We start from the raw sequence: 113082 nt of genomic DNA on the forward strand, positions 1-113082 counted from the left end.
CTTCCACCTGTGCTCCGGCCCGGCCCGGATGCGGGCCATCATGGGCGGCGAGCCGCGCGTCACGCTGGACGGCGCGGAGACCCGCCGCTTCATCGGCATCGGCTCGTTCGCCGAGTACACGGTGGTCAACGAGCCCATGTGCGTGCGGATCGCCCCGGAGGCGCCGTTCGACGTGATGTCCCTGCTGGCCTGCGGCGTCGTGACGGGGGTCGGCGCCGTGCTCAACGTGGCGCGGGTGGCCCCGGGCTCCAGCGTCCTCGTCGTGGGCTGCGGCGGCGTCGGCCTCAACGTCATCCAGGGCGCGGTGCTCGCCGGCGCGACCACGATCATCGCCGCCGACGTGGCGGAGGCCAAACTCAAGCTCGCCGAGCGCTTCGGCGCCACCCACACCCTCGTCGCCGGGGACCTGCCCGCGCAGGTCGGCGAGGTGGTGCGGGGCGGCGTGGACTACGCCTTCGACGTGACGGGGGTGCCGGGCGTGCTCGCCCAGGCGTTCGCCGCCACGGCCCCGGGCGGCGCCACGGTCATGGTCGGCAGCCCGCCGGCGGGCCGGCCGGTGGAGGTGGACCCGTCGCTGCTGTTCTCCTCGCGCCGCCTCATGGGCACCCAGGGCGGGGACGCCGCGCCCCACCGCGACCTGCCCATGCTCGCCGCGCAGTACCAGCGGGGCCGCCTGGACCTGGGCGGACTGATCACGGAGCGGCTGCCGCTGGACCAGATCAACGACGCGGTCACCCACGTCCGCCAGGGCACGGTCGCCCGCACGGTCATCGTCTTCTGAGGCGCCAACTCATCTGCTATTCTAACGATCCTTAGAAAAGCAGAGGAGAGCGTCATGTCGTACCCCGAGCCCCGTTACCTCGCCGAGAAGGGCGAGGTCAGCGCTCGCCTGCGGACCGCCGGCCAGCCCGCCGACCTGGTGATGGGCCCCCACACCGACGACCCGGCTGAGCGGCGCACCCACGTGCACTACCTGGGCACCGGCGCCAGCACCAACGGCGCGTTCGGGCTCTACCGCTGGGAGATGGGCCCCCGCCCGGGCGGCGCCGGCGCGCACTTCCACCGCACCATCACCGAGTCCTTCTACGTCCTCGACGGCTCGGTGCGCCTGTTCAACGGCGACCGGTGGATCGACGGCAACCCGGGCGACTTCCTGTTCGTCCCGGAGGGCGGCATCCACGGCTTCCGCAACGAGTCGGGCGCCCCGGCGACCATGCTCATCCTGTTCACCCCCGGCGCCCCCAGGGAGGGGTACTTCGAGGAGCTGGCCGAGATCGCCACCACCGGCCGGGAGCTCACGGAGGAGGAGTGGACCGAGCTCTTCCTGCGCCACGACCAGTACATGGTCGGATGACGAGTTTCCCCGAAGAGCCGATCTACGAGCAGCTCGCCCGCATCGGCAAGGTGCTGTCGAGCCCGGTGCGGCTGCGGCTGCTCGACGTGCTGGACCAGCAGGAGCGCACGGTGGAGGAGCTCGCCGAGGAGGCGGGCATCGCGCTGAAGAACACCTCGGCGCAGCTCCAGCAGCTCCGCGCCGCCCACCTGGTCACCAGCCGGAAGGAGGGCACCAAGGTCTTCTACCGGCTGGCCGACGACGGGGTGTCGCGCTTCCTCGGGGAGATGCAGGCCTTCGCGCACGGACGACTGGCCGACCTGCGCGAGGCGGTGGCCCGCCACCTGGGCTCGCCCGAGGGCGTGACGGCCGCCGAGCTGGCCGCCCGGCTGGAGGACCCGGGCACGATCGTTCTGGATGTGCGCTCGGCGACGGCCTTCGCCACGGCGCACCTGCCGGGCGCGGTGTCGCTGCCGCTGGCCGAGCTGCGCGACCGTCTGGAGGAGCTGCCGCGCGACGCGGAGATCGTCGCCTACTGCGGCGGGCCGTACTGCGTCGTGTCGCCCGAGGCGGTGCGGCTGCTGCGGCGCAACGGATTCCGGGCGCTGGCGCTGGAGGGCGGCATCACGGGCTGGCGCCGCTCAGGACGCTCCACCACATCAGGCTGACAAACCGTCACAAAGGGGTATATATCGTGACAGTACGGGCGTGAATGACACGGGCACCGAGCGTTGACCAAGGGTTTCCGATCCGGGACAGTGAAGGGACCGAAGGCCATGGGCAGCAGTCTCCGTCTCGCGCTCCTCGGCGGCTTCCGGCTGCTGGCCGGCGACGACCAGATCAACGTCTCCAACGGCTCCGAACGCCTGCTCGCCTTCATCGCGCTGGGCTGCCGGGCCGTCTCACGCAACCTGGCGGCGGTCACGCTGTGGCCCGACGCCCCCGAGCACCGCGCGTACGCGAGCCTGCGCTCGGCGCTGGCCCGCCTCGACGCCACCGGACGCCGGATGCTGCACGTCGGCGCCACCGAGGTGGGCCTGGCCCCGGACACGCACGTCGACCTCCACGAGGCCCGCGCCCTGGCCGAGCGGATCCTCGACCCGGCGGCCGCCTGCCCCGACCTCGACCGCCGCGCCATCGAGGTGCTCTCGCACGGCCTGCTGCCCGGCTGGTACGACGACTGGGTCCTCGGCGAGGCCGAGCAGTGGCACCAGCAGCGGCTGCACGCCCTGGAGGCGCTGTCGGCCCGGTTCGTCCGGGCGGGCAGGTTCGCCGACGCGGTGGCCGCGGCGAGCGTGGCCCTGCACGCCGAGCCGCTGCGGGAGAGCGCCTGCGCGGCCCTGGTCGAGGCGCACCTGGCCGAGGGCAACCAGGCCGAGGCGCTGCGCCAGTACCAGCTCTACGTGCGCGGACTGCGCGACGAGCTCAGCCTGTCACCGACGCCGCGGCTGCGCGGCCTGGTCGCCGGTCTGCGCCCGTCGGAGGAGCTCTGAACGACGCCGGTGATGCCGCCGTCACGCCGGCATCACGGGGCGGTGACTGGAACCCGGCCATGCTTTCTGGTGAGCGCCGGAGCACCCGCAGGTGGTCGTCACCGCGGGCCGGCGGGATCAAGGAGACAGGAATGCGTACCAGGCGAGTGATGATGCTGGCCGGTCCGGCACTCCTCGGCGCGCTCGCGCTCGGTCCGGCCGCGGCCTCTCCCGCGTCCGCCTCCGCGGGCACCGCCAAGGCGCCGGTCGTCCAGGCGGCCACCACCGTGAACACCGTCGCCGTCAAGCCGCCCGGCAAGAAGCGCTACAACAAGGGCTACAGCAAGGGCTTCAGCGACGGCCGGTTCGACTGCAAGGGCGGCCAGCCGTTCGACCTCACCTTCACCGGCTCGGACCCGTTCAGCATGGGCTACCGCAACGGCTACATCAGCGGTTTCCACAGCTGCACGCCGCCGAAGAAGCCGTAACCCGCGACCTCAGGACACCTTCCCCGGTGGGACGAAGGACCCCGCACCGCCTGGGCGGAGCGGGGTCCTTCCCGCGTGGGGGCGTTGCCGGACTCAGCCGCGGGCGCCCACGGGCTCCGGCAGGTCGTCGCGCTGCCCCTGACCGGCGTCGCCGCCGGGACGGACGTCGTGCTCGTCCTCCTCGTGCCCCTCGACCGACAGGTTCGGCAGCAGCCGGTCCAGCCAGCGCGGGCACCACCAGTTCGCCCGGCCCAGCAGCACCATCGTGGCCGGCACGAGGAAGCCCCGGATGATCGTGGCGTCCACGGCGATGGCCGCCGCCAGGCCCACGCCGAACGTCTTGACCATGGGATCCGGATACGCGACGAACGCCACGAACACCGACACCATGATGAGCGCCGCCGAGGTGATCACCCGGCCGGTCGAGCCCAGCCCCTCCGCGACCGCGCGGGAGTTGTCCCGGTGCCGCAGGTACGCCTGCCGCACGGCCGTCAGCAGGAACACCTCGTAGTCCATCGACAGCCCGAACAGCACCGCGAACAGCATGAGCGGCACGTAGCTCTCGATCGGCACCGTGAAGAAGAACGTCTGGAGCGAGGACGACTCCAACGGCGGGTCCATGCCGACGAGCCGGCTGCCGAGCCCGACGGAGAAGACCGTCGCGAGCGTGCCGAAGGCGGCCCCGAGCGAGATGAGGTTCATGACCGCGGCCTTCAGCGCGACGACCGGGGCGCGGAAGGCCAGCAGCAGCAGGAGGGCGCTGAGCAGCACGACCACGCCGATGACCAGCGGGGTCCGCTCGGCCATGCGGTCGCCGGCGTCGGTCAGCGCGGCGACCTTGCCGCCGACGTGCAGCTTCGCGCCGGGTACCGACAGGGCCCGCACGTCGTGCACGACGTCGGCGGAGCGGCTGTCGCTGGGCGCGTACTCGGGGATCGCCTGGATCATCACCGTGCGGCCCGTGTCGCCGACCTTGGCCGGGGCGACGTGCGCGACGCCGTCCACGTCCTCGATGGCGTCGCTGAGCCGCTTCACCACGGGCGCCTTGGCGTCGGCCGCCTTCTCGTCGAGCTCGGCCACGACCAGCAGCGGCCCGTTGACGCCGGGGCCGAAGCCGGAGGCCATCAGCTCGTACGCGCGGCGCGGCTCGGAGCCCTGCGCGGCGTACCCGTCGTCGAGCGGCCCGAGCTTGAGCGCCAGCGCGGGCGCGGTGATCGCGGCCAGCACGACGACGCTGCCGATCAGCACCCGCCACGGGCGGCGGGCCACCCACGCGCCGAGCCCGGCCCAGCCGGAGGAGTCGCCGCCGCGGCGCCGGCCGAGGAAGGGCAGCCTGAGGGCGTTCACGCGGTGGCCGAGCAGCCCGAGCAGCGCCGGGACCAGCGTGACCGACGTGAGCACGGCGGTGACCACCGAGACGCCCGTGACCAGGCCCAGCGTGCGCAGCAGCGGGAACCCGCCGAGCACGAGGGCGCTCAGCGCGACGATGACCGTGCCGCCCGCGAACACCACGGCCCCGCCCGAGCTGGCCACCGTGCGGCGCACCGACTCCTGGACCGGCGCGCCGTCGGCCAGCAGCTTGCGGTGCCGCGACAGCAGGAACAGCGCGTAGTCGATGCCCACGCCGAGCCCGATCATCGTGGACATGATGCCCGCCTGCTTCGGCACGTCGGCGACGTGACCGAGCAGGCCGATGATCCCCAGCCCGGCGGCCACGCTGACCAGCGCGGTGAAGATCGGCACCAGCGCCGCCGTCAGCGTGCCGAACGCGAAGACGAGCACCAGCAGCGCGCACACCACGCCGATGATCTCACTCGGCCCGGTCTTGATCTCCTTGTCGGCCGGGGAGGAGCTGTCGGCGGCGACGACCTCCAGACCGGCGGCCCGGGCCGGCTGCGCGGCGCGCGAGACCGCCTGGGCGGCCTCGGCCGGCTTGGCCGGGTCGTGGCCCTCCATCCGGACGGTGATGAGGCCGATCTGCAGGTTGGAGGCGATGCCGCCGCGGCGGAACGGCGTGTCGACCTGCTTGACGTGCGGGACCGCGCGGATGTCGGCGATCGCCCGTTCGACGGCCTCCTTGCGGGGCTTGTCGATGAGCTGCCCCTGAGGCGCGTAGAGGACGAGCTGCACGGTGCCGCCCGTCTCATAGCCGGGGCCGAAGCCCGAACGCATCAGGTCGTGGGCGCGCTGCGCGTCCGTGCCGGGGATCGACGCGTCGTTGCTGACGGGACTGCCGAGCACGAGGCTGGCGCCCATCAGGCCGGCCGCCGCGACCACCCATAAGGTCAGTACCACCATCCCGTGCCGGGCGCACCAGCCGCCCAGCCGTCCCAAGAACCGCGTCATCGCAGGCCCCCTCCTCGACGGCCGTCCTGTACGGTCGTACAGGGCCTACGATAGATCGATATGTCCCCAAAGGCTGAGGCGAGCACGGAAATGAGACGATGACCACAGCCGACGACACCCGCAGCAGGATCCTCGCCGCCGCCCGCCGCCTGTTCGCCGAACGCGGCTACGCGCAGACGTCCCTGGCCGACATCGCGGCGGCCGTCGGCCTGACCAAGACCGCCGTCGCCTACCACTTCCACCCCAAGGACCGGCTGGCGGCCGAACTGCTGGCGCCCTGCGCCGACGACGTGATCGCGCTGCTGGGCGCCGAGTTCCCGGACCGCGAGGCGTTCCTGGAGGCGCTGGTCGCCTTCACCGTCCGGCACCGCACCGTGCTGCGCCTGGTCATGGAGGACGTCGGCGGGGCCGACGACGCACCGCCCGGCTCGCCCGGCGAGGCCATCAGGACGTTCCGCGACGAGCTGTTCGCCCGGCTGGTGGGCCCGGAGCCGGACGCGGTGGAGCGGGTGCGCGGCTGGGCGGTGCTGGGGGCGTTGCAGTGGGGGGTGGTGCACACGACGGACCTGCCGGAGGACCAGGTCCGAGACGTCCTGCTGCACGCCGCCCAGGCGATCTGACTGTTCTTTCGAGGGCAAGGTCCTCACAGAGGGGCGCGCTTCGCGCGAGGGGCGCTCGGACAGCGCCTCCCAGGGGGCTCCCGCCCCCTTCGACCCCCGCCAAGGGCATGGCCCTCGCTCCGCTCGGACGCCTTGCCGGGGGCTACGCCCCCAAGTGGGGGCCTACCGCCCCCCACACCCCCGGTCCTGGGCCGGATCAGCAAGAAGGCATCTTGAACGGAGTCAACGCATTCAACGGAGAGGAAGGGCTCGAACTCTGATGCCGGCGGTGGTGAAGGCCGCGATGGCGCCCGCTCGAAGATGCGGCTCAAGAACATCGAGTCGTCCGACGATGATGTTCACGAGATCCGGCGGGCGCAGTTCGAGAATCTCCCTCACGAGGATGACCGAAGGCTGAGTCGCACGAGTGTAAGCCAGAAGCGCCCCGAAGTCCGTGTCCGCCGAGACGATGACCCGCTGCCCTGTCACAGCAAGGGACATGACCGTGGTGTCAGGTGCACTCGTCGCCTGGAGGTCGCGAACATGAACGGCGTCATGGCCGGCCTTCGTCAGCAACTCGGCGACCCTCTGTGAGAGGTTCTCGTCGACAAGGAAGTTCACGCTGGCTCTCGTAGGGGGTAGAAGTGAACATTGGTCGCGGCAGCCGCATACTCAAGAGCCTGCTTGATGTCCTCACGCTCCAGATCCGGGTAGTCCAGCAAGATCTCGTCAAAAGACCACCCAGCCGCAACCAACCGGACCACCGTCTCCACTGTGATCCGCAAGCCTCGAATGGTCGGCTTGCCTTCAAGCTTGCCGGGATCCACAGCGATGCGATCGAAAATCATGTGTTCTCCCCTCCTCTTCGATGGTGCCAGGTCTGGTTCATATCAGCGAGTCAGTTGCCGTCCATCGGCAAGCCCAAGGGCAGTTCCTGCCCACGGCTCGATCTGGATCCCGCGTCACGCCGGCAACTGCCGGTCATGACCAGCATGTTCGCCCCATCGAGGCGGGCATCGTGGCGCTCACGCACCCAATCGACGAAGCCGTCCCGCCAGCTCCGGGATGTCCTCCAGCTCCCCCGTCGTCACGGCGATGACCAGCCTTTCGGCTTCGTCCACGTCCTGGTACTCCAGGATCTCCCCGTTGTCCTCCAGGAAGGCGACGGCGGCCGTCCAGGCGAGCCGTTTGTTGCCGTCCACCAGCGGGTGCCCGATCAGGATGCTCTGCATCAGGGCCGCCGCCTTCTCCCACAGATCCGGATAGGCGTCGTCGCCGAACACGGTCGTCTGCGGGCGCAGCACCGCGCCGTGCATCTGGCCGCCGTCGCGGAGACGGACCTCGGGCAGCACCTCCTCGGCCAGGGCGAAAAGGTCCTCCGTGATCGGGTAGCCGGTCATCGCGCGAGCCTTTCGAGGAGTTCCCGGTCGCGTTCGGCGACCTTCCGGCCGATCGCCCGGTAGCGTTCGCGCCGCCGACGCGCGATGTAGTCGTCGATCGCCGCCACCATCGCCGAGTTGACGCTCTGCCCGTCATCCCCGGCGATCTTCTTGATCTGCTCGTACGTCTCATCCGGCAGCCGAAGCCGCGTCTCAGCCATGCCCGGGACGGTACCACTCTTTGATACCACAATCCGGTGATATATCGCGGGTACCCAGCTCCTCGCCCGGAGCAGAGTCATGCGGCCGTCTTCACATGCGCCCAACGGGCCGTTAACTTGATCATCCATGGAGTCGGTCGAAGCGATGTCCGCACGGGATCTGCAGATCGTCCAGGAGTGCCTGGATGCCGCCATCCACGGCCCGTTCTTCGAGGACTGGGAGTTCGACACCCTCATGGGCCTCACGCGGGACGAGGTCGCCGCGATCGCCGCCTCATGGCCGCACGCGGACGACGCCGACGCGCGGCACCTCGCGGTCAACAACGTGCTGAACAATCTTCTCGGCTATCCCCACGGATACGGCAGGCGATGGCACGAGTTCTTCTCCGCCACGCCGGAGGAGATGGCGGACGTGCTGGCCCGCTGGCGGGGCGACGAGGCGTTCGACGCCTCGCCCAAAGGCACCTTCGACCGTCTCCTCTGAGACGGGCCGCTCATCGCCGGGTTGCCGTCCATGTAGTAGCAGTCCCCTTCCACGTCAGTGCCACGCGCTCACGAGGTCGAGGGCGGGGTCGGCCGGCTCTGGTGGCACGATCCGTGGTCCGGTCCCGGGACGATCCACCCCACTCGCGGCCCGGCCCGGGACGAAGTCAGTCCCAACAGAACTGACGACCGAAGGAGGTGTTCTTGGAGGCGAGGCCGGCGACGGGCTTGTTGGTGATGAGCTTGACGCCGGTGTCGGTGAAACCGGACGCCTTCACGCCCGACTCCGCGTACTCGACGACGGCTTGGACGCCCATCTCCGCCATCTTCAGCGGCGACTGCTGCGAAGTGGCCGCGATCTGGCCGATCTCCACAGCCCGGACGCCGGCGCAACCGCCGTCGACCGACACGACGATCACGTGCTTCTCCACGCCGCGGGCCTTGAGGGCGGCGTGGGCGCCGAACGCGGTGGGCTCGTTGACCGTGTAGACCACATTGAGGTCAGGAGCTGCGCGCAGGCAGTCCCGCATCACGATCCGGCCCAGGGTCTGGTCGCCGTAGCTGTAGGTGGAGCACACGATCGACGGGTCGCCCTCGGCGATGCCGAAGCCCTTCAGGAAGCCGGCGTGCCGGAGCCGGCTGGTGGAGCTTTCCGGCGCCGCGTCCAGCATGGCCACCTTGGCCGGCCTGTCGCCCATCATGTCCTTGGCGTACATGCCGATCAGCTGACCGGCCTTGAAGTTGTCCGTGCCGAGCAGAGCGTCCGTGGCGTTCTGCGGCTTGGTGGGCGTGTCCAGCGCGATGACGAGTACCCCCGCGGCCCTGGCCTTCCTGATCGACGGGACGATCGCCGTGGCGTCGTTCGGGGTGATCAGGATGCCCTTGACGCCCGCCTTCACCATGTTCTCGATCGCGGTGACCTGGGACGCGTTGTCACCGGTGAACCTGCCCGCCGCAGTGATCAGTGTCGCGCTTCGGGCCGCGGCCATGGCCTGCGCGCTCTGTCTCATCGCCACGAAGTACGGGTTCGCCTCCGTCTTGGTGATCAGCCCGATCTTGATCTCGGGCTGCCCGGCCTCACGCGAGGCGACAGGGCCGCAGGCCGCCAGGGTCGCCGCCGCGGCGACCGCGAAGGCCGTGAGCCGAGCGGCTCGTGTGGTGCGACGCATGACCTTGATTCCCGGATGATGGTGATGCTCGTACGACGTTCGGCGCATCGCGTCGTGACATTCGTGAGTGTGCCCTTATCTGTGCCAGGGTTAGGGCCGTTTTCTCCCGAAAGTGTTGATGTCAGGACAAGGACTCGGCAAAACGGTCGAACGCCTACAGCTTCCGGCGGCTACGAGTCGGCCAGGACGCGTTCCAGGGTGCGCCGGCCCATCCGGCCCATCGCCGGGTTGCTGTCGATGTAGTACCAGACCGCCCCCATCGACTGCTGGAACGCCCACGCCTTGCCCCGTTCCCATTCCACGTCGCCGCAGCCGAGCCGTTCCCGGAGCGCCTGCCGCGGCCCGGACTCCAGCAGGTGCCACGCGCTCACGAGGTCGAGGGCGGGGTCGGCCGGTCCGAAGCCGCCGACGTCGAGGAACCCGCTCAGCCGGCCCCCGGACACGAGCACGTTGCCGGGGATCAGGTCGCCGTGGGTCATCACGTCCCCCGCCGGGTCGTGGGGCAGGTCGCGCAGCTTCGCCCACAGGTCGCGAAGGCGGTCCACGTCCAGCGGCAGCCGGCCGGCCGCCCGCAGGTCCTCGGTGTGCCCGAGACAGGTCTCCACCCACGCGTCATGCGTACGCAGGTCGCCTCCTCGGCCGTCGCCGGAGAAGGTCCGGCCGCGCGTGCCGATCGCGCGCAGGTCCTCGATGAGGTCGGCGAGATCGTGGGCGAACGCGACCGACTCGCCCGGGTCCGCGTCGGACGCCACGACACCGGGCAGCCACGTCTGCACCGACCACGGAAGCGGGTAGCCCGCCCCGGGCCCGCCGAGCGCCACCGGCTCGGGCGTGGGAAAGCGCGTGCGGCCGGCCAGCTCGCGGGCCGCCTCGGCCTCGGCCTCCAGCCGGCGCCGGATCGGCTCGACGTCGCCGGGCTGCAGCGGGAAGCGCGCCGCCAAGTCGTCACCGATGCGGAAGATGGCGTTGACCGTCCCCTGCGATGACACCCTCCGGACGGGCAGCCCACGCCACTCGGGGAACTGCTCGTCCACCAGCGCCCGCACCGTCTCGGGCGTCACCGTCAGCTCGTCGGCGTGCATCTTCACGCCGGCGAGCGTCCCGCGGGGCGATCCGCGACCGCAACCCGTTTTATCTGCGCTGGGCTTATCTGGAGAGACGAGCCACGTCGGTATTACTAAGGTACTCTTCTGGTATGACCCAGAAGAGAGCGATCAGCCTGCCCGACGAGGACGCCGCCTGGCTCGACGAGAAGGTGCGCACCGGCGAGGTCCAGTCGTTCTCGGCCGGCCTGGCTGAGCTGATCGCGGCCGCCCGTCAGCGTGACGCCTGGCTCGCCCGCGAAGAGGCAGCCTTCGGCGAACCTCTGCCGGACGACCCCGAGCGTGAGGACTACTGGGCCGCTCGCCTACGCCGCTCCACCGCCGAGGTTCTGGACGACAACGCGCACGACGCCGCATGATCACCAGCCGTATCCTGCATACCCCCGCCGTGACCGGATACCTCGGCGGAGACAAGGATCTACGCCTCCTTCTCTCGGCCGCCGCGCGCGAGATGGTGACGCTCGTCCTGCCGTCCACCGTGCTGGCCATGGCCACCAGCAACCACCCGGAGCTCTACCTGCAACGTCTGTCCGACCGTGTCAGCGCGCTGTTGACGAATCCCGCCATCGTCGTCGACCACCTCGTCGACCGACGGGGAGAAGGTGAGCGGGCCGTACGAGCCGGGTTCCTGGTGGACGCGCTGGACCTCACGCTTGAGGACGCGCAGACCGCCGACCTGGCACTCAACCGATCTGCTCCGGTGCTCACCACACGCGCTGGTGCCGCCCGACTCGCGAAGATCGAGCCGCGGCCGGCGTTCGACCTGATCGGCTGATCTGAGGAGGCCCTGGCTTGCCGTCCGAGACCGAGGGCGGCTTCCTCGCGCCATCACCGGCGTCCCAGCTTCTCCTCCATCCAGGCGACCCCGAAGCGCACCACGTCCCCGGCCTCGAACAGGTGACTCTCCGCCGCGCCCACCAGGCCGCGCCGCACCATCCCCGCGGCGATCATCTCCTCGGCGATGACGGCGAACGGCCAGCGGCCCTCGGGCACCGCGGAGGAGTAGTCGAACGCCCCGTCCTCCGAGTCGATGTCGCGGAAGCGGCGCCAGACCCGCTCACCGTCCACGAGGATCGGCTGCTCGTACTCCACGAACCGCTTGCCCGGCGCGTCCGCCAGCGCCTCGGCGTGGTGCAGCAGCGTGAGGGTGTCCAGCGGGGCGCCCAGCAGCAGCACCCGGCCTCCGGCGGCGACCAGATTGGCCAGCGGGCTGCCGGGGCCGTGCGGGTCGTCCCACGGGTGGTCGGCCATCAGCCCGGCCGCCGACGCGCCGAGGGCGGCGAAGCTCGCGTCGGGGTGCCGGCTGCGGACCGCGCCGGGCCGCCGCCGCAGCGCCTCCGGCAGGCGGCCGTTGTTGTGGTCGGCCTCGCTCAGCTCCGGGTCGTACGCGGGCTGCCCCTCGCGCAGGGCGTCCTGCCACGGCCGGGGCCAGTCGGTGAAGTCGTACGGCGGGGCGTCGTTCCAGCCGCAGGTGACCATGAGGGTGCCGCGCTTCCCCACGACGTCGAGCAGGGCGTCGATGACGGTCTGCGTGCCGCCGGCCACGTACCCGATGGCGGACATGCGGGTGTGGAACATGACGATGTCGCCCTCGGCGAGGCCGAGAGCGGCGAGGTCGCGGGCGATCCGGTCGCGGGTCACCGGGCCGTCGGAGTGCTTGAGCAGCGCCAGCTCGTCCATGATCGAAAGATAGCGGCGGCGCGGCGGCCGTGGACAGCGGATTTCCGCAGCCGGACCGCATGCAGACGCCCGGCGAGGGAATCCCTGCCGAGCGTCTTCCGGGTCGGACGTCGAAGCTCAGCCGTTGCGGCGACGACGACGCGAGAGTTCCGCGCCAGAGCTGTCGTCTCTCGGTGAGCGATGAGGATCGAGCAGCCGCAGGTGGGACAGGCCCAGGTACTTCAAGATGGACATGGTGTTCTCCGTATGACGTTTACGGGGCGGGGTTCCCCCGCCCTCATCGGCGACAACACCTCGACCGTCCTGGACCTGCCCCGGGACTTCCCCACCGGGAGGGTTGTGCCCTGGTTTTTCATGAGCTGAGCCCGTGCCGGGACCCAGGCCGGTTACCTCCATCCGGGCTTTGCGGCACGGGGAGGTCGTTTTGCCGTTCCTGGAGCCCCCGGTGGTGCCGTCACGGTGACGCCGCGAGCGCTCCGATCGCGAAGTCGATCGCCGTGGCGAGCCTCTCGGGATCGTGTCCGGCGCGTTCGCGCACGCGCAGTCCGAGCACGGTCGTGAACAGCGACTCCACCGCCGCGTCGACGTCCAGCGCAGCGGGCAGGTCGCCGTCGCGGACGCCGCGGCGCAGCAGCGACGCCAGCGTCGTCCGGGTGACCTCGAACGCGGCCTCGGTGCGTTCCTGGACCTCCGGGTCGGTGGTGCCGAGTTCGGCGGCGGTGTTGACCACGAAGCAGCCGAGTCCGGCGTCGTGGCTGATCATCCAGATCAGCCACGCGCGCAGGATCTCCAGGCTGGGGCCCGGGGCGTTGAGCTGCTCCTCGGCCTGCGTGGAGTCGGTCGCCCGGTAGTGGTCGAGCGCGCGCAGGAACAGGGTGCGCTTGTCGGTGAAGGTGCGGTACAGGCTGCTCTGCTTGAGGCTGAGCTCGGCGCCCAGGTCGCGGACGGACGTGGCGTTGTAGCCGCGGCGCCAGAACAGCCGGGCCGCTCTGGCGACCACGTCCCGCTCGTCGAACTCCCTGGGTCGTGCCATGGCCGCCACTCTAGCAAGGTTGTGGAGCAATCGCTCCCGTATTAGGGTGTGCCGTCATATGGGAGCGATCGCTCCCGAATGAGAGAGGAGACTTCCGCGATGACGGCGACCCCACCCATGCCGGCCGAGCCGGCCGCGCCCACGCAGACGGCCGGAACGGCGAGGAGCCGCCGGCCCGCGGTGTCCGCGGTGGCCTTCGGCACGTTCCTCCTGGTGACGGCCGAGCAACTGCCCATCGGGCTGCTCGCTCCCGTCGGCTCGGCGCTGTCGGTCTCCGAGGGCGCGGCGGGGCTGATGGTCACGGTTCCCAGCGTCGTCGCCGCCGTCGCCGCGCCGGTCGTGCCGGTACTCGTCGGCAGGCTGGATCGCAGGATCCTGCTCGTCGCCCTGATGGGGCTGATGACGCTCGCCAACGCGGCCTCCGCCCTGGCGCCGGACTACCCGCTGCTGGTCGCCGCCCGCGTGCTGGTCGGGGTGGCGATCGGCGGGTTCTGGGCCGTCGCCGGCGGCCTGGCGGTCCGGCTCGTCCCGGCCGCGCACGTGCCGCGGGCCACCGCGATCATCTTCGGCGGCGTCGGGGCGGCGAACGTCTTCGGCGTCCCCATCGGCACGATGATCGGCGGGCTGGCGAGCTGGCGGATCGCGTTCGGCGCGCTGGGCGCCCTGGCGCTCGTCGTGCTGTTCGCCCTGCTGGCGCTGCTGCCGCCGTTGGCCGCCGACCGGCCCGTCAGCCTGCGGCGGCTGGCCGGCCGGCTCGGCGACCGGGGCGTCCGCGTCGGCATCGTGGCGACCTTCCTGATCGTGACCGGCCACTTCTCGGCCTACACGTTCGTCGGCCCCGTGCTGCGGGATCTGTCCGGCATCGACGAGCAGTTCGTCGGGCCGCTGCTGTTCGGGTTCGGCGTGGCCGGCATCGCGGGGAACTTCGTCGCGGGCGCCGCGGTGGCCAGGCGGCTGCATCGGACGGTCCTCGCCATCACCGTCGCCCTGGCGGTGACCGTGCTCCTCTACCCCGTGGCGGGGGTCACCGGCGTGGGCGGGGTGGCGCTGCTCGTCGTCTGGGGCCTGGTGTACGGCGGGGTCTCCACGAGCCTCCAGACCTGGATGATCAAGGCTGCGCCCCAGGCCGTCGAGGAGGCGTCGGCCTTGTGGGTGGCGGTGTTCAACCTGTCGATCGGGCTCGGCGCGCTGGCGGGCGGGACCATCGTCGACGCCCTGCCGCTCCGGGGCATCCTGTGGCTGGCGGGCGCGCTCTTCCTGCTGGCCGGACTGGCGGTGTGGAGCGCGCGCCGCAACGAGAGCCTCAGGTGACCCGGGCCGCGGGGCTCAGGCGGGCCTGTCGGTGGCGGTGGAGGTCGGGGCCGGGCTCTCCGTGGCCGGCGGGTCGGCGGGTTCCGTGGGGTCGGGGTCGCTCTGGGCCAGGACGCCGACCGTGAGGACCACACCCATGCCCGGCTTCGCGCAGGTGCCGGCCGCGACGCTCTGCGCGAGGACCGTGCCGGCGCGCGCCTCGTCCGTCACCAGCCGCGTGTCCTGCGTCACCGTGAACCCGGCGGTACGCAGCGTGCCGCTCGCGCCCTCACCCGTACGGCCGAGCACGCCCGGCATCTTCGTCCCGTGCCTGGACACCACGAGTGCCACCTTGCCGCCGCCGGCCACCCGCGTGCCGGCCCGCGGGCTGGAGGACAGGATCTGCCCGTCCGGGCGGGCGGAGCAGGACGTGGTCACCGCCCCCAGCGCGAGGCCGGCGCTGGTCACGGCGGTCTCGGCGGCGCCGCGGCGCAGGCCGGTGACGGCGGGCACGACCAGCCCGGCCGAGACCCGCAGCGCGACCGCGGTGCCCTTGGGCACGGCCGCCCCGGCCTGGGGCTGCGTGCCGAGCACCTGACCGACCTCGCGCGGGGAGTCCACCTGGGTGACCGTGCCGGGCACGAGACCGGCGCGCTGGAGCGCCTTGAGCGCCGCCCCGCGGTCGAGACCGGTCAGCGCCGGGACCTGGATGCCCGCCGGCACCCGGGCCGGCGGGTCGGCGGAGGGCGCCGTGGCGGGGTCGGCGGCGGGCTGCTGCGCCCCGGTGCTGTGGCGTTCGCGGTGGGGGGAGGCGTGGCCGGAGTCGGGCATCGTGCCGGCCGGGGCGGTGGTGATGACCGTGGGACGGGCCGCCGCGGGGGCCGGGCCGACGTGCCGGAACGCCGGCACCACGACCGTGACCAGCACCGCCGCGCTCACCAGGAGGGCGGCGGAGACGGCCAGGCCGGCCCGGTTGAACGCCTGCCCGACGTGCCGGGTCTGCTCGGTGTCACCCGGTACGGGGCCGGTGCCGAGAGGTGAGCCGTACGTCGCGGGAGGGACGGCGCCGCCCGGCCACGGGCCGCCCTCGGGGGGCCGCCCGGCGCGGAAGGAGGCGCCCTCGGGCAGGAGATAGCCGTGCGGGGCGCCGGTCGCCTCGGGCTGGGCGAGTGGCGTGCCGCCGAAAGCTCCAGGAGAGACGGGGCCGATCGGAGAGGATCCCGCCAGCGCGTACGCCACATGCGACGACGGGAACGCCGCGCTCTCCCCGGGCGGGACCGCCGGGCCGGGCGCCGACGGCGGGGTGCGCAGGATGTGGGGCGGAGGCGAGCGCAGCACCTCCGCCGGCACGCCCTCCGCGTCGCCCAGCAGCTCCAGCAGCAGCTCCCTGCTGGTCGGCCGGTTGCGGGCGTCCTTGTCGAGGCAGGCCGCCACGATGTCCCGCAGCCGCCCGTCCAGCCGCCCCAGCTCGGGCGGCGCGGTGAGGATGCGGTGCAGCACCGGCGCCACGGAGTCCTGGCCGAACGGCGCCACCGCGTTGGCCGCGAAGCACATCGTGGCGCCCCAGGAGAACACGTCCGCGGCCCCGGTGACCGCCGAGGCGGTGATCTGCTCGGGCGCCATGTACGCGGGGGTGCCCACTCCCCTGCCGCTGACCGTGGCCGCCGCGTCGAGCGCCCTGGCCAGGCCGAAGTCGATGACGCGCGGCCCGTCCACGCCGAGCAGCACGTTCTGCGGCTTGAAGTCGCGGTGGACGATGCCGGCCCGGTGGATCGCCGCGAGCGCCGTCGCGGTGCTGACCGCGAGGCGTTCCAGCGCGGCCCCGCCGCGCGGCCCGGTGAGCATGACGTGCCGTTGCAGCGACGGCCCGTCGACGTACTCGCTCACGATGTACGGCCGGCCCTCGTCGAACCCGGCCTCGATCACCTGCGCGGTGCAGAACCTGGCCACGTGCTTGGCCAGCTCCACCTCCCGCAGGAACGCCGCCCGCTCGTCCCCGACGGGTCCGTGCAGCAGCTTGACCGCGTAGGTCTCCTCGCCCCTCGAACCGAGGAACACCACGCCCTGTCCGCCCTCGCCCAGGCGTCCGGTCAGCTCGTACGTGCCGAGCCGCCGCGGGTCCCCCGTCCTGAGCGGCTGCGCCGTTGGCACGGGGCGCCTCCCCTCGCCGCCACCCCACATCACCTTCCACTGAAGGCAACCGGCGCCGGAGAGTCAACGGTCCGGCCGGCATCGCCACCGGACCGTGACACTCAAGGTCAGAAAACCGCCGGACATTTCGCGAAGTGGTGACATCCTTGGAACCCCAGGGCGGCAGGACGCTCACCGCCGGGGTAAGCCCCGCTGTCAGCCGGGGATGAGCCGGGCGTACTCGTCGAGGACGGGCAGCACCTCGTCGGCCGGTCCGCTCGGCAGGCTCGCCACCGTCTCCTCGATCCCGAGCTCCGCGTAGTAGCCGAGCTTCTCGCGGGTCGGCAGCGTGCCGAACGGGATCACCCGGGCCATCGGCCGCCCGGCCTTCTCGCACGCCTCGCGCAGCGCCGGCAGGGCGGCCTTGATCCCCTTGCCGCCGATGGGCATCCACCCGTCGGCGTACTCGGCGACGTGGGCGAACATCTTCGGCCCCGCCGCGCCGCCGATGTAGACGGGTGGGCCGGAGGCCGGTTTGGGCCAGGACCAGGAGGGCGCGAAACGCGCGAACCGGCCGTCGTAGGAGGCCACCTCGTCGCGCCACAGCGCCCGCATGGCCAGCACGTGCTCGCGGGCCATCTCGCGCCGCGCCCCGTACGGGACGCCGTGGTCGGCCATCTCCTCGACGTTCCAGCCGAAGCCGACGCCGAGCACGACGCGCCCGCCCGACAGGTGGTCGAGGGTGGCGACGGCCTTGGCGGTGACGAGCGGGTCGCGCTGGGCGGCGAGCAGGATGCCGGTGCCGACGCGCAGCCGCTCGGTGACGGCGGCGGCGTAGGCCAGCGCGACGAGCGGGTCGAGGGTGCGCCGGTACGGCTCCGGCAGCTCGGCCTCCCCGTTGGGCGGCGGCGTGCGGCGGGAGACCGGGATGTGGGTGTGCTCGGGCACGTAGAGGGAGGCGAAGCCGCGCTCCTCGGCCGCCCTGGCGAGCTCGTGGACCGGCATGGCCCGGTCGGTGGTGAACATCGTGACCCCGAGCCGCATGCGCCAGCCTCCTCTAGGTCAACCAAGCGATTGCTCGGCTAAGATTTCTAGAGTAGCTTGCCGCTCAGAGAAACGCCCCGTGGAAAGAGGTCTCCCGGTGAAGTTTTCCATCTTCCTGAATCCGCAGATTCCAGGCTCCGGATACGCGGCTGAGGAGAACGCCAAGGCCAAGCGCCCCATCGGGCGCGACACGGAGTCGTATCAGCGGCTGCTGCACGAGGTGCGGGAGATCGCGGTCCACGCCGACCGGATCGGTTTCGACGCGCTGATGATGACCGAGCACCACTTCCACTCGGAGGGCATGGAGTTCTCGGTCAACCCCCTCATGTTCCTCACCGACCTGGCGGCCAGGACCGAGCGGATCCTGCTCGCGCCGCTCGGCATGGTGCTGCCCGCCTGGGACCCGATCAGGGCGGCCGAGGACGTGGCCCTGCTCGACCAGTTCTCCAAGGGCCGGCTGCGGCTGGGCGTGGCGCGCGGCTACCAGAACCGGTGGATGAACGTGCTCGGGCAGCGCTGGCACGCGGCGGCCGCGCGCTCCGACGGCTCGGCCTCCGACACGCGCAACTTCGACGTCTTCGGCGAGGTCCTGAAGATCATGAAGATGGCGTGGACGCAGGAGACCCTCCGCTACAAGTCGGACGTGCTGGAGTACGAGGTGCCCTACCCGTACGAGGGGATCGAGGGCTGGCCCGCCCAGGAGTGGACCCGGACCTTCGGCGCGCCCGGCGAGCTCGACGACGAGGGCAGGGTGCAGGCCGTCTCGGTCTGCCCGCGGCCGTACCAGAACCCCTACCCGGAGCTGTGGCAGCCGTTCACCATCTCCGACCGCTCGGTCATCAGGGCCGCGCAGGAGGACATCCTGCCGTGGATGTTCACCCCCAACCCCGACGACCACGCCGCCAAGGCCAAGCTCTACCAGGAGGAGTCGGCCCGGCAGGGCCGCGACTACAAGCTGGGCGAGCACACCGGCATCCTCAAGATCGTGGGCATCGCCGACACGACCGAGGAGGCCATCAACACCTTCGGCCGCAGCATCCCCAAGGACTTCGCCGCCTTCTTCGGCCCGTTCGGCTACCTGGAGGTGCTGCGCAAGAAGGAGGACGAGAAGCACAAGCCCATCTCGCCGGAGAAGGGCGACGCCAAGCGGATGAACGACGTCGAGATGGCGCTGTTCGGCACCCCCGACGACGTCAAGCGCGGCATCCAGCGGATGCTCGACCGGATGCCGGACCTGGAGTGGTTCGGCCTGTACATGCAGGGCCAGCAGGGCGTGCTGCCGCTCGACACGGTCAAGCGCAACCTGGAGCTGTTCGCCACCAAGGTCATCCCGGAGTTCCAGTGAGGTTCTGGCTGGGGGCCTCGTTCACCGACACCGGCCACTATTTGGAGCTGGCGCGGGCGGCCGAGCGGTGCGGCTTCGACACGCTGACGCTGTCGGACCACCTGTTCTACGCCGACTTCGCCTCGCCCTACCCCTACTCGCGCTCGGGCCGGCCGCGCTGGGACGCGCGGACGCACTGGCCGGACGTGTGGGTGACGATCGGCGCGATGGCCGCCGTGACGAGCACGCTACGCTTCGCGCCGAACGTCTACATCGCCCCGGCCCGCGACCTGTTCACCGTGGCCAAGCAGGTCTCGACGGCGGCGGTGCTGTCCGGCGGCCGGGTGAGCTTCGGGGTGGGCGTCGGCTGGTGCAAGGAGGAGTTCCTGGCCACCGGGCAGGACTTCCACACGCGGGGCCGCCGGCTCGACGCGATGATCCCGGTGCTGCGCGAGCTGTGGACCGGCCGGACCGTGACGGTGGACGGCCTGCCCGAGCTGTCGATCGCGCCCGTGCCGGACCGGCCCGTCCCCGTGATCGTCGGCGGGGACAGCGAGGCCGCGCTGCGCCGCGCCGCCCGGCTCGGCGACGGCTGGATCGGCAACCGCGTCTACACCGAGGAGCAGTTCGAGAGCGTCCTGGCCGCCCTGCGGGCGTCGCTGCGCGAGCACGGCCGGGACGACGACGGCTTCGAGATCGTCGCGCCCCTGGCCGTCATGCCGGACGCCGCGACCTACCGCCGCTTCGCCGCCAAGGGCGTCACGGGGACGATGGCCGCGCCGTGGTGGCTCGCCACGCCCGAGGAGAAGGCCCGGTACGGCGAGGACACCCTGGAACTCAAGATCGCCACGATGGAGCGCTTCGCCGAGGAGGTCATCGCCAAGATGTGAGCCGGGCCATGCCACGTCACGGCCCCGTCATGGCCCTGTCATGGCCCCGTCATGGCCGCCGCCAGTGGGCGGCGAAGGCCCGGGCCGGGTTGCCGATGAAGATCGCGGACGCGACGTCGGGGCCCAGTTCGCGCTCGATCCGCGGGCGCAGGCCGCCGAGCAGGAACGGCATGCCCGGGCCGTCCGCGCCGGACCTGGCCGCGGGCGTGACCGTGTCACCGCCGAGCAGGAGCTGCTGGGCATGGCCGGCTTCGGCCAGGGCGGCGAGGCTGTCCAGCAGGCGCCAGTCGGTGCCGTGGTGCGTCCGGGACGGGCCGTCGAACGCCAGGAAGCAGCCGGCCTCGGCGGCCTGCCGGTGGATCCTCGCGTCGGGGAAGCGGTGCAGGTGCCCGAGGATCACCCGCCGCGCGGGGACGCCGTGCGTGTCGCACAGCAGATGCAGCACGTCGAGGGCCGCGGTGCCGCCCTCCAGGTGGACGCCGATGGGGGCGTCGGTGGCGTGGTGCGCCTCGGCCGCGGCGGCCAGGACGTGGCGGGCGTGGTCGTCGAGGCGGTGGTACGCCCCGGCGACCTTGATCATCCCGGCGCGCACCGGGCCGCCGGTCAGCTCGCGGACGAACAGCCCGGACAGCCCGCCGTACACCCGCTCCAGCACGCGCTCGTCGTAGTGCTTCGCCTGGTGCAGCCCGGTGGCCGCGACGAGGTGCACGCCCGTGCGCCGGGACAGGTCCGGCAGCTCCTCGGTGCGCCGCCCCATGCCCCACGGCGTCCACTGCACGACCGCGCGCCCGCCGAGCGCGGCGAAGGCCCGCAGCTCGGACAGCGCGGCCCCGGCGTCGTCGAGTTCCTGGCCCGGCAGCGCCGCGGAGCGGATGAACAGGTGGTCGTGGGCGTCGCAGACGCCGAGGTCCTCCGGGGCGACGTCCCCGAGGACGGTCCGGACCGCCGCCCCCGTCACGCCTCCTCCCGCTCGGCGTCGAGGTCCCGCTTGGCGTCGAGGTCCCGCTCGGTGTCGAGCGCCGCCGCCGCGACGCGCAGCCCGGCCAGCGCCCTGGGCACGCCGACGTAGGGCGCCAGGTGGACGAAGACCTCCACGATCTCCTGGCGCGTCATGCCGACCCGCAGGGAGGTCCTGACGTGGCCGGCCAGTTGCGGCTCCACGGCGCCCAGCGCGGTCAGCGCCGCCAGGTTGACCAGTTGCCGGTCCCGCGGGGACAGCCCCTCGCGCAGGTAGGTGCCGCCGAACAGGGCGGTGACGATCCAGTCGGCGAAGCCGGGGGCGAGGTGTTCGAGGCCGGGCAGCGCCGCCTGCTGGGTCTGCTCGTCCTGGAGCAGGTCCAGCAGCCGGTATCCCTCGTCGCGGTCCAGTCGCGCGGGTGTCAACTGCTCCGACAGCGCTCGGCTCGTCGTCATGGTCTCTCCTCACTTCGGGGTTGTAACGCTTCAAGCGTTACGTCACCGTAGCACGCTTCGTAACGCTTGAAGCGTTACACTTGAGTCATGGTCAAGGAGGACCCGCTCGCCTTCCGCTTCGACTGCGGCGCCATCTGGCTGAACCTGCTCGCGACCCAGGGGCGCACGTTCGGCGCGCACCCGGTCGAACGGCTCGCCACGCCCGGCAGGCTCGCCGAGTGGCTCGAACGCTGCGAGCTCACCCCGGCCCGCCCGCCCGACGACGACGACCTGCGCCTGGCGCGGGCCCTGCGGGAGACGCTGCGCCCGCTCGCGCTGGCCACCGTCGACCACCTGCCGCCGCCCGCGTCCGCCGTGGCGGAGCTGGCCGCCTTCCTGGCCGGCCACGACGATCCGATCCGGCTGAGCGCGGACGGCCGGCTGCGCCGCGAACCACCGCGGAGCACCGCCGACGCCCTCGCCCGCATCGCCCGTCAGGCGGTGGACCAGATGACCGGCGCCGACCGGTTCGCCCTGAGAAGCTGCCCGGAGCAGGACTGCCGGGGCGTCTTCGTCGACCCGCCCGGGCGCCGGCGGTGGTGCCCGTCCCCGGCGTGCGCGAGCCGGGGACGGGTCCGCGCGCTGCGCGCACGCCGCACGGCCGCCGCCGCCGGCACCGACGCCGCCGCGCCGGACGCGCAGAACTCGCCCGCCCCGGACGCGTAGGACGCGTTCGTGCCAGACGCGCCGGACGCGCTCGCGCCCGACCGTCCGGAACGCCGGGAAGATCGGTAGGGCACGCGGAGATCGGTACGGGACCAGCGGTCCGATACCCTCGTGCCGTGCTGGAATCCATCGCGGCCACGCGTTACGTGACGCCGCTGCGGGAGGGCGGATCGCTGCCGGGGGTCGTCGAGGCCGACGACCTCGGCACGTACGTGGTGAAGTTCCGCGAGGCCGGCCAGGGCCGGCGGGTCCTCGTCGCCGAGATCATCTGCGCGGAGCTGGCCCGGCGGCTCGGCCTGCGCACGCCCGATCTCAAGCTCATCGACCTCGACCCGCAGCTCGGCGCCCGCGAACCGGACGAGGAGGTCCAGGACCTGCTCAAGGCCAGCTCCGGCCGCAACCTGGCGATCGACTTCCTGCCCGGGGCGCTCGGCTTCGACCCGCTCGCCTGGACGCCCGACCCCGCGTTCGCCTCCCGGGTCGTCTGGTTCGACGGGCTGATCCACAACATCGACCGGAGCTGGCGCAACCCCAACCTGCTGCTCTGGCACGGCGACATCTGGCTGATCGACCACGGCGCGGCGCTGTGGTTCCACCACAACTGGCGCACCGCCGACCCGCAGCGCCCCTTCGACGCGGGCGACCACGTGCTGGCCCCGTTCGCCACGGCCGTCGAGGCGGCCGGGGCCGAGCTGGCCGCGCGCATCACGCCCGAACTGCTGCGCGCGGTCACGGCGCTGGTGCCCGACGAGTGGCTCGACGGCGAGCCCGGCTTCGCCTCCGCGCAGGACGTCCGCGACGCCTACGTCGAGCACCTGCTGAGCCGCGCGCACGGACCCCGCGCGTGGCTCACCCACGAGCCGCCGCCGCCCGCCCGGCGGCCCGGTCCGGGGTCGGTCGGCGCGTTCTGGCGGGGAGACGGCCGATGAGCGCTACGGAGGCCCTGGTGAGGGACGTCTACGAGTACGCGGTGATCCGGGTCGTGCCCCGGGTCGAGCGCGGCGAGCTGATCAACGCGGGCGTGCTCCTGTACTGCCAGCCGCGCGGCTACCTGTGCGCGCGGGTCCACCTCGACACCGTCCGGCTGCGCGCCCTCGACCCCGACGCCGACATCGACGCCGTCCGGCGGGCGCTCGGCGCGTACGAGCTGGCCTGCGGCGAGGAGGCGGGGCCGCTGACCGGCGAGTCACTGGGCGGCCGGTTCCGCTGGCTCACGGCGCCGCGCAGCACGATCGTGCAGGCCGGCCCGGTCCACGCGGGGCTCACCGCCGACCCCGGCACCGAGCTGGCCCGCCTGTTCGACAAGCTGGTGCGGCTCTAGCAGAGCATCCGGAACAGCACTAGAACAGCACGGACATGAACGTGTCCACCTCGTGGAAGCCGACCTTGCGGTAGACGGCCCGCGCCGGGGTGTTGAAGTCGTTGACGTACAGGCTGACGACCGGCGCGAAGCACGACAGCGCCGCCTCGACGACCGCGGCCATACCGGCGACGGCGAAGCCCTGGCCGCGCAGCTCGGGGTCCACCCACACGCCCTGCACCTGGCAGGCGAACGGCGTCACCGCGCCGATCTCCGCCTTGAACACCACGCGCCCGTCCTCGATGCGCGCGTACGAGCGGCCGATGCGGATCAGCTCCGAGACCCGGGTGCGGTAGAGCGCGCCGCCGTCGCCCAGGTTGGGCGACACGCCGACCTCCTCGGTGAACATCGCCACGCAGGCCGGCAGGACGATGTCGAACTCCTCCGGCCGCACCCGGCGCACCAGCGGGTCGGGGGGCACCGGCGACTTCTGGGAGATGGCCATGACCGGCTGCGCCCACCGGATGGCCCGCGCCCGGCCCCAGTGCGGCTCCAGCCGCTCCCACAGCAGCGAGACGGCGTCGGCCGGGCCCACGATGGACGAGCAGCGCCGTCCCTGCTTGCGCGCGCGGTCGGCGAAAGCGTGCACGGCCTCCGGGCCGGCGTTGACCGGGACCAGGTTGGCGCCGGCATAGCACAGCGAGACGAGCCCGCCACGCGGCCCGAACCCCCACATCTGCCCGCCCAGCCGGGCCTGGTTGAGGCCGACGGTCCGCACGCGGGAGGCGACGAAGACGTTCGCGACCGGGTCGCTGTCGAGCAAGGCCAGAGCCTCGTCCCGGTCGCTGTCATCGAGCACGCGCGACGCCGAGGTACGCAGCATCACATGGTCAGACTACGCGAAGCCCCACCGATTGGCTCATCCCGACAGGGCCTGGGTGAGGGATTCCTGTCCGTGGAGCCGCCGGGCGGCCATCCGGTCCACCGCGCGGGGCTCCGGCACGGCCGGGCAGACGGCCGTGCGCCGCGGCGCCTTCCCCTCGCTCAGGTAGGTGACCAGGTGCCGGTCGACGCACGTGTTGCCGCTCAGCGAGATGCCGTGGTTGCCGCCGCCCTCGACGACCATCCGCGCCGTGGGGAGCCGGCGCAGCAGGTTGAGCGCCCCCTGGTACGGGGTCGCGGCGTCACCCCGCGACTGGACCATGAGGATGGGCGGCAGATCGGTGCGCCCGCGGACGTCCACGGGCTTGCCGCCGGGCTGCGGCCAGAACGCGCAGGGGGCGTTGTACCAGGCGTTCGGCCAGGTCATGAACGGGGCGCTGCGGTGCAGCGGGGCCATGTCGGCGTGCCAGGCGGCCCAGTCGCGGGGCCACGGCGCGTCGGTGCACTGGACGCTCAGGTAGACGGCGTAGCCGTTCTCGTCCTCGGTGCCGTGGCCGGCGAGCCGGTCGTAGCCGTCGAGCAGGCCGTTCACGTCGCCCTGGCGCACGTACCGGGACCAGAGGGAGGCGAGCTGGGGCCAGAGCCGGTCGGTGTAGCCGCCGGCGCTGAAGAGGTCGTCCAGCTCGCTCGGGCCCACCACGCCGCCCGCCGGGTGCTCGCGCAGCCGGGCGCGCATCGCGTACCAGGCGAACGAGGTCTGCTCCTCGGTACGGCCGAGGCGGTAGACGTCGTTGTGGCGGGCCACCCAGGCCAGGAAGTCGCGGTGCCGGCGGTCGAAGGCGACGTCCTGGTTGAGGTTGGCCTGGTACCAGACGGCGCCGGGGTCGACCGAGCTGTCGAGCACCAGGCGGCGCACCCGCTGCGGGAAGAGCGTGGCGTAGACGGCGCCGAGGTAGGTGCCGTACGAGTAGCCGAAGTAGCTGATCTTCTCCTGGCCGAGCGCGGCGCGGACGCGGTCCATGTCGCGGGCGGAGTCGGCGGTGGTCATGTGCGGCAGCAGCCACGGGTACAGGGCGGCGCACCGGTTGGCGTACTCCTGGGCCCGGCCGAGCAGGACGTGCTCCTCGGCCGCGTCGGCGGGCACGGCGTCGGGGCGGGGCGGGGCGTAGTAGGTGCGCGGGTCGACGCAGTGCATGGCCGGGCTGCTGCCGCCGACTCCACGCGGGTCGAACCCGACGATGTCGTAGCGGCCGGCCAGCTCGGCGGGCAGGGCGCCGGCGACGAACTCGGCCAGCTTGCGCCCGGAGCCGCCCGGGCCGCCGGGGTTGACCAGCATGGTGCCGAGGTAGCGGCCGCCGTCGCGGGGCACGGTGGCCGGGATGCGGTTGACGGCGATCGTGAGGGACTGGCCGAGCGGCAGCCGGTAGTCGACGGGGACGCGGACGGCGCCGCACTCGGTCCGGGCGGCTCGCGAGGGGGTGGCCTGCCCGGGGGTGGCGTCGGTCCGGTCGGCCGCCGGACAGGCCGTCCACGCGATGCCGGACCGCGCGCTCGCGCCCGCCGCCGCCCCTGACGCGCCGCCCGCCGCCACCCGTGACGCCACGCCGGCCGCCTCTGACGCCACGCCGGCCGAGGCACCTGACGCCACGCCGGCCGCCGCCTCTGCCGCCCCGCCGGCCGCCGCCGGGGAGCCGCCGGCGCTCACCATCCCCCCGGCCAGCGTCGCCACCGCCGCCACGACCCGGACGCACCGCTTCACCCGTCTCATGGCTGACGATGCTGCCGGGGCGCGGCCGGACGGGGGCGCCGCATGGGCGAACCCTTGCCATGCTGTAACGAGCCGATGGCGTACCGTAACGAATGCCTGCTCAGGTGGCAGCGACCCGGACGAGTGAGCCTGGTGCCCGCCCGCGCGGCTCAGCGGCGGGTCAGCCGACGGTGACCTGCGGGCCCGTGGCGTCGTCGTCGAGATCGACCTCCACACCCATCTCCTCGGCCAGCCGGAGCGCCTCCTCGATCAGCGTCTCGACGATCTGCGACTCCGGCACGGTCTTGATGACCTCGCCCTTGACGAAGATCTGGCCCTTGCCGTTGCCGGAGGCCACCCCCAGGTCGGCCTCGCGCGCCTCTCCGGGGCCGTTGACCACGCAGCCCATGACGGCGACGCGCAGCGGCACCTTCAGCCCTTCGAGCCCGGCCTGCACCTGCTCGGCCAGCGTGTAGACGTCGACCTGGGCGCGCCCGCACGACGGGCAGGAGACGATCTCCAGGCCGCGCTCGCGCAGCCCGAGCGACTCCAGGATCTGGTTGCCGACCTTGACCTCCTCGACCGGCGGCGCCGACAGCGAGACGCGGATCGTGTCGCCGATGCCCTCGGCCAGCAGCGCGCCGAACGCGACGGCCGACTTGATCGTGCCCTGGAAGGCGGGGCCCGCCTCGGTGACGCCCAGGTGCAGCGGGTAGTCGCACCTGGCCGCCAGCAGCCGGTAGGCGTTGATCATCACGACTGGGTCGTTGTGCTTGACCGAGATCTTGATGTCGCGGAAGCCATGCTCCTCGAACAACGAGCACTCCCACAGCGCCGACTCCACCAGCGCCTCCGGGGTGGCCTTGCCGTACTTCTGGAGCAGCCGCGGGTCGAGCGAGCCGGCGTTGACGCCGATCCGGATGGGCACGCCGTGGTCGGCCGCCGCCTTGGCGATCTCGCCCACCTTGTCGTCGAACTTCTTGATGTTGCCCGGGTTGACCCGCACCGCCGCGCAGCCCGCCTCGATGGCGGCGAAGACGTACTTGGGCTGGAAGTGGATGTCGGCGATCACCGGGATCTTCGACTTGCGGGCGATGATCGGCAGGGCGTCGGCGTCGTCCTGCGACGGCACGGCCACGCGGACGATCTGGCAGCCGGCGGCCGTCAGCTCGGCGATCTGCTGCAGGGTGGAGTTGACGTCGGCGGTGACCGTGGTGGTCATCGACTGCACGGAGACGGGCGCGTCGCCCCCGACGAGCACGTCGCCGACCCGGATCTGGCGGGAGTGGCGGCGTTCGGCGAGCGGCTTGGGGCGGACCGTCGGTATGCCGAGTGCTACAGAAGACATTTCTACCCTTAGGTGTCGAAGACGATTCCAGTCTAGGAAGTCAGCGGGACTGCCCTGCCGCGAGCTCCGACGCCCGGGCCCGGGCCCAGGCGTCGGCGGCCAGCACCTCCTCCACGGAGCCGGCCGGGGTGACCTCGTGCTCCTCCACGACCCGGGCCACCGTGTCGACGATGCCCAGGAACGGCAGCCGGCCGCCCAGGAACGCCTCCAGGCACGCCTCGTTGGCGGCGTTGTAGACGGCGGGCGCGGTGCCGCCGGCCTCACCGACGTGGCGGGCCAGCGCGACGGAGGGGAACGCCTCGTCGTCGAGCGGCTCGAAGGTCCAGGTGTGGGCCTTGGTCCAGTCGACGGGGGAGGCCGCGCCGGCCAGGCGGCCGGGGTGGCCGAGGGCGAGCGCGATGGGCAGCCGCATGTCGGGCGGGCTGGCCTGGGCGATGGTGGAGCCGTCGACGTACTCCACCATGGAGTGGATGATCGACTGGGGGTGGACCACGACGTCGATCCGGTCGAACCCGAGGTCGAACAGCAGGTGCGCCTCGATGACCTCCAGCCCCTTGTTGACCAGGGTGGCCGAGTTGACGGTGATCATCGGCCCCATCGACCAGGTCGGATGGGCCAGCGCCATCTCGGGCGTCACGTCGGCCATCTCGGCGCGCGTGCGGCCACGGAACGGCCCGCCGCTGGCCGTGACCACCAGCTTCCGGACCGCGTCGGGGTCGTAACCGTGCGGCCCGGCCGCCCACAGGCACTGCTGCAGCGCCGAGTGCTCGGAGTCGACGGGGACGATCTGGCCCGGCTTGGCCAGCCGCTTGACCAGCGGCCCGCCGATGATCAGCGACTCCTTGTTGGCCAGCGCGAGCGAGCGCCCCGCCTCCAGGGCGACCAGCGTGGAGGTCAGGCCGAGCGCGCCGGTGATGCCGTTGAGCACGATGTCGCACCGCCACCCGGCCACCTCGGCGACGCCGTCCGGGCCGCCGAGCACCACGGGCGCGGCGCCGAGGGCGGCCAGCGCCTCCCTCAGCTCCGGCACGCGCGCGGCGTCGGCCACCGCGACCACCTCGGCGCCCAGCTCGGCGGCCTGCCGGGCGAGCAGGTCGACCCGGCCGCCCCCGGCCGCCAGCCCGGCTACCCGGAAGCCGGCGGGGTTGGCGGTGATGACGTCGATCGCCTGGGTGCCGATCGAGCCCGTGGAGCCGAGCACGACGACGGAGCGGAGGGTCTCTGCATGCACGGGTCCATTCTCCCCGGTCCGCGGCTCGCCCGGGCACGCGGCCGCGACCGGCCCGAAAACCGCGCCTTTTGTGACGCCGAGTGCCGTGCGGAGTTCGTGGGGTAATCGCGCTATATCCGTCTGCGCATAGCTTGAGAAAAACCCGATATCCCGCACGTACCTCCCATCGGCAGATCCGGTTTCGGGAGGTACGTAATGCACCGCAGAGTCGCCCTGCTCTCCGCCGTCACGCGGCGCGCGCTCGCCCCGCTCTCCGCCGTCACGCACCGCCGGCTCGCCGCGCTGTCGGCCGTCACCCTCGCCGCGACGGCCGTGACGGCCCTGGCCGCGGCCGGGCCCGCCCAGGCCGGGTCGCGGCCCGGCTCCGGCACCGGTGCCGGCTCCTCTGCCGGCTTCGGTGCCGCGGCCGAGCCCGGGCCGGTCCGGTGGTCGGCCACGGACTCGTCGTCGGAGCGCACCTCCGTCCTGCGGTACTGGACGTCGCAGCGCATGCTGGCGGCGCGGCCGTACGACACGCCGACGCCCCGGCGCGCCACCGGCTTCGACCAGCCCACCCAGGGCACCCCGTGGGCCACCCGCGGCGCCTCCGCCGCCCTCCCCCAGCGGGCCCCGCTGCGGGTCACGACCGTCGCCGCTCACCGGCCGGCGGAGGTGGTCGCCAACAGCACCGGCCTGCGCTGGGTCGACGGCGGCGGCGTCGTGCGCACCGTCGGCCGCGTGTTCTTCACCACCGCCGGCGGCGGCAACGCCTCCTGCTCCGGAACGGCCGTGACCAGCGCGAACAAGAGCGTCGTCATGACGGCCGGGCACTGCGTGAAGATGGGCGGCGCCTTCCACCGCAACTGGGTGTTCGTCCCGGGGTTCGACAACGGCCGGCGGCCCCTCGGCACGTGGGTGGCCACCCGGCTGCTGACCACCGCGCAGTGGAACGCCCGCGAGGACATCAACTTCGACGTCGGCGCCGCCGTGGTCGCGCCGCTCCAGGGCCGCACGCTGGTGGACGTGGCCGGCGGGCAGGGCGTCGCGTTCAACCAGCCCCGGCAACGGCAGACGTTCGCCTTCGGCTACCCGGCGGCGGCGCCGTTCGACGGCTCGGCGCTGATCTACTGCAGCGGGCGTTCCTTCAACGACACGGTCATGACCCAGGACCAGGGACTCGCCTGCCGGATGACCGGGGGCTCCAGCGGCGGGCCGTGGTTCCGGGGCTTCGACGGGTCCACCGGCCTCGGCTGGCTCAACTCCGTCAACAGCTTCAAGTACAACTTCGCGCCGAACGTCATGATGGGCCCGTTCTTCGGCAACGAGGCACAAGCCCTTTACCAGGCGGCGCAGACGACCAATGCACTGTGAAGCTTTTCACCGGATGTAGTCACGAGAGCACATGACGTAGTGCACACTCGGATCTCATGACCCTGAGCTCCCCACTGCTGGCGGCCGTTCCGCTCGTCGCGGGGCTGATGGGGCCCGCCCTCATCGGCGCGACGCCGGATCCCGCCCGCCATCCCGGCCGTCCCCCCGCCGCCCCCGCCCCCGCGCCCTCCTCGTCCGGCACGCCGTCCACGGCCCGCACCCCGTCGGCGGGGCGCGCGGGGGCCCGGCCCGGCGCCGTCGTGGAGCACGTGGCCGCCCGCCGGCCCGCCGACCACGCGCGCGTCCTCGGCTACTGGACGCGGGAGCGGATGGCCCGCGCCCTGCCGATCGACCTGCTCGACGGCGTGTCCCGCGGCGGTCTGCTGGGCGGCTCGCCGCACGGCGGCCCGCTGGGCGGCTCGTCACGTGGCGGCCCGCTGGGCGGCTCGTCACGTGGCGGCCCGCTGGGCGGCTCGTCACGTGGCGGCCCGCTGGGCGGCTCGTCACGTGGCGGCCCGCTGGGCGGCGTGACGGGCCGGTCGGCCCTGACCACCGCCCCGGGCCTGTCCCACGGAGCCCTGAAACTCCTCCCCCGGCCCCACGCCGCGACGGGGACGGGCGGCCACGGGGCCGAGCGCCACGCCGGCGGGGTGGAGCGCCACACGATCACCGGCGCGGCCGAGCGCCCGGCGGGCACCGGGGCGGCCGAGCACCCCACGGGCACCGGGGCGGCCGAGCGTTCAGCCGGCACCCGTGCGGTCGAGCGCCGCCACCAGTCGGCCCGCCCGCAGATCGTCACCGCCGGGTCGCGCTGGACCACCGGCGGCGCCGTGACGCGCACCACCGGCCGGGTCTTCATGACCCTGCGCGGCGTCGACTTCGTCTGCTCCGCGGGCACCGTGCGCAGCGCCAACCGCGACGTCGTCGTCACCGCCGGCCACTGCGTCAAGGACGGCACCGGCCCGTGGGCCGAGAACTGGACGTTCGTCCCCGGCTACCGCGAGGGCGGCGCCGAGCCGTACGGCCGGTACGCGGCGCGACGCATGTTCGTCGCCGGGCCCTGGTCGCGCTCGGCCGACGACGACTACGACGTGGGCATGGTGGCGCTGACCACGTGGGCCGACCGGCACGTCACCGACGCCGTGGGCGCGCAGGAGATCGCGTTCAACACCGGGCGCGGCGGCCAGGCGTTCGGCTTCGGCTACCCGGCCGACCCGCCGTACACCGGCGAGCACCTCGTCTACTGCGCCGGCAAGCTGCGCGACGACCCCCACGGCCAGACCCGCGACCAGGGGCTCGGCTGCGACATGACGGCCGGGTCGAGCGGCGGCCCGTGGCTGTCCGGCTTCGACCACGCCACCGGCTGGGGCACGATGACGTCGCTGAGCAGCTTCAAGTACAGCGACGACCGCCGCACCATGTACGGCCCGTACTTCGGCGACACCATCAAGACCCTCTACACCGCCGCCGAACGCGCCTGACGCGACACGGACGAAACACGGACACCACTACCCTCGCCGGCATGAGGGTCACGCGTCCGCCCGCCCACGATCCCGTCGTCCTGGAGCTGTGCGCCGAGCAGCAGGCCGAGCTGGCGTACCGGCAGCGGGACGTCGTCGACGACACCCCGAAGCACCTCGACCCGCGCATCGCGTTCGTCCTCCTGTGGCCGGAGGCATCTCAGGGGGACGGCGCGGGCGGGGAGGCCGAGGCGATGGCCGGCGAGCGCGGCCTGCACGCGCTGCGGCTGGAGACCGGCCGGCTGTTCACCGAGGCGATCGGCCTCTACACCGCCTCCGGCTACGTCCGCGTCCCGCGCTTCGGTCCGTACGCCGCCTGCGCGGAGAGCGTCTGCTTCGAGAAGCGGCTGAGCGCGCCTCAGGGCGCCGCCGCGCTCGGGGCGTAGGGGCGGCGGCGCAGCCAGTACGCCAGGACCCCCGCCCCCAGCAGCACGGCCCACAGCGGGTACGGCCACAGCAGCACCTGGAAGAGCTCGTCCCTCTCGACCGCGTTGGCCACCAGCCCGGGCGAGGCCATGCAGCAGGCGCCCGCGACGATCCCGCCGGCGATGACGGGCAGCCGCACCGGCACCGGACGGCCATGGACGACCGGCGTCCACCTCGGGAAGACCTCGCCCCATCTGCTGATGAGGCCCAGCGTCAGCACCGCGCCACCCAGGGCGCCGAAGGCGATGGCCAGCCCCTGCAGCCTCAGGCCGGGGTCCAGGGGGCCCGTCAGCTCGGCGTCGGTGGGCCACGGCGTCAGCCAGGTGAGCCGGTACAGCGCGTACGGCAGCGGGCACAGCGCCGCCCCGATCGTGGCCGGCCGCCCCCAGCGCAGCACGGTGGCGGGCCGGGTCCAGGCGGGCAGCGTCCCGCTCCGGTACGCCTTCACCGCGATCAGCACCCAGACGAGACACGCGACGCAGTCGGCGAGCGTCCAGCTCACGCGGCCGGCGTAGTCGTACAGGGAGCCGGCGATGTTGCGCGCGGCCAGCCAGGGCGGGAACCCGGCCGCCGTGCTCGCGACCACCCCCGCCGCCAGGATCGCGAGGCCCGCCCACCCCCACGGCCTGCGGCGCGCGCAGCCCATCAGCAGGACGCCGACCAGGGCGACCGGCCCCAGCACGGCCAGCCCGTACCCGAACAGCGACATGATCCCGGCGTCCGACATCACGACGCCGAAGAACACCACCTGCGCGATCGCGCCGGCCCTGAGCGCCCGTCCCGAGGCGAACGCCGTGGCCAGCCCCGCGAGTCCGGCAACCAGCGTCATCGCGCCGCCCACGTCGTGCTCGAACAGGTGAGACAACGACACCGTCACCCGGTCGCGGGCCCCGAAGGGGTAGCTCTCGGGGACGGCCCACCACAGCGCGCCGACGGCGGTCACGGCGAGCGACAGCACCGCCCCGGCGATCCGATCTCTTCTCGTCACGCCGCCCACGCTAGGAACGCCTTCCGCTCGCCACCTCCCCCCGATGGGGGAATCCTGTCCGGCGCCGCGCGGGCTAGCATCGGCCCACGTGAGAGGTCATGTCGCCCGAGCGCTCGCCGCCGGGGTCCATCAGGTGCTGGGGGCGGCGCTGCTGACCCCGGCCGCCGCGGTGCTCGGCCTGGTGATCCTCACCGACCCGACGCCTGCGCGGGTGCTCGCGCTGTGGGCCGCGTGCCTGCCCGTCGCGGTGCTGCTCGCGATGACGCCGCTGGTGCGGCGCATCGAGGTGGCCGCGCTGTCGGAGCTGCTCGGCGTGGACGTGCCGGAGCGGGCCGACCGGCTCTACCTGGTCGCCCTGACGAGCCTGCACCTGTACGGCGGCGCGACGCTGAGCGCGGGCGTGCTGCTGCTGTCGCCGGGGCTGACCCGGCTCGGCGACGCGGACCTGTGGCGCGCTTCCCCCGGGGAGGCGGCGCAGGTCGTGCTGCTGGCGCTGGCCGTGCTGGCGGCGCTGGTCGCGACCGGGCTGGGTCAGCGCTGGGCGGCGCGCCGGCTGCTGGCCGGGGAGCCGTCCCGCGCGCTGGAGCGGCTCGGCCGCCGCCAGAGCCTGGCGCTGGAGCTGCACGACTCCGTGGGGCATGCGCTGAGCGTCGTCCTGGTCCAGGCCATGGCCGCGCAGGCGGCACTGCAGAAGGCCGCGCAGGCTCCCGAGCAGAACGGCGCTCATGCAGCACCTTGGAGCGACACGGACGCAGCACCTCAGAACGGCGCCCAGGCGGTACCCCGCAACGGCGCTCGAGCCGCATCGCGGGGCACCGAGGAGGCTTCGCGGTCGCTGGAGCATCTCGCCGACACCGCCCGCGCCGCCCAGCAGGAGCTCGACGTGCTGCTGCGGGTGCTGGAGGACGACGGCGACGCGGCCGAGAGCCCCACGCTGGACGCCCTGACCGCGCTGACCCGCGGCCTCGACGTGCGGGTGAGCACCGGACGCCTCGACCGGGTGCCGCCGGCCACCTCCCGCGCGGCGTACGCGATCGCCCGGGAGGCCCTGACCAACGCCCTGCGGCACGGGCGCGGCCCGGTCACGCTCGACGTCCGCGTGGCGGACGACCTGGTCCTGACCGTGGAGAACGCGACCGGCCCCCGGGAGACGGACAGCAGGGAGGGGCGGGGGCTGACCGGCATGCGGATGCGCGCCCGCCTGGCCGGCGGGACCTGCGTCCGGGAGGAGGCGGACGGACGATGGCGTGTCCAGGCGACGCTGCCCCTGTGAACCGGCCGCCCGCGAACCAGAGGACTCCGATCAGGGTCGTGCTGGCCGACGACGAGCGCCTCATCCGGTCCGGATGGGCGGCGATGCTCTCGGTCCACGACGGCCTGGAGGTCGTCGGCCAGGCCGCGGACGGCGTCGAGGCGGTCGAGGCGGGCGCGGGCGCCGACGTCGTGCTGATGGACGTGCGCATGCCCCGCCTCGACGGCCTGTCCGCCACTCGCGAGCTGACCCGCCGCTCCCCCGCGACGCGGGTCGTCGTGGTCACCACGTTCGAGAGCGACCAGCTCGTCTGGGGCGCGCTGCGGGCCGGGGCCGCCGGATTCGTCCTCAAGCGCGCCCCGGCGGCCGAGCTGGTGGAGGCGATCCGGCTGGTCCACGGGCGCGACGCCGTGCTCTTCCCCGACGCGCTGCGCCGCCTCGCCTCCCCGCACCAGGGCTCGGCCACGCGGCGCCTGCCCGTGGAGCCCACGCCGCGCGAGCTGGAGGTGCTGCGGCACGTCACACTCGGACGGACCAACGCGGAGATCGCCGAGGCGCTGCACGTCTCGCGGGAGACAGTCAAGACGCACGTCGGCAACGTGCTGGCCAAGCTCGGGGCGCGCGACCGCACCCACGCGGCCGTCCTCGCGTACGAGCTGGGCCTGGTCTTCGCCGGCGTGGACCCCCTGTGAGCGGGGACTCCGCGGCGATCCGGGCCTTCGCGGCCCGGGGCGCCGCGGCGGAGCTCAGAGGGTGAGCCCGGTGATCACCATGACCTTCTCGTAGGTGAGGTCGCGCATCGCCGACCCCAGGCCCTCGCGGCCGATGCCCGAGTCCTTGACGCCGCCGTACGGCATCTGGTCGGCCCGGTACGACGGCACGTCGCCGATGATGACTCCGCCGACCTCCAGCTCCCGGTTGGCGCGGAAGGCCGCGTCCAGCGAGCGGGTGAACACGCCGGCCTGCAGGCCGTAGGCGGAGTCGTTGACCATGGCGTACGCCTCGTCCATCGACGCGGCCCGCTGCACGATCATGACGGGCCCGAAGACCTCCTCGCGGGCCACCTTCGCGTCGGCGGGCACGTCGGTGAGGACGGTCGGCGTGATCGTGGCGCCCTCGCGGACACCGCCGGCCAGCACGCGGGCGCCGCTCTCCACGGCCTCCTTGATCCACTGCTCGACCCGCTCGGCCGCCGCCTCCGACACCAGCGGCCCGACCTGGGTCTTCTCGTCGGCCGGGTCGCCCGTGACGAGCGCGCCGACCGCCGGGAGCAGCCGCTCGACGAACGCGTCGTAGACGGGCTCCTCGACGATGACCCGCTGCACGGCGATGCAGCTCTGGCCGGCCTGGTAGTTGGAGTAGAGCGCGACGCGGGTGGCCGCCCAGTCGAGGTCGGCGTCGGCCAGCACCACGGCCGCGGCGTTGCCGCCGAGCTCCAGCGTCACGTGCTTGCGCGGCACCTGGTCGGCGATCGCGTAGCCGACGGGCGCCGACCCGGTGAACGACACCACGGGCAGCCGCGGGTCCTCGACCAGCGCGCCGGCGCGCTCGTTCTCGACCGGCAGGATCGAGAACATCCCGGCGGGCAGGTCGGTCTCGGCCAGGATCTCGCCGAGCAGCAGCGAGGTGAGCGGCGTGGCCGGGGCGGGCTTGACGATCACGGGCGCACCGACGGCGATGGCCGGGGCCACCTTGTGGGCCACGAGGTTCAGCGGGAAGTTGAACGGGGTGATCGCCAGGACCGGCCCGTACGGCACGCGCGAGACGTAGGCCAGGCGGCCGGCGGCGGCGGGCTCGGTGTCGAGCCGCTGCACCTCGCCCGACCATCGGCGGGTCTCCTCGGCGGCGAAGCGGAACGTCGCGACGGCCCGGCCGACCTCGCCCCGCGCCCAGAGGATGGGCTTGCCGTTCTCGGCGGTGATCAGCCGGGCGATCTCCTCGGCGCGCTCGGCGAGGCGGCGCGACACGTGGGCCAGGGCCTCCGCGCGCACGTGCACGGGCAGTGCGGCGGCCTGCCCGGCCACCTGCGCGGCGGCCGCGACGGCCTCCTCGACCTGGGCGTCGGTCGGCACGGAGTGCCTGCCGACCTCGCGCCCGTCGAGGGGATTGGTGACGATGAGCTCGGTGTCGCCGGTGGCGGGGCGTCCAGCGAGCCAGAAGGTGCGCACGTCCATAGCTCCGACGTTATGCCACCTGGGGCGACGGCGAAGGTGGCCGGGCCGCACAAAGCCCCACCGGCGGCACGCCGCTCCGTACAAGCCCGCTTTCCCCCGTATCCAGCGGGACAGTCAGGGCCGGGGCCTTCAGTGGGACAGTCCGAGCCATCGGGCCAGGTCCTCGATCTCCCGGTCGATCTCCGCGGCCATGTCCTCGGTGAACGGGACGTCCTGGTGGATCGCGTTGACCCGCAGCACCCCGGCCCTGCGGTCGGCGGCGGCGTCCAGCTTGCCCACCAGCCGGTCCCCGTACAGGATCGGCAGCGCGAAGTACCCCCACCGGCGCTTGGCGACCGGCTTGTACATCTCCAGCTGGTAGTCGAACCCGAACAGCTCCAGGGCGCGCCTGCGGTCGTGGACCAACCGGTCGAAGGGCGACAGCAGCGCCGCCCGTCCCGTGAACGGCCCGTCCAGCAGCGACGGATCGACCCGCCACTCGCCCCTGACGCCCTCGACCACGGCCGGTTCGCCGGCCTCGCCCACGTCCGCCGGCTCGACCGGGAACTGCGTGGTCCGCGCCCAGGCGATGCCCAGGGCCCGCAGCCGCCGCTCGTCACGCAGGCGCCGCGCCTCCTCCACGGGGACCGCAGGCTCGTCGGGGTAGACGCGTTCCGCCAGGTCCCACAGCCGGTCGTTGCCGCGCCGCCCGGCGACGGCGACCTCGCCGAGCATGACCATGCACTCCAGCATCTGGGTGACGTTGCGGTTGTCGGTCCACCCGGTGGACTTCCACGGCACCTCGCAGGTGTCCGGGAGTTCGCGGGACGGCAGCGGCCCGGCCGACCCCAGCCGGGCGATGATGTCGAGACGGCACGCGTCGTTCGCGCGCACCCACTCCCGCCAGGCCCGTCCCGGGCTGGGCCTCAGGGCCATCTCCGCGCGGTAGAGCGCCAGATCCTCACAGGGCCGGACGAAGGCCCGCAGTTCGAGCAGCTTCCGTTCCTCCAGCGCGGAGACCAGCTCGGCCCGGCTGTAGGAGGAGCCGAGGCGGCTCCACGCCACCAGGTCGGCGTTCGGGGCGACAGCGGCGGTCGGATCGATCTGCAGCAGCGTCAGATGGCGGACGAGATCGAGCAGCGCGGCCGGCCGCGAACCGTCCAGGAGCTGGGCGCGCACGGCGACACGACGGGCATCGGCCGGGGAGAGCCGGTGAGGGGTCATGACCCCCATTGTCCCCAGTGGCAGGCGCTTACCCGACCCTCTCCTTTACCCACCATGTAACAGATGACCCGAGGTCAGCAGGGGATCGTGGGCTGAGAGGAGCCAATCAGGGAGCCAGGCTAAGCGGACTTGAAGACGAAGATTTTGTCCATGGCCTGGGCGCCGTCCATGATGACGGGCCGCAGCTCGTGTCGGTAGATGGTTTCCGTGATCGCCGTACTGGAGTGCCCGACGAGATCGGAGATCTTCTCTATGGCCACTCCCCCGTGGTTGCTCATGAGCGACACGAAGGTGTGGCGGAGTTCGCGGGGTACCCAGTCGTCGCCGAGTCCCGCCGCAGTGGTGATCTTCCGGAAGTCGTATCGGACCTGAGCCGGGTCGAAGGGAGACCCGTCACCGTGGCAGAACACCAGGTTGTTGTCCCGCCACGCCTTGCCCGCCGCGAGCCTTTCTGCGGCTTGCCTGACCTTGTGCGCGGCAAGAGCGCTGACGGCAAGCTTGGCGATGCCGAAGCCGCGCCGCGACTTGCTCGTCTTGGTCTCCCCCTTGTGCCTGTCGGCGCGCAGGACGTAGACGACCCCTTGGCTCAGATCGACGTCGTCCCACGTGAGTGCTCGGGCTTCCTCCGTCCGGATGCCGGAGAGCAGACACAGCCACACGTAGGCGCCGAGACGCCATTCCGGTTGCTGAGCCACCTTGAGCAGGGTGACGGCCTGCTCCAGAGTGAGGCTCTTGCTGGGGCGTCCCTTCTGCCCTTCGGGCGTGTCCACCAGCTCGGCCACGTTGCGGAACACCTTGTCGCGACGCTGGGCCATGCGGATCGACCGTCTGAGCAGGTCATGAGTCCGGCCCACCGTCTCGCTTGAGAGATGCGCGGCCAGCGCTTCGAGCCATTCGTCCACGTCGTCGGCCGCGAGATCCTTGAGCTTGACCGCACCGATCTTCGGAACGATGTGGTTCGTAGCGAGAGACGTGTACAGCCTGAGCGTGCCCGCAGACTTGCCCTTGAGACCATGGGCGAGGAAGTCGGTCACGCAGCGCGCCACGGTGTAGCCGACCTCTGCCTTGACGCCCCGTTCCAGGTCACGAACTGCCTCGATGAGCTTGCTCTTGACCTCTGTCTTCGTCTTCCCCTTTCTCTTCAGGCGCTTGCGCTTCCCGTCCGGCCCGAAGCCGAGCGAGAGGGCTCCCGTCCAGCCTCCGTTCTCTTCGTAGATCGACCCTTCGTAGCTGCCTATTAAGATCTTCGCCATCAGGCTCCTCTCGACTGGTCATCCCCTGCGCACCCCGGTCCGCTTTCGAGGCGTACCACCGCGTTCGTGGCGACCGGGGCTTGTCCTACGTGCTCTCGCTCTCGTGCCGGCCGATGTACTCATCGATGGCCTTCCGGATGATGTAGGCCAGGTCTCTGTCCTGCTTCGTCGCGATCTCTTGGAGCTTCCTGCGGCGCTCGATGTCGAGCCGCAGGCTGTAGTTCTCAGTGGGCAATTCGTCTCCTCGGCTGCGGGCGGGAAGCCCTGTCAAGGAGTCTGCGCCGCACTGCATTACGGTGCAATGCAGTTCTATTGATCATTTCGACTTCGGTCCTCCAGAGACGCGATGAAGTCGGCGAGATGCTGATCGGTAATGCGACGCAATTTGCCGATCTTGACGCTTTTGAGCTGTCCCGTTCTGATGAGTTCGTAGATCTTGTCTCGACCGACATTGAGCCGCTTGGCTACTTGCTCGACCTTGTATGCCTCCATGCCTCACCCCCTTTCGCGGCTACGTTCTGTCATCGTCCGCGCGTCCGTCCGCGAACGAGTCCTCGCCCTATACGTGCAGACGCGCGCGGACGGACGGACGCGGACGATTACGGATCGTCAGCTTCTTGAGGTGACGCGCCAGCGTCCCCGAGCGACTTGAGTGACCCGTCCGGCGCGCGCCAGGTCTTGCAGCCGTTGGTAGACCCACGTTCGGCCCATGGCGGTTTCCCGCATGAGATCGCCAATGGACGCGCCCGCTTCGTCGGTGTTCTCCAGAGCGGAGAGGAGCGTCCTTTCAGCGTCTTCTGAGGTGTCCGATCGCGCATGACGGGGTGACCCTCGGAGAGCGCCGTCAGCGCCGTCCTGAGAGCCGTCCAGCGCTTCATGAGTGGCGCTGTGGGCTTCCAGGGCCGCCACGGAGATCGCATCTAGCTGCGGGCGATGGGGCGCGTGACGCTCTGCCGTGCGCTGGACTCCCGCATCGTCCAGAAGGTAGGTCCGTGCCCGCCTGGGCACGTCGTGTTCCGGTGCGCTGACCAAGAACTTGCCGGGGGCGTCCAATCGGTGGGCATGCCAGCCGGCCTTGAGCATGCCTTGCCCGAGGATGAGATCGACGTCCCGCTGTTCCCGTACGCGGAAGGACACTCGGACATCCATCTGTGAGCGCACCGCGCCCTTGCCCATGGCGCGTTGTGAGGGGCGTTGGGTGGCGGCCACGATGGTGACGGCGGGGGCGCGTCCGCGTCGGGCGATGGAGTCGGCGTGGCGGACGGCGCCGGGCGCCTCTTCGACCAGTTCGGCGTACTCGTCTATCAGGATGATCAGGGCGGGAGCGTCCGGCGTCGGTTCCCAGACGCGAAGGCCCTGACGGGCCAGGTGATCGGCGCGTCCGTCCAGGACGGCCACGGCATCGGCCAGCAGCGCTTCGGCTTCCTGGGGTGTGGTGGCCAGGCGGTCAAGGCAGGATGCCCACGGCAGGAGTTCCATGCCCCGCTTGAGGTCGATGCCCCAGATGACCACGTCCGAGCACGCGGTGAGATCCCCGAGGATCACGTTCACGCCTCCGGACTTGCCGGCCCCTGCCACGCCGCCGACGAGCCCATGGCGCCGCAGTAACAGGACGCGTACGGGGCTCCCGTCCTCGAACAGCCCCAGCTTGACCGGTTGCGTGACGGACGTGATGGCAGGTCCCGACCAGGTGATCGCGTCCGCATGCGGATCTTTCTCGATCACCCGGACGTCGGCGCGGTTGGCCAGCTCAGGAACCGGCTGGATGCGAAGCGCACCGCGCCGGGTGCCGAGAGCTGATTCCAGCGCGGGCATCTGCCGGATGGCGTCCTCTACCGTCTGGCCGCGCGCCAGCTTGAGCCGTAGCCGGTAGCCCCACAGGTCCACCATGGCCGACTGAACGCGTGAGCCCGCGAGGCCGACCGTCTGGGCGATGTCGGGCCAGGCGGCCAGCGTGCGTTCGACCCGCACCCGGGCGCGGCGCCGGCGGTGCGCCCACCAGGGCACGGCCAGAACCACCCCGCCGATCCCGAGGACCGCCGGCAGAGGGGCTACAGCCGGACCGATGATCGTGGCCGCTGTCAGCCATGCCCCCGCGAACGCCGTGGTGACGGCGGCGTAGCCGCGCTCGATGCTTCGGGACAGGTTGACCCAGCGTCCCCCGAACGCCAGCGCACCGGCCAGCATCACCGTGGCGATGGCCACGATGGGCCACCAGTCCGGGTAGGCGGTGTGCAGGATGACTCCTGCCAGGAGGGTCAGCGTGGCGACGGTCAGGGGCGCCAGCTCGGACCGGTAGCGCCAGATCAGACGGGCGATGGTGACGATGACCAGGGGCGCGAAGTCCAGATCGTCGGTAATCATGGCGATCGGCTCGACCCCGTGTCGGCGCATGCGGCGCGCGTTGCGCCGCATCGTGTGGCGCGAAACGCGATGCCGGTTCAACGGGCATCACCCGAATGTGCCGAGTCGGCGAGGTGCTGCGCGTCCAGCTCATCGCGCAGGTAGAACAGCGGGTCCCTCTCGCCGTCATGGTGGGCGGCCAGCGTGGCACGGCTTGCGGCGATCAGGTTTGCGCGGTGCCGGCGGATGGTGACCAACTCGGCGCGGAGTCGGATGACCTCGGTCACCAGGGCAGGAGCGTCATCCAGGGCGGCGGTGACGTGCTGCCAGATGTCGTCGAGGGCGGATGCGGAGCGGGCGAACGTGGTGATAAGTCGGCGGGCGATGTGGTGGCGGGAGATGACCTCCTGAAGGTCGGTGTGCGGGTAGGGGTGTCGGTTGGTCACTAGGCATCACTCCTTCGGTCGGCGGACAGGTCACTGGCCGGTGAGCCAGTTCAGAGCGGCGCTGAGCGCGCGGCGAATGTCGGGGGCGAGAGCAGTGGCGGCCACGAGGAAGCCGCACAGGAGGCACGCGATCGCGTGCCACAGGCGCAGTCCGAGGAAACGCCAGGCGATCAGGACCACCACCGCGAGGATCACGACCAGGGGAATGGTTACCGTCATAGGGGCATCACCTCCCTTCAAGTGAGGGATCGGCAGGGGTCTCAGATGCCGTCGTGGCGGGACTTGCGGCGGTGCCAGCGGGCACGGGCCCGACACTTCTGGCAGCGCTTGCTGCCGGAGTCCGGCAGAGCACCACACGGGCAACCACGGGTCAGGGGGAAGGTACGCAACAGACGATCACCTCCTTGCCTTGCGAGTGGTCGGAGAGGAGCCGGAGGGGTCGGGGCGGCGGGAATGCATGCCGAGCACGCGCCGCGTCACGCGTACGCCCCAAGAGCGGGAGTCGTCGGAGAGGTTCATGCGGCGGTCATCTGCGCGCACGCCGTAGACGAGCACTGCAAACAGCAGCACGACAGCGAGCGCAGCCAGAAGCGCCAGCATGAGGACCAGCAGGGGCAGGTCCACCCTCAAGCCCCCTCGGACGGGTCCGGCAGGATGGAGTCCTGGTACGACATGAGCGCCGCCCAACGGGCGCGACTCGCGTCTGAGATGGCCACCGCCTGATAGCAGACCGGCCCGAAGGACAGGGTTGCTCGGTGATGCCCATAGCTCATCGCGTCCGAGTCGATCGACGTGCCGAGAATCCGCGCGATGCGGTGGATCTCCGCCTGCCGCTCAGGGTCGTCGCCGTGCCGGATGCTCACCATGACGTCGATGCCCTGCGGAAGTGGCAGGTCAGGACGGCTGTCCAAGAACGCTGCCAGCGCGCGGAGCCCGTCAACGATCTGAGCCCGGTGCTCACTGCTGAAAATCATGTGGATCACTTCCTTCCGCGTTGTGCGCCGGCGAGGAGCGGCGCGTCCGGGCAGTTCTCCAGGAAGTCAGCCACGACGTGAAGGGCGATGATCAGCAACAGAAGCGCGGTCGCGCCAAGTTCGCCCGGAAACAGCCCATCGACGCAGTTGTCAAGAAACTCCGCCACGGTGCGGACACCGGTGATCAGACGCGGATCGTGGAAAGCCTGGAAACCGTGCATCTTGATCACTTCCTTCCGCGTCTGGGGCTGTAGCAGCCGCTTGTCCTGGCCGAACACCCCGTGTAGGGGGTGCTACACGAAGGACCGTACAGGCCCCCCTGCACGGCCGTCAAGGGCCCCCTGTACGAGTCGTGTCTAGTCCCCCCTTGACGAAGCGCGTACTCTGGCGTCCATGACGAAGGAAGGCGTGAGCGAGGCGGTTGGGTCTGCACTTGAAGACCTCGAACACGCTTTTGATGCAGCAATTACGGCGATAAATGCGGAATCGGATCACAACGTCGCCTATAACGGGGCGACAGAGCTGGTCGAGACGCTGCGGCGACTCTTTGAGGCTTCGGCAGACCAGCGGGCACGGTCGGCGGCGCGCATCTTTGAGCAAGAACGCATGTCCTTGGCTGGTCTTGCCGACCGGATCGGAGTCTCGAAAGCCCGCGCGGCTCAACTTATAAAGACAGCCAAAGACGCCAATGATCAGCGCACAAGCGGGGAGGGCGGCTAATAGGTGAGCGAGCCTACGGAAGTAATCGTAGAAGTCTGGCCTGTGTCGGCTGACGACGTCGGCCTATGGCTGATTAGCGGAAGCGACGCATGGCGCTCAGAGGCCATTCACCAGGACAGCGATCCACACACATCCGTCGAAAGGATTCTAGAAGCGAACGGCGCACTAGATGGGGTCAAGCTTCTGCACTCCACCTCATGGCGGGCGGATGAAACCGCCGTCGTCCTCACCTATGTTGCCGTGATCGGCTGCGGGGCGTTCGTGCGCGATAAGTGGCTGGACGCTGCCCCCATAAGCCCCGCTATTCCAGATGCCGTGGGGAAGCCGAACGAGGTGCTGGCCACCGAAGCACCGATCCCTCGCTATATCGACGTGCTCATGCACGGCATGCGTCACCTGCAATTCCTGCTGCAAACGGACTCGTCAGCCCGCTCGGCGCTCTGCGGCAAGTGGCCCGAACACCTGGCCGCCTTCCGCCCGGCACTCGCCGGCATGTACGACTTCGAGCGCGGGGAGGAGCCGATAACTCTCCCCGAAGGACAGAGCGCTCGCTAATCAGAACAAGGCAACAGGAGGTCATAAAGGTGCCGGAAGAATCGCTAGATCGTCTGCACACACAGCAACGAGCGGTTAAGGTCCTGGAGCAGCTTCTAGCGCGCATCGCGAATGAGAAACTTCCAGTGATCACCTGGACTCTCTCAAGCGATAATTCCCAAGTAGCACTCATCGGCACCTGTGACTCCGACAATGCAGATCAACGGCACAGCGATTTCGAGGCATGGCGCGATGCCCTATCGGCCACTGAGCTTCCGCCCGAAGCTGCGAGTGGCGGCGGAACCAGATTGAAGGCATCGGTCATCGACCACTACCAGGACGTGGCTATCGCGCTCATCGCGGACGTCTGAGCAAACCAACAGAGGGCGGGACGGCTACTGCCGTCCCGCCCTCTGTTGGTGCTTGCCCTAAGGGTGGGCGATACTCGTGCACACGACGCAGGCTGCGGGGCCCGGCTTCCACGCTACGGGCCGCCTTGCGGCCCCCGCAGAGATGGCCACGGTCAGACCGCACAGCGCAGTGCCTATCCAGTAGCCGGCTCTCGGCATAGCCTCTCTCGGACAGGCGGCGGCATGCTGCACGAGGCCGTCCCCCAAAACTCCCCTCGCATATCGCGGGCGGGCTAGAGCCTGTGCCAGTTCTCTGTCGCCGAGTCGAACGAAGCCACACATATCGAAGGTCATCCATTCCTCGCAGCTCTAAGGAGCTGATCGGCGCGCGCCTTGGAAATGCCTAGCCGCTCTCCAAGCGCCTGAATGGAGAGACCTTCACCTTCCCGGATCTGCGCAGCTACCTTGGCGCGCGTCAGCGCGGCATCATCCGCCATCTCGCGCAATGCGTCGGCTAGGACAGTTGCACTGCCAAAAGCGACCTCAGGGTCAGAGGACATTTGTAGCGCGCCGCTGATCTGCTCGTAGATTCGTCGCAGCACGTCTGCCGGATTGTCCCGCCCTGCGAAGTCACGTTCAACCTGTTCTACCACCTGAGCTTCCTGCCTGATTCCGTCTTGTGAGTCGCGCATTGCAGTATCCTCAAAACTCCCATGGGGGCTTACTTGGGATGCAGTCGGGCCAGACAGGCGCGTCCTTCTGTCGGATGAGCAGGCGCTCATCCTTCTTCACGCCGACGATGAGAGTCGCGGTGCCAGATTGATCGAACTGGCATGTGAACCAGATCTCCGCTCGACAGGGAGTACACGGACGCCAATCACGCCCATGGCTCACTACGTGAACGATCTGACCCCACACGCGCGAGGAGTTCTCGCCACGGCTTTCCGGATCGGCGGGGGCGATGGCGAAAGGTGCGTTCTCGGTAGGATCGAAAGCTAGGAAGTCGCCTATTCCTAGGAGATCCGCACGTAAGACGGCCTGTCCGGGAGAGGTCATAGAGTTCCTCCATCGCTTTCCTGTTTAAGGCTTTCGAGTCGCAGGATCACCCTTCGAGCGGCGGTAAGAGGATCATCGGCGGGACAATAGGCGTACACCCGGCGCCCAGCAAATTTTGAATAGCTACCGTTCCACCAACTGAAATGCGCTCCATTAGTCCACACCACTAGGTTGATGTAGACCGATACGAGCGCAACATGCGCGTTTCCGTTGACTTCGGCTGGCACCCCCATTTCCGAGAGCGCGTAAGCAAGCCATTGGGCAGCTTGTTCGGCGGTCGTCGGCTTCGTGCCGGGATTCATCAGGGGAAGCTTCACGCCGATCGCCTGCCTCCGTTCCGGGGCGTGGTGGGCGCGGCACCGGAACAAGGGCGATGAGAAGGCTGATCCAGGATCAAGGTCATGTGTGCTTGATCTCCCGCCATGGAGTCGGACGGTCGCTTAGCAGCGTCACTGCCACCGGGGCACCCAGAGTACGACAACCTGGCCATGGCTGGCCAGGGCCAGCCATGGCTATCTCGGGTTATGCCTGGTCACGTAGGGTTTGCGTCGTGAGCATTGATCGCGAGGGGGTGCGAGCGCCCTACCTTCAGTTGGCGGACATACTTCGCACCCGCATCCAGACGGGTGAAATTCCGACAGGGCGCAAGCTTCCATCGCAGATGGAGCTTGAGCAGGAGTTTGATCTCAGCCGGAACACGATCAAGAAAGCTCTCGACGTCCTCAAGGCCGAAGACCTGATCGAGACCGCGCCTGGGCGGGGCCTCTTCGTGAAGAACTCGAAAGCGGAATAGCAAGAATGGCCGGCCAAGTGCCTGCCCTGATCAGGTCTACCTCTGACCACCGGAAACGCGACTCTCGCCTACGGGACAAGCGGTGAACACCCACGTGCGACCGTATGGTGTTCACACCACCCCTACGCGAGGAGGCTGGATGACCCCCGGATGCGGCTCGTGCGACTGCTACACCGTGGAGACCGGAAGCGTGCTGGTCAGCCAGGAGGATAACTTCTAGGGTGCTCAGCACAGGCCGTAAACCGACACGTATGCGAGCAGCCAAGCCCCCGGATTCCTCCGGGGGCTTCTCCATGGGCCGTAGCCGGGCGACAGCGGGGCGGTTAACGCTAGACCTGCACCTCGATCACGCAGGAAGCCCCCGCCTGCCGCAGCACGAGCAGAATCACGATCACGATGATGAGCGCGCCGGCGTAGACCCACATGGGCCGTTCGCGGTCGCCCAACTCAGCCGCCTGGAAGCTGGGGTTCAGCGGGAAGGCCAGCGGCAGCTGGAACGACACGGGGAGCAGGAACGGGAACGTGATCTCCATGGGGACACCTCTCTGTCGATGCTTCCAGACAGGGCGTACCATGGAGGCACCACACCTGAGGCTGCCCTGTCTGGGAGCAAGCTTCGCCAAAGACCGCCTCCCGAATTGCGAGGCGGTCTTTGGCGTTTCTGATACCCAAAGTCTATGGCTTGATCGGGTCGCTTGTTTTCGCCACCGGAGCGTTTCAGCACGGTCGAAGAAACCTACCTGAGGCGATCATCCGATGACTAAGTACATGCCATTGACCAGGCATTTAGCGCCTGAGGTCATCTTCGACATGACCTCTGGCCTTGAATGGAATACACGCATTTAGCGCTCATGATGATGACCGACATGATGAAAACCGGCAGCCTGGATGAGGTCTGCGACACAAAAGGGCCACATCTCAAGCGACGGTTCGCCGCAGAGACGTCTGCGACACGTTCAACGATCGAACGTGTCGATCCGGTCTTGGGCAGTCCTGAGTGGGCATCCAAGAGCCGGCATCACCTCCTACGGGTCGCATGCTCATCACTCAAACGGGTGTGATTGAAATCACAGCGCTTCGCAGGCCCACCCAGTGCTGCACGCCGGAACGATCAGCAACGCGGTGGTCGTGGGCGATCAGCGAGAGCGCTGAGGACAGTCGTCAACATGGGTAACGCAGCCCCCGACAAGCGGCCTACCTGGACGCGCCTCCAGGTGAGCCGGTCGTCATGACACACAGGACGCGCAAGAGCTACCAACTGCGCACATCTCACCCCGAAAGCTCGTCTTTGGCAGCGATCCGCTTGTCTACGTAGTCGGCCGCCTGGTCCCACCAACTGGAGTGGGACACCGGGCCGAGCGCCAGACGCAGCACACCCGCGGGCGGATCCTGTGGCGTCCGCGCCAACTCAATGACCTGGTAAGCGGCGACACTGTTCGCGTTGAGAGACCGCAATCGGCGCAGCGCCTCTACCCGCCAGGGTTCCGGGGTGCCACCAGGAGGTTGAGGCGCCAGCAGGTGCGGCTCGATATGGGGCCGCAGCACTTCGTGGGCGATCGGCAGGGCCGTCAGCACGATGTTGTCGAGGTCCTTGCCCTGCTCGGGAGGGACAACCAAGAAGGTCATCTTCACGGGGACCGTCAGGAGGTTGAACATCGGGCGGCGCACTTTGAAGTCTTCCATGCGCTCACGGAGGACCGCCTTGAAGTCCTCACCCTCGCGGCTGTTACGCGGCAGCCCTGGGAGCTTCAGCGTCAACGGGTGTGCCAGGAGTTGGCCGCGACTCATGGTGCCGGTATCGCGAAGGAGGCTGGCGATATGGCTGCGATACGGCTCGGGGGCGTACAGCGAGGCAATCTGGGACCTGCTGTCGAGGTACATGCATAAGCCAGCAAACAGGGCTGAGTCGATCTGGCCCAGGACCGCTCTCTGGAACCGCGTCAGCCAGTAGAAGCGGCTGAACCGCTCGACGTAGTCCCACATGTCGGAGTCGTCAGGCTGATGTAGGCGGTTGTTCCAGTCGTCGTCCAGGTCATCGGGAAGGTCCGGTGCCTCGAATGGGTTGGATTCGTCCTGACTATCGTCGAGGTGCCGGAGCCGGTTGGCCATGGTCAGATCGGCGACGACGTCGCGGCCCGGGCGGGCGAGAATCCTGATCCACCCGGCGCGCTCACCGTCAAGATGGGAGCCATTAGCACCTGGCCGCCCGGTCGGGGGGAGCGGTGCTTGTTCGTCGGAGTGTCCAGACCGGCGGGTGATGTTGGCCCAGGAATCGTGAAGGCCCGATGGCGTTGGTAGCTCAGCCGGCACTCTGTCGCGGTTCCATGCCTGGTCCAGGTCCACGTAGAGGTATTTGACCTGCCGGTCGTCGCGGTACAACACGCTACGCCGCCGGGGCCGGACCCCTGGACTGGCTGGCCCCCAGCAGGTCAAGGATGTGCTTGGCGACCCGGTGAATCGCTGGCGGGTTCTTGCGCGTGCTCTTGAGCGACAAATCCAGGGCTACGGGCCCGGTGAAGGGACGCCGACTGGCGGCGGTCATCTGCTTGATGACCTGCTGCTGAAAGGCGACGGCTGATCGGTGACCCCTGACGCCTTTCCGTTCAGGCTCACCCTCGATCGACAGACGCAGAGTTCGTAGCAAGCGGGCCCGCCTTTGGATCACCCAGAAGTCGTCCGGCAGGTCCCACGCCCGTTTCATTGCCCCTCCATGACACGCCATGGGAGCACGATCATGCGCGGGGGCGCTAGGCGCGAGACGACGAACGTTGCATGTTCCGACCCAGACTGTCGGGCGTACCACTGGTGATCCTCGGCACATACGCCCCACTCGCGGCTGTGGCGGTCTCAGCGTCCAGAACCACAGGACAGACGTCGGCTGACAGCATGTGCACTTCGTAGACGTCGCCTCCGTGGGCCGGCTCGATGTCATGGCCGCCCAACGCTGCGAACGCGCGCAGCCCAAGCGAGAAGTGCACCTCTTGGGGCGGCCGGCTTTAGCCTGACCTCTGTCACCCCACCCAGTGATCGTTCGGTCACAGCATTGACCTTCCCCGAGTCCGCATTCGCGTAGGACTCTCGGGCCTAACGGGGGAGCCACACGGGGGAGCCAGCGTAGGCAGACTCCCCCGGATAGCCCCCGCCTTCTACGGACGTCCCCCGCAGCTCACAGCTCTGCACTCGACGCCCGCAGACCCCGACCGACCCTCTCCTTTACCCACCATGTAACAGAAGTAGACCTAATTCGGGATGTTTACCGTGCGGAGCGGTTTGAACGAAGCCCGCCCTGGCTAAGTCAACGTGTGCGGGTCTCCCAGCGCGGCGGGCCCCCGAGCAGAAAGGCGTGGGCCCATGACCTCCTCGGCGCCGCTTGGACTTCAGGGCGCCTACCTGATGGGCGAACGGGCGAGCCACGACGAGCTGCGTTCCAGGCTCCTGGACGTCGCGGTCAACCTCCTGGTGAGCGACGGCCCGGAGAGCCTGACCATGCGCAGGATCGCCAGCGAGGCCGGCTGTACCACCACCGTCATCTACACGATGTTCGGCAACCGGGAGGGGCTCGCCGAGGCCCTCTACCTGGAGGGATTCGAGCGCTTCCGGCGGTTCCTGGAGGCCGTGCCGCAGCGCGACAACCCCTTCGAGTACCTGTCCGCGCTCGGCCCCGCCTACCGGCAGGCGTGCCTGGCCGAGCCCGGCTACTACAGCCTCATGTTCGAGCGGGCCATCCCCGGCTTCGAACCCAGCGAGCGCGCCCGCACCCTGGCCCGCGCCGCGCTGAACATCCTCGACCGGGTCATCGCCGACTGCATCTCCGCCGGCTACCTCGTCCCCACCCAGCCCCGCAAGATCGCCGACGCGCTCTGGGCGGCGGCCCAGGGGGCCATCAGCCTCGAACGGGCCGGCCACCTGCGCGACGCCCGCACCTACGAGGCCGTCACGACGGCGACCATCTGCTGCTACCTGGTCTCCAAGCAGTGAGGCGGGCGCGCCGCCGGCTCTGAGCGCTTGACCTTGACGCCAGTGTCAAGGGATAGCGTCGTCAGCCGCCACGGGTACAACCGGCGATGGATCCCGCGCCAGGCCGTTCGGCCGGTGCCGGGGTCCATCGCCGTACGCGGGGCGTGCGCCGATCTGCCGCTCCTGACCTCCGGGCGGGCTCAGGCACGCGCCCCCGCGACGGATCTGAAGGAGACATCATCGTGGGGGAAGCACCGTCCGACGCCGAGCTGGCGCGCTCGCTCGACGGCGGGTTCGTCAGCGCGCACGCCGACGTCAACGGCACCCGGCTGCACTACGTGTCCGGCGGGCACGGCGCGCCTCTCATCCTGCTGGGCGGGTGGCCGCAGACCTGGTGGGAGTTCCACAAGATCATGCCGCCGCTCGCCGAGCGCCATCGGGTGATCGCCGTCGACCTGCGCGGCATGGGCGGCTCCGGCAAGCCCTCCCACGGGTACGACAAGAAGACGATGGCCGCCGACATCCTCGGACTCGTCCGCCACCTCGGCCACGACCGGGTCGACATCGCCGGCCACGACATCGGCGGCATGGTCGCCCACGCCTTCGCCGCCAACCACCCCGCCCACACCCGGCGCATCGCGCTGCTGGACATCGCCCACCCCGACGAGCGCTTCTACACCTACTCCCTGCTCCCCCGGCCCGGCCGCCAGCAGGTGGACGGCGACATCCACGCGGGGCCGGGCCGGTTCCTGTGGTGGTTCGCCTTCAACCAGGTGCCGGGCCTTCCGGAACGCCTGCTCGCCGGCCGCTCCCGCGACCTGGTCGACTGGATGATCGACTATCTGGTCGAGGATCCCGGCTCCATCAGCGACCACGACCGCGACGTCTACGCCCACGCCTACGCCACGCCGGACGCCATCCGCGCGGGCAACGCCTGGTACCGGGCGTTCGGGCAGGACATCGCCGACGAGAAGACCTACGGCAGGGTCACCGCCCCGCTGCTGGGCCTGGGCGGCGGCGAAGGCGGTCACATGCTGCTGCAGGCGGTGCTGCCGGACAAGGGCACCGACGTCCAGGTGGCGCTGGTGCCCGGCAGCGGCCACTACATCCCCGAGGAACAGCCCGGCATCGTCGTCGAGCACCTGACGCGGTTCTTCGCCTGAATACCTCGAATCGAGTTGCATCTTTTCGAGGTATCGAGTTGACTCCTCCACCATGGACGACAGTGCGGGCGACGCGACGCCGAGGCGGATCGAGACGCTGGCTTACGGGCCGCATCCCGACCAGGTCGCCGACGTCACCCTTCCGGTGCGCGCCACCGGCGCGGTGCCGCTGGTGATGCTGCTGCACGGCGGCTTCTGGCGAGCGGCCCACGACCGGCTGCACGTGGGCGTGGTGGCCGATGCCCTCGCGTACGAGGGATACGCCGTGGCCAACGTCGAGTACCGGCGGGTCGGCATCGGCGGCGGCTGGCCGGCCACGTTCACGGACGTCGCGCAGGCGGCCGACACGCTCCCGGACATGATCGCGCGGAGCTCGCCGGGGCGCGTCGACCTCGACCGGATCGTCTACCTCGGGCACTCGGCGGGCGGGCAGCTCGCCGTCTGGGCCGCGCTGCGCGACCGCCTGCCCCAGGGCGCGCCCGGACACACCGCCGTCCCGCCACGGGTGGCCGGTGTGGTCGCGCTGGCTCCGGTCGTCGTCGTCCACGGCGACCAGGACGAGGTGCTGCCGGTGGACCTGTCCCGCCGCTATCACGCCTCATGCGGGGCGAAGCTGATCGAAGTCCCCGGCGCGGGTCACTTCGACCTCATCGACCCCCGCTCGGCCGCCTGGCTCTCCGTCCTGGACGCGCTTCACCTGCTCACGGAGGGATAGGCGGGCGAGCCGCCTCGCCGATGTCGGGGCCCCGGAACTTCCGCCTCACGCGGACGGTTCCCGGGCCCCCGGAGGGGCGCCGCCCGCCGGGTCGGTGGCGGCCAGCGCGATCCACAGCTCCGCCCGCACCCCCGGATCGTCCAGGTCGCGGCCGAGCAGCTCGGCCACGCGCCGCATCCGGTAGCGCAGCGTGTGCCGGTGGACGCCCAGCCGCTGCGCCGCCGCGTCCCAGTGGCCGTTGCAGCTCAGGTACGCGCGCAGCGACTCCACGAGGTCGGCCCGCGAGCCGTACCGCGTGAGAGGGGCCAGCAGCGCCCCGGCGAACGCCCGCGCGGCGCCCGGGTCGAGCAGCCGCAGCAGCCCCTGCCCGGCCAGGTCGCCGAACCGCACCAGCCGTCCCTCGCCCCGCTCGCCGGCCGCCGCCGTGAGCGCGCGCCGCGCCTGGTCGAGGGCGCCGGTCAGCTCGCCGTACGAGCACGGGACGCTCGCGCCCACCGGGCCGCCGGCGAACGCCGCCGCCTGGTCGGCGGCCCGCTCCCCCACCACGGCCACCACCACTCCCCCGCCCGGCGCCGGCGCCTCGGCGTCAGGCTCACGGGCGACGCCCGAGACGGGGCGCTCCTCCCGCAGGAGGACCGTGAAGGCGTGCGGCTCCAGCGCCTCCAGGGCGTCGGCGGGGGCGGCCAGCACGACCAGCGGCTCCTCGGGCAGCCGCCCGCCGACCGGCTCCAGCACCGCGCGCGCCTGCTCCGGCGCTCCCGCGAGCAGCAGTTCCAGGACGGACGAGCGCAGCCGCCGCTCCGCCTCCAGCCGAGCCCCGCCCTGCTCCAGGGCCAGCGTGAGCAGCGAGCCGGCGGCGTTCAGGACCGTGTGGCCGACCGGCGAGAACGGCTGCGCCGAGCCGGCGGCGAAGAACCCGCGCGGTCGCGGCCCGCCGCCGAGCGGCAGCACCACCATGTGCCCGCCGGGCCCGGACCACGCCAGACTCGCGGGCCGCCCCGCCGCCCCACCGGCAGACCCCGGAGCGGGCCGCCCCGCCTGCCCACCGGCGGGTCCCCGAGCGGGCTGCCCCACCTGCCCACCGGCAGGTACCCGAGCAGGCTGCCCCACCTGCCCACCGGCCGGCCCCGGAGCGGGCCGCCCCGTCTGCGCACCGGCGGGTCCGGGAGCGGGGTGGCCGGGCAGGGCGCCGAGGCGGGTGAGCTCCGCCACCACCGTGCCGACCTGCGCGCCCGGCGAGGCGTGACGGACCTCCCCGGTCTCGTCCAGCAGCGCCGCCCAACCGCCGATCTCCTTGGCCAGGCGGTCGACCACCGCCCGGGGGCCCTCCGGCCGCAGGGCGGCGCGCGTCAGCCGGCCCTGCGCCGCGAAGGCGTTCTTGATCTCGTCGTACTGCTCGGCCGCCAGCAGCTCGCTGACCGCCTTGCCGATCGCGATGAACGGGACCTCGCGCGGCACCTCCAGCAGCGGCAGACCGGCCTCCTCCGCCGCCTGGACGAGGCCGGGCGGCACGTCCTCGTGCGTGAGCCCCACCGCGAAGCCGAGCCCGGCCACCCCCCGCGCCACCAGCCGGGCGACATATCCGGAAAAGTCGGCTTCCAGCCGCATCCCCGTCGTGAGGAGCAGCTCCTCCCCCTCCAGGTACGGCGTCGGATCCGCCAGCTCACTCACCGCGACCCAGCGCACCACCACGCCCTCGACCGACCCGGCGAGCGGCCGCAGCCCCATCCGTCGCACCACGACCCGAAGCGAAGGCGCCATCCGTGAGAGTTGTCCATTCCGGCGAAGAAACGTGGCTCCAGTGTGCCATATCGACGTATCGGCGCAGGTCGGAGCGGGGCTTAACGTCGGAGCCATGAGCATCCCGCAGGAGCGCCGTCTCGTCACCGCCATCCCCGGACCCCGGTCGCAGGAACTGCTGGCCCGCAAGCAGGCCGCCGTGCCCGGCGGCATCGGCACCACGCTGCCGGTCTTCGTGACCCGCGCGGGCGGCGGCGTGGTCGAGGACGCCGACGGCAACAGGCTGATCGACTTCGGCTCCGGCATCGCCGTCACGAACGTGGGCAACGCCGCCCCGCGCGTGGTCGAGCGCGTCCAGAAGCAGGTCGCCGACTTCACCCACACCTGCTTCATGGTCACGCCGTACGAGTCGTACGTGCAGGTCTGCGAGAAGCTCAACGAGCTGACCCCGGGCGACCACGACAAGCGCACCTTCCTGGTCAACAGCGGCGCCGAGGCCGTCGAGAACGCCGTCAAGGTCGCCAGGTACGCCACCGGGCGGCAGGCGGTCGTGGTGTTCGACCACGGCTACCACGGGCGCACCCTGCTCACGATGACGCTCACGGCCAAGAACATGCCCTACAAGCAGGGCTTCGGCCCGTACGCGCCCGAGGTGTACCGGGTGCCGCTGGCCTACCCGTTCCGCTGGCCGACCGGCCCCGAGAACTGCGCCGAGGAGGCCGCCGCCCAGGCCATCGACATGATCACCAAGCAGATCGGCGCGACCAACGTGGCGGCCGTGGTGATCGAGCCGATCGCCGGCGAGGGGGGTTTCATCGAGCCGGCCAAGGGCTTCCTGCCGAGGATCGCGGAGTTCTGCCGCGAGAACGGCATCGTGTTCGTGGCCGACGAGGTGCAGACCGGCTTCGCCCGCACGGGCGACCTGTTCGCCTGCGAGCACGAGGGCGTCGTGCCCGACATCATCACCACGGCCAAGGGCATCGCGGGCGGCCTGCCGCTGGCGGCGGTGACCGGCCGCGCCGAGCTCATGGACCAGGTCCACCCGGGCGGCCTGGGCGGCACGTACGGCGGCAACCCGCTGGCCTGCGAGGCGGCGCTCGGCGTGCTGGAGACCATCGCCGAGGAGGACCTGGTCGCCAGGGCCCGGCGGATCGGCGAGATCATGCTGCCCCGCCTGGAGGCGATGCGCGAGCGCTTCGACGTGATCGGCGACGTGCGCGGGCGCGGCGCGATGATCGCGATCGAGCTGGTGCGGCCGGGCACCAAGGAGCCCGACCCGGCTGCCGTCGCCGAGGTGGTCAAGCGCTGCCACGCGGACGGCCTGCTGGTGCTCACCGCCGGCACCTACGGCAACGTGCTGCGGTTCCTGCCGCCGCTGGTGATCCCCGAGCACCTGCTGGAGGAGGGCCTCGGCATCCTGGAGAAGGCGTTCGCCGAGCTCTGAGCCCTTTACAAAGTATGAATAGGTAAAAAACGGGCATCCGGCTTGTGGCTGGATGCCCGTTTTTATGCGCCTAAAGGAGGCGGGGTGGGTAGAGAATTCACTCTGGCTTGACGCCCAGCTAGACGATCACGAGGGCGGTCGGGGTTATAACGGATCCGGTGCACGGGTGCGCGATCACCTCGGGGAGCGTGATGAACTGGGGCCCGACAGGAACGGCGCATGACATGTTGACGTTCGACCCTGATGATCTGAGCTGGGCGCAGCGCGAGGGCGATGCCTGCGCCGTCTGCCACAAGCGGTGGCCGAGGCCGCGCGTGCGCGTGGGCCGGCTGCCCGACGACTCGGCCGTGCTGGCGTGCGCCGACTGCGCCGAGGCCCTGCTGCCCGCCCCCCTCGGCACCGTCCTCGCCTTCCCGGCCCGCTGACCTCCCGGTGCGGCCCGGCGGGGCCGCACCGCCGTGTTCTCCGGCTGTTACCAGTCGTCCTCGTCGCGGACGTCCACCGACTCCCCGGCGCTCGTGCGGGGCGTCATCTTGATCGTCACCTTGTGGGTGACGTTCCTGGCCACCGTGCCCTTGGCGCCCACGGAGACGACTCCGAGGCGCACGCCCGCGTTGCCCGACCCCTCCTTGCGGACTTCCATGCCGAACTCGACGGTCACCTCGCCGAGCGCGAACTTCAGGTCCTCCTCCGCACCCCGCTTACGTGCCACGTCGAGCTGCTTGCGTAACGCGGTGATCGCGTCGTCCAGCTCCACCCACTCGGAATCGCTCACGCCGACCTCCTATCGCCGCCCACAATCCGGGGAAAACCAGATCGTACGTGGAGGTGAGGCGTGGCCGCTGAGTCCGCGAGATCCGTGTACGTGCGCGCCCGGACGGACGACGGGCGCAAGGTGTTCGGCAGTGGTTTCCTCGTCGCTCCGTCGCTGGTGCTGACCTCGGCCCACGTGGTCGAGAACGTGGGCCACGAGGTGACGGTCGGGTGGGCCGGCCACGAGTCGGCGGGCACCGTGGTGTGGCGGCGCCGTTCGGGAGCCGTGGACGCGGCGCTGATCCGCGTGGCCCACACGGACCGGCGGACCGGCCGCGGGCCGGTGCGGTGGGGGCGGCTCACCGGCACCAGACCCGGCGTCCCCTGCCAGGCCACCGGCTACCCGAAGGCGCAACGCGAGGACAGCGGACGGTGGGAGGAGCAGTTGTCCGGTCACGTGAACCCGGGCACCGCCGCCTCCGCCGGCCGGTACGAGATCCACGTGGACGACTCGCTGCCCAGACCTGGAGCGCCGGGAGAGTCCCCGTGGGCGGGCATGTCCGGCGCGGCCGTCCTGTCCGCCGACGGCCGGCTCGTGATCGGCGTGGTCTCCCAGGACCGCATGGCCTACGGCGGCCGCCTGGCCGCCACCCGCGCCCAGGACCTCCTGGCCGATCGGGATTTTCACGATCTGGTCAGGGACGCGACCGGCCACCTGCCGCTGCTGGAGTCGGTGGAGCTGGCCGGGCTGCTGGACGCGCCGCAGGCCCGCGCCGATCTCCGCTCGCCCGCCTTCCTGCTGCGCGCCGACGCCGAGGTGGTCTCCTTCCGCGGCCGCGGGGAGCTGCTGGAGGAGCTGGCCGCGTGGTGCGAAGGCGACGGGGTCTCCGTGCGCCTGCTCACCGGCCCCGGCGGTCAGGGCAAGACCAGGCTGTCGCGGCGGCTGGTGACCGACCTGTACGGGCGCGGCTTCGTCGGCGGCCACCTGCTGTCCCGGCGCGTGGACCCGGCCGCCTACGCCGCCTTCGCCCGGACGACGGTGCCGCTCGTCGTCGTCGTGGACTACGCCGAGAGCCGGCCCGAGCAGGTGGTGCACCTGTTGGAGCAGGTGTTGCACGGCGGCGACGGGGAGGCCGTACGGATCCTGCTGCTGGCCCGCACCGCCGGGGAGTGGTGGACCCAGCTCCGCACCGGCCATCCCGACCTGGAGGCGGCGCTGTCCGGGACCGTCGTGCACACCCTCCAGCCGCTCGAACCCGACGAGGACGGCCGCCGGGCCGCCTTCGGCGACGCCTTACGCGACCTCGCCACCCACCTCGAACGCCTTCCCGGCTTCGGCGGCCCCTCCTGGGCCTCGGCGGTCAAGGCCATCGACCCGCCCGTCTGGCTGGGCGCCGATGTGCGCGCGTCCATCCTGACCATCCAGATGGCCGCACTCGTGGAGCTGCTGCAGTCGAGCGAGCATCCGGTCGAGGTCGGGGCATCCGACGCGGTCGAGGACGTGCTGCTCAACCACGAGCGCCGGTATTGGCAGCGTACGGCGGCCGCCGCGGGCCTGGCGGCCAACCCCGGGTCGCTGGAGCGGGCGATCGCCGCGGCCGCCCTGTGCGGCGCCGACGACGCGGCGCAGGCCGGGGCCACGCTGAAGGCGGTGCCGGGCTGGACCGACGCCGGCGACGACCGGCGGGAGGCGGCGGCACGCTGGATCCACGGCCTCTACCCGGCCCCGGCGGGAGAGTACTGGGGCGCCGTCCAGCCGGACCGGATCGGCGAGCACCTGGTCACGATCGTCACCAGGGGCGCTCCTGAGCTGTTGAACGTCCTGTTGCCCGCCGCGAGCGTCGAGCAGCGCGAGCGGGCGCTGGAGGTGCTGGCGCGCGCCTCCGCCCGCGAACAGCGGCATTTCCGCTCGATCTTCCGCTCGCTGCTCGGCATCAGGCACTGGCACCTGGTCGTGACGATGCTCGACATCACGACGCAGGCCGAACGCCCGGAGGCGCTGCGCGACGCGCTGGCCTCCTTCCTGGAGGAGGAGCAGGACCTCGGCTACGACGAACTGCTCGCCCTGACGATGGCGACCCCCTTGTCGACCCTGGTGCTGCGCGACTTCGGGGTGAGGGTGGCGGAGCGGCTGGTCACGGTCGCCCGCGAGGATGCCCGGCGGGCGATCGCGACCGGCCGCCTGTGGCCCTTCCGCGTGCCGAGGAGGCACCGGCGGGTCGTGGGCGATCTGGCCACGGCGCTGGCCTACCTGGCCGAGCGTTACCTGGTCGTGGACCGGCGGAAGGAGGCGTTGACCGCCGCCGAGGAGGCCGTGGACCTCAACCGCCGCCTCGGCCGGGACCACCTCTCCGGCCTCGCCGACGCGTTGCGGATCTTCGCCAACGCGTGCCCGCCCGGGCGGCGGGAGGCGGCCCTGGCGGCGGCCGAGGAGGCGGTGGCGCTGTGGCGCCGCCAGATGGCCGCGACCGAGCGGGGCTCCTTCGCGGAGGAGCACCGGCAGTCGGAGCTGGCGCACGCCCTCGTCACGCTGTCCACCCTGTACGAGCAGGCCGGCCGGGGCGCCGAGAGCGTGGCGGCGAGCGAGGAGGCGACCGCCATCGAGCACAGGCTCGCGGAGATCGATCCGGACAACCACGCGCCCAGGCTCGCCTCGACACTGACGACGGCGGCCTCCAGTCGGGCCGGAATGGGCCGGCACGACGACGTGGTCGAACGCGCGGAGCGGGCCGTGTCCCTGCTTCGCGACCTCGCCGCCGGCAGCCCGGACGAACACCTGAACAGCCTCGGTGTCGCGCTGAACAATCTGTCGAACGCGTACGGAGAGGCCGGCCGCCGGGCGGAGGCGCTGGCGGCCACGCAGGAGGCGGTGGCCGTGTTCCGCCGCCTGACCGCCGACGGGCCCGGCAGGGCGCCGGACGGCCCGGCCACCGGCCAGGACGGCAGAGGACTGGACAACCTGGCCACCGCGCTGGCCAACAACGCCATCCGGTACGCCCTGCTCGACCGGCACGCCGAGGGGCTGGCCCCGATCGACGAGGCCATCGCGATCCGCGGCGGCGGCACAGGGGAGCCCGAGGCGCTGGCGCACTGCCTGTCGTTGCGCGGCGGTCTGCTCGTCGAGTGCGGGCGCCCGGTGGAGGCGATCGAGCCGCTGCTGACGAGCCTCCACCTGCTGATCGAGCTGGACGCCGAGACGCAGGCGGCGGCGATGTGGCTGCGCACCGCCGGGGAGGCGGATCCCGACGGGGTGTCGGCGGAGTGGCGGCGGCTCACCGGCGAGGAGGCGGACTGGTTGGAGGCCCCTGACGGGCGTACCGCTCCGGACTAGGCGGCGGCCTGGCGCTCCTCGCGCATCTCCCACGGGGAGCCGTACTCGTGCAACAGGTCGAGGAACGGCACCGCGTCGAACGCCTCGGGCCCGAGCACGCCCGCCCCCTTCCAGACGCCGCGCGCCACCAGCTCCAGCGCCACGACGGGGTGGACGGCGGTCTGCCAGACGACGGCCTGCGAGCCGTACTCCCGCATCGACCAGTCGTTGTCCACCACGTGGTACAGGTACACCTCGCGCGGCACGCCGTCCTTGCCGAGGCCCTTGACCCAGGTGCCGGCGCACGTCTTGCCGTGCATGCGCTCGCCGAGCGTGGCCGGGTCGGGCAGGCGGGCGGCCACGAGGTCGCGCGGCGCCACCTCCGCGCCGCCGACGCGCACCTTCTCGGCGCTGTCGAGGCCGAGCTTGCGCAGCGTCTTGAGCACGCCGATGAACTCCTCGCCGAGCCCGTACTTGAAGGTCACCCTGCGCGCCGGGATCCAGCGGGGCACGAGCAGGACCTCCTCGTGCTCGACGTTCACGCACTCCACCGGCCCGATGCCGGCCGGGAAGTCGAACACCTCGGGCTCGCTGAACGGCTCCGTGGTGTGCCAGCGCCCGTCCTCCCAGACGACCGGCGGGTTCAGGCACTCCTCGATCGTGGTCCAGATGGAGAACGTGGGCGCGAAGTCGTAGCCGTCGACGACCAGGTTGGAGCCGTCGCGTACACCGATCTCCTCGATGCTGGAGAACAGGTGGTCGGCGGCGTAGCGGGCGAACACGTCGGCCAGGCCGGGCTCGACGCCCATGCCGACCAGCGCCAGCCGGTCCGCCTCCCGCCACGCGCCGTCGAGGGCGAACTGCCGGTCGCCGAGCTTGACCCCCGGCATCCGGTACGGCTCGCTGGGGTGCGGCCGCGACAGCGACATGGCCATGTCGAGGTAGTGCGCCCCCGCCGCCAGCGCCGCCTCGAACAGCGGCATCGTGAACCGGGGATCGACGGCGTTGAACAGCACGTCGCACCGGTGCTCACGCAGGGCGGCCTCGACCTGGGCGCGGTCGGAGGCGTCGAGGGTGATCGCGCTGAAGCGCGGGTCGTCCACACCGGCGACGGCACGTGCCGCCCGGCTCTGTTGGGAGTCGGCGACCACGATGTGTTCGAAGAAATCTCGGCGAGCGGCGATGGGCACGACAGCGGAGCCGACCCCGCCGGCGCCGACCAGAAGGATTCTCATGCAGAGCACCCTACTCACTGACTGGTCATTCAGTCGAGACTGACTGGTCATTCAGTCTGAAATTGAGACAGACATCTCCACGGCCCCCACCTGCGGCGGAGCTCACTTGACCAGCGCGCGCCACCGTTCGGCCCACGCGATGTACGCGGGGCAGCCGTCCTTGGGCTTGCAGCCGTCGGGCGGGCGGGTGGCGAAGGCGATCCGGCCGATCCGCTCCGGGTCCTCGACGCCGTACGCGTCGCAGACCCGCTGGGTGGCCTTGACGCACGCCTCCGGGTTGGCCGGCGCCAGCCCCAGCCAGGCGACGGCCTTGCGCTGCACCGTGGCGGAGGCGGTGTAGGCCAGCCAGCGGTAGGCGCAGTCGGTGTTGGGCACGCCGGCGCCGAGCATCCACGAGTCGACCCAGCCGGTCGCGCGCGGGGTCTCGACCGCCTTGACCGGCCTGCCGGCCTGCTGGAGCAGCAGGCGGTAGTACGGGGTGGCCTGGGCGTAGTCGAGGGAGCCGGTGGCGAAGCCCTTGACCAGGTCGAGGGAGCTGGTCCAGTACGTCCGGCCGGGCTGCTCCTCCAGCAGGTCCACGGCGCCGTCGAGCTCGTGCTTGGTCAGCTCGAACGGGTCGCCCTCGACCCCGTCGGCCAGCGCGGCGTCGGCGATGGTCAGCGGGCTGTCGCGCAGCACGACGTGGCCGCTGCCGAAGACGTCCTTCAGGGTCGGCTCGCCCTTGACGCGGGAGGAGTCGTACAGGAACTCGTGGTAGCCCCACAGGTAGGGCACGCCGTAGACCTTGCCCGAGCGGACCGTCATCTCACGGAAGCGCTTGGTCAGCCGGTCGTAGCCGGGCACCTTGTTCGGGTCGATGACCTGGACCTGCTTGGAGGCGATGAGGTCGGCGGCCAGCACCGGCCCCGCGGAGATCACGTCGTAGGGCCGCCCCCGGACGGCGGCGGCCATCTGGTCGGCGGTCTGCACCGTGTCGTAGCGGGCGATGCGGCAGCCGGTGGTCTTCTCGAAGTCGGAGGTGGTGCCGGAGTAGTCGGCGTAGCCGCGGTAGGTGAGGATCTGCAGCGTGCCGTCGCTCTGCGCCGGGCCCGGCGGGGGGACCGACTTGCGCGGCTTCACGCTCACGGCGGGCGACGGCGTGCCCTGCGGAACGGGGAGCGCCACCCGCGAAGCGGCCGCGACCGGCACGGCGCCCGGTACTGGGGCCGGCACCGCGGCCGGCGCCACCGCCGCGCCCGCCGACGGGCCCGCCGCGCCCAGGCTCGCGGCCAGCGCCGCCACGGCGAGCGCCAGAGCGCGTGTGCGCCGATCCACTGGTCCCCCTTGTCCGCGGTCCCCTTGAGGGCGACCTCCTGCCCCGCGGCTCGTCAGGTGCGACCCGGGCCCGCGGTCTCGATCTCGTGACCTGGAGCTTACCGGGGAGAGGGCCGGGGAGGGACGCTCGTCCCTCCCCGGTGGGGACCCGGGGGCCTACCCGTTGGTGGGGAAGCCCAGGTTGACGCCGCCGTGGGACGGGTCGAGCCAGCGGGAGGTGACGACCTTGCCGCGGGTGTAGAAGTGGACGCCCTCGGCGCCGTGGACGTGCGTGTCGCCGAACAGCGACGCCTTCCAGCCGCCGAAGCTGTAGAACGCCATCGGCACCGGGATCGGCACGTTGATCCCGATCATGCCGACCTCCACCTCGTTCTGGAAGCGCCGGGCGGCGCCGCCGTCGTTGGTGAAGATGGCGGTGCCGTTGCCGTACTCGCCGTCGTTGATGACCCGCACCCCCTCCTCGTACGAGGGGACGCGCACGATCGACAGCACCGGCCCGAAGATCTCCTCGGTGTGCACCCGGGAGCCCACGGGCACGTGGTCGAGCACGGTCGGGCCGAGCCAGAACCCGGGCGCCTCCGACGCCTTGCCGCCGCCGAGCAGCGCGCTCTCGCGGCCGTCCACGACCAGCTTGGCGCCCTCCTCGACGCCCAGGTCGAGATAGGAGGCGACCTTGTCGCGGTGCTGGCGGGTGACCAGCGGACCCATCTCGGCCCTGGGGTCGTCGCCGGGGCCGATCACCAGCTTGGCGACGCGCTCCTTGATCTTCTCGACCAGCTCGTCGCCGACGGGGTCCACGGCCAGCACGACCGAGATGGCCATGCACCGCTCGCCGGCCGAGCCGAAGCCCGCCGACACGGCCGAGTCGGCGACCAGGTCGAGGTCGGCGTCCGGCAGCACGAGCATGTGGTTCTTGGCACCGCCGAGCGCCTGGACCCGCTTGCCGTGCGCCGTGCCGGTCTCGTAGACGTAGCGGGCGATGGGGGTGGAGCCGACGAACGAGACGGCCCGCACGTCGGGGTGCTCCAGCAGCCGGTCCACCGCGGTCTTGTCGCCCTGCACGACGTTGAACACGCCGTCGGGCAGCCCCGCCTCCTGCCACAGCCGGGCCATGAGCAGCGACGCCGACGGGTCCCTCTCGGACGGCTTGAGCACGAACGCGTTGCCGCAGGCGATCGCGATCGGGAACATCCACATCGGCACCATGGCCGGGAAGTTGAACGGCGTGATGCCGGCCACGACGCCGAGCGGCTGGCGGATCGAGTAGGAGTCGACGCGCGTGGAGACGCCCTCGGAGAAGCCGCCCTTGAGCAGGTGCGGGATGCCGCAGGCGAACTCGACGACCTCCAGGCCGCGGGCCACCTCGCCGAGCGCGTCGGAGTGCACCTTGCCGTGCTCGGCGGAGATCAGCGCGGCCAGCTCGTCGCGGTGGGCGACCATGAGCTCGCGGAAGCGGAACAGCACCTGCGCCCGCTTGGTCAGCGACGCGTCCCGCCAGGCGGGGAACGCCGCGACCGCGGCGGCCACCGCCGCGTCCACCTCCTCCACCGACGCGAGCGCCACGTGGCCGCTCACCTCGCCGGTCGCCGGGTCGAAGACCTCCCCGGTGCGGCCGTCGCCGCCGGTGAGCGCCCCGCCGATCCAGTGCCTGACAGACTTCACTGCGCTCCCGCTTCCGCGTCGATGACTTCCAGGGCGTGGACGATGATGCCGAGCCCCTCGGCGGCCTCGTCCATCGTGAGGGTGAGGGGCGGGGCCATGCGGATGGCCGTGCCGTACAGACCGCCCTTGCCGGCGAGCAGGCCGGCCCGCTTGCTCTCCTCCATGAAGCGCGCGGCCTGGGCGGGCGTCTCCAGCTCGACGGCGAACATCAGGCCCTTGCCGCGCACGTCCTTGACGATGCGCAGCCGCTGGGCGGCCTCGCGCAGGCCGTCCATGATGAGCGCGCCGGTGCGGGCGGCGTTGGCCTGCAGGTCGTGGTCGAGGACGTAGTCGAGGGTGGCGTTGGCGGCGGCCATGGAGATGGGGTTGCCGCCGAACGTGGCCAGGCCCACCGCGGGCAGGGCGTCCATGAGGTCGCCGCGGGCGACGACGCCGCCGACGGCGAACCCGTTGCCGAGGCCCTTGGCGAAGGTCATCATGTCGGGCGTCACGCCGTGGTTCTGGATGCCGAAGAACGCGCTGCCGGTGCGGCCCCAGCCGGTCTGCACCTCATCGGAGATGAACAGGATGCCCTGCTCGTCCAGGACCTCCTTGTAGGCGGCGAACAGGCCGTCGGGGGCCATGGTGAAGCCGCCCACGCCCTGGATGGGCTCGGCGATCAGCGCGGCGACGTCGCCGGCGACCGTGGTGGCGAGCACGTGGCGCAGGTCGTCGACGCACACCTTGATGTACTCGGCGTCGGACAGGCCGCGGAACTGGGCGAGGTGCCGGTCGGCGCCGTGCAGGAAGTGCGCGTTGAGCGGGGAGAGCGAGTTGTTCTTCCAGGAGCGGTTGGAGGTGACGCTGATCGCGCCGAAGCTGCGCCCGTGGTAGCTCTGCCGCATGGCCAGCACCTGGTCGCTCTTGCGGGCGTAGGTGGCGAGCAGCAGGGCGGTCTCGTTGGCCTCGGTGCCGGAGTTGGTGAAGAAGACCTTGGCGTCCGGGATGCCGGACAGGCGGGCGATCTTCTCGGCCAGCTCGATCTGGCCGCGCAGGAGGTAGACCGTGCTCGTGTGGACGACGCCCGTGGCGAGCTGGCGCTCGACGGCCTCGCGCACCTCGGGGACGTCGTAGCCGATCATGTTGGTCAGGATGCCGGCGAAGAAGTCGAGGTAGCTCTTGCCGTCCGCGTCGACGACGCGGTTGCCCTTGCCGCTGACGATCTCGATGGGCTCGGTGTAGTTGAGGGCCAGCCAGTTGGGCATGACGGCCCGGTGGCGCGCGAGAAGCTCCGACATGCTACGAGTATCCCGTTCTGACATCATTCCTCCCACCGGCAACCTGTCGGCGGGCCGCCGAATCGCCTTACAGGCTGTCGGGGCGACCTCTGGACTTCTGGCCAGTCTATGTCATGACATCAAGACTTCCTGCCGTCAGTCTTCCGGCTTCCCGCCGTCCGTCCCCTAGGGGATGTCCCGTGCGCCTGCGGGCGTACGGGCCGCGCCCCCGGTACGCCGCCGGAGGCACCGGCGATGACCTCCCGCGGCCGACGACCGGACGGGGCCGGCTGGGCCACGATCGGGTCATCACGAAAGACGACCCGAGGAGACACCGGCCATGACCATCACCTTCGAACCCCCCACCGCGACGCACACCGCGACGCGCCCCGAGCTGCCCTCCGGCCCGCCCAAGCTCAGCCGCGACCTGCTCCGCCAGGCCGAGCGCGACACGCTCGCCACCCCGCGCATGGCCTACAGCCTGCTGGCGCGGATGATGTTCAAGCCGGTGGACCTCCTGTACGGCAGGCAGGGCTCGTTCACCAAGTTCGCCATGCTGGAGACCATCGCCCGCGTGCCGTACCAGGCGTGGGAGCGCATGGGCTACTGGGCGGTGCACCGCCACGCGGGGCGCTCGGCGCTGGCCAGGAGGGTGTTCGAGCGGATCGTCGAGGCCCGAGCCGACCAGGACAACGAGCAGTGGCACCTGCTGATCGTGCAGGACCTCGTGCAGCGCAACGGCGAGCGGCAGACGTGGCTGCTGCACCGGGCCGCGCCGTGGGTCATCGCGTTCTTCTACTACCACGTGTCGTGGATGCTGTTCCTGGTCCGGCCCGACTGGAGCTACCGGCTCAACGCCGAGTTCGAGGACCACGCCGAGCACGAGTACATGACGTTCGTGGCCGAGAACCCCGCGCTCGACCTCGTTCCGGACCCCGGCACCTACGCCGCCGAGTATGGCCGTTACCGCTCGGTGGCCGACCTGCTGCGGCAGATCGGCCACGACGAGCGCACCCACAAGCTCGACAGCCTGCGCAGCATGCGCGAGCCCCGTGTTCGATGAAACAGCGTCCGATGAGGAGCCGGGCTCACACCCGCTCGGGCTCGGGCTCGGGAGCGACGGCCGGCGCGGGCGGCCGGAGCACCGCCAGCGCGAGCAGCGCGGCGGCCACGCAGAACCCGCCGCCCACCCAGGCCCCGAGGTGCACGGCGTCGGTGAACGCGGCCTTGGCCGGCTCGGCGAAGCCCAGCCGGATCGCGTCGCCGATCGACTCCTTGGCCGCGGCCGGCACGTCCGCGGGCATGGCCGAGGTGAACACCCCGGCCAGCACGCTGCCCAGGATCGCGATGCTCATGGCCATGCCGACCTGCTGGACGGTGTCGTTCAGCGCCGAGCCGACCCCGGCGTGCTCCACCGGGATCGCCCCCATGAGCGAGGCGTAGGCCGCCGGTCCGGCCAGGCCGCCGCCGACGCCCATGACCATCAGCCCGGTCAGCACCGGCAGGTAGCCGGTGGTCGTGGCCAGCACCGCGAAGCCGCCGGCCATGACGACCAGGCCCACGCTGACGAGCACGCGGTTGCTCACCCGCTGGCCGAGCGCCGCGCCGAGGCCGTTGAACAGCGCCGCGGCCACCGCGTACGGCAGCAGCGCCAGCCCCGCCTTCATCGGCCCGTAGCCGAGCACGAACTGCAGGTACTGCGTCAGCATGAGCATGACGGCGCCCGCGCCGAAGGACATGAGCAGGATGGAGAAGGACGCCCCGCTGAAGTTGCGGTTGCGGAACAGCTCCAGCGGCAGCATCGGCTGCTCCGAGCGCACCTCCCACACCACGAACGCGCCGAGGGCCACCACGGCGGTCGCGATGCCGGCCACGTTCCACTCGCGCTCGATGATGACGTAGACGGCGGCGGTCAGCCCGACGACGGACAGGACCACGCCCACCGGGTCGATCCTGCGCCCGGAGCTGCGGGTCTCCGGCATGAGCACGAGCGCGGCCACGATGGCCAGGCCCGCGATCGGCACGTTCAGCAGGAAGACCGAGCCCCACCAGTAGTGGTCGAGCAGGAAGCCGCCCAGCGTGGGGCCCGCGATCACGCTCACCATGGCGACCGCGCTCCAGGCGGCCATCGCCTTGCGCCGCTCGGCCTCGTCGAAGACGGTCATCAGGATCGACAGGGTGGAGGGCATGAGGATCGAGCCGCCGACCCCCATGAGCGCCCGCGCGCCGATGAGCTGCCACGGCTCCGAGGCCAGCACGGCCAGCAGCGACGCGCCGCCGAAGAACGCCAGGCCGATGATCAGGAATTTGCGCCGGCCGTAACGGTCGGACAGACTGCCCGCGGTCAGCAGCAACCCGGCGAAGGCCAGCACGTAGGCGTCGAGGATCCACTGGATGTCGCCGGGGCTCGCCCCCAGGTCGCGGATCAGCGACGGGATGGCCAGGTTGAGCACCGTCCCGTCCACGCCCAGCACCAGCACCGACAGGCACAGGACGACGAGCGTCCACCACCGCCGCGGGTCTCGCACATCGTTCGAGGTGTCTGGTACATCGTTCGAATTCACTCGCACACTGTACGACGACTCTCGCACACTGTGCGAGGGGATTTATGCTGGGGCCATGAGCAAGCAGATCTCCTCCGTCTGGGCCCGCGAGCCACGGCCCACCCGGACCCCCGGCCGCAGCCGCGAGGAGATCGTCCGCGCGACCCTGGACCTGCTCGACACCGAGGGGCTCGACGGCCTCAGCATGCGCAAGCTCGGCGCCCGGCTGGGCTCCGGCGCCACCACCATCTACTGGTACGTCGAGAACAAGGACGAGCTGCTGGAGCTGGCCTACGACCACGTCTGGGGCGAGATCGCCCTGCCCGTCCCCGAGGACCTCGGCTGGCGCGACACCATCACGACCTTCGCCCACAGCATGCGCCGGGTCATGCTGTTCCACCCGTGGATCGGCTCGCTCATCGGCCGCATGCCCGCCCTGGGTCCCAACGCGCTGTCCATGTCCGACCGGCTGCGCAGGACCTTCGCGCTGGCCGGGTTCGAGGGCCTGGACATCGACTGCGCCAACGCCACCCTCACGGCGTACGTGTTCGGCACGGTGATGCCCGAGATCGCGTGGCGGTCGTACCTGAGCGGCGAGCAGCTCGACCAGGAGTCCATGCGCGAGACGTTCGAGAAGGTCGCCAAGGACTTCCCCGACCTGCTGGAGCGCGTCATCGAGGTCAACGAGAAGGTCTCCGACACCGACACGCTGCGGGAGACGAGTTTCGCGTTCGGCCTCGCCACGGTGCTCGACGGCCTTGAGGCTCGGCTGCGCTCGTAGCAGATTGAGGGTATGGGACATGACGGGCAGCACCACGACGTAGGCGGCTTCCGCGCGGCACGCGACCTCCTGCTGAACGCCGACTACGCGACCGCGCGCAGCGAGTTCCGCTGGCCCCGGCCGGAGCGCTTCAACTGGGCGCTCGACTGGTTCGACGGGGTGCTCGCCGCAGAGACGCCCGACGCGGTGGCGCTGCGCATCGTCGGCGGGGAGCGCCCGGCGACCCTGACCTTCGCCGAGCTGTCGGCCCGCTCCGCCCAGGTCGCCCACTGGCTGCACGAGCAGGGCGTGCGCCGCGGCGACCGGATCCTGCTCATGCTCGGCAACCAGGTCGAGCTGTGGGAGAGCCTGCTGGCCGCCATGAAGCTCGGCGCCGTCGTCATCCCGGCCACCACCCTGCTGACCGCCAAGGACGTCGCCGAGCGCGTCGAGCGGGCCGGCGTCGCGCACGTCGTCGCCAATGCCTCCGACGCCGGCAAGTTCGCCGCCGGGCCGTTCACCAGGATCGCCGTCGGCGACGCGTACGGCTGGCTGCCCTACCACGAGAGCCGCGAGGCGGACGCCCGCATCGTCCCCGACGCGCCCACCCTGTCCGGCGACCCCATGCTGCTCTACTTCACCTCCGGCACGACCTCCCGGCCGAAGCTGGTCGAGCACTCCCACCTGTCCTATCCCGCCGGGCACCTGTCCACGATGTACTGGATCGGGCTGCGGCCAGGCGACGTGCACCTCAACGTGTCGTCGCCCGGCTGGGCCAAGCACGCGTGGAGCAGCGTCTTCGCGCCGTGGAACGCGGGGGCGACCGTGCTCGTCCACGACTACCGGCGCTTCTCCGCGACCGCGCTGCTGGAGGTGCTGCGCGACGAGGCCGTCACCACGTTCTGCGCGCCGCCGACCGTGTGGCGCATGCTCATCCAGGAGGACCTGACCGCCTGGCGGCTGCCGCTGCGCACCGCCGTCGCCGCCGGCGAGCCGCTCAACCCGGAGATCATCGACCAGGTGGCCAAGGCGTGGGGGCTCACCGTCCGCGACGGCTACGGCCAGACCGAGACCACCGCCCAGATCGGCAACGTGCCGGACGAGCCGGTCAAACCGGGGTCGATGGGCCGGCCGCTGCCCGGCTACGAGATCACGCTGCTCGACCCCGTCACCGGGCGGCCGGGCGACGACGGGGAGATCTGCCTTCCCCTGGACGGCGACCGGCCCGCCGGGCTGATGACCGGCTACGCGGGCGCCTCCGCCGCCGCCGGCGACGGCTTCTACCACACCGGTGACGTGGCCACCCGCGACGCCGAGGGCTACATCACCTACGTGGGGCGCACGGACGACGTGTTCAAGGCGTCCGACTACCGCATCTCGCCGTTCGAGCTGGAAAGCGTGCTGCTGGAGCACCCGGCCGTGGCCGAGGCCGCCGTGGTGCCCGCCCCCGACCCGCTGCGCCTGGCCGTGCCCAAGGCGTACGTGACGCTCGTGCCCGGACGCGAGCCGGACGAGGACACCGCGCGGTCCATCTTCGAGCACTGCCGGCGCGGGCTCGCGCCGTACCAGCGGGTGCGGCGGCTGGAGTTCGGCGAGCTGCCGAAGACGATCTCCGGCAAGATCCGCCGGGTCGAGCTGCGCGAGCGCCCGCCCGGCCGGGAGTTCACGGAGGAGGAGCTGAACCGATGAGCGGCTGCCGATGTGTCAATCCACTATGTAAATGGCAGCATTGCCGATCTTACAAGCTGATCGGATAGGCTCTGTCCGTGCTGCCCACCATTGCCGATGTGCTCGCCTTGGAGACGGTTCGCCGGGGCGGACCGCGCGTGGTCGCGGGCGCCGACCGGCTGGGCAGCAAGGTGCGGTGGGTCCATGTCGGCGAGATCGCCGACATCGCCCCCCTGCTGCGCGGCGGCGAGCTGGTGCTCACTACCGGCGTGGCGCTGCCGCGCGACCCCGAGAAGCTGGCCGACTACATCGGGGAGCTGGCATCCGTGGGCGTCGCCGGGCTCATCGTGGAGCTGGGCCGCCGGTTCGTCGGCGAGCTGCCGCCCCCCGTCGTCAAGGCCGCCGAGGAGCACGGCCTGCCGCTCGTCGTGCTGACCCGCGAGACGCCGTTCGTGCAGATCACCGAGTCGGTGCACGCCCGGATCATCGACATCCAGCTGGAGGAGCTGCGGGCCTCCGAGCAGTTGCACGAGGTCTTCACCGAGCTGTCGGTCGAGGGCGCCTCGCCCGCCGAGGTGCTCGCCCAGGTGGCACGGCTGTCCGGGCGGCCCGTGCTGCTGGAGAACCTCGCCCACCAGGTGCTGGCCTGCGAGTCCGCGGCCCGCGACACCGGCAGCCTGCTCGCCGGGTGGGAGACCCGCTCGCGGGCCGTCGCGCCGTCCGAGCGCACCGCGTACGACCCGGCCTCCGGCTGGCTGGTCACCACCGTCGGCGCCCGCGGCCAGGACTGGGGACGGCTGATCCTCCTGTGCGACGCGCCGCCCTCGCCCCGCGACCTGGTCCTCGCCGAGCGCGCCGCCACCACCCTCGCCCTCGGCCGCCTGCTCGAACGCCACCAGGAGTCGCTCGAACGCCAGGCCCACGGCACGATCATCACCGGCATCCTCACCCACGCCTACGCCGACCCCGACGAGGCCGCCGCCCGCGCCCGCGCCGTCGGCGTCCCCCTCACCGGCCGCAAGCTCGTCAGCGTCGTCATCCGGCCCACCGAGCCCGTCGAGCAGGCCCTCGACGGGCAGGCCCAGCTCGGCGAGCTGGCCGAGGCCACCGCCGCGGCCTGCCGCGACGCCCGCCTGCCCGCCCTCGTCGGCGCGCTCGACCAGGACCGCGTCGGCGTCCTGCTGCCCCTGCCGCCGCGCACCCAGGCCGAGCCGGCGCTGACCGCCCTGTCCGACCGCCTGCGGATCCTGTGGAAGACCGGCTCGGCGTTCGTCCTCGCGGCCGGCTCCGTGGTCGACTCCATCCGCGACGTGCGGCGCAGCTTCCTCGAAGCCGAGCAGGTCGCCGACGTGGCCGTGCGACAACCCGACGGCAGGCCCTTCTACCGGCTACCCGACCTGCGGCTTCGGGGCCTGCTGCACCTGCTGCGCGACGACGCGCGGCTGCAGACGTTCGCCGAGCGGGAGCTCGGGCCGCTGCTCGCCCACGACGCCCAGCGCGGCGGCGACCTCACCAGGATCCTGCGCATCTACCTCGACGCCGGGCGCAACAAGGCGGTGGCCGCCCAGAAGGCGCACCTGTCCCGGCCCGCCTTCTACGACCGGCTCCGGCGCCTCGAACGCATCCTCGACACGGACCTCGACGACGTCGAGTCGTGCCTGTCGCTCCACGTCGCCCTGCTGGCCCTGGAGTCCTTCCGCCGCGACGCCCGCTGACGGCCGGGCGCACGTTCCGTCGCGGGCTCTCGCCGTCGCGGGCTTTCGCCGTCGCGGGCTCTCGCCGTCGCGGGCTCTCGCCGTCGCGGGCTTTCGCCGACGCGGGGCTCTCGCCGTCGCGAGCTTCCGCCGTCGCGGGCTTCCGCCGTCGCGGGCTTTCGCCGACGCGGGCGCACGTTCCGTGACGACCAGGAGTCGTACGGCAAGCCCGATCCAGGCTGCGATGTCAATCTCGTAACCTCTGCGACCGATTAGCGTGTTTCGCTCACCCGCCGACCATGATCACGCCAGGATGGTGCGGTTCACTGCCCGCCCTCTGGAGTTGTCATGTCTCGACGTACCCTCGCCGCCGGCCTGTCCCTGGCCGCCGCCCTCACGGTCACCACCGTGCCCGTCGCCGCCGCGGACCAGGCATCGGTCAAGTTCCCGTCCGCGAAGTTCCCCTTCCCCGTGGGGACGTCGGGCGCGCCGACGAGGAAACTGACCAGCGTGGCCCAGGGCGTCGACCTGTACGACCTGCAGGCCGGCAACTCCAGCAACGCCTACACGGTCTCCGTCCTCATGCCCAGCGGCCGTGACTACGGCATGCGGCAGACCGCCGAGTCGGTCCTGGCCCAGGTCGAGGAGGCGGGCGAGACCGCGACCCTGCAGGAGGTCGTCCGGCCGGCCGTGGCCGACGCCCCCTCGCAGACCGTCTACATGGTCCGCGTGGGCAGCTGGAAGCTTGAGGAGAAGAAGAAGGCCGAGGAGATGGTGTCCAAGCTCAAGGACGCCGGACTGAAGGCCAGGGTGGACTACACCGGCGACGACGGCCTCGAGACGACCGGCCCCTGGAACGTCAAGGTCATGATGATCGACGCGCGGACGTTCCGCGGATCGTACGCGTCGTCCCTGGGCACCAGTGTGGCCGCCCGCGACAAGGTCTCGGCCATGGCGAAGTCCGCGCATGCCCTCGCGGCCGTCAACGGCGGCTTCTTCAACATCCACACCGCCAAGAACCTCCAGGGCGAGCCGGTCGGCGCGTCGGTGGTGGCGGGCAAGCTGCTCAGCGAGGCCGTGCCCGGCCGCTCCGCCGTCGTCCTCAAGGGCCGCACCGCCCGCATCACCGAGATCAGCACCACGGTGACGGCCATCGCGCAGGACGGCTCCAAGTCCCCGGTCAACGGCGTCAACCGCGCGGCCGGCACGGACGAGCTGGTCCTGTACACCGAGGAGTTCGGTGCCAAGACCCCGGCCGACGACGGCGCCGACGTGGTGATCGACGCCGCCGGCAAGGTCGTCGGCGTGCGCGCCCCGGGCGCCGAGGTGGCCAAGGGCACGCGCGTGCTGCACGGCACCGGCGTCGCCACCGAGTGGCTGTCCGCGCACGCCACCGAGGGCACCACCCTGAAGATCGACACCAAGGTCGTGGACCTGCGCAAGCGCTCGGCCATCAAGCTCACGCCGGACGTGAACGTCATCGCCGGCAGCGTCGGCCTGGTCCGCAACGGCAAGACCAAGATCACCGCCAAGCTCAACGGCCACGACTCGATCAACATGATCCTTCGCAGGCACCCGCGCACGCTGCTCGGCACGACCCGCAACGGCAGCCTCATCGTGGCCGTCATCGACGGCCGCCAGCCGGGGATCACGGTGGGGGCCAACTTCATCGAGGCGGCCCGCTTCATGCGCTGGCTCGGCGCCCGCGAGGCCGTCAACCTGGACGGCGGCGGCTCGACCACCATGGTGGTGGGCGACAAGGTCGTCAACCGCCCGTCGGACGGGGTGGAGCGTGGGGTCGGCGACGCCCTGCTGATCCTGCCGAAGTAAGGACGGCCGGAGATCGTCCCAGCCGGGGGTGGACCCACCGCCCCCGGCTTTCCCATGTTCACCGCTGCCTGCCTTGTGCCGCCGGCCCCTCCTCGCACTGCCACGCCCACCACAGCGGATCCCGTCACAGCGGGTCCCGTCTCGGCGGGTCCCGTCTCGGCGGCTCCCGTCTCGGCGGGTCCCGTCACGGCGGCTCCCGTCTCGGCGGGTCCCGTGACAGCGGCTCCCGTGACAGCGGCTCCCGTCTCGGCCGGTCCGTGTCGCGCCTTGCGACGCCGTCGGGGCTACGGCAGCCGCCGCGACGCGGGTCCCGAGCTGGCTGTAGGGCGCCGTACCCGCCGGCCTGGCTGTCACGGCCCTTGCCGAGGTGGGGGTGCTGAGATCGGCCCAGATGGCTCGACTGTCATGACCCGACCACGCTGGCTGAAGCTGCTGCTCTGCGGAACCGACCGCGCCGCTGTCGAGAGGAAGAGCCGCGGCTGCACCCGGTACACCGAAGCGGGGGGGTACGCGATAGATGGTGCGCGATAGACATTGTCCTGAGGAACGTATCTCCGGGGCAGGCGTCCGGTCGAGGCGGAGAAACGCATCCCAGAACATGCGGGAACTGAGCCTGGACATGCGAAAAGGGGCCCACACGAGCCCCGGCATCAAGCCAGGCTCGCATGAACCCCTTCTCAAAAGATTGTCCGGCGGTGACCTACTCTCCCACACCCTCCCGAGTGCAGTACCATCGGCGCTGGGAAGCTTAACTTCCGGGTTCGGAATGTAACCGGGTGTTTCCTTCCCGCCATAACCGCCGTAACCCTCCGAAACGCACAAGCACTGCTTGCTGTCTCAGAATTGCCTAGTGGACGCGAGCAAAACCTTCAGTGTGGCGCAGCTCTGGACCCGGCGAAGAGTAACAGAGCGCAGCACACACCAAAGCATAAGCTTTGTGGTCAAGTCCTCGGCCTATTAGTACCGGTCAGCTCCACACGTTACCGCGCTTCCACCTCCGGCCTATCAACCCGGTCGTCTACCGGGAGCCTTACCCCCTCACAGGGTGGGAGACCTCATCTCAAGGCGAGCTTCCCGCTTAGATGCTTTCAGCGGTTATCCCTTCCGAACGTAGCCAACCAGCCATGCACCTGGCGGTACAACTGGCACACCAGAGGTTCGTCCGTCCCGGTCCTCTCGTACTAGGGACAGCCCCTTTCAAGTCTCCTACGCGCGCAGCGGATAGGGACCGAACTGTCTCGCGACGTTCTAAACCCAGCTCGCGTACCGCTTTAATGGGCGAACAGCCCAACCCTTGGGACCTACTCCAGCCCCAGGATGCGACGAGCCGACATCGAGGTGCCAAACCATCCCGTCGATATGGACTCTTGGGGAAGATCAGCCTGTTATCCCCGGGGTACCTTTTAGCCGTTGAGCGACACCGCTTCCACATGCCGATGCCGGATCACTAGTCCCAGCTTTCGCTCCTGCTCGACCCGTCAGTCTCACAGTCAAGCTCCCTTGTGCACTTACACTCAACACCTGATTGCCAACCAGGCTGAGGGAACCTTTGGGCGCCTCCGTTACCTTTTAGGAGGCAACCGCCCCAGTTAAACTACCCACCAGACACTGTCCCCGATCCGGATCACGGACCAGAGTTAGACGTTCAAAACGACCAGAGTGGTATTTCACCAATGACTCCACCCGAACTAGCGTCCGAGCTTCCCAGTCTCCCACCTATCCTACACAAGACGCTCCAAACGCCAATGTCAAGCTGTAGTGAAGGTCCCGGGGTCTTTCCGTCCTGCTGCGCGTAACGAGCATCTTTACTCGTAATGCAATTTCGCCGGGTCTGCGGTTGAGACAGCGGGGAAGTCGTTACGCCATTCGTGCAGGTCGGAACTTACCCGACAAGGAATTTCGCTACCTTAGGATGGTTATAGTTACCACCGCCGTTTACCGGCGCTTAAGTTCTCACCTTCGCACAGCAAGCTGCGCTAAGCGGTCCCCTTAACGTTCCGGCACCGGGCAGGCGTCAGTCCGTATACATCGTCTTACGACTTCGCACGGACCTGTGTTTTTAGTAAACAGTCGCTTCCCCCTGGCCACTGCGACCCCCACCAGCTCCAGGCGCAAGGCCTATCACCAGCAGAGGTCCCCCTTCTCCCGAAGTTACGGGGGCAATTTGCCGAGTTCCTTAACCACAGTTCACCCGATCGCCTTGGTATTCTCTACCTGACCACCTGAGTCGGTTTAGGGTACGGGCCGCCACAACACTCACTAGAGGCTTTTCTCGGCAGCATAGGATCATCCACTTCGCCACAATCGGCTCGGCATCACATCTCAGACTATATGGAACGCGGATTTGCCTACGTCCCGTCCTACATGCTTACCCCAGGACAACCATCGCCTGGGCTGGACTACCTTCCTGCGTCACCCCATCGCTTACCTACTACCCAATCAGGCCGAGCGTTCGGTCTAACACAGCCTCCGAAGAAGCCGCTGACTTAAGGACTCTTAGTATCAAGGGGTTCGATATGGGCGCATTGAAGCGGGTACGGGAATATCAACCCGTTGTCCATCGACTACGCCTGTCGGCCTCGCCTTAGGTCCCGACTTACCCTGGGCGGATTAGCCTGCCCCAGGAACCCTTGGTCATCCGGCGCGAGGGTTTCTCACCCTCGATTCGCTACTCATGCCTGCATTCTCACTCGCACAGCTTCCACGACTGGATCACTCCGCCGCTTCACCAGCTGCACGACGCTCCCCTACCCACCCACCACACATGGTGATGAGTGCCACGACTTCGGCGGTGTACTTGAGCCCCGCTACATTGTCGGCGCGGAATCACTTGACCAGTGAGCTATTACGCACTCTTTCAAGGGTGGCTGCTTCTAAGCCAACCTCCTGGTTGTCTCTGCGACTCCACATCCTTTCCCACTTAGCACACGCTTAGGGGCCTTAGTCGGTGATCTGGGCTGTTTCCCTCTCGACTACGAAGCTTATCCCCCGCAGTCTCACTGCCACGCTCTCACTTACCGGCATTCGGAGTTTGGCTGACGTCAGTAACCTTGTCGGGCCCATCGGCCATCCAGTGCTCTACCTCCGGCAAGAAACACGCGACGCTGCACCTAAATGCATTTCGGGGAGAACCAGCTATCACGGAGTTTGATTGGCCTTTCACCCCTACACACAGGTCATCCCCCAGGTTTTCAACCCTGGTGGGTTCGGTCCTCCACCCAGTCTTACCTGAGCTTCAACCTGCCCATGCGTAGATCACTCCGCTTCGGGTCTACAGCATGCGACTCAAACGCCCTATTCAGACTCGCTTTCGCTACGGCTCCCCCACACGGGTTAACCTCGCCACACACCATAACTCGCAGGCTCATTCTTCAAAAGGCACGCAGTCACATCACACAAGGACCGAAATCCTCGTAAGCTCCTACGGCTTGTAGGCACACGGTTTCAGGTACTATTTCACGACCCCTCACCGGGGCACTTTTCACCTTTCCCTCACGGTACTCGTGCACTATCGGTCATCAGGGAGTATTTAGGCTTACCAGGTGGTCCTGGCAGATTCACACAGGATTCCTCGAGCCCCGTGCTACTCGGGAACACCTCAAGAAGTCCATCCGATTTCGCCTACCCGGCTCTCACGGTCTACGGCGCCCCTTCCCAGAGGCTTCAACTATCGGAAGGATTTATAACTTCTCACAGTCTCGGCAGAAACTGTTAGAGGGTCCCACAACCCCGGACATGCAACGCCTGCCGGCTATCACACACGCCCGGTTTAGCCTCATCCGCTTTCGCTCACCACTACTCACGGAATCACATGTTGTTTTCTCTTCCTACGGGTACTGAGATGTTTCACTTCCCCGCGTTACCACCAACCGCCCTATACATTCAGGCGGAGGCAACACCACATGACTGGTGCTGGGTTTCCCCATTCGGACATCCCCGGATCAACGTCTGGTTGGCGACTCCCCGAGGCTTAACGCAGCCTCCCACGTCCTTCATCGGCTCCTGATGCCAAGGCATCCACCGTGTGCCCTAAAAAACTTGGCCACAAAGATGCTCGCGTCCACTATGCAAATCTCAAACAACAAACAGCAACCACCCAGCAACACCAGCTCACGGTGTCCTGTGATGGCCCTGTATGAGGTTCCACAGACTCGAAAGCCCGTTTCCTCAGGACCCAACAGTGTGTTCGACATCTCGTAACCCCCGAACCGCCGTTCCCACTCCCCTCACAAGGAGGGGCGGTACTAGCCGGCCGGCGATCACGCCATGCCGAGTAGCCAGTGCTCCACTAATGAGCCGTCACGCATCAGACATTCGCTGATGACCGTGACATGGACCAGGAGGTGTGAACCTTCTGGCCGATGCTCCTTAGAAAGGAGGTGATCCAGCCGCACCTTCCGGTACGGCTACCTTGTTACGACTTCGTCCCAATCGCCAGCCCCACCTTCGACCGCTCCCCCCCTTGCGGGTTGGGCCACGGGCTTCGGGTGTTGCCGACTTTCGTGACGTGACGGGCGGTGTGTACAAGGCCCGGGAACGTATTCACCGCAGCGTTGCTGATCTGCGATTACTAGCGACTCCGACTTCATGGGGTCGAGTTGCAGACCCCAATCCGAACTGAGACCGGCTTTTAGGGATTCGCTCCGCCTCACGGCTTAGCAGCCCTCTGTACCGGCCATTGTAGCATGTTTGCAGCCCAAGACATAAGGGGCATGATGACTTGACGTCATCCCCACCTTCCTCCGAGTTGACCCCGGCAGTCCCCCATGAGTCCCCAGCACCGGTAAACCGGCCTGCTGGCAACATGGAGCAAGGGTTGCGCTCGTTGCGGGACTTAACCCAACATCTCACGACACGAGCTGACGACAGCCATGCACCACCTGTCACCCAGTCCGAAGAGGCGCCCATCTCTGAGCGTTTCCGGGTGATGTCAAACCTTGGTAAGGTTCTTCGCGTTGCGTCGAATTAAGCAACATGCTCCGCCGCTTGTGCGGGCCCCCGTCAATTCCTTTGAGTTTTAGCCTTGCGGCCGTACTCCCCAGGCGGGGCGCTTAATGCGTTAGCTCCGGCACGGAACCCGTGGAAGGGTCCCACACCTAGCGCCCAACGTTTACAGCGTGGACTACCAGGGTATCTAATCCTGTTCGCTCCCCACGCTTTCGCTCCTCAGCGTCAGGTAAGGCCCAGCAAGCCGCCTTCGCCACCGGTGTTCCTCCTGATATCTGCGCATTTCACCGCTACACCAGGAATTCCGCTTGCCCCTACCTACCTCTAGCCGGCCCGTATCCACCGCAGACCCGCAGTTAAGCTGCGGGCTTTCACGGCAGACGTGACCAGCCACCTACGAGCTCTTTACGCCCAATAATTCCGGACAACGCTTGCGCCCTACGTATTACCGCGGCTGCTGGCACGTAGTTAGCCGGCGCTTCTTCTGCAGGTACACGTCAACTTCGTCCCTGCTGAAAGAGGTTTACAACCCGAAGGCCGTCATCCCCCACGCGGCGTCGCTGCGTCAGGCTTCCGCCCATTGCGCAATATTCCCCACTGCTGCCTCCCGTAGGAGTCTGGGCCGTGTCTCAGTCCCAGTGTGGCCGGTCGCCCTCTCAGGCCGGCTACCCGTCGTCGCCTTGGTAGGCCACTACCCCACCAACAAGCTGATAGGCCGCGAGCCCATCCCCAACCGAAAAAACTTTCCACCACCACCCGATGCCGGGGGCGGTCGTATCCGGTATTAGACCCAGTTTCCCGGGCTTATCCCAGAGTCAGGGGCAGGTTGCTCACGTGTTACTCACCCGTTCGCCGCTCGAGTACCCCGAAGGGCCTTTCCGCTCGACTTGCATGTGTTAAGCACGCCGCCAGCGTTCGTCCTGAGCCAGGATCAAACTCTCCATTAAAGGCTTGTCTGATGCCTAACTTGAAAAGGAATCCGTCACCGGCTCACGCCGATATGACGGGGTCATGCATTGTTCATGCACTGGCTTTTAACACACTGTTGAGTTCTCAAGAAACGGACGCGTTCTCCCCGGTCCTGCGAGAGGCGCTTTTCGTTTCGTTCGTTCGTTGTGTCTTTATTCTTTCAGCGACCGTATTCTCTGTCAAATTCGGCGCTTTCGGAATTCCGACCGTGCCCCGTCTCCGGCGCAACCCCTCTAACTTACTCCAACATCTGACCGATGTCAAAGCCGCTGTTCAGCGGCACGCTGCAGGGCACAGTGATCCGCCGTCTGGCGATGAGCTAGGAGGTGGCCCCCGAGCGAGGCCGGCGATCACCGCCGTCCTCGTGGGACTGGTGAACTCTATGCATCCCTCTGCGAACCGTCAAATCAACGGAATGCCCCTCCCCCGTCGGTGTTTCCGCTCGCCCACGGGTAGGTGCACAAGGTGAGCGACCAACCCATTCCACGAGCGCTCATCGTTCTGCTGGGGATGGCCGGCGCCGTCGTCACGCTGTTCGGCATGCGCGAGGTGGCGTCCATCATCGGGCCGGTGGTGCTGGCGCTCGTGCTCGTCATCGCCGTGGCGCCGGTGCGCGACTGGCTGGCCCGGCGTGGCGCACCGCTCTGGACGCAGGTGGTCATTCCCTTCGTGATCGTGCTGTTCGTCCTGCTCGGCATGGTGGCGATCCTGACGTTCGCGGTCACGGAGCTCGCCGGCCTGCTCCCCGCGTACGGCCCGCAGTTCCAGAAGCTGCTCGACGAGGCCCAGCGGCTCGCGACCTCCGTCGGCCTCAGCAACGCCAAGATCAACGAGGCGCTCAAGGGCATCGACCTCGGCAAGATCGTCGGCGTGGTGCAGAGCCTGCTGGGCAGCCTGGTGAACGTGCTGTCGGGCCTGTTCCTCATCGTGGTGCTGCTGCTGTCGATGTGCCTGGACGGGCCCGTGACCGCGCGGATCCTGGAGGCCGGGCACAGCAGCCGGCACATGCTGGTGAGCGCGCTGGCCACGTTCGCCCAGAAGACCCGGCAGTACCTCATCGTCTCGACGGTGTTCGGGCTGATCGTCGCGGTGCTGGACGCGATCGGGCTGGCGATCCTCGGCGTCCCGCTGCCGATCCTCTGGGGCGTGCTCGCGCTGATCACGAACTACATCCCGAACATCGGCTTCGTCCTCGGCCTCATCCCGCCCGCGCTGCTGGCGCTGCTCGACGGCGGGCCCAAGCAGATGGTGCTGGTCATCATCCTGTACTGCGTCATCAACGTGGTGATCGAGTCGTTCATCCAGCCGAAGTTCCTGGGCGACGCGGTGGGGCTGTCGACCACCATGACGTTCCTGTCGCTGATCCTGTGGACGTTCGTGCTCGGAGCGCTGGGGGCGCTGCTCGCCATCCCGCTGAGCCTGTTCGCGCGGGCCCTGCTCGTGGACAGCGACCCGCGCGCCACCTGGGCCGCCGCCCTGATCTCGGGTACGCCACCCGAGGAGCCGCCCAAAGCGGCGCCACCCGGCACGCCGCCACCTGTCGAGACTTCCGTGCGGGGGCCCGCCGTGGCCCCGGGCCCGCCGACGAGTGGGGAGAGCGCGGCGGAGGGCGGCACGGCCGAGCCCACTCCCCCGCGCTGATCGACCGGGAAGGTGGGCCGCCTCAGGTGAGCAGGCGGCTCAGGGGTACGCCGCTCAGGCGCTTCACGTCGTGGGACAGGTGCGCCTGGTCCGCGTAGCCGGACGCCGCCGCCACCTCGGCCAGGGCGACGCCCGAGCGGGCCAGCCGCAGCGCCCGCTGGAAGCGCACGACGCGCTGGAGCGTCTTGGGCGGGTAGCCGAAGCCGGCCACGCTCCTGCGGTGGAGCTGCCGCTCGCTGAACCCCAGCTCCCAGGCGGCCTCGCGCACGCTCAGTCCCGATCGCAGCGCCGCCACCAGGGCCGGGGCCGCCGGGTCGGGGGGCGCGGTCTCGCGGATGCGGGCGGCGACGGCCCGTCTCATCAGACGCAGACGTTCGTCGAGCAGGAGCCTGGGGTCGGACGACACGGACGGCGCGGCGTCCGGTGAGAGGAGCGGGCTCCAGGCGGCGCGGTTCAGCGCGGCGAGCGGGACCCGCTGGTCGCGCAGCCCGTGGACGGGCACGCCGAACACCTCACCCGTCCCGCCCGGCCGGAAGCGGATGCCGGCGAGCACCTCGCCGGCGCGCAGCGGCGCGGGCATCGGCCCCGTGTCGGGGCCCGCGACGAAGAGACCGGCCGGGCCCCAGATGAGGTCGACGCACCCGTCGGGCACCACGAGCTGCGTGCCGTCGGCCTCGGGGATCTGCCCCCAGGCGCACACGACGCGGCCGGCGAGCTCCGGCGCGGGCGGTCGTTCCTCGTACATTCCTCCACGCTAGGACACGCCACCGACAACGCGCCTCCGCGAGGGCTCCTACGGGAGCCGCCCGTACGCGCGCAGGGTCTTGAGGCGCTCGACGGTCACGTATCCGCCCCACTCGTGCTCGACCAGCGGCGTCCACATCAGCCAGTTGCCGCCCCACCCGCCCTCGGGCGACTGCGCGGCGGCCAGCGCGTCCAGGTGCCGGTCCAGCAGATCGGCCTCGAACAGCGGAAGCCGGGACGGCGCGGGGGCGAAGTCCAGCGGGAAGTGGGCCTCGCCCGGGGTGTCCGGGTCGAGGGCGACGGTGTCCAGGACGGCTTCGCGCAGGCGGGCGAACTCGGCCTCGGCCCGTTCCCGGTCCGGCGCCTCCTCCAGGAAGGCGACGATCGCCCGCGCCTCGTACGGGGTGGTCCGCTCGACGGCGGCGATCCGGGTCCAGCAGAACGCGGTGGCCCGCTCCAGCCACGGGTGGACGGCGCGGTGCCGGTGCAGGAGCGCCGCGATCGAGGCGGTCGGCACCAGGTTGCCCGGCGGGTCGTCGTCGGTCTCCCACCAGGGCGCGCGGGCGGTGCCGCGCACGCTGGGCAGCACGAACGGCACTCCGCCGTCCCCGGTCGTCACCGACAGCAGGTAGTCGCAGGCCCTCGGCACCATCGGGTCGGCGAACGCGTCCAGCTCGTCGAGGACGCGGAAGGCCACCTCGACCGGCTCCGGCTGGCTGCCCGCGCCGCGCAGGTCGGGTTCGAGCGCGTTGCCGAAGCCGCCGTCGGCGTTCTGGTAGCAGCGCAGCACGTCGAGGACCCGGTCCCTCGATCCCCCGGCGAACAGCGCCTCGAACCGGAGCCGGTCGAGCAGCCGCCCATGGAGCTCCAGGTAGGCGGCCGCCCGGGTCAGCGTGTCGATCTTCATGTCCATGAGCGGAACGTACCCGGCGGGGAACGCCTCGCTCTTGTAGGAATCGGACGCCTCAGACCGCCGAGGCGACGGGGGGCTTCTCCGCGGGCACGGCGGGAGCCGTCACGCCGGCCGGGCCGCGGCGGCCCCACGGCATGGCGACGAGCAGCACCGGCAGCAGCACGATCGACGCCCGCGACCAGTCGGCGTGCAACCCCCACCAGGTGTCGACGTCGAACTGCGTCATGTACAGGTAGCCGTACGCCGCCCACGCCGACACGCCGACGATCGCCGGCCAGGCGAACCGCGTGGGCCGGGCGACCAGGAACGGCATGAACCACAGCAGGTACTGCGCGCCGAGCCGCGGGGTGACGACCATGAAGATGAGCAGGATGGCCGTGGTCATGTCGATCGGGTCGGCCCGCCGCCACAGGAAGATGACGCCGACGACGCAGGCGTAGATGAGGTTCGTGCCCAGCTTGGCGAGGCCGGGCTCCAGCGCCCAGTCGCCACCGGTCTTCCACGGGGTCCAACCCCATTCGCCGACGATCGGGCGGATGTCCTGGATGGTCTTGATGACCTCCGGGATCTGCTGGAGCGAGGTGCCCGCGAAGATCGGCAGGGTGACGAGGAAGAACAGCGGCACGAGACCGGTCACGAACAGCGCGGCCACGCGGGCGCGCAGGTGCGGCAGGAGCAGCAGCATGCCGGGGATGAGCCAGATCGGCCAGCTCTTCGCGCACAGGGCCAGGCCCATGAGCAGGCCCGCGAGACCGGCCCGCTTGAGGTCGGCGCGGTCGGTGGGACCGGCGGTCAGGGCCCGGCGCAGCAGGCCGCCGGGGCCGAGCACGCGGTAGGCGGCGGTGCGCCAGCCGTAGGCGGTCACGCCGCGGCGGACGCGGGCGACGACCTCGGTGCGGATGCCGGGCCGCTCGGGCGAGCCCGGCCCGCGGGCCACCACGAAGGCGGCCACGCCGAAGACCAGCGCCACCGGCTCGACCTGGCCATGGATGCAGGCCACCAGCAGCGCGAGCGGGTTGAGCGCGTACTGCAGGGCGCGCAGCGACGCCTTGGGCCCACCGGCCAGCTTGGCGACGAGCGGGATGAGCGCGATGTCGGCGACCACGGTGACCAGGCGCCCGGCGTACTCCCACGGGATGCCGAGCCAGAGCAGGATGCCGTAGACGTACGGGATCGTCGGCAGGAAGTGCCAGCCGCCCTCGCTGGCGAGCACAGGGTCCTGGCCGTTGAGCACGGCCTCGCCGGCGGGCTTGAAGCTCTCCATGAAGTCCACCGGCTGCCACGAGTCGTGCGCCGCGGTGAACAGGAGCAGCACGCGGACGGCCACGCCGACGACGACGGCGACGATGATGGGCGGCCGCCAGTCCCGCCACTGGGCGACGACGGCGAAGACGACTCCCGCGACGAGCACGGTCCCTGTGAGAAATGCGTAGTCCATGGCGGGTCTAGCCTGCCGTACTCCCCTGGATGCTTCCACTTGCCAGGCCATTCTTATCCCCGACATGGCGGGTCGTACCGCGATAGACCGTGACCCTCTGTGCTGAACTCTTTCCATGGGGGGATCGCAGGTCAACCGGGCTCTGGTCCGGCTCTACTTCGAGGTGAAAGATGAGCTTCGCGACCCGGTCGCCGCCTGGGCGAAACTCACAGCAAACTCTGAGGTGTACCGCAGGGCCCGCGGCGGGCGGCGGGTACCGCTGGACGACGGCACCGCCGCGGAGCTGACGGCCGCGGCGATCGTGCACACGGCGGCCGAGTACGGCCCGGACCGGGTGGCGGCGCTGGCGACCTCGCCGCTGGCGGGGCTGGTGGCCGCGCTGGGCGGCGCGGTGCTGACCGAGCAGCCGGCGGCGCCGTGGCAGGTGCTCGGGCCCGGCTTCCGCGGCCCCGAGCCGGACGACTGGCCGAGCGCGGCGTACGTGATGCTGTGGGGCGAGAACAACCGGCTGATCCGCACGCCGGGCGCGCCGTGGGTGATCGCCGGGCGCTACAAGGGGCAGAAGGTCGTCGCGATCGGCCCCCACCCGACGCGGCTGTCGGACGAGACGCTGGTCGTGCGGCCGGGCACGGACGGCGCGCTGGCGATGGCGATGGGCCACGTGCTGCTCAAGGAGTTCCTGCTGGAACGGGCGGCGTTCGCCGAGCACGCGCTGGACCACACGGACCTGCCGTTCCTCGTGCGGCTGCGTGAGCTGGGCGGCGCGTGGGTGGCGGGCTGCGGGATCGGCCGGCGTGCCGACCGGCTCAGCGTGTACGGCGGGCCGCGCGGCGAGTCGGTCGAGGTGCTGCTGCCGCGCTTCGACGACGGGCCCGGCGTGCTGCGGCGCGGCGTGCCGGTGCGGCGGTACGGGGACCTGCTGGTGACGACGGTGTTCGACCTGCTGCTCGCGGTGTACGGGGTGCCCAGGGAGGGGCTGCCGGGCTGCTGGCCGGCAGGCTACGAGGACCGGGCCGAGCCGTACACGCCGGCCTGGCAGGAGCCGCTGACCGGGGTGCCGGCCGCGCGGGCGGTCAAGGTGGCGCGCGAGCTGGGCGCGACGGCGGAGCGGACCGGGGGCCGGTGCGTGATCGTGCCGGGGCGGCTGGAGACCTCGCACGCCGACACGGCGTACCGGGCGATGCTGGCGTTGCTCGTGCTGACCGGGTGCGGCCGCGGCTGGGCGCAGGAGGGCGCGGGCGGCGAGGTGCCGCTGGTGCCGTTCCTGTGCCTGCACGCCCAAGGCGAGGACGGCGCGAACGTGGGCCGGCTGTGCTGGCCGCTGGCCGACGGCGTGCTGAGCGGGCGCACGGGGCGTTCGGTGCTGGTCGAGGCGGTGCGCGACGGCCTGCCGATGGCGCCGTCGCCCCGGGTGCTGGCCCTGCCGCGGCCCATCTACCCGGTGCCGCCCGACCTGGACCTGCTGATCGGGCCGGACGACCGGTGCGACGTGGCGATCGCGGAGGCGGGGCTGGTGGCCGACGCGGTGGCCAAGCTCGCCGTGGGGCGAGTGGAGCCGGCCCCGGCGCGGGCGCAGGATCCGCCCGTGCCGGGGCCGATGCGGCTGATGGTGGACCACGCCTGGATGCACGAGTACGGCGAGGCGCTGCCGACGTACCGGCCGCCGGGGCCGGGCCTGCCGGTCAAGCCCACGCACCTCGTGCCCTACATGCCGCTGGTCCCCTTCAGTCCGTGACGCTCGTTCAGCCGGTGAAGCCCTTGAAGATCCCGGTGAACTCGTAGGCCGTCTGGGCGATGCCGCTGCACGTGGGCGAGACGCCGCCGCCGGGGCAGCCGCCGTTGTCGCGCCCGGCCGACCAGAAGCCGACGAACCCGATGCCGTTGGCGTTGGCCCAGTCGCGCAGCTTGCGCGCGTCGGCCTGGGTGGTGGTCATGCCGGTGTCGTTGCGGCCGATCATCGGGGTGACGCCGAGCATCCTCCTGATCTGCGCGTCGGACCGGGACGGCCACACGGTCCTCATCTGGGCGAGGGTGGCCTGGGCGGCCGAGATCATGGCGTCGCCCCAGGAGCCGGTGTAGCCGAAGTTCATGAGCATCGGGTTGACGGTCACCTCCAGCCCGCGGGCCGCGGCGTCCTGGAGGATCTGCAGCGAGAACGGGTCGACGCCGTAGTCCTGTCCCTGGACGCGCAGGGTGTAGCTGACGGTCGTGCCGCGTTCGGCCTGGAGCTGCCGCAGGGCGGTGTTGACCTTGACGACGTCGATGGACGCCTCGACGTCCACGTCGAGGTGGTTGGTGCCGACGGTGTCGAGCACCTTCTTGTACGCGGCGAGCAGCGCGGCGGAGGTGCCGCAGGTGTGCTCCAGGTACGGGCCCATGGCGCCGCCGCTGGCCACGACGACCTGGCCGCCCTGGGCCTGCAGGGCCTTGACGTCGCCGATGATCCGGGCGTCGGCGAGCGGGATGGTGCCGCCCCAGGCGGGGTTGCAGCCGGTGCTGTCGCCGAGGACGAAGGCGAGCGTGTAGTTCTTGACGCCGGTGGCCGAGGCGGCGCCGGCCAGGGTGGGCGTGGTCATGGTGATGTCGATGTACGGGGCGTACCGGATGGCGCCGGTGGGCGGCGTGGTGGTGCCGGTCGTCCGGCCGCTCGCCGAGGGGCTGTAGGCGGAGCAGTTGCCGGCGGCGTCGCAGGCGCGCACGCGGAAGCCGTAGGCGGTGTCGGGGTTCAGGCCGGTGGCGGTGTAGGTGGTGGAGGTGACGGCGGCCGGCGCGCCGCCGTCGCGGGAGACGTCGTAGCGGGCGACGGTCCCGGAGTCGTCGGTGGAGGCGTTCCAGGTGAGGGTGAGGCTGGAGCCGGTCGCGCCGCCGACGGACAGGCCGGCGGGCACCGTGGGCGGCCGGGTGTCGGGGGCGCCGCCGGGGCCGTCGAGGACGACGTCGTCGGCCAGGTACGCGGGCTGGCCGTACCAGCCGTTGACGTACACGGTCACGGACGTCGTGCCGGCCGGGGTGGTGAAGGAGGTGGACAGTTGCGCCCACTGCGCGCCGGGCGTGCCCCAGGTGCTGGCCTCCACGCCGGCGCCGGTCGCGCCGAGGAAGACGTAGGCGCCCTGGACCCAGGCGGTCAGCCGGTAGGCGGTGCCGGGGCGGACGGTCACGGTCTGGCCGCAGCGGGCGTGGTCGCCGCCGCCGGGGGTGCCCTGGAGGGCGCGGGCGCCGCCGTGGACGGGTGTGGAGACGGCCGCGACCGTGCCGGAGCAGGTCCAGCCGGACAGGTCCGACTCGAAGCCGGGGTTGGTGAGGATGTTCGCGGCGGCGGCCGGGGCGGCGTTCAGCGCGGTGAGGCCGGCGGCGAGCGTGACGGCCGCCACGAGGGTGCGGAGCAGCTTCATGGGGGGTGTCCTTTCGCGGGACTCAGCGGGACTCATGGGAACGCCCCACCGCGGGACATGAGCGGTGGGGCGGTCGCACGGAGGCCGTCGGCCGGGTCAGAAGCCGGCGGTGATCCGGGTGAACTCCCAGTCGCTCTGGGAGATGCCGCTGCAGTCGGACACGACGCCGCCGCCGGGGCAGGGGCGGTCGCGGTTGACGGCCCAGTAGGCGAGCCTGGTCAGGCCCTTGCCCTTGGCCCAGTCGCGGATCTGGGTCCAGGTGGCGGGCGAGGTGAGCTCCTGCTGGTCGGACAGGCCGTTCATGCCGGAGATGCCCATGTGCGCGTACGCCTGGGCGTCACTCCAGCCGAACGCGTTCTTGAGGGCGGTCTTCAGGCCCTCGGAGGCGTTGACGGTGTCCTGGTACATGGTGGTGCCGCCGAAGTCGAACGGCATGATCGTGTAGTTGTCGATCGGCACGCCGAGGGCCTTCGACTGGTTGATCAGCCGGACACCGTGGGCGTTCGGGCCGGTCTTGGTGGTGCCGAAGGTGACGACGACCTTGACGTTCGGGTTGTTCTGCTTGACGATCTTCAGGCCGTTCAGGATGCGGTCCTGGACGGTGTAGTTCTCGAACTCGTCGGTGTTCTCGATGTCGAAGTCGACCACGGCGGGGCCCACGGCGTTGACGACCTGCTGCACCGCTCCGGCGAACGCCTGCGGGGTGGAGCAGTTCGGGCCGAGCTTGTTGCCCTGCCAGCCGCCGAAGGAGACCTGGACGCTGCCGCCCGCGGCCTTGATCGCCGAGATGGCCTGCGCGTCGGCGCCGCCGGTCAGCGGGCGCTGCCCGTCCCAGGCGGGGGTGCAGCCGCCGCTCGACAGGATGAACGCCATGGTGAACGACTTGACGCCGGTCGCGCTCATGACCGAGGCGGGGGCGGGCGGGTTGCCCCAGCCCATGTAGAGGTAGGGGGCGCCGGGCATCTTGGAGCCGCCGCCGCCCGTGCAGCCGCCGGTGGTGCCGGTCACCGAGGCGCCGGCCGACTCCCCGGCCGCGTTGTAGGCGCGGATCGTGTAGGTGTGCGTGGTGCAGGTGCCCAGCGAGCCGATCGTGGCCGAGGTGCCGGAGGTCGTGGCCCGGTTGGCGGAGCCCTCGTAGACGCGGTAGCCGGTGACGGTGCCGGACGAGGCGGTCCACGCCAGGGAGATCGAGCTGTCGGTGGTGGCGGTGACGCGCGGGGAGCCCGGGGTGCCGGGGGCGCCGGGGTTGCCGCCACCGGTGACGGGCTTCCACAGGGCCGGCACGGCCGGGGGCTCCCAGCCGGTCTGCGAGGTGTGGGCCTGGATGCACTCGTAGTCGGCGGCGTTGTAGGTGACGCGGGCGCCGATGGCGTACCAGACGCCGGGCTGCCAGTCGGCGGCGGCGTCGGCCTGCTGGTCGACCGCGGACGGTGCTGAGGTCGCCGAGGCCGGCGCGGTGGTGGCCGCTCCGGCGCCGACCATGGCGAGGGCGGCGAGTAAGGCGAGGAACATGCGACGGAATCTCATGGCATTCCCTGAAAAGTGCGGCTTCACGGGTGGGGGGTGCGCTGGGGAGTGCGGTGGGGGCGCCCGGTGCGTGCGCCGTTCTGCTCGGGTGCCGTACGGCTCGCGCCGGGGGGTGAGAGCGCGAGCCGTACGGTGGTCAGGGCGAGACGGCGGGGGGCGGCGGCGAGCGGGTCATGGCTCCCCGATTCATGATTACTTTTAGGAAAGTTTCCTAAGAGTTGTGGCGATCGTAGCCTTGACACCTGGTCCTTACAAGACCCAACGTGCTCATGCCCGGATACGTGAGAGCGCCGCGACCGGTTCGGCCGCGGCGCCCTCGTCAGGGAATTCTGAGATCAGGGACGGCGGGTGATGCGGACGTCGTCGACGCCCGCCTCGACCAGCGAGGCGCCCGAGGCGTCCGCCGCGTCGATCAGGATGCGGACCGTCTGGCCGGCGAACGCCGTCAGATCCGCGGTCGCCGTGCTCCACGAGCCGTTGCGGTTGGCCGCCGCGCCGGCCTGCTGCAGGACGGTCGCGGTCGTGTTCCCCACGACCCGTACGCGGAAGTAGTCGGCGCTGGAGCTGTTGGAGCCGTGCGCGAGGTACCACGACAGCGACAGGCTCAGCGTGCCGCCCGCGGGCAGCGTGATCGGCGGCGACTGGATCGAGGTGACGCCGCCGTCGACGTCGTAGTCACCGGCCGAGGCGCCCGCCAGCCGGCCCGTCACCAGGTCGTTGGTGCCGCTGACGGTGGTGCCGAGCTGCTTGGCGCCGGAGGAGGCGGTGTCGGCGGGGTCGCCGCGCTCCCACTGCCCGGTCGTGGCCGTGTCGGTGCCCGACGGGTTGGCGGTCCAGGCGGTGGCCGACTCGAACGTGTCGGAGTACACGGTCTCCGGCGGGTTGCCCGTGCCGCAGTACTGGCTCTCCTTGCCGATGATCCGGTACACGCAGTCGGCGTACTCCAGGAAGCGCAGCACGACCTCGCGGTTGCGGGTGGTCTGCGGGACGATCTGCTCGTCGGGCGGGTAGAAGCCGGGGTTGGAGCCCGTGGGGTACATCTCGAAGGTCCAGCTGAAGATCTTGTAGACGCCCCACATCCAGTCGTCGATCGTGCCGTCGGTGATGTAGAGGTCGCTGGACTGCTCCGGCGTGTAGCCGTTGGTGGCGGCCATGTTCTGGCCGAGCACCGCGTGCGCGTCGCGGTCGTCCTGGGTGAGGCCGGGTGCGGTGTCGTCGTAGGTGAAGCCGTACGGCCACAGCACCAGCTCGCTGTAGGTGTGCCAGTCGATGTGCGCCTTGATCTGCTGCACGCCGCCGACGACGCGGCTGCGCACCCAGTCGGCCGTCGCCTTCACCTCGGGCGCCGACTCGGCGGCCGAGCCGCGGTAGGTCTCGCTGGAGGTCGAGCCGGACGAGCCGCCGCAGCAGCCCCAGTTGTAGCCCCAGTTGCGGTTGATGTCGGTGCCGACGGCCGACGAGCCGCTGTTGGGCTGCCGGTTCTTGCGCCACGAACGGTAGGAGCCGGTCGCGATGTCGTACTCGCCGCCGTCGGGGTTGAGGTCCGGCATGATCCAGATCTCGCGGGTGTTCACCAGGTTCGTGATCCGGCTGTCGCTGCCGTAGTTGTCGGCCAGCAGATGCATGATGTACAGCGCCATCTCGACCGTGAGGTGCTCGCGGGCGTGCTGGTGGGCGGTGAAGAGCACCTCGGGCTCCGCCTCGTCCGTGCCCACGTTGTCGCTGATCTTGACGCCGATGAGCTGCCTGCCCTCGTACGAGGTGCCGTACGTGAACGTGCTGGCGATCGCGGGATGGGCGGCGACCAGCGCGTTCACGTCGGCGGTCATCTCGGCGTAGGTGTGGTAGCCGGAGTCCGACGGCGGGAAGTCGAACGCCCTGGCGTCGGACCGGGATGCGGGGCGGGGCTGCTCCGTCACCCGGTAGCCGAGGCGCCTGATCGCGGCCACCTCGGCCTCCGTGGCCGTGACGAGGACCGACCCCTTCGCCACCTCCTCGATCGCGGCGCCGGTGGCCGCGACGGCGCTGCGCTGCCGGGCGTCGGACGGCCCCTGGACGCGGTACTGCCGGTTCGGCGGTGGTTCGGCGGAGGCCCCCGCCCCGGTGACGCCGCTCAGGCAGAGCAGCCCCAGGACGGTCAGCAGGATGACTAAACGACGTCGCACGTCGTCCTCCTCGGGTGCGCGGAATGGGTGTTGACACGCGCCTGAACCGAGAGTGAAGACGATCCCTTGCACGGGAAAGACCCAATTTGCCCCTCACGGGCCGCGCGCCTGCCGAAGCGGTGCGAGTATGGCAGGCGCGCGGGCGCTGAGCTGGGGTTGTTTCCCAGATCTTGGCAGATCAGAAGTCGTCGGGCGTCCGGATCCGGTCACGCACCCATACACCGGCCGGCTTGAGCCGCGAGGTGCCGGTGAAGGTGCCGTTCGGGCAGGTTCCCTCCTTGAAGACGGCGCCCGAGCGCTCGTCGTCGGAGTAGTTCCAGTTGACCCAGCTGATCTTCTTCTGGGCCATGAGGTCGAGGTACTGCTGCGCCCGGGTGAAGTTGTTCGACCCGTCGCCGGAGGCCTTCTGCGTGCCGAACTCGGTGACGAACATCGGGATGCGGTCGGCGGCCCTGCTCAGCGCGTTCAGGTACGCCGAGCCGTGGGAGGCCGCGTAGAAGTGGAACGTGTACATGATGTTGGTGGCGTTGACCGGGTTGTTGACCACCTCGCTCTCCGTCGCGTCGTCGGAGACGCCGAGCGAGGACCAGGCGCGGGTGCCGACCAGGATCGGCGCGTCGGGGTCGTACTGCCGGATCACCGGGATGATCTGGTGCGCGTAGCTGCGGATCGCCGACCAGGAGACGCCGTTGGGCTCGTTCGCGATCTCGTACAGGACGTTGGTCTTGGCGTTGTGCCGCTGCGCGATCTCCGTGAAGAAGGTCTTGGCGCGTGACAGGTTGTAGGCGGGGTCGCCGGGGTCGAGCATGTGCCAGTCGACGATCGCGTACAGGCCGCGGGAGGTGGCCTGCTCGATCAGGTTGTGCACCCGGTCGGTGAACAGCCGGGGGTTGGTCTCGTATCCGTCCTCCTGGATGTACATGGAGATGCGCAGGACGTCGGCCTTCCAGTCGGTGGCCAGGGCGTTGAGCGAGGCCGTGTTGAGGCACTGGTAGTACCACTGCAGGCCGTGGGTGCTCATGCCGCGGAGCTGGATCTGCTTGCCGTTCTTGTTGCACAGGCGCACGCCGCAGACGCTGAGCTGACCGTTGGCCTCGACCGGGGTGGCGGCTTCGGCTTGGACGGGGACCGGGTCCTGGGCTCGGGCCGGGGCCTGGGCTTGGGCCTCGACCGGCTGGGTGCTCGCGATCAGCGCGAGCGATGCGGCCAGCGCGGCGGCGATTCTGGTGAGTCGGTGCATGGGGGCGTGCTCCTCCTCGTTCATTAGGAAACTTTCCTAACTTGCTCGGGAGCTTAGATCGGACCTTTCGCCCGCGCAAGGCCCAATCTGACCAGAACGGTCAAGGCGCGGGTCGCGAGTTCGAACGTTTGTCCACGACGTTGGGTGATGGCGCGGTAACTTTCCGCCATGCCAACCGCAAAGCACGAGGCGCTCCACCGGATCTTCCGGGAGGATTCCTCGCTCTTCGCCCGCACGTTCAAGCTGCTGGACATCGCGTTCCCGTCGCCGTGCGCCGTCTCGGTGATGGACACCGATCTCACCGAGCTCGAACCCGTCGCACGACGCGCCGACACGCTGCTGTACCTGGAGAGCGAGCAGGGCGACCACGTGCTGGTGATCGAGTCGCAGTCACGGGAGGACAAGGACAAGGCCGGCTCGTGGGCGTACTACATCGGATATCTGCACGCCCGGCACACGTGCCCGGTCACCCTTCTGGTGGTGTGCCACGACCTGGCCACCGCCCGCTGGGCCCGGCGCCCCAAGGGCATCGGGCTGGAGGAGCGTCCGTCCCTGGTGCTCCATCCCATCGTCCTGGGACCTGACAACGTCCCCGCCGTCACCGACCTGGCCCAGGCTTCCGAGGACGTGGTCCTGGCCGTGTTCTCGGCGCTCACGCACGGGCGATCACCGCAGGTCACTGCCATACTGGAGGTACTTGCCGCAGCCCTGGACACCGTAGACACCCAAACCGCCGGATACTTCGCCGAGTTCACCGAGGTCGGCCTCGGTGACACCGACGCTCGCTACCTGTGGAGAGCCTTGATGTCCACCAAGACGTACCGCTACCAGTCGGAGTACGCCCAGCAGATCCGCGCCGAAGGGGAAGCCCGCGGGGAAGCTCGCGGGGAAGCCAAAGCGCTCTTGCGCGTCCTTCACCACAGAGGCGTGCCGGTGCCGCCGGTCGCGCGCGAACGCATCATGAGCTGCTCCGACACCGACCTTCTCGAGGCGTGGCTCGACCGCGCGCTGAACGTCACCACTGCCGACGAGCTCTTCGGCTGACCCCATCCGACCACATGTCGGGCGCCGCACATCGCGGCGCCCGACTCTCATGGAGGTGCCGATGTCGTTGGCGCATCTCTACAAATCCGAGTACGCGCAGCAGATCGAGGCCCGAGGTAAAGCGAAAGCCCTCCTGCGCATCCTGCACCACAGAGGCGTGCCGGTGGAGCCGGCCGTCCGCGAACGCATCATGAGCTGCTCCGACACCGACCTCATCGAGGTGTGGGTCGTCCGCGCGCTGAACGTCACCACCGCCGACGAGCTCTTCGACTGACCCTCACCCCAGCGACGTGGTCGCCAGCTTGGCGCCGAAGCCGAGGAACAGGGCGCCGACCCCTGAGGTGAGGCCGGCGCTGAGGCGGCGGCGGGAGCGGAACTGGGCGGCCAGGAAGCTCCCGCCGAAGATCAGGGACGTCAGGTACAGCAGGCTGAAGACCTGGATGATCGCGCCCAGGATGAGGAACGACAGCGCGGGCGTCCCGTATGACGGGTCCACGAACTGGATGAAGAACGAGACGAAGAACAGGATCGCCTTCGGGTTCAGGAGGCTGATCGTCAGGGCCTTGCGGAACGGGCGGCCGCGGCGGTCCGCGGGCTCCGACGACGCGGCGACGACAGCGGCATCGGGCACGGCACCGACGGCCTCAGCGGCAGCGGCATCCGTGGTGGTAGCCCCCGCCGTACCGGGCGACGACGTCGAGGAGCGCCAGGCACGCAAGGCGCCCCGGAGCATCTGGAAGCCGATCCACGCCAGGTACCCCGCCCCCGCGTACTTCACCACCGCGAACAGCACCGGGTTCGAGCGCAGCAAGGACGCGGCGCCCGCCGCCGCGAGCGCCATGAGCACCGTGTCGCCGACGAACACGCCGGCCGCCGCCCGGTAGCCCTCCCGGACGCCCCGCTGCGCCGCGAGGCTGAGCACGTACAGGGAGTTGGGGCCGGGCAGGAGGATGATGAAGAACGCGCCGAGGACGTACGTCCAGATGTCGGTGATGCCGAAGAACATGCCGCTTGCTCCTGGGAGGTGGTGACATATCACGGTATCGCGGGTTCAGCGGATCGTGGAGGTGCGGGCCGGAGGATCCGGGCGGGGAACCGGTCGGCCCCCGCCCGGACGCGACGCTCCGGCGCTCAGCCGAAGGCCAGGCGCCTCCAGTCCTTGACCTCCTCAGCCGTCAGCTTCCCGGCGAAGATCGCCGCGCGGTCCACCGCACCCGTCAGCCGCTGCCCGCCGCCCTGGTCGGCGCCGAAGCGCAGGGAGCGGGCCGTGCAGCCGGTGATGCCGTCGGCGGTCGCCTGGCCGGTGGCGCGCTGCTCGCCGTCCACGTAGACGGTGACCGTGCCGCCGCGGTCGAGCGTGACCACGAGGTCGATCCACCGGCCGGTGGGCAGGGTGACGGGGAGGGTCACGTTCGCGCCGGCGCCGATGAAGCGCAGCGCGCCGGCCGGGGTGACGTCGATGAGCACGCCGTCGGTGCCGGGGTCGCCCGACGGCTGGGAGTCGAACAGCCTCCGGTAGCCGCTCCCCCCGATCCTGACCTCGGCCGCGAACGTGGCCTCGGGCAGCAGGCCGAGGGTGGTGTCCGCGGTGACGAGGTAGGTGGCGCCGTCCAGCACCAGCCCGCTTCCGGACGGCGCGGTGGCGTCGTAGGCGGCGGCGCCGCCCGTGACGGTGGCGTCGCGTCCGTTGCCCGAGGCGTCGGCCACCTTGCCGTCCCGCACCGGGTCCCAGGCGACGAGGACCGACCCCGGCGCGGGTGAGGCGCACGGGCTCAGGCCGATCGCGGCCGTGGCCGAGCCCGTCCAGGAGTCGCCGGTGGCGGTCGCGACGATCCGGGCGTACCGGGAGCCGTCCGCCGACGGCGGGGTGACGGTGAACGTCGCGGTGCGGGAGCCGCCGGGGGGCGCGGCGGGCAGGGCGGCCGAGCGCGGGTCGGCGGTCCATCCCTTGGGGAGGGTGAGGGTGACCTCGGAGGCGGGCACCGCGCGGGCGCGCGTGGCGGTGACCGTGACCTCCGCCTTGAAGGGCGTGCCCGGCAGGACGGAGGCGGGCGTCTTGATGGTGACGGCGGCCTCGTTCCGGATCGTGTAGGTGACGCCGGCGCGGGCGTTCCAGCTCAGGACGTCGCCGTCGCGGCGCGGGCCGACCTCGTGGCCCCGATCGTCGGTCAGGCGGTAGCGCCCGGCGACGACGGACGACCTGACCTTGATCGGCCCGCTCTTCCCGGGACGCACGGTGATCGTGTCGGGGGCGCCGCCCTTCCAGGTGGCGCCGACGGTGACGTCGCCGCGGGCGCGCAGCCCCGACACCGAGCCGTCCTTCCAGGCGCCGGGCAGCGCGGGCAGCACGTGGACGACGTCGTGCTGGCTCTGCACCAGCATCTCCGCGATGCCGGAGGTGGCGCCGAAGTTGCCGTCGATCTGGAACGGCGGGTGGGTGTCCCACAGGTTGTCCAGGGTGGACGCCTTGAGCTGCTCGCCGAGCATCTTGTGGGCGTGGTCGCCGTCCAGCAGCCGCGCCCAGAAGTTGATCTTCCAGGCCTTGCTCCAGCCGGTGCCGCCGTCGCCGCGTCCGGTCAGCGAGACCTCGGCCGCGGCGGCCTCCGGGGTGCCGGCTTCGATCTGGTTGGACGGGTGCAGGGCGTACAGGTGGGAGACGTGCCGGTGCGTGTCGGTCTTGGAGTCCCAGTCCTGCTTCCACTCCTGGAGCTGGCCCCAGGAGCCGATCCGGAGGCCGGGGTCGAGTCCGGCCAGCGCGGCGGCGGCCTCGGCCTGGAAGCCCTCGTCCACGCCGAGCTTCTTCGCGGCGGCCAGCGCGTTGGTCAGGACCTCGCGGACGATCTGCTGCGACATGGACGCCCCGGCCGAGAAGTCGCCGTGCTCGGGCGAGTAGCTGGGCGAGACGACGAGCTTCCCGTCACGCGGGTCGGTGTGCAGGAAGTCGAGCCAGAACTCGGCGGCCCCCTTGATGATCGGGTACGCGGTGTCGCGCAGGTAGCCGGTGTCGCCGGTGAAGCGGTAGGTGTCGTACAGGTGCTGGGTGGTCCAGGCGGCGGCCTCGGGGAACCAGAACGCGCTGCCGTAGTCGTGCAGGCCGGTGAAGCCGAACGGGTTGGTCTCGTTGTTGACCACCCAGCCGCGGGCTCCGTAGACGTCCTTCGCGGTCTTGCGGCCGGGGGCGACGAGGGCCGCGATGTAGCGGTCGTACGGTCTGGTCGTCTCGTGCAGGTTGGTCTGCTCGGCGAGCCAGTAGTTCATCTGCAGGTTGATGTTGACGTGGTAGTCGGCCGACCAGGGCGGGCTGGTCGAGTTGTTCCACACGCCCTGGAGGTTGGCGGGCAGGATGTCGTTCTCGCGCGAGGAGGAGATCAGCAGGTAGCGGCCGTAGGCGAAGAACAGCGCCTCCAGGGCCCGGTCGTGGGGCGTGTCGCCGCCGGTGTAGGCGCGGCGGAGCCGGTCGGTGGGGATGTCCGGCGCCGTCTGGCCGAGGTCGAGCCTCACCCGGTCGAACAACGTGCGGTAGTCGGCGACGTGCGCGGCCCGCAGCGCGTCGTAGCTCTGGGCCGCGGCCGCGTCGACCGCCTCGGTGACCTTGGCGTGGGGGTCGGCGCCGCGGTAGGCCGGGTAGGTGTCGGCGTAGTCGGTGCCGGCCGACAGCACGAACACCGCGCTGTCGGCGCCGGTGACGGTGATCTTGTCGCCGGCGTCCGTACGGGTGCCGCCCTGCGCGATCACCCGCACCTGGGCCTCGAACGTCATGGCGTTGTCGGCCAGCCGGCCGCGTACGGTGAGCCGGCCGCCGGAGGCGGTGACCGTCTTGTCCTTGTGCGGCGAGGTGTGCCGGAGGGTGAAGGAGATCTTGCCGCCGTGGTCGGCCGAGAGGCGGCCGACGATCACGTTGCCCGGGTTGCTGGCGAAGTACTCGCGCGTGTACGCGACGCCGTCGGCGGTGTAGCCGACGCGGGCCACGGCCTCGCGCAGGCTCAGCTCGCGCCGGTAGCCGGTGGGCGACGCGGGTGCGCCGGCGATGTCGAGGTACAGGTCGCCGAAGGTCTGGTAGGCGCCGAAGCCGGTCTTGGGCTGGCCGAGCCGGGCCGCCACGTCGCCGGTGGACATCTTGCCATCGCGGTCGATCAGCCGCTGGACCTCGGCGATGGCGCCCGGCCGCGGGGTCTTCCAGTTGCCGAAGTCGTAGCCGGCGTGGCCGGGGCCGCCGGTCCACAGGGTCTTCTCGTTGAACTGGATCTGCTCGGTCGCCACGCCGCCGAAGATCTTGGCGCCGAGGGGGCCGTTGCCGATGGGCAGCGCCTGGGTCTCCCAGTCGGTGGCGGGTTGGTCGTACCAGAGGGTCAAGTCATCGGGTGTCCGCTGCACGCTCGTGGTGGGGTCGGGCCCGGCCTCGGCCCTGGCCTGCACCGCTGCGGGCCAGATGACGAGGGATAACACGGCCAGGAGGCCGGCGCCGATACGTCCTCGCGGGGGGTGGATCACCTATTCCTCCGATCACTGGGTGACCTAGATAAGGAGATAGCACCGAAACGAGGGCGCAACAAGAGCGCCATCCGATGTATTCGCCGCCTGGGCGGGCATTTTGCCGTCATCACCCCGCTCGTCCGCGGAATTAATCCGATGTATCGAGGTGGCTGCTGTGGCCGGGCGATGCGGAAGGGGCATGGCCGAACGTGTCGAAAGAGGCGGTGGCATCGTGGAGCGTCAGGTACGGTAAGCCACCGGCATCCGTGCTCATCCGAGCCCCTTCGGTCGCGCGTCGCCGGGGTAAGCACGAGGTCACCCCCGACCGCCCCTCCGGCATGCCTGGCCGCGCCCAGCGCGGGTAGTCGCCGGTGGTCGGCCTACTTGCGGAGCAGCAGCCTTGGATCATCTCCCGGTCACCCTGCCACGCCTCACCTCTCTGGCCCGCCAGGCGGTGCCCCGGCTCCTGGAGGGAGTGGTGGCGCCCCTCGCCGTGTTCTACGCGGCGCTCGCCCTGCTCGGGCTGACGGGCGCACTGGTGGCCGCCGTCGCGTGGGTGTACCTGGGCGTCGCCTGGCGGCTGGTGCGCGGGATCCGGGTGCCCGCCACGATGATCCTCGCAGCCATCGCGATCACCGCGCGGGCCGCGGTGGGGTTCTGGACGGGAAGCTGGGTGGTGTACTTCATCCAGCCCGAGCTGGGCACGATCTGCATCAGCATGGCGTTCCTCGCCTCCGTGCGGCTCAACCGGCCGCTGGTGCAGAAGCTCACCCTCGACTACATCCACCTGCCCTCCGCGGTGCTCAAGCACGAGCGGATGCGCCGCTTCTTCGCCCGGATCACGCTGCTCTGGGGCTTCGTGCTGCTGGCCAACTCGACGGTGAGCATCTGGCTGGCGCTGCACGAGTCGCTCGGCACGTTCATGCTGCTGCGCACGTCAGCCGTGGCGGCGATCAGCGGCGCGGCCATCGCCTTCTCGATCTTCGCGTTCAAGCGGGTGCTGCGCCGCCTGCACGTGGCCCACGCCTGATCCGCGCTCCGCCAGCAGGAACGCGCCGCACATCCCCATCACCAGGCCCGTGAGCGTCTCGAAGAGCTGCACCAGCCCGAGCGCGCCGCCGGGTCCCCCGCCGAGCGGGGCGCCCGTGACGACGATGACCATCGCGTACAGGCCCCAGGCGAACATCGTCCCGCTGCCGAGCCACGCCACCGTCAGGGGCCGCCAGAGCGGGCCGCGTCCCCGCGCCCGGACGACGGCGAGCAGCGCCACCGCGCCGCCGACGGTCAGCAGGCCCTTGAGGCCGTCCTGCACGACGGCGTTGAAGGAGTGCGGCGCGGCCGCCATCTCCGGCGGCAGCCCGGCGTCGCCGCCGGCCGCCCAGTACAGGCGCGTCCCGCCGAGCAGGACGCTCACGCCCAGCGCCCCCGTGGCCACGACCCGCCGGAACGCCGCCGACGGCCCCGCCTGGGCCCTGGCCACGGGCGCCAGCAGCACGTGTCCCCAGCGGTCGCGGGTGTAGAGGGCGAACGCCGTCAGCAGGCAGACGCCCTGGACGATGAAGCCGCCGTACACGGTCGCGTACACCCAGGACCTGATCGGGCCGCCGGTGTCCAGCAGGGACGGGCCCTGGGCGACGAACGCGAGCGGCACCGTGGCGACGATGATCCCGAGCAGGCCGGAGGCCACCCACAGCGGCAGGAGCACCAGCCATCCGGGCAGGCGCATCCCCCATCGCGTGGTGAAGGACAGCGCCAGCGCCAGGGCGACGGCGTCCATGCCGAACGTCATGGCGTTCATCCCGACCATGGTCGGGTCGTTCAGGAACGCCTCGTCGGTGACGCCCACCAGGTGGCCGGTCAGCCAGAGGGTCTTGAGCGTGAGGTAGGGCAGGGTTGCGGCCATCGCCACGACACCGGCCGTGACGCGGCCGATCCCGGCCCGCGGCTCGTCGCCGGGGTGCGCGGGCCGCGCGGGGCCGGTCCGCGTCATGTGCTGTGTCATGGTTCCAGGCTCGTACGCGGCGGGCGGGCGATCCTCCCGGAACGGGGGGAGTTCGCTCCCCCGCCCGGGGGAGACCCGGCGTCGCGGCCTGGCCGTCCGGGACGCCGGCGGAGGGGCGGCTCGACGGTCGGGACGCCGGCGGAGGGGCGGCTCGACCATCGGCTGGTCAGGGCAGCTCGACGGTCAGCTCGAAGCCGCCCTGGCGGGGCGCGGCCGTCAGGACGCCGCCCGCCAGCCGCACCCGCTCCCGCAGCCCCGCGAGCCCGAGCCCGCCCGGCACCGCGACGGGACGGCCCCGCGAAGGACCGTTGCGCACGCTCACCCGGCTCGGCGACACCTCCACCGTCACGGCCGCGCCCGGCGCGTGCTTGGCCGCGTTCGTCAGCCCCTCCTGGACCACGGCGTGCGCCAGGCCGGGCGCCGGCCCCCCGTCCAGCCGCAGCGTGATCGCCATGCCGGAGGCGCGGGCCCGCTCGACCAGCCCGGCCACGTCCTCCCCGACGGGCGTCAGCGGCGCCGGGCCGGCGTCGTCGCCCAGCAGGCCGATGATCTGCCGCAGCCGCTCCGTCGCGTCGGCCGCCGCGACCCGCAGCTCGCCGGCCGCCCTGACCTGGGCGGTGTCCAGGCCCGGGGACAGCTCCAGCCCGGCGGCGCGCACCGCGATGAGCGCCAGGTCGTGGCCGAGCGAGTCGTGCATGTCGCGCGCGATCCGCGCCCGCTCGCGCAGCCGGGCCTGCGCCGCGACCGACAGCTCGGCCCGCTCGCGCTGCTGGAGCAGCCGCCGCCGCACCTGCCCCGCCGCGTACGGCAGCACGTACGCGCCGAGGAGCCCGCTGACCATGGTGATCCACAGCCCCGGCCCGCTCCCCCGGACCACCACGAGGCCCGCCCCGGCGAGCGTCACCACCGCGAACACGGCCACGGCCGACCGGGGCGGCGCCGGCCGCCGCCCGCACAGGTACGCGTACCCCATCACGAACGACAGGGCCGGGGCGAACGGGAAGATCTTGACGCCCGGCAGCGCCAGCGGCCAGACGAGGTCGGAGGTGGCGAGCCCGTGCTCGAAACGCCACGGCCCGAACGGCAGCAGCAACGCCACCGCCAGCTCCGGCCGGCGTCCGCCCGCGATCACGGCCACCGCGGCCAGCGCCATCCGCGGCACGCTCTGCAGGCCGAACCCCGCCGCGTCCAGCATCGGGTCGGGCCCCTCCGCGGCGATCGCCACGCACAGCAGCGCCCACAGCAGCAGGCCGTGGACGAGACGACGGCGGCTCTCGCGGCGCTGACCCTTCACGGCCACGACCGTATCCGGGCCGCCGCCGGGGCGCCTCGGCCGAAGGTAGGGGCCGCCCCCTGACGAACGTCAGGGTGGGGCGCGATCCCCCGCGACGGTAGGGCTGGCACCACCCCGAATCCGGATACCCGCCCTGCTGCCCTCCGGACCTCCGGCCGCTTGGATCGTGGGTACGCCGGAGATCGCACCCGGACCCCCGACGAAAGTCGAGGGTGGTGTGTGTCGATCGTCCGATGTGCCGTGACCTGCGGGCTTCCTAACGTGCCCAGGGTGCGGGCCCGATCCCGATCCCAGGGGCGGGCCCGCGTGGGACCGGGGGTTTCCCCGATGCCCCTCGGCGCCTCCCGCCGTCAGGCTGTGAGGTCACAACGATCGGAGTACAACGTATGTCGCACGCCATCATGGACCTCGTCACCCAGGCGATGTCGTCCCCCTGGCTGTACGCCGCGCTGTTCGCCCTGGCGCTGCTCGACGGGTTCTTCCCCGTCGTGCCGGCGGAGACGTCGGTGATCACCGCCGCGGTGTTCGCCGCGTCGGGCGAGACGAACCTGGGTCTCGTCATCCTGGTCGCCGCGCTGGGCGCCTTCATCGGTGACCACGTCTCCTACCTGATCGGCAACAAGGCGGCCGGGCGGCTGCGCGAGCGCAAGGCGTTCGTGTGGGCGCGGCGCGCGCTGGCCGAGCGGGGCGGGCTCGTGCTGGTCGTCGCCCGCTACATCCCGGGCGGCCGCACCGCCACCACGCTGACCATGGGCGCCGTACGGCACCCGCTGCGCTCGTTCACGTTCTTCGACGCGATCGCCGCCTCGTCCTGGGCGGTGTATTCGGGACTGATCGGCTTCTTCGGCGGGATGGCCTTCGAGAACGACCCGGTCAAGGGGCTGCTGCTCGGCCTCGGGATCGCGCTGTCCATCACCGGGGTGGTCGAGCTCGTGCGCTGGGCGCGGAAGCGACGCGCCATCCAGCCTTCCCCGGAGCGCCTTCCGGCGGACACGTCCGTTTGACCCTGCCCGGTGACCATCCGAAGCGAGAGGAGAGGACATGACGCTGCTGGCCGCGGTGATCGCCCTGGTCGGTTCGCTGTTCTTCGCACTGGGCGCCGCTCTCCAGCAGTACGAGGCGGCCGGCGCGCCCGGCCTGCGGGGACTGCTCGGGCTGCTGCGCCGGCCGCGTTGGCTGGCCGGCGGGGCGAGCATCCTGGCGGGCGGCGGCCTGCACATCGTGGCGCTCGGCCTCGGCCCGCTGACCGTGGTCCAGCCCATGGGGGTGGCCAGCCTGCTGTTCGCGCTGCCCATCGCGGCCACCCTGCACGGACGCCGGCCCACCCGCGCCGAGCTGGGCGCCGCCGCGATGGTGGCGGCGGGGCTCGTCGGCCTGGTGCTGCTGGTGCCCGAGTCGGACGAGCCCGCGGTGCTCGGCCCGCCCGGGGTGCTGATGCTGCTCGGGGTCGCCGGGGTCGCGGCGGCGCTGCTGTGGGGCGCCTCCCGGGTGGCCTCGCCGGCCGGCCGGGCCGCCCTGCTCGCCACCAGCTCCGGAGTCCTGTACGGCGCCACGGCCACGCTCATGCGGGTGCTGGTGGACGGCGGCTGGAACTGGTGGTACCTCCTCGCTCTCCCGGCGCCGGCCCTGCTGGCGCTGGCCATGCTCCAGCGGGCGTACGCCGTCGGCCACTTCGGCGTCTCGTTCGCGTCCCTGCAGATCGCCGACCCGCTCACCGCGGTGGCGTTCGGCGCGCTGCTGCTGGGCGAGCCCCTGCCGACGGGGCTCGCGCCGGTCGCCGCCGCGGCGCTGACCGCGGCCGGCACCATCGCGCTGGCCCGGACCACTCCCCTGGAGGCCCGCCCATGATCGCCCCTTCCCCGGTCTGACCCTCGATTCCCTCGAACCCCTCGAAACGGAGCCGTCCCCATGGCCATGCCCCTCCCCACCGCCCTCACGGTCACCGAGACCGCGACCGCCGCCGAGCTCGCCCCCGTCGCCGAGCGCCCCCGCCGCGTCCTCATCTCCACCGACACCTATCCCCCGGACGTCAACGGCACGGCGTACTTCACCCACCGCCTCGCCACCGGGCTGGCCGCACGCGGCAACGAGGTGCACGTGGTCTGCCAGTCGGACATCGGCCCGGCCACGGCCGACGTGGTCGACGGCGTCGTCGTCCACCGGCTGCGCTCCGCCCCGCTGGTCGTGCACCCGACGATGCGGGTCACGATCCCCACCCGGCTCGACCGCCTGATCGACGCCGTCAAGCCCGACGTGCTGCACAGCCAGGGCCACTTCGTGGTCGGCCGCGCCGCCATCGCCGCCGCCCGCCGCCGCGGGGTGCCGATCGTCGCCACCAACCACTTCATGCCCGACAACCTCTTCCAGTTCGGCCACATCCCGGACGCGCTGCGCGAGCGGGTGGGCCGGGTGGCGTGGCGCGACTTCAACCGCGTCTTCCGCCGGGCCGACCACGTCACCACCCCCACGCCGCTGGCCGCCGGGCTGCTGCGCGACCAGGGCTTCGCCGGGGAGGTCGAGCCGGTCTCGTGCGGCATCGACCTGGCCCGCTTCCACCCGCACAGCGAGCCGAAGCAGTGGGCGCGCAGGCTCTTCGACCTGCCCGACCGGCCCACCGCGCTGTTCGTCGGCCGCCTGGACGAGGAGAAGCGCCTCGGCGAGCTGGTGCGGGCGCTGCCGTACGTGCTCAACACCATCGACGCGCAGGTGGTGCTGGTCGGCCGCGGCAACCAGCGGGAGGAGCTGGAGCGCCTGGCCGGCCGGATCGGCGTGGCCGAGCGGGTGACCTTCCTGGGCTTCGTGCCGGACGAGATCATGCCGCAGGCGTTCGCGGCGGCCGACGTGTTCGCCATGCCGAGCGTGGCCGAGCTGCAGAGCATCGCCACGCTGGAGGCGATGGCCTCCGGGCTGCCGGTGGTGGCCGCGAACGCGATGGCCCTGCCGCACCTGGTCGACGGCAACGGATACCTGTTCGAGCCCGGTGACGTCATGGGGCTGGCGCGTCATCTGACCGCGATCCTCGCGAACGGCGAGCTGCGCGCCCGCCTCGGCCAGGCCAGCCGCGACCTCGCCCTGACCCACGACCACCAGGTGTCGCTGGCCCGGTTCGAGCAGATCTATGACGAGGTGACGCGATGAGCGAGCCCTTCCCGGTCCCGGCGGGTGCCGCGGCCTCCGGCGGTGCCGTGGCGCCTGGCGGTGCCGTGGCGCCCGGAGGTGCCGTGGCGCCCGGAGGTGCCGTGGCGCCCGGAGGTGCCGTCGCGGGCGCGGTGGCGTGTGCGGTGACCGCCGCCGGGGCCCTGACCTACGCCGAGGTGACGCTGCCGGCGCAGCCGCTGATCAGCGACTACGCCCTGGTGCCCGGGGGGACGATCCCTGTCCTGGGCGGCATGCTGGCCCTGGCCGGCGCGTGCGTGTTCCTGGCGTACGGGCTGGCGGCGCGGGCGCCGTCCCGCTCGGCGGCGGCCCGGGTGCTGCTGGTGGCCGCCGCCGGTGGCCTGATGCTGGGCGCGGTCTTCCCCACCGACCCGTCCGCCGCGGAGATCTCCTCGATGGCGGGCGAGATCCACCGGTGGGCGTCCGCGGTCGTCTTCACCGCCCTGCCGGTCGCCGGCTGGGTCCTGGCCCGCGACGCCTCGGCGCCGCGCCGCCACCTCCTCCACAGCCCGGGTTCCGCCGGGTACGCCGCCTCGCGGCTCTCCGGCGCGCCGCGGTGGAACGTCGTCCGGGCCGTGAGCGTCACGTCCGCGCTGACGCTGGCCGCGTTCCTGGCCGCCCATCCCGCCTCCTTCCTCTCGCCGCTGATCGGCGGCGACGCCTACTACGGTCTGCTCGAACGGGCGCTGGCGCTGTCCGAGATCGCCCTGGTCGCCCTCATGGCGCTGGCCTCGGCCCGGCCCGAACGCGCCGCCGTCGCGGGCGCCCCCTCGTCCCCTCCCGTGCCGCCGCTCCCCCGGGTCCCCGAGCCGCGGCGCGAGCAGCGCGACGGACGCGGCAACGTGGCGGCCTGACCTCGTCCCCCTCTTCCCGCCGACACGCCTCGTGCCCGGCATGCTTCGGCATGCGTCGAAGGAATCACGGCATAGCGTGAACCACATGGTCATCACCCGTCACGACGAGGCCCGGGCGGTGCTCGCCGACCCCCGATACGTCCCGCCGCCCGTGCGTCAGGACGCGCCGCCGTACACGCTGGGGTGGCTGCGGGCCCAGGTGTCGCGGTTCAGCAGCGGCGAGACGCACGCCGAGCGGCGCCGGGCCCTGGACAAGCGGCTCGCGCAGCTCGACCCGGCCGCGCTGCGCCGCATGGCGCGCGAGGCGACGCTGGAGCGCGGCGGCGACCGGACGGGCGTGCCCACGGCGGTGCTGGCCGCCGCCCTCGGCGTCGCGGCCCCCGTGTCCCTGGTCGAGGCCGCCGCCACCGGCTACCTGTCCGGCGAGGAGACCCCCGAGGCCGACGCGGCGGTGGCCGAGCTGACCGCCCTGCTGGGCGACGGGCCGCCGGCCGTCACGGACCTGACGCTGCTGCTCCAGGCGCACGCCGCCACCGAGGGCCTCATCGCGAACGCCCTCACCCACGCCGACCGGGCCGGGGTCGCGGGATCCCACCGGGACCAGGGCGGGGCCGCGGCACCCCACGGGGACCAGGGTGGGGCCGCGGCATCCCGCGGCGACCGGGCCGGGGTCGAGGGGCTGCTGCAGGAGACCCTGCGTCACGACCCGCCGCTCAAGGCCAGCCGTCGCGTGGAGCGGACCACCGGCGAGGAGGTCGTCATCGACCTGGTCGCGGCCAACCGCGACCCGGCCGTGTTCGCCGATCCCGAACGGTTCGACCCCGCCAGGGGCGAGACCCCGCACCTGACGTTCGGCCACGGCCTGCGCCCCTGCCCCGCGTCGGCCCACGCCCTCGCGCTGGCCGCGGGTGTCCTCGACGGGCTGCGCGCCACGGCCGACCGATCCGCACCGCTTCCCGAGGGGGACCTGTGACCACGGCAGAGGAACGATTCGCGAGCTTCCGCGACCTGCACCGGCCGGGCGACCCGCTGCTGCTGCCCAACGCCTGGGACTACGGCTCCGCCGCCGCGCTGGCCGCCCGGGGTTTCGCCGCGATCGGCACGACGAGCCTCGGCGTGGCGGCCGTCCACGGCAAACCGGACGCCGCCGGGGCCACCCGGGCGGAGACCGTCGAGCTGGCCGAGCAGATGTGCGGCCTCGGCGTCCTGGTCACCGTGGACATCGAAGGAGGCTTCAGCGACGACCCGGCCCAGGTGTCCGACCTGGTTGCGGGGCTGGCGGCGCTCGGCGTGGCCGGGGTCAACCTGGAGGACGGCCGGCCCGACGGGACGCTGCGCCCGATCGCGCTGCACCAGCGGATCATCGAGGCGGCGCTGGGCCACGGCGTGTTCGTCAACGCCCGCGCCGACACGCGCTGGCTCGGGACGGGCGACACGCTGGAGCGGGTGCGCGCCTACGGGCACGCGGACGGCGTCTTCGTCCCCGGGCTGAGCGATCCGGACGAGATCGCCGAGGTGGTCGCCGCCACGTCGCTGCCGCTCAACGTCCTGTACCAGCCGGGTGGGCCGTCGCTGGACCGGCTCGCGGCGGCGGGGGTGGCGCGGGTGAGCACGGGGTCGCTGCTGTACCGGGCCTCCGTGCGGGGGGCGCTGGCCGCGGTGCTGGCCGTACGGGGGGAGCCGGCCCCGCCCGTGCCGTCGTACGCGGAGATCACCGCGATCCTCCCCCAGTCCTGACGCTGTCGCCGTTGGCCCGCTCCCGGCACACGCCATGGCCCGCGACGGTGCCGGTGGCCGTTCGGTCCGCGTCGGGGGGCGGCGGGCCGGGATAATCGAGGCATGCGCTTCGAGATCCTCGGCCCGGCCCGCGTTCTGGGCGAGGACGGGGCGCCGGTCCCGCTCGGCGGGCCCCGCGTACGGGCGCTGCTCGCGCTCCTGGCCCTGGACGCGGGCCGGGTCGTCGGCGCCGACCGGCTGATCGACGGCCTGTACGGCGAGCGGCCCCCGGAGGGCGTGGCCAACGCGTTGCAGTCCCAGGTGTCGCGGCTGCGCCGGGCCCTCGGACGGGAGCGGGTGGAGTTCCATCCGGCGGGATATCTGCTCGCGGCCGACCCGGAGGACGTGGACGCGCGCCGCTTCACGCGGCTCGCCGCCGAGGCCAGGACGGCGCTCGCCGCCGGGGACACCCTCCGCGCGGCCGGGCTGCTGCACGACGCCCTCGCGCTGTGGCGGGGCGCGCCCCTGGCGGACGTGCCGCACGCCGAGCCTGTCGTGGCGGCGCTGGAGGAGCTGCGCCTGGCCGCGGTCGAGGACCGCGTGCAGGCGGACCTGGAGCTGGGGCGCCACCGTGAGGTCGTGGCCGAGCTGCGCCAGCTCACCGCCGCCCACCCCCTGCGGGAACGGCCGCACGCCCAGCTCATGCGCGCCCTGTACGGCAGCGGGCGGCAGGCCGAGGCGCTGACCGCGTACGAGCGGGCCCGGCGGGTGCTGGACGACGAGCTGGGGATCGACCCGGGGCCCGAGCTGTCGGCCACCCACCTGGCCGTCCTCAGGGGCGACCCGTCGCTGTGGCCGTCACCTGGCGTGGGTGCGCGTCGTCCTGACATGGTCCCGGCCGGGGACGTGAGCTGGACGGGCCCCGGCGGGGAGGAGGCGAGGGCCGGCGGCAGCTCTACGGGGGAGCGGCCTGTGCTCGACGGTGGTGGGCGTCTGGGGCGGCGTGGGTTGCGGGCGCAGCTCACCAGCTTCGTGGGGCGGGCCGAGGAGCTGCGGCAGGTCGGCGCGTACCTGCGGGAGGCGCGGCTGGTCACCCTCGTCGGCGCGGGCGGTGCGGGCAAGACGCGGCTCGCGCTGGAGGCCGTGGGCCGGACGGACGGCGACGTCTGCTTCGTGCAGCTCGACCCGCTGGCCGCGGGCGGGGACGTGGCGAAGGCCGTGCTGGCGGCTCTGGGCGTGCGCGACCCGCTGCTGTCCGGCCCGGAGTGGCCCAACGGGGACCCGGCGGCGCGCCTCGTGGCCGCGCTCGCGGGCCGCGACCTGCTGCTCGTCCTCGACAACTGCGAGCACGTGGTGGAGGCCGCCGCCGAGCTGGCCGACGCGCTGCTCGCCGCCTGCGCGGCGGTGCGCGTGCTGGCGACGAGCCGCGAGGCGCTCGGCATCACCGGCGAGCGGGTGGTGCCCGTGGCGCCGCTCGGCCTGCCGCGGCCGGGAGCGGCGGATCCGCTCGGCTCCGCCGCCATCCGGTTGTTCGCCGACCGGGCGGCGGCGGTGCGGCCCGGGTTCGCGGTGGACGAGGGCAACGCGGCGGCCGTGGCGGGCGTGTGCCGGGCGCTCGACGGGCTTCCGCTGGCGATCGAGCTGGCCGCGGCCCGGCTGCGCACGATGAGCCTGGACGACCTCGCGGCGCGGCTGGACGACCGGTTCCGCCTGCTGGCCAAGGGCAGCCGCACCGCGCTGCCCCGGCACCAGACCCTGCGCGGCGTGGTCGCCTGGAGCTGGGACCTGCTCGACGAGGACGAGCAGCGGCTGGCCCGGCGGATGGCGGTGTTCGCGGGCGGCGCCACGCCGGAGGCGGCCGAGCGGGTGTGCGGGGTGCCGGAGGAGACGTTGTTCGCGCTGGCCGACAAGTCGCTGGTCGAGGTCGTGGACGGGCGCTACCGGATGCTCCAGACCATCCGCGCGTTCTGCGCCGAGCGGCTGGCCGAGGCGGGTGAGGTCGCGCGGGTCCGGAAGGCTCACGCCGCGTACTACCTGGAGTTCGCCCTCACCGCCGACCGGCATGTGCGCGGGGCGGAGCAGCTCGCCTGGCTGGCCCGCCTCGACGAGGAGAGCGGCGATCTCGACGCGGCCGTGCGCTGGGCGGCCGAGACCGGCCACGCCGAGCTGGGGCTGCGCCTGCTGGCCGCCGCGGCCTGCTACTGGTGGATGCGGGGGCATCGGCTGACCTGCGCGGAGCTGGCTCTGGCGGTGCTGTCCTCGGTGCCCGCGCGGGCCCCCGAAGGGCTGGTGGAGGAGTACGCGATGTGCGTGCTCGTCGCCGCGTGGGTCCACGAGCCGGACCCCGCGTTGCGGGCCCGGCTGGCGGAGCTGCGGCGGCTGCTGCCGCTGGACTACCTGCCCTCGCGGGTGGAGTTCCTGACCTTGCTGCTGCCGATGTTCGCCGGGCCGCCGGACAGCGCGGAGTGGGCGCGGGATCTGCCGACCGCCGCCGAGGGATCGATGACGCCGTGGTCGCGGGCGCTGTCCCACTGCGGGGTGGCGCTGGTCGAGCAGTTCGCGGGACGGACCGAGGAGGCGAAGGCGGGGTTCACGCGGGCGCTGGCCGCCTTCCGGGAGCTGGGCGAGCGCTGGGGGACCACGCTGGTGCTGACCGGGCTCGGGGATCTGGCGTTCCGGGAGGGCGACTACGTGGCCGCGTACGAGCTGGCCGGGCAGGCGCTGGAGACGGCGCGTGAGCTGGGCGCGGTGCCGGACATGGCGGAGAGCCTGTGCCGGCGCGCGGACGCGGCGGCGCGGCTGGGCCGTCCCGAGGAGGCGCGGGCCGGGTACGAGCGCGCGGACGAGGTGGCGCGGCGGATCGCCTCCAACGAGACGACCGCCCGGGCGCAGGCCGGGCTCGGGGAGCTCGCGACGGCGCGGGGCGACCTCGCCGAGGCGCGCGCCCGGCTGGAGCAGGGGCTCGCGGAGTGCCCTCCGGGCTGGTACAGCGCCGAGGACGTCCGCGACCGTCTCCTCTCGGATCTGGAGGCGCTGGGACGGCTGGAGCGGGGACGGGCCGGCCGGGAGTAGCGGCGGACGGGTGTGCTGTACGCGCGCTCGGGGACGGGGGCGGTTCTCGCGCGGGCCGGCGGTCTCAGGGAGTGGCGCCGGCTGGGCAGGAGAGGGTGCGGACCGGGGTGAGGTCGGACAGCCGTTTTGTCCGACCATCCGGGCCAGCCCCTCGATGGTCTCGATGCCCTGCCCCTCCCCCGCCTGCTGGTCCGCCTGCACCGACAGGAGCAGGTCGCGGCCCGGCCCCGTGATGCGGCCGTAGCTGGTGACGGCCCAGGTGTTGTGGATGAACGGCCTGGGTGTCCAGCCGTTCTTGAGCGCCACGTGGTCGCCCGGCCGGGCCGCGGCGCTGACCCCCCACGCCTGGTCGGCCTGGACGTGGGCCATCAGGCCGAGGACGAGCCGCCGGTCCGCCGGGGTGAGGCCCTTGCCGCCGTTCGCGAGGAGCGCCAGCAGGCGCAGCCGGTCGGCCGGGCTGGTGGTCGTGCCGCCCCAGTACCGGCCCGGTCCCGGCGCGGTCTCGGTCAGGCCGATCCGGCGGTAGAAGGCGCTCATGCCCTCGCCCGCGCCGACCCGCCACCACAGCGCGTCGGCGGCGAAGTTGTCGCTCTGCGTGATCATGCGGGAGGCGAGGTCCTGCTCGGCGGCGTCGAGGGTCGAGCGCAGCAGCATCAACGCGGTCAGGATGTCCACCTTGGCGCCGCTGGCGGTGATCATGTCGTGCCGGTGCTCGTCCTGGCCGAGTCGTACGCCGCTGGCCAGGTCACGGGCGGCGAACACCACCCGGCCGGGCCGTCCGGCCACGTAACGCCGCAGGTCCGCCTCCAGGGCGGCGCGGGCGGCGGCGCCCGCCACCGGATCCGGGACGGCGAACCGGCAGCGGGCCGCCCGCACCCGTTCGCCCGCCTGCTCGACCACCGGCGGCAGGTTCGTGACCTCCTGCTCCCCGCAGCCGGCCACCGCCGCCGGCCCGAGCAGCAGCATCGCCGCACACCACATCACGCGCACGCGCCCAACCCCCTGACGTTCAGCGGGGGTCTAGCCGCACTTCTCCCCTCGTGCCTGCTTCGTCACACCTCCGGGGGTCAGAGGTGGGCGTCGAGGAACGCGGCGGTGGCCTCGACGGCCTGCGTGACGTAGGGCTCCTGGTCGTAGAGGTCGATGTGGCGCTTGGCGTCCAGCCACACGAGCCGTTTCGGCTCGTCCAGCCTCCGGTACGCCTCCTCGGCGCCCTCCGGCGAGCAGAACCGGTCCACCACCCCGTGGACGATCAGCGCGGGCTTGGGCGACAGGAAGTCGGCGCCCATCATGTTGTCCACGGTGATCAGCTCGCGCAGGCTGGCCCGGGTCACCTCGTTGACCCAGTGCGGGGAGGCGCCGCGTTCCGTGCCGTAGTAGGCGTACGGCTCGTCGCCCGGCATGGCGGCCTCGCCCTCCTCCGCGACCGCCGGGAGGTACTCGACGGGGCCGCCGAGGTCCTGGCGCTCCAGCGTCTCCCCCAGGCCGGCCAGCGCCGCCTGGTAGTCCATGCCGGAACGCATCGTGTACGGGTTGTTGTACGCCCCCGCGATCCCGGCGAAGACCTTCACCCGAGGCTCAAAAGCCGCAAATTTCAGGGCATATCCGGCACCGAGGCAGATGCCCACCGCCCCGATCCGCTCCCCGTCCACCTCCGGCCGCGACCGCAGCACCGACACCGCGGCCCGCAGGTCGTGCAGCTTGCCCTGCGGGTCCTCGTGCCGGCGCGGCGAACCGCCCGACTCGCCCCACGTGCGGTGGTCGAAGGCCAGCGTGACGTACCCGAGGCGGGTCAGCCGCTCCGCGTACAGGCCCGTGACCTGGTCGCGCACGCCCGTGAACGGGCCGGTGAGCACCAGCCCCGGACGCGGCCCCTCGTCGTCCTCGGGCACCCTCAGCTCGCCGACCAGCGTGACCTCGTCAACGTCAAAATCGATCCTCATCCCCTCAGTGTGCGGGCCGCCGACGACTTCTTGCAGCCCGCACGGGTCACCTCCCAGAGAGGGGGGCAGGAGACTCCCCGGTGTGCGGGCCGCCGGAGACTTCCCGCGCGGCCCGCACGTGTCATCGCGCCGGGGTCAGGAGTCGAAGCCCAGCCCCATCCGGTCGAGGGCGCGCAGCCACAGGTTGCGCCGTCCCTCGTGCCGGTCGGCCTGGGCGATCGACCAGCGGGTGAACTGGATCACCCCCGACCGCACCGGCTCCGGCGGGAACGGCACCGGCTTCTCCTTGACCATGCGCAGCTCGGTCCGCTCCGTGCGCTCGCCGGACAGCAGGTCCAGCATGACGTTGGCGCCGAAGCGGGTGGCGCCCACGCCCATGCCGGTGTAGCCGGCCGCGTAGGCCAGCCGCCCGCCGTGCGCCTGCCCGTAGAAGGCGCTGAACCGGCTGCACGTGTCGATCACGCCGCCCCAGCGGTGCGTGAAGCGCACCCCGTCGAGCTGCGGGAACGTGGTGGAGAAGTGCCGCGCCAGCGTGGCGAACGTCTCGTCGCGCTGGTCGTACTCGGGCTTGACCAGGCCCCCGTTGTAGTAGACGGCGTCGTAGCCGCCCCAGAGGATCCGGTTGTCCGCGGTGAGCCGGTAGTAGTGGAACCGGTTGCCCGAGTCGCCGACCCCCTGCCGGTTGCCCCAGCCGATGGCGCCGAGCTGGGACGCGGTCAGCGGCTCGGTCATCAGCGCGTAGTCGTAGACCGGGACGACGAAGTGCTTGAGCCGCCGCAGCAGCGGCGGGAACACCCCGGTGCCCAGCGCCACGTGCCGGCCGGCGGCGACCCCGTGCGGGGTGCGCAGGCTGAGCGTGACGCCGTCGTCGTGCAGCGAGCGGACCGGGCTGCGCTCGTACACGCGCACGCCGGAGCGCAGGCACGCCTCGCGCAGCCCCCACGCCAGCCGGGCGGGGTCGAGCATGGCGCAGCCCTTGCGGTCCCACAGGCCGCCCAGGTAGGTGGGCGAGTCGAGCTCGGCCCGCACCTGGTCGCGGTCCATGGGCACGTAGTCCAGGCCGAGGTCGCCGATGATGTCGAGGTGCTCGTTCAGGCCCTCCAGTTGCCAGGGCTCGGTGGCGACGTTCAGCTCGCCGGTGCGCTCGAAGGCGCAGTCGATGCCGTAACGCGCCAGGGTCTCCTCGATCTCGTCGAGGTTCTCCACACCCATGCGTTCGAGCCGGGCGATCTCCTCCGGCCAGCGCTCCAGCCCGTTGGGCAGGCCATGGGTGAGGGTCGCCATGCAGAACCCGCCGTTGCGGCCGGAGGCCGCCCAGCCGATCCGGCGCCCCTCCAGCAGGACGACGTCCTGCCCGGGGTCGCGTTCCTTGGCCATCAGGGCGGTCCACAGCCCCGAGAAGCCTCCGCCGACGACGACCAGGTCGGCGCTCGTGTGTCCGAAGAGCCGCGGCAGCGGCTCGGGTCTGGCCGGGGTGTCCAGCCAGTACGGCTTGCGCTCCGCGTCAGCAAGCGCC

At 71.3% G+C, this 113082-nt stretch carries 102 protein-coding genes, 3 rRNA genes and 1 pseudogene (2 of these 106 running past the window's edge); 48 read left to right on the forward strand and 58 right to left on the reverse strand.

Annotated elements, in window-relative coordinates; genetic code table 11:
- From HD595_RS05970 to HD595_RS05990, 5 genes are all read left to right on the forward strand, one after another.
- Positions 1-781 carry the 3' portion of an alcohol dehydrogenase catalytic domain-containing protein gene (locus tag HD595_RS05970; protein WP_253766379.1) on the forward strand. It extends 308 nt beyond the left edge of the window, so the window shows 781 of its 1089 coding nt (coding positions 309-1089); the start codon falls outside the window, past its left edge; its stop codon occupies positions 779-781.
- A 54-nt stretch (positions 782-835) separates the two neighbouring features.
- The gene (locus HD595_RS05975; protein ID WP_253766381.1) at positions 836-1354 is read left to right on the forward strand and encodes a cupin domain-containing protein; all 519 of its coding nucleotides are present in this window, start codon (positions 836-838) and stop codon (positions 1352-1354) included.
- Entirely contained in the window at positions 1351-2001 is a 651-nt protein-coding gene (locus HD595_RS05980) for an ArsR/SmtB family transcription factor (protein ID WP_253766383.1), read from the forward strand. The genes HD595_RS05975 and HD595_RS05980 overlap by 4 nt, the downstream gene beginning before the upstream one ends.
- 108 nt (positions 2002-2109) lie before the next feature.
- A complete protein-coding gene (locus HD595_RS05985) occupies positions 2110-2826 on the forward strand; it encodes an AfsR/SARP family transcriptional regulator (protein WP_253766385.1) in 717 nt (238 codons plus the stop codon).
- 131 nt (positions 2827-2957) lie between these two features.
- Complete coding sequence (locus HD595_RS05990; RefSeq protein WP_253766387.1) at positions 2958-3293, forward strand: hypothetical protein; 336 nt, start codon at positions 2958-2960, stop codon at positions 3291-3293.
- A 93-nt stretch (positions 3294-3386) separates the two neighbouring features.
- Here the strand turns inward: HD595_RS05990 and HD595_RS05995 are convergent, their stop codons facing one another.
- On the reverse strand, positions 3387-5639 hold the full coding sequence (locus HD595_RS05995; RefSeq protein WP_253766389.1) for an MMPL family transporter: 2253 nt from the start codon (positions 5637-5639) through the stop codon (positions 3387-3389).
- A gap of 98 nt (positions 5640-5737) precedes the next feature.
- On the opposite strand from HD595_RS05995, the gene HD595_RS06000 reads away from it, so the two are divergent.
- Positions 5738-6259, forward strand: a complete 522-nt coding sequence (locus tag HD595_RS06000; protein WP_253766391.1) for a TetR/AcrR family transcriptional regulator — start codon at positions 5738-5740, stop codon at positions 6257-6259.
- A gap of 231 nt (positions 6260-6490) precedes the next feature.
- On the opposite strand, the gene HD595_RS06005 is transcribed toward HD595_RS06000, so the two are convergent.
- From HD595_RS06005 to HD595_RS06020, 4 genes are all read right to left on the reverse strand, one after another.
- Positions 6491-6859 carry a DUF5615 family PIN-like protein gene (locus HD595_RS06005; RefSeq protein WP_253766393.1) on the reverse strand — a complete coding sequence of 123 codons (369 nt, stop codon included), beginning with the start codon at positions 6857-6859 and terminating at the stop codon, positions 6491-6493.
- Positions 6856-7086 carry a DUF433 domain-containing protein gene (locus HD595_RS06010; RefSeq protein WP_253766395.1) on the reverse strand — a complete coding sequence of 77 codons (231 nt, stop codon included), beginning with the start codon at positions 7084-7086 and terminating at the stop codon, positions 6856-6858. The genes HD595_RS06005 and HD595_RS06010 overlap by 4 nt, the downstream gene beginning before the upstream one ends.
- 177 nt (positions 7087-7263) lie before the next feature.
- The gene (locus tag HD595_RS06015) at positions 7264-7638 is read right to left on the reverse strand and encodes a type II toxin-antitoxin system death-on-curing family toxin (RefSeq protein ID WP_253766397.1); all 375 of its coding nucleotides are present in this window, start codon (positions 7636-7638) and stop codon (positions 7264-7266) included.
- On the reverse strand, positions 7635-7838 hold the full coding sequence (locus HD595_RS06020) for an Arc family DNA-binding protein (RefSeq protein WP_175599974.1): 204 nt from the start codon (positions 7836-7838) through the stop codon (positions 7635-7637). Before HD595_RS06020 ends, HD595_RS06015 begins: the two co-directional genes overlap by 4 nt.
- Before the next feature lie 145 nt (positions 7839-7983).
- On the opposite strand from HD595_RS06020, the gene HD595_RS06025 reads away from it, so the two are divergent.
- The gene (locus HD595_RS06025) at positions 7984-8322 is read left to right on the forward strand and encodes a hypothetical protein (RefSeq protein WP_253766399.1); all 339 of its coding nucleotides are present in this window, start codon (positions 7984-7986) and stop codon (positions 8320-8322) included.
- Between the two features lie 166 nt (positions 8323-8488).
- Here the strand turns inward: HD595_RS06025 and HD595_RS06030 are convergent, their stop codons facing one another.
- Together HD595_RS06030 and HD595_RS06035 are read right to left on the reverse strand one after the other, a co-directional pair.
- On the reverse strand, positions 8489-9490 hold the full coding sequence (locus tag HD595_RS06030; protein ID WP_253766401.1) for a substrate-binding domain-containing protein: 1002 nt from the start codon (positions 9488-9490) through the stop codon (positions 8489-8491).
- Between the two features lie 170 nt (positions 9491-9660).
- Positions 9661-10572 carry an aminoglycoside phosphotransferase family protein gene (locus HD595_RS06035; RefSeq protein WP_253781073.1) on the reverse strand — a complete coding sequence of 304 codons (912 nt, stop codon included), beginning with the start codon at positions 10570-10572 and terminating at the stop codon, positions 9661-9663.
- 113 nt (positions 10573-10685) lie between these two features.
- Here HD595_RS06035 and HD595_RS06040 point away from each other — a divergent pair, with 113 nt between their 5' ends.
- Together HD595_RS06040 and HD595_RS06045 are read left to right on the forward strand one after the other, a co-directional pair.
- A complete protein-coding gene (locus HD595_RS06040; RefSeq protein ID WP_253766403.1) occupies positions 10686-10952 on the forward strand; it encodes a hypothetical protein in 267 nt (88 codons plus the stop codon).
- Positions 10949-11368 carry a hypothetical protein gene (locus tag HD595_RS06045; protein ID WP_253766405.1) on the forward strand — a complete coding sequence of 140 codons (420 nt, stop codon included), beginning with the start codon at positions 10949-10951 and terminating at the stop codon, positions 11366-11368. The genes HD595_RS06040 and HD595_RS06045 overlap by 4 nt, the downstream gene beginning before the upstream one ends.
- A 53-nt stretch (positions 11369-11421) precedes the next feature.
- Here HD595_RS06045 and aac(3) read toward each other — a convergent pair whose 3' ends face one another.
- Together aac(3) and HD595_RS06055 are read right to left on the reverse strand one after the other, a co-directional pair.
- The gene (aac(3), locus tag HD595_RS06050) at positions 11422-12273 is read right to left on the reverse strand and encodes an aminoglycoside 3-N-acetyltransferase (RefSeq protein ID WP_253766407.1); all 852 of its coding nucleotides are present in this window, start codon (positions 12271-12273) and stop codon (positions 11422-11424) included.
- A gap of 454 nt (positions 12274-12727) precedes the next feature.
- A complete protein-coding gene (locus tag HD595_RS06055; protein WP_253766409.1) occupies positions 12728-13306 on the reverse strand; it encodes a TetR/AcrR family transcriptional regulator in 579 nt (192 codons plus the stop codon).
- A 99-nt stretch (positions 13307-13405) separates the two neighbouring features.
- On the opposite strand from HD595_RS06055, the gene HD595_RS06060 reads away from it, so the two are divergent.
- Positions 13406-14617 (forward strand): MFS transporter, encoded by a 1212-nt coding sequence (locus HD595_RS06060; RefSeq protein WP_253766410.1) that lies wholly within the window; start codon positions 13406-13408, stop codon positions 14615-14617.
- 15 nt (positions 14618-14632) lie between these two features.
- Here HD595_RS06060 and HD595_RS45605 read toward each other — a convergent pair whose 3' ends face one another.
- Entirely contained in the window at positions 14633-16747 is a 2115-nt protein-coding gene (locus HD595_RS45605) for a serine/threonine-protein kinase (RefSeq protein ID WP_308211107.1), read from the reverse strand.
- Between the two features lie 195 nt (positions 16748-16942).
- A complete protein-coding gene (locus tag HD595_RS06075; protein ID WP_253766412.1) occupies positions 16943-17770 on the reverse strand; it encodes an LLM class F420-dependent oxidoreductase in 828 nt (275 codons plus the stop codon).
- Between the two features lie 97 nt (positions 17771-17867).
- Here HD595_RS06075 and HD595_RS06080 point away from each other — a divergent pair, with 97 nt between their 5' ends.
- Both HD595_RS06080 and HD595_RS06085 read left to right on the forward strand, forming a co-directional pair.
- The gene (locus HD595_RS06080) at positions 17868-19115 is read left to right on the forward strand and encodes an LLM class flavin-dependent oxidoreductase (RefSeq protein ID WP_253766414.1); all 1248 of its coding nucleotides are present in this window, start codon (positions 17868-17870) and stop codon (positions 19113-19115) included.
- Positions 19112-19984: a TIGR03619 family F420-dependent LLM class oxidoreductase gene (locus HD595_RS06085; RefSeq protein WP_253766416.1), complete on the forward strand. Its 873-nt coding sequence runs from the start codon at positions 19112-19114 to the stop codon at positions 19982-19984. Before HD595_RS06080 ends, HD595_RS06085 begins: the two co-directional genes overlap by 4 nt.
- A gap of 49 nt (positions 19985-20033) precedes the next feature.
- Here HD595_RS06085 and HD595_RS06090 read toward each other — a convergent pair whose 3' ends face one another.
- Both HD595_RS06090 and HD595_RS06095 read right to left on the reverse strand, forming a co-directional pair.
- Positions 20034-20942 (reverse strand): phosphotriesterase family protein, encoded by a 909-nt coding sequence (locus HD595_RS06090; RefSeq protein ID WP_253766418.1) that lies wholly within the window; start codon positions 20940-20942, stop codon positions 20034-20036.
- Positions 20939-21397: a carboxymuconolactone decarboxylase family protein gene (locus tag HD595_RS06095; protein ID WP_253766420.1), complete on the reverse strand. Its 459-nt coding sequence runs from the start codon at positions 21395-21397 to the stop codon at positions 20939-20941. The genes HD595_RS06090 and HD595_RS06095 overlap by 4 nt, the downstream gene beginning before the upstream one ends.
- 87 nt (positions 21398-21484) lie before the next feature.
- Here HD595_RS06095 and HD595_RS06100 point away from each other — a divergent pair, with 87 nt between their 5' ends.
- The 3 genes from HD595_RS06100 (at position 21485) to HD595_RS06110 (ending at position 23423) form a co-directional block, all read left to right on the forward strand.
- Positions 21485-22102: a CGNR zinc finger domain-containing protein gene (locus HD595_RS06100; RefSeq protein WP_253766422.1), complete on the forward strand. Its 618-nt coding sequence runs from the start codon at positions 21485-21487 to the stop codon at positions 22100-22102.
- Between the two features lie 116 nt (positions 22103-22218).
- A complete protein-coding gene (locus HD595_RS06105; protein ID WP_253766424.1) occupies positions 22219-23031 on the forward strand; it encodes a HipA family kinase in 813 nt (270 codons plus the stop codon).
- The gene (locus tag HD595_RS06110; protein WP_253766425.1) at positions 23028-23423 is read left to right on the forward strand and encodes a DUF3037 domain-containing protein; all 396 of its coding nucleotides are present in this window, start codon (positions 23028-23030) and stop codon (positions 23421-23423) included. Before HD595_RS06105 ends, HD595_RS06110 begins: the two co-directional genes overlap by 4 nt.
- 19 nt (positions 23424-23442) lie before the next feature.
- Here HD595_RS06110 and HD595_RS06115 read toward each other — a convergent pair whose 3' ends face one another.
- From HD595_RS06115 to dxr, 4 genes are all read right to left on the reverse strand, one after another.
- Entirely contained in the window at positions 23443-24285 is an 843-nt protein-coding gene (locus HD595_RS06115; protein ID WP_253781078.1) for a GNAT family N-acetyltransferase, read from the reverse strand.
- A 36-nt stretch (positions 24286-24321) separates the two neighbouring features.
- Entirely contained in the window at positions 24322-26052 is a 1731-nt protein-coding gene (locus tag HD595_RS06120) for an alpha/beta hydrolase (RefSeq protein WP_253766427.1), read from the reverse strand.
- A gap of 160 nt (positions 26053-26212) precedes the next feature.
- Positions 26213-27379, reverse strand: a complete 1167-nt coding sequence (gene ispG / locus HD595_RS06125; protein ID WP_253766429.1) for a flavodoxin-dependent (E)-4-hydroxy-3-methylbut-2-enyl-diphosphate synthase — start codon at positions 27377-27379, stop codon at positions 26213-26215.
- A gap of 40 nt (positions 27380-27419) precedes the next feature.
- Complete coding sequence (gene dxr / locus HD595_RS06130) at positions 27420-28610, reverse strand: 1-deoxy-D-xylulose-5-phosphate reductoisomerase (RefSeq protein ID WP_253766431.1); 1191 nt, start codon at positions 28608-28610, stop codon at positions 27420-27422.
- Between the two features lie 195 nt (positions 28611-28805).
- Here dxr and HD595_RS06135 point away from each other — a divergent pair, with 195 nt between their 5' ends.
- From HD595_RS06135 to HD595_RS06145, 3 genes are read left to right on the forward strand one after another with little or no spacing between them, the layout of a single operon-like run.
- Positions 28806-29960 (forward strand): trypsin-like serine peptidase, encoded by a 1155-nt coding sequence (locus HD595_RS06135; protein ID WP_253766433.1) that lies wholly within the window; start codon positions 28806-28808, stop codon positions 29958-29960.
- A gap of 56 nt (positions 29961-30016) precedes the next feature.
- Complete coding sequence (locus HD595_RS06140; protein ID WP_253766435.1) at positions 30017-31441, forward strand: hypothetical protein; 1425 nt, start codon at positions 30017-30019, stop codon at positions 31439-31441.
- A 41-nt stretch (positions 31442-31482) separates the two neighbouring features.
- Positions 31483-31866, forward strand: coding sequence for a hypothetical protein (locus HD595_RS06145; protein WP_253766437.1), 384 nt, complete (start codon positions 31483-31485; stop codon positions 31864-31866).
- Here the strand turns inward: HD595_RS06145 and HD595_RS06150 are convergent.
- Positions 31839-32894 (reverse strand): hypothetical protein, encoded by a 1056-nt coding sequence (locus HD595_RS06150; protein WP_253766439.1) that lies wholly within the window; start codon positions 32892-32894, stop codon positions 31839-31841. The two genes, HD595_RS06145 and HD595_RS06150, sit on opposite strands and share 28 nt — an antisense overlap.
- A gap of 88 nt (positions 32895-32982) precedes the next feature.
- Here HD595_RS06150 and HD595_RS06155 point away from each other — a divergent pair, with 88 nt between their 5' ends.
- Complete coding sequence (locus HD595_RS06155; protein ID WP_253766441.1) at positions 32983-34167, forward strand: histidine kinase; 1185 nt, start codon at positions 32983-32985, stop codon at positions 34165-34167.
- Positions 34164-34838, forward strand: coding sequence for a response regulator transcription factor (locus HD595_RS06160; protein ID WP_253766443.1), 675 nt, complete (start codon positions 34164-34166; stop codon positions 34836-34838). The genes HD595_RS06155 and HD595_RS06160 overlap by 4 nt, the downstream gene beginning before the upstream one ends.
- A gap of 54 nt (positions 34839-34892) precedes the next feature.
- Here HD595_RS06160 and HD595_RS06165 read toward each other — a convergent pair whose 3' ends face one another.
- The 11 genes from HD595_RS06165 to HD595_RS06215 all read right to left on the reverse strand — a co-directional run bounded on the left by HD595_RS06165 (position 34893) and on the right by HD595_RS06215 (position 42769).
- Entirely contained in the window at positions 34893-36320 is a 1428-nt protein-coding gene (locus HD595_RS06165) for an aldehyde dehydrogenase family protein (protein ID WP_253766445.1), read from the reverse strand.
- 129 nt (positions 36321-36449) lie between these two features.
- Complete coding sequence (locus HD595_RS06170) at positions 36450-37523, reverse strand: DNA glycosylase AlkZ-like family protein (protein WP_253766447.1); 1074 nt, start codon at positions 37521-37523, stop codon at positions 36450-36452.
- A 119-nt stretch (positions 37524-37642) separates the two neighbouring features.
- The gene (locus HD595_RS06175) at positions 37643-38776 is read right to left on the reverse strand and encodes a site-specific integrase (RefSeq protein WP_253766449.1); all 1134 of its coding nucleotides are present in this window, start codon (positions 38774-38776) and stop codon (positions 37643-37645) included.
- Between the two features lie 85 nt (positions 38777-38861).
- On the reverse strand, positions 38862-39011 hold the full coding sequence (locus HD595_RS06180) for a CopG family ribbon-helix-helix protein (RefSeq protein ID WP_253766451.1): 150 nt from the start codon (positions 39009-39011) through the stop codon (positions 38862-38864).
- 74 nt (positions 39012-39085) lie between these two features.
- On the reverse strand, positions 39086-39268 hold the full coding sequence (locus HD595_RS06185; RefSeq protein ID WP_253766453.1) for a helix-turn-helix domain-containing protein: 183 nt from the start codon (positions 39266-39268) through the stop codon (positions 39086-39088).
- Between the two features lie 117 nt (positions 39269-39385).
- Positions 39386-41221: a cell division protein FtsK gene (locus tag HD595_RS06190; RefSeq protein WP_253766455.1), complete on the reverse strand. Its 1836-nt coding sequence runs from the start codon at positions 41219-41221 to the stop codon at positions 39386-39388.
- Positions 41218-41565: a hypothetical protein gene (locus HD595_RS06195; protein WP_253766457.1), complete on the reverse strand. Its 348-nt coding sequence runs from the start codon at positions 41563-41565 to the stop codon at positions 41218-41220. The genes HD595_RS06190 and HD595_RS06195 overlap by 4 nt, the downstream gene beginning before the upstream one ends.
- Positions 41566-41595: 30 nt before the next feature.
- Positions 41596-41784 (reverse strand): hypothetical protein, encoded by a 189-nt coding sequence (locus HD595_RS06200; RefSeq protein ID WP_253766458.1) that lies wholly within the window; start codon positions 41782-41784, stop codon positions 41596-41598.
- Between the two features lie 177 nt (positions 41785-41961).
- On the reverse strand, positions 41962-42189 hold the full coding sequence (locus tag HD595_RS06205; RefSeq protein WP_253766460.1) for a hypothetical protein: 228 nt from the start codon (positions 42187-42189) through the stop codon (positions 41962-41964).
- Positions 42190-42191: 2 nt separating this feature from the next.
- Positions 42192-42539, reverse strand: a complete 348-nt coding sequence (locus tag HD595_RS06210; protein ID WP_253766462.1) for a hypothetical protein — start codon at positions 42537-42539, stop codon at positions 42192-42194.
- Between the two features lie 5 nt (positions 42540-42544).
- Positions 42545-42769, reverse strand: coding sequence for a hypothetical protein (locus HD595_RS06215; RefSeq protein ID WP_253766464.1), 225 nt, complete (start codon positions 42767-42769; stop codon positions 42545-42547).
- A 163-nt stretch (positions 42770-42932) separates the two neighbouring features.
- Between HD595_RS06215 and HD595_RS06220 the strand changes: the two genes are divergently transcribed.
- The 3 genes from HD595_RS06220 to HD595_RS06230 are packed head-to-tail and all read left to right on the forward strand — an operon-like array spanning position 42933 to position 44164.
- The gene (locus tag HD595_RS06220; RefSeq protein WP_253766466.1) at positions 42933-43259 is read left to right on the forward strand and encodes a hypothetical protein; all 327 of its coding nucleotides are present in this window, start codon (positions 42933-42935) and stop codon (positions 43257-43259) included.
- A 42-nt stretch (positions 43260-43301) separates the two neighbouring features.
- The gene (locus tag HD595_RS06225) at positions 43302-43814 is read left to right on the forward strand and encodes a hypothetical protein (protein ID WP_253766468.1); all 513 of its coding nucleotides are present in this window, start codon (positions 43302-43304) and stop codon (positions 43812-43814) included.
- A 29-nt stretch (positions 43815-43843) separates the two neighbouring features.
- A complete protein-coding gene (locus tag HD595_RS06230; RefSeq protein ID WP_253766470.1) occupies positions 43844-44164 on the forward strand; it encodes a hypothetical protein in 321 nt (106 codons plus the stop codon).
- 329 nt (positions 44165-44493) lie between these two features.
- On the opposite strand, the gene HD595_RS06235 is transcribed toward HD595_RS06230, so the two are convergent.
- A complete protein-coding gene (locus HD595_RS06235; protein ID WP_253766472.1) occupies positions 44494-44835 on the reverse strand; it encodes a hypothetical protein in 342 nt (113 codons plus the stop codon).
- Between the two features lie 360 nt (positions 44836-45195).
- The gene (locus HD595_RS06240; RefSeq protein WP_253766474.1) at positions 45196-45516 is read right to left on the reverse strand and encodes a hypothetical protein; all 321 of its coding nucleotides are present in this window, start codon (positions 45514-45516) and stop codon (positions 45196-45198) included.
- 233 nt (positions 45517-45749) lie between these two features.
- On the opposite strand from HD595_RS06240, the gene HD595_RS06245 reads away from it, so the two are divergent.
- Positions 45750-45992 (forward strand): winged helix-turn-helix domain-containing protein, encoded by a 243-nt coding sequence (locus HD595_RS06245; RefSeq protein WP_253766476.1) that lies wholly within the window; start codon positions 45750-45752, stop codon positions 45990-45992.
- Between the two features lie 329 nt (positions 45993-46321).
- On the opposite strand, the gene HD595_RS06250 is transcribed toward HD595_RS06245, so the two are convergent.
- From HD595_RS06250 to HD595_RS06260, 3 genes are all read right to left on the reverse strand, one after another.
- The gene (locus tag HD595_RS06250) at positions 46322-46525 is read right to left on the reverse strand and encodes a hypothetical protein (RefSeq protein WP_253766478.1); all 204 of its coding nucleotides are present in this window, start codon (positions 46523-46525) and stop codon (positions 46322-46324) included.
- A gap of 736 nt (positions 46526-47261) precedes the next feature.
- Positions 47262-48371 (reverse strand): hypothetical protein, encoded by a 1110-nt coding sequence (locus HD595_RS06255; RefSeq protein ID WP_253766480.1) that lies wholly within the window; start codon positions 48369-48371, stop codon positions 47262-47264.
- Positions 48372-48375: 4 nt separating this feature from the next.
- Positions 48376-48693 carry a hypothetical protein gene (locus HD595_RS06260; protein ID WP_253766482.1) on the reverse strand — a complete coding sequence of 106 codons (318 nt, stop codon included), beginning with the start codon at positions 48691-48693 and terminating at the stop codon, positions 48376-48378.
- A gap of 650 nt (positions 48694-49343) precedes the next feature.
- Here HD595_RS06260 and HD595_RS06265 point away from each other — a divergent pair.
- The 3 genes from HD595_RS06265 (at position 49344) to HD595_RS06275 (ending at position 51827) form a co-directional block, all read left to right on the forward strand.
- The gene (locus HD595_RS06265) at positions 49344-49970 is read left to right on the forward strand and encodes a TetR/AcrR family transcriptional regulator (RefSeq protein ID WP_253766484.1); all 627 of its coding nucleotides are present in this window, start codon (positions 49344-49346) and stop codon (positions 49968-49970) included.
- Positions 49971-50191: 221 nt separating this feature from the next.
- Entirely contained in the window at positions 50192-51112 is a 921-nt protein-coding gene (locus tag HD595_RS06270) for an alpha/beta fold hydrolase (protein ID WP_253766486.1), read from the forward strand.
- Between the two features lie 52 nt (positions 51113-51164).
- Positions 51165-51827 carry an alpha/beta hydrolase gene (locus HD595_RS06275; protein WP_253766488.1) on the forward strand — a complete coding sequence of 221 codons (663 nt, stop codon included), beginning with the start codon at positions 51165-51167 and terminating at the stop codon, positions 51825-51827.
- A 45-nt stretch (positions 51828-51872) separates the two neighbouring features.
- Here HD595_RS06275 and HD595_RS06280 read toward each other — a convergent pair whose 3' ends face one another.
- Positions 51873-53567, reverse strand: a complete 1695-nt coding sequence (locus HD595_RS06280) for a PucR family transcriptional regulator (RefSeq protein ID WP_420540692.1) — start codon at positions 53565-53567, stop codon at positions 51873-51875.
- 115 nt (positions 53568-53682) lie between these two features.
- Between HD595_RS06280 and gabT the strand changes: the two genes are divergently transcribed.
- Positions 53683-55011 carry a 4-aminobutyrate--2-oxoglutarate transaminase gene (gabT, locus tag HD595_RS06285; protein ID WP_253766492.1) on the forward strand — a complete coding sequence of 443 codons (1329 nt, stop codon included), beginning with the start codon at positions 53683-53685 and terminating at the stop codon, positions 55009-55011.
- Positions 55012-55235: 224 nt separating this feature from the next.
- Entirely contained in the window at positions 55236-55436 is a 201-nt protein-coding gene (locus HD595_RS06290; RefSeq protein ID WP_175595739.1) for a hypothetical protein, read from the forward strand.
- Between the two features lie 47 nt (positions 55437-55483).
- Here HD595_RS06290 and HD595_RS06295 read toward each other — a convergent pair whose 3' ends face one another.
- Positions 55484-55786, reverse strand: a complete 303-nt coding sequence (locus HD595_RS06295) for a trypco2 family protein (RefSeq protein WP_253766494.1) — start codon at positions 55784-55786, stop codon at positions 55484-55486.
- Between the two features lie 60 nt (positions 55787-55846).
- Between HD595_RS06295 and HD595_RS46625 the strand changes: the two genes are divergently transcribed.
- The gene (locus HD595_RS46625; RefSeq protein ID WP_253766495.1) at positions 55847-59095 is read left to right on the forward strand and encodes a trypsin-like peptidase domain-containing protein; all 3249 of its coding nucleotides are present in this window, start codon (positions 55847-55849) and stop codon (positions 59093-59095) included.
- On the opposite strand, the gene HD595_RS06305 is transcribed toward HD595_RS46625, so the two are convergent.
- From HD595_RS06305 to HD595_RS06320, 4 genes are all read right to left on the reverse strand, one after another.
- Positions 59092-60309 (reverse strand): saccharopine dehydrogenase family protein, encoded by a 1218-nt coding sequence (locus HD595_RS06305; protein ID WP_253766497.1) that lies wholly within the window; start codon positions 60307-60309, stop codon positions 59092-59094. The genes HD595_RS46625 and HD595_RS06305 overlap by 4 nt on opposite strands.
- 102 nt (positions 60310-60411) lie before the next feature.
- Positions 60412-61623 carry an extracellular solute-binding protein gene (locus HD595_RS06310; RefSeq protein WP_253766499.1) on the reverse strand — a complete coding sequence of 404 codons (1212 nt, stop codon included), beginning with the start codon at positions 61621-61623 and terminating at the stop codon, positions 60412-60414.
- A gap of 156 nt (positions 61624-61779) precedes the next feature.
- Positions 61780-63285, reverse strand: a complete 1506-nt coding sequence (locus HD595_RS06315; protein WP_253766501.1) for a CoA-acylating methylmalonate-semialdehyde dehydrogenase — start codon at positions 63283-63285, stop codon at positions 61780-61782.
- Positions 63282-64562 carry an aspartate aminotransferase family protein gene (locus tag HD595_RS06320; RefSeq protein WP_253766503.1) on the reverse strand — a complete coding sequence of 427 codons (1281 nt, stop codon included), beginning with the start codon at positions 64560-64562 and terminating at the stop codon, positions 63282-63284. Before HD595_RS06320 ends, HD595_RS06315 begins: the two co-directional genes overlap by 4 nt.
- Positions 64563-64881: 319 nt before the next feature.
- Here HD595_RS06320 and HD595_RS06325 point away from each other — a divergent pair, with 319 nt between their 5' ends.
- Positions 64882-65604: an alternative oxidase gene (locus HD595_RS06325; protein ID WP_253766505.1), complete on the forward strand. Its 723-nt coding sequence runs from the start codon at positions 64882-64884 to the stop codon at positions 65602-65604.
- A gap of 25 nt (positions 65605-65629) precedes the next feature.
- Here HD595_RS06325 and HD595_RS06330 read toward each other — a convergent pair whose 3' ends face one another.
- Entirely contained in the window at positions 65630-67069 is a 1440-nt protein-coding gene (locus HD595_RS06330; protein WP_253766508.1) for an MFS transporter, read from the reverse strand.
- 91 nt (positions 67070-67160) lie between these two features.
- On the opposite strand from HD595_RS06330, the gene HD595_RS06335 reads away from it, so the two are divergent.
- The 4 genes from HD595_RS06335 to HD595_RS06350 all read left to right on the forward strand — a co-directional run bounded on the left by HD595_RS06335 (position 67161) and on the right by HD595_RS06350 (position 73036).
- Complete coding sequence (locus tag HD595_RS06335) at positions 67161-67865, forward strand: TetR/AcrR family transcriptional regulator (RefSeq protein WP_253766510.1); 705 nt, start codon at positions 67161-67163, stop codon at positions 67863-67865.
- A gap of 12 nt (positions 67866-67877) precedes the next feature.
- Positions 67878-69533 carry an AMP-binding protein gene (locus HD595_RS06340; protein ID WP_253766512.1) on the forward strand — a complete coding sequence of 552 codons (1656 nt, stop codon included), beginning with the start codon at positions 67878-67880 and terminating at the stop codon, positions 69531-69533.
- A 77-nt stretch (positions 69534-69610) separates the two neighbouring features.
- Positions 69611-71227: a PucR family transcriptional regulator gene (locus tag HD595_RS06345; protein WP_253766514.1), complete on the forward strand. Its 1617-nt coding sequence runs from the start codon at positions 69611-69613 to the stop codon at positions 71225-71227.
- Positions 71228-71554: 327 nt separating this feature from the next.
- Entirely contained in the window at positions 71555-73036 is a 1482-nt protein-coding gene (locus HD595_RS06350; RefSeq protein ID WP_253766516.1) for a phosphodiester glycosidase family protein, read from the forward strand.
- 687 nt (positions 73037-73723) lie between these two features.
- Here HD595_RS06350 and rrf read toward each other — a convergent pair.
- The 3 genes from rrf to HD595_RS06365 form a co-directional block, all read right to left on the reverse strand.
- Positions 73724-73840, reverse strand: a 5S ribosomal RNA gene (gene rrf / locus HD595_RS06355).
- A gap of 133 nt (positions 73841-73973) precedes the next feature.
- Positions 73974-77080: ribosomal RNA gene (locus HD595_RS06360) — 23S ribosomal RNA — on the reverse strand.
- 328 nt (positions 77081-77408) lie between these two features.
- A 16S ribosomal RNA gene (locus HD595_RS06365) occupies positions 77409-78930 on the reverse strand.
- The 16S, 23S and 5S rRNA genes sit together here, the layout of an rRNA operon.
- Positions 78931-79417: 487 nt before the next feature.
- Between HD595_RS06365 and HD595_RS06370 the strand changes: the two genes are divergently transcribed.
- The gene (locus HD595_RS06370; protein ID WP_253766517.1) at positions 79418-80593 is read left to right on the forward strand and encodes an AI-2E family transporter; all 1176 of its coding nucleotides are present in this window, start codon (positions 79418-79420) and stop codon (positions 80591-80593) included.
- Positions 80594-80615: 22 nt separating this feature from the next.
- Here HD595_RS06370 and HD595_RS06375 read toward each other — a convergent pair whose 3' ends face one another.
- From HD595_RS06375 to HD595_RS06385, 3 genes are read right to left on the reverse strand one after another with little or no spacing between them, the layout of a single operon-like run.
- Positions 80616-81338, reverse strand: coding sequence for a helix-turn-helix transcriptional regulator (locus HD595_RS06375; protein ID WP_253766519.1), 723 nt, complete (start codon positions 81336-81338; stop codon positions 80616-80618).
- A 48-nt stretch (positions 81339-81386) separates the two neighbouring features.
- Complete coding sequence (locus HD595_RS06380) at positions 81387-82250, reverse strand: hypothetical protein (protein WP_253766521.1); 864 nt, start codon at positions 82248-82250, stop codon at positions 81387-81389.
- 52 nt (positions 82251-82302) lie between these two features.
- A complete protein-coding gene (locus tag HD595_RS06385; RefSeq protein ID WP_253766523.1) occupies positions 82303-83688 on the reverse strand; it encodes a hypothetical protein in 1386 nt (461 codons plus the stop codon).
- A 115-nt stretch (positions 83689-83803) separates the two neighbouring features.
- Between HD595_RS06385 and HD595_RS06390 the strand changes: the two genes are divergently transcribed.
- A complete protein-coding gene (locus HD595_RS06390) occupies positions 83804-85423 on the forward strand; it encodes a molybdopterin-dependent oxidoreductase (RefSeq protein ID WP_253766525.1) in 1620 nt (539 codons plus the stop codon).
- A 7-nt stretch (positions 85424-85430) separates the two neighbouring features.
- Here the strand turns inward: HD595_RS06390 and HD595_RS06395 are convergent, their stop codons facing one another.
- The 4 genes from HD595_RS06395 to HD595_RS06410 all read right to left on the reverse strand — a co-directional run bounded on the left by HD595_RS06395 (position 85431) and on the right by HD595_RS06410 (position 92012).
- The gene (locus HD595_RS06395; protein ID WP_253766527.1) at positions 85431-87080 is read right to left on the reverse strand and encodes a carbohydrate binding domain-containing protein; all 1650 of its coding nucleotides are present in this window, start codon (positions 87078-87080) and stop codon (positions 85431-85433) included.
- A 96-nt stretch (positions 87081-87176) separates the two neighbouring features.
- Entirely contained in the window at positions 87177-88607 is a 1431-nt protein-coding gene (locus HD595_RS06400) for a carbohydrate-binding protein (RefSeq protein WP_253766529.1), read from the reverse strand.
- A gap of 335 nt (positions 88608-88942) precedes the next feature.
- Positions 88943-90772 carry a M14 family metallopeptidase gene (locus tag HD595_RS06405; RefSeq protein ID WP_253766530.1) on the reverse strand — a complete coding sequence of 610 codons (1830 nt, stop codon included), beginning with the start codon at positions 90770-90772 and terminating at the stop codon, positions 88943-88945.
- Between the two features lie 178 nt (positions 90773-90950).
- The gene (locus HD595_RS06410) at positions 90951-92012 is read right to left on the reverse strand and encodes a glycoside hydrolase family 5 protein (RefSeq protein WP_253766532.1); all 1062 of its coding nucleotides are present in this window, start codon (positions 92010-92012) and stop codon (positions 90951-90953) included.
- A gap of 168 nt (positions 92013-92180) precedes the next feature.
- On the opposite strand from HD595_RS06410, the gene HD595_RS06415 reads away from it, so the two are divergent.
- Together HD595_RS06415 and HD595_RS06420 are read left to right on the forward strand one after the other, a co-directional pair.
- Positions 92181-93056, forward strand: a complete 876-nt coding sequence (locus tag HD595_RS06415) for a Rossmann-fold NAD(P)-binding domain-containing protein (RefSeq protein ID WP_253766534.1) — start codon at positions 92181-92183, stop codon at positions 93054-93056.
- A 61-nt stretch (positions 93057-93117) separates the two neighbouring features.
- Positions 93118-93330, forward strand: a complete 213-nt coding sequence (locus tag HD595_RS06420) for a hypothetical protein (RefSeq protein ID WP_253766536.1) — start codon at positions 93118-93120, stop codon at positions 93328-93330.
- A gap of 3 nt (positions 93331-93333) precedes the next feature.
- Here HD595_RS06420 and leuE read toward each other — a convergent pair whose 3' ends face one another.
- Together leuE and HD595_RS06430 are read right to left on the reverse strand one after the other, a co-directional pair.
- Positions 93334-94062, reverse strand: coding sequence for a leucine efflux protein LeuE (gene leuE / locus HD595_RS06425; protein ID WP_253766538.1), 729 nt, complete (start codon positions 94060-94062; stop codon positions 93334-93336).
- Positions 94063-94187: 125 nt separating this feature from the next.
- Positions 94188-97547, reverse strand: coding sequence for a glycosyl hydrolase family 95 catalytic domain-containing protein (locus HD595_RS06430; protein WP_253766540.1), 3360 nt, complete (start codon positions 97545-97547; stop codon positions 94188-94190).
- A gap of 382 nt (positions 97548-97929) precedes the next feature.
- On the opposite strand from HD595_RS06430, the gene HD595_RS06435 reads away from it, so the two are divergent.
- Positions 97930-98559: a VC0807 family protein gene (locus tag HD595_RS06435; RefSeq protein ID WP_175606206.1), complete on the forward strand. Its 630-nt coding sequence runs from the start codon at positions 97930-97932 to the stop codon at positions 98557-98559.
- On the opposite strand, the gene HD595_RS06440 is transcribed toward HD595_RS06435, so the two are convergent.
- Together HD595_RS06440 and HD595_RS46630 are read right to left on the reverse strand one after the other, a co-directional pair.
- Complete coding sequence (locus HD595_RS06440) at positions 98467-99531, reverse strand: hypothetical protein (protein WP_253766543.1); 1065 nt, start codon at positions 99529-99531, stop codon at positions 98467-98469. The genes HD595_RS06435 and HD595_RS06440 overlap by 93 nt on opposite strands.
- A 166-nt stretch (positions 99532-99697) precedes the next feature.
- Entirely contained in the window at positions 99698-100825 is a 1128-nt protein-coding gene (locus HD595_RS46630) for a sensor histidine kinase (protein WP_253766545.1), read from the reverse strand.
- 386 nt (positions 100826-101211) lie between these two features.
- Here HD595_RS46630 and HD595_RS06450 point away from each other — a divergent pair, with 386 nt between their 5' ends.
- From HD595_RS06450 to HD595_RS06480, 7 genes are all read left to right on the forward strand, one after another.
- Positions 101212-101829, forward strand: a complete 618-nt coding sequence (locus tag HD595_RS06450) for a DedA family protein (RefSeq protein WP_253766547.1) — start codon at positions 101212-101214, stop codon at positions 101827-101829.
- Positions 101830-101866: 37 nt separating this feature from the next.
- On the forward strand, positions 101867-102673 hold the full coding sequence (locus HD595_RS06455; protein WP_253766549.1) for a DMT family transporter: 807 nt from the start codon (positions 101867-101869) through the stop codon (positions 102671-102673).
- Between the two features lie 60 nt (positions 102674-102733).
- Entirely contained in the window at positions 102734-103963 is a 1230-nt protein-coding gene (locus HD595_RS06460; RefSeq protein WP_253766552.1) for a glycosyltransferase, read from the forward strand.
- Entirely contained in the window at positions 103960-104835 is an 876-nt protein-coding gene (locus HD595_RS06465) for a DUF998 domain-containing protein (RefSeq protein WP_253766554.1), read from the forward strand. Before HD595_RS06460 ends, HD595_RS06465 begins: the two co-directional genes overlap by 4 nt.
- Before the next feature lie 85 nt (positions 104836-104920).
- On the forward strand, positions 104921-105808 hold the full coding sequence (locus tag HD595_RS06470) for a cytochrome P450 (RefSeq protein ID WP_253766556.1): 888 nt from the start codon (positions 104921-104923) through the stop codon (positions 105806-105808).
- On the forward strand, positions 105805-106572 hold the full coding sequence (locus HD595_RS06475) for an isocitrate lyase/PEP mutase family protein (protein WP_253766558.1): 768 nt from the start codon (positions 105805-105807) through the stop codon (positions 106570-106572). The genes HD595_RS06470 and HD595_RS06475 overlap by 4 nt, the downstream gene beginning before the upstream one ends.
- A 102-nt stretch (positions 106573-106674) precedes the next feature.
- Positions 106675-109623: an AfsR/SARP family transcriptional regulator gene (locus HD595_RS06480; protein ID WP_253766560.1), complete on the forward strand. Its 2949-nt coding sequence runs from the start codon at positions 106675-106677 to the stop codon at positions 109621-109623.
- Between the two features lie 345 nt (positions 109624-109968).
- Here HD595_RS06480 and HD595_RS47170 read toward each other — a convergent pair.
- A pseudogene (locus tag HD595_RS47170) lies at positions 109969-110277 on the reverse strand (serine hydrolase); the annotation flags it as partial.
- Between HD595_RS47170 and HD595_RS06490 the strand changes: the two are divergent.
- A complete protein-coding gene (locus tag HD595_RS06490) occupies positions 110159-110413 on the forward strand; it encodes a hypothetical protein (protein ID WP_253766564.1) in 255 nt (84 codons plus the stop codon). The pseudogene HD595_RS47170 and the gene HD595_RS06490 sit on opposite strands and share 119 nt — an antisense overlap.
- A 277-nt stretch (positions 110414-110690) precedes the next feature.
- On the opposite strand, the gene HD595_RS06495 is transcribed toward HD595_RS06490, so the two are convergent.
- Both HD595_RS06495 and HD595_RS06500 read right to left on the reverse strand, forming a co-directional pair.
- Complete coding sequence (locus tag HD595_RS06495; protein WP_253766566.1) at positions 110691-111566, reverse strand: alpha/beta hydrolase; 876 nt, start codon at positions 111564-111566, stop codon at positions 110691-110693.
- 135 nt (positions 111567-111701) lie between these two features.
- A protein-coding gene (locus HD595_RS06500; RefSeq protein WP_253766568.1) for an NAD(P)/FAD-dependent oxidoreductase crosses the window boundary here: on the reverse strand, positions 111702-113082 show its 3' portion. 14 nt of this gene lie beyond the right edge of the window; the window shows 1381 of its 1395 coding nt (coding positions 15-1395); its start codon lies off the right edge, out of view; it ends in the stop codon at positions 111702-111704.

The sequence above is a fragment of the Nonomuraea roseoviolacea subsp. carminata genome (assembly GCF_024172185.1).
Classification (GTDB): Bacteria; Actinomycetota; Actinomycetes; order Streptosporangiales; family Streptosporangiaceae; genus Nonomuraea; species Nonomuraea roseoviolacea.

What these genes read in the sequence shown, in the direction of transcription:
- HD595_RS05975 (WP_253766381.1), top strand. Translation starts at nt 836, where the DNA reads ATGTCGTACCCCGAGCCCCGTTACCTCGCCGAGAAGGGCGAGGTCAGC.
- HD595_RS05980 (WP_253766383.1), top strand. Translation starts at nt 1,351, where the DNA reads ATGACGAGTTTCCCCGAAGAGCCGATCTACGAGCAGCTCGCCCGCATC.
- HD595_RS05985 (WP_253766385.1), top strand. Translation starts at nt 2,110, where the DNA reads ATGGGCAGCAGTCTCCGTCTCGCGCTCCTCGGCGGCTTCCGGCTGCTG.
- HD595_RS05990 (WP_253766387.1), top strand. Translation starts at nt 2,958, where the DNA reads ATGCGTACCAGGCGAGTGATGATGCTGGCCGGTCCGGCACTCCTCGGC.
- HD595_RS05995 (WP_253766389.1), bottom strand. Translation starts at nt 5,639, where the DNA reads ATGACGCGGTTCTTGGGACGGCTGGGCGGCTGGTGCGCCCGGCACGGG.
- HD595_RS06000 (WP_253766391.1), top strand. Translation starts at nt 5,738, where the DNA reads ATGACCACAGCCGACGACACCCGCAGCAGGATCCTCGCCGCCGCCCGC.
- HD595_RS06010 (WP_253766395.1), bottom strand. Translation starts at nt 7,086, where the DNA reads ATGATTTTCGATCGCATCGCTGTGGATCCCGGCAAGCTTGAAGGCAAG.
- HD595_RS06015 (WP_253766397.1), bottom strand. Translation starts at nt 7,638, where the DNA reads ATGACCGGCTACCCGATCACGGAGGACCTTTTCGCCCTGGCCGAGGAG.
- HD595_RS06020 (WP_175599974.1), bottom strand. Translation starts at nt 7,838, where the DNA reads ATGGCTGAGACGCGGCTTCGGCTGCCGGATGAGACGTACGAGCAGATC.
- HD595_RS06025 (WP_253766399.1), top strand. Translation starts at nt 7,984, where the DNA reads ATGTCCGCACGGGATCTGCAGATCGTCCAGGAGTGCCTGGATGCCGCC.
- HD595_RS06030 (WP_253766401.1), bottom strand. Translation starts at nt 9,490, where the DNA reads ATGCGTCGCACCACACGAGCCGCTCGGCTCACGGCCTTCGCGGTCGCC.
- HD595_RS06035 (WP_253781073.1), bottom strand. Translation starts at nt 10,572, where the DNA reads ATGCACGCCGACGAGCTGACGGTGACGCCCGAGACGGTGCGGGCGCTG.
- HD595_RS06040 (WP_253766403.1), top strand. Translation starts at nt 10,686, where the DNA reads ATGACCCAGAAGAGAGCGATCAGCCTGCCCGACGAGGACGCCGCCTGG.
- HD595_RS06045 (WP_253766405.1), top strand. Translation starts at nt 10,949, where the DNA reads ATGATCACCAGCCGTATCCTGCATACCCCCGCCGTGACCGGATACCTC.
- HD595_RS06055 (WP_253766409.1), bottom strand. Translation starts at nt 13,306, where the DNA reads ATGGCACGACCCAGGGAGTTCGACGAGCGGGACGTGGTCGCCAGAGCG.
- HD595_RS06060 (WP_253766410.1), top strand. Translation starts at nt 13,406, where the DNA reads ATGACGGCGACCCCACCCATGCCGGCCGAGCCGGCCGCGCCCACGCAG.
- HD595_RS06075 (WP_253766412.1), bottom strand. Translation starts at nt 17,770, where the DNA reads ATGCGGCTCGGGGTCACGATGTTCACCACCGACCGGGCCATGCCGGTC.
- HD595_RS06095 (WP_253766420.1), bottom strand. Translation starts at nt 21,397, where the DNA reads ATGACGACGAGCCGAGCGCTGTCGGAGCAGTTGACACCCGCGCGACTG.
- HD595_RS06100 (WP_253766422.1), top strand. Translation starts at nt 21,485, where the DNA reads ATGGTCAAGGAGGACCCGCTCGCCTTCCGCTTCGACTGCGGCGCCATC.
- HD595_RS06110 (WP_253766425.1), top strand. Translation starts at nt 23,028, where the DNA reads ATGAGCGCTACGGAGGCCCTGGTGAGGGACGTCTACGAGTACGCGGTG.
- HD595_RS06115 (WP_253781078.1), bottom strand. Translation starts at nt 24,285, where the DNA reads ATGCTGCGTACCTCGGCGTCGCGCGTGCTCGATGACAGCGACCGGGAC.
- HD595_RS06120 (WP_253766427.1), bottom strand. Translation starts at nt 26,052, where the DNA reads ATGAGACGGGTGAAGCGGTGCGTCCGGGTCGTGGCGGCGGTGGCGACG.
- ispG (WP_253766429.1), bottom strand. Translation starts at nt 27,379, where the DNA reads ATGTCTTCTGTAGCACTCGGCATACCGACGGTCCGCCCCAAGCCGCTC.
- HD595_RS06135 (WP_253766433.1), top strand. Translation starts at nt 28,806, where the DNA reads ATGCACCGCAGAGTCGCCCTGCTCTCCGCCGTCACGCGGCGCGCGCTC.
- HD595_RS06140 (WP_253766435.1), top strand. Translation starts at nt 30,017, where the DNA reads ATGACCCTGAGCTCCCCACTGCTGGCGGCCGTTCCGCTCGTCGCGGGG.
- HD595_RS06145 (WP_253766437.1), top strand. Translation starts at nt 31,483, where the DNA reads ATGAGGGTCACGCGTCCGCCCGCCCACGATCCCGTCGTCCTGGAGCTG.
- HD595_RS06165 (WP_253766445.1), bottom strand. Translation starts at nt 36,320, where the DNA reads ATGGACGTGCGCACCTTCTGGCTCGCTGGACGCCCCGCCACCGGCGAC.
- HD595_RS06170 (WP_253766447.1), bottom strand. Translation starts at nt 37,523, where the DNA reads ATGACCCCTCACCGGCTCTCCCCGGCCGATGCCCGTCGTGTCGCCGTG.
- HD595_RS06175 (WP_253766449.1), bottom strand. Translation starts at nt 38,776, where the DNA reads ATGGCGAAGATCTTAATAGGCAGCTACGAAGGGTCGATCTACGAAGAG.
- HD595_RS06185 (WP_253766453.1), bottom strand. Translation starts at nt 39,268, where the DNA reads ATGGAGGCATACAAGGTCGAGCAAGTAGCCAAGCGGCTCAATGTCGGT.
- HD595_RS06200 (WP_253766458.1), bottom strand. Translation starts at nt 41,784, where the DNA reads ATGACGGTAACCATTCCCCTGGTCGTGATCCTCGCGGTGGTGGTCCTG.
- HD595_RS06210 (WP_253766462.1), bottom strand. Translation starts at nt 42,539, where the DNA reads ATGATTTTCAGCAGTGAGCACCGGGCTCAGATCGTTGACGGGCTCCGC.
- HD595_RS06220 (WP_253766466.1), top strand. Translation starts at nt 42,933, where the DNA reads ATGACGAAGGAAGGCGTGAGCGAGGCGGTTGGGTCTGCACTTGAAGAC.
- HD595_RS06235 (WP_253766472.1), bottom strand. Translation starts at nt 44,835, where the DNA reads ATGCGCGACTCACAAGACGGAATCAGGCAGGAAGCTCAGGTGGTAGAA.
- HD595_RS06250 (WP_253766478.1), bottom strand. Translation starts at nt 46,525, where the DNA reads ATGGAGATCACGTTCCCGTTCCTGCTCCCCGTGTCGTTCCAGCTGCCG.
- HD595_RS06260 (WP_253766482.1), bottom strand. Translation starts at nt 48,693, where the DNA reads ATGAAACGGGCGTGGGACCTGCCGGACGACTTCTGGGTGATCCAAAGG.
- HD595_RS06265 (WP_253766484.1), top strand. Translation starts at nt 49,344, where the DNA reads ATGACCTCCTCGGCGCCGCTTGGACTTCAGGGCGCCTACCTGATGGGC.
- HD595_RS06275 (WP_253766488.1), top strand. Translation starts at nt 51,165, where the DNA reads ATGGACGACAGTGCGGGCGACGCGACGCCGAGGCGGATCGAGACGCTG.
- gabT (WP_253766492.1), top strand. Translation starts at nt 53,683, where the DNA reads ATGAGCATCCCGCAGGAGCGCCGTCTCGTCACCGCCATCCCCGGACCC.
- HD595_RS06290 (WP_175595739.1), top strand. Translation starts at nt 55,236, where the DNA reads ATGTTGACGTTCGACCCTGATGATCTGAGCTGGGCGCAGCGCGAGGGC.
- HD595_RS06305 (WP_253766497.1), bottom strand. Translation starts at nt 60,309, where the DNA reads ATGAGAATCCTTCTGGTCGGCGCCGGCGGGGTCGGCTCCGCTGTCGTG.
- HD595_RS06320 (WP_253766503.1), bottom strand. Translation starts at nt 64,562, where the DNA reads ATGTCGGAGCTTCTCGCGCGCCACCGGGCCGTCATGCCCAACTGGCTG.
- HD595_RS06325 (WP_253766505.1), top strand. Translation starts at nt 64,882, where the DNA reads ATGACCATCACCTTCGAACCCCCCACCGCGACGCACACCGCGACGCGC.
- HD595_RS06335 (WP_253766510.1), top strand. Translation starts at nt 67,161, where the DNA reads ATGAGCAAGCAGATCTCCTCCGTCTGGGCCCGCGAGCCACGGCCCACC.
- HD595_RS06340 (WP_253766512.1), top strand. Translation starts at nt 67,878, where the DNA reads ATGGGACATGACGGGCAGCACCACGACGTAGGCGGCTTCCGCGCGGCA.
- HD595_RS06350 (WP_253766516.1), top strand. Translation starts at nt 71,555, where the DNA reads ATGTCTCGACGTACCCTCGCCGCCGGCCTGTCCCTGGCCGCCGCCCTC.
- HD595_RS06375 (WP_253766519.1), bottom strand. Translation starts at nt 81,338, where the DNA reads ATGTACGAGGAACGACCGCCCGCGCCGGAGCTCGCCGGCCGCGTCGTG.
- HD595_RS06380 (WP_253766521.1), bottom strand. Translation starts at nt 82,250, where the DNA reads ATGGACATGAAGATCGACACGCTGACCCGGGCGGCCGCCTACCTGGAG.
- HD595_RS06385 (WP_253766523.1), bottom strand. Translation starts at nt 83,688, where the DNA reads ATGGACTACGCATTTCTCACAGGGACCGTGCTCGTCGCGGGAGTCGTC.
- HD595_RS06390 (WP_253766525.1), top strand. Translation starts at nt 83,804, where the DNA reads ATGGGGGGATCGCAGGTCAACCGGGCTCTGGTCCGGCTCTACTTCGAG.
- HD595_RS06395 (WP_253766527.1), bottom strand. Translation starts at nt 87,080, where the DNA reads ATGAAGCTGCTCCGCACCCTCGTGGCGGCCGTCACGCTCGCCGCCGGC.
- HD595_RS06400 (WP_253766529.1), bottom strand. Translation starts at nt 88,607, where the DNA reads ATGAGATTCCGTCGCATGTTCCTCGCCTTACTCGCCGCCCTCGCCATG.
- HD595_RS06410 (WP_253766532.1), bottom strand. Translation starts at nt 92,012, where the DNA reads ATGCACCGACTCACCAGAATCGCCGCCGCGCTGGCCGCATCGCTCGCG.
- HD595_RS06415 (WP_253766534.1), top strand. Translation starts at nt 92,181, where the DNA reads ATGCCAACCGCAAAGCACGAGGCGCTCCACCGGATCTTCCGGGAGGAT.
- HD595_RS06420 (WP_253766536.1), top strand. Translation starts at nt 93,118, where the DNA reads ATGTCGTTGGCGCATCTCTACAAATCCGAGTACGCGCAGCAGATCGAG.
- leuE (WP_253766538.1), bottom strand. Translation starts at nt 94,062, where the DNA reads ATGTTCTTCGGCATCACCGACATCTGGACGTACGTCCTCGGCGCGTTC.
- HD595_RS06440 (WP_253766543.1), bottom strand. Translation starts at nt 99,531, where the DNA reads ATGACACAGCACATGACGCGGACCGGCCCCGCGCGGCCCGCGCACCCC.
- HD595_RS06450 (WP_253766547.1), top strand. Translation starts at nt 101,212, where the DNA reads ATGTCGCACGCCATCATGGACCTCGTCACCCAGGCGATGTCGTCCCCC.
- HD595_RS06455 (WP_253766549.1), top strand. Translation starts at nt 101,867, where the DNA reads ATGACGCTGCTGGCCGCGGTGATCGCCCTGGTCGGTTCGCTGTTCTTC.
- HD595_RS06460 (WP_253766552.1), top strand. Translation starts at nt 102,734, where the DNA reads ATGGCCATGCCCCTCCCCACCGCCCTCACGGTCACCGAGACCGCGACC.
- HD595_RS06465 (WP_253766554.1), top strand. Translation starts at nt 103,960, where the DNA reads ATGAGCGAGCCCTTCCCGGTCCCGGCGGGTGCCGCGGCCTCCGGCGGT.
- HD595_RS06470 (WP_253766556.1), top strand. Translation starts at nt 104,921, where the DNA reads ATGGTCATCACCCGTCACGACGAGGCCCGGGCGGTGCTCGCCGACCCC.
- HD595_RS06480 (WP_253766560.1), top strand. Translation starts at nt 106,675, where the DNA reads ATGCGCTTCGAGATCCTCGGCCCGGCCCGCGTTCTGGGCGAGGACGGG.
- HD595_RS06490 (WP_253766564.1), top strand. Translation starts at nt 110,159, where the DNA reads ATGCCCTCGCCCGCGCCGACCCGCCACCACAGCGCGTCGGCGGCGAAG.
- HD595_RS06495 (WP_253766566.1), bottom strand. Translation starts at nt 111,566, where the DNA reads ATGAGGATCGATTTTGACGTTGACGAGGTCACGCTGGTCGGCGAGCTG.